110 protein-coding genes, 1 pseudogene and 1 other annotated feature (2 of these 112 cut by a window edge) are annotated in these 115343 nt (G+C 43.4%); of the genes and pseudogenes, 84 read left to right on the forward strand and 27 right to left on the reverse strand.

Annotation, left to right across the window (positions count from 1 at the left end):
* From BLS49_RS06575 to BLS49_RS24770, 8 genes are all read left to right on the forward strand, one after another.
* Positions 1-219, forward strand: partial view of a hypothetical protein gene (locus BLS49_RS06575; protein WP_091227727.1) — the 3' portion only. 186 nt of this gene lie to the left of the window's left edge; the window shows 219 of its 405 coding nt (coding positions 187-405); the start codon falls outside the window, past its left edge; it ends in the stop codon at positions 217-219.
* A gap of 399 nt (positions 220-618) precedes the next feature.
* Positions 619-930, forward strand: coding sequence for a DUF3102 domain-containing protein (locus tag BLS49_RS25190; protein ID WP_245742285.1), 312 nt, complete (start codon positions 619-621; stop codon positions 928-930).
* Positions 931-935: 5 nt separating this feature from the next.
* Entirely contained in the window at positions 936-1142 is a 207-nt protein-coding gene (locus BLS49_RS25195; RefSeq protein WP_245742286.1) for a hypothetical protein, read from the forward strand.
* Positions 1143-1197: 55 nt separating this feature from the next.
* Positions 1198-1401, forward strand: coding sequence for a hypothetical protein (locus BLS49_RS06585; protein WP_091227728.1), 204 nt, complete (start codon positions 1198-1200; stop codon positions 1399-1401).
* An 813-nt stretch (positions 1402-2214) separates the two neighbouring features.
* On the forward strand, positions 2215-2742 hold the full coding sequence (locus BLS49_RS06590; protein ID WP_091227730.1) for a hypothetical protein: 528 nt from the start codon (positions 2215-2217) through the stop codon (positions 2740-2742).
* A gap of 605 nt (positions 2743-3347) precedes the next feature.
* Positions 3348-3509 (forward strand): SEFIR domain-containing protein, encoded by a 162-nt coding sequence (locus tag BLS49_RS25740; RefSeq protein ID WP_091227733.1) that lies wholly within the window; start codon positions 3348-3350, stop codon positions 3507-3509.
* A complete protein-coding gene (locus tag BLS49_RS06605; protein ID WP_139173107.1) occupies positions 3457-4770 on the forward strand; it encodes a TIR domain-containing protein in 1314 nt (437 codons plus the stop codon). The genes BLS49_RS25740 and BLS49_RS06605 overlap by 53 nt, the downstream gene beginning before the upstream one ends.
* Before the next feature lie 165 nt (positions 4771-4935).
* A complete protein-coding gene (locus BLS49_RS24770) occupies positions 4936-5106 on the forward strand; it encodes a hypothetical protein (RefSeq protein WP_175471338.1) in 171 nt (56 codons plus the stop codon).
* Between the two features lie 64 nt (positions 5107-5170).
* On the opposite strand, the gene BLS49_RS06610 is transcribed toward BLS49_RS24770, so the two are convergent.
* On the reverse strand, positions 5171-5392 hold the full coding sequence (locus BLS49_RS06610; protein ID WP_091227737.1) for a hypothetical protein: 222 nt from the start codon (positions 5390-5392) through the stop codon (positions 5171-5173).
* Between the two features lie 324 nt (positions 5393-5716).
* Here BLS49_RS06610 and BLS49_RS06615 point away from each other — a divergent pair, with 324 nt between their 5' ends.
* From BLS49_RS06615 to BLS49_RS24495, 10 genes are all read left to right on the forward strand, one after another.
* Positions 5717-6376 (forward strand): hypothetical protein, encoded by a 660-nt coding sequence (locus BLS49_RS06615; RefSeq protein WP_091227739.1) that lies wholly within the window; start codon positions 5717-5719, stop codon positions 6374-6376.
* A 227-nt stretch (positions 6377-6603) separates the two neighbouring features.
* Positions 6604-7062 carry a hypothetical protein gene (locus BLS49_RS06620; RefSeq protein ID WP_091227740.1) on the forward strand — a complete coding sequence of 153 codons (459 nt, stop codon included), beginning with the start codon at positions 6604-6606 and terminating at the stop codon, positions 7060-7062.
* Positions 7063-7560: 498 nt separating this feature from the next.
* A complete protein-coding gene (locus BLS49_RS06625; protein ID WP_091227742.1) occupies positions 7561-7788 on the forward strand; it encodes a phage holin family protein in 228 nt (75 codons plus the stop codon).
* Between the two features lie 51 nt (positions 7789-7839).
* Entirely contained in the window at positions 7840-8406 is a 567-nt protein-coding gene (locus BLS49_RS06630) for a phage integrase SAM-like domain-containing protein (protein WP_091227744.1), read from the forward strand.
* A 383-nt stretch (positions 8407-8789) separates the two neighbouring features.
* Positions 8790-9134, forward strand: coding sequence for a hypothetical protein (locus BLS49_RS06635; protein WP_091227745.1), 345 nt, complete (start codon positions 8790-8792; stop codon positions 9132-9134).
* A 74-nt stretch (positions 9135-9208) separates the two neighbouring features.
* Positions 9209-10636 (forward strand): N-acetylmuramoyl-L-alanine amidase family protein, encoded by a 1428-nt coding sequence (locus BLS49_RS06640; RefSeq protein WP_091227747.1) that lies wholly within the window; start codon positions 9209-9211, stop codon positions 10634-10636.
* Between the two features lie 679 nt (positions 10637-11315).
* On the forward strand, positions 11316-12326 hold the full coding sequence (locus tag BLS49_RS06645; protein WP_091227914.1) for an ABC transporter substrate-binding protein: 1011 nt from the start codon (positions 11316-11318) through the stop codon (positions 12324-12326).
* A complete protein-coding gene (locus BLS49_RS06650; protein ID WP_091227748.1) occupies positions 12307-13083 on the forward strand; it encodes an ABC transporter ATP-binding protein in 777 nt (258 codons plus the stop codon). The genes BLS49_RS06645 and BLS49_RS06650 overlap by 20 nt, the downstream gene beginning before the upstream one ends.
* Complete coding sequence (locus BLS49_RS06655) at positions 13077-13835, forward strand: ABC transporter permease (protein ID WP_091227750.1); 759 nt, start codon at positions 13077-13079, stop codon at positions 13833-13835. Before BLS49_RS06650 ends, BLS49_RS06655 begins: the two co-directional genes overlap by 7 nt.
* Before the next feature lie 63 nt (positions 13836-13898).
* Entirely contained in the window at positions 13899-14147 is a 249-nt protein-coding gene (locus BLS49_RS24495) for a hypothetical protein (protein WP_139173108.1), read from the forward strand.
* Between the two features lie 20 nt (positions 14148-14167).
* On the opposite strand, the gene BLS49_RS25505 is transcribed toward BLS49_RS24495, so the two are convergent.
* Entirely contained in the window at positions 14168-14299 is a 132-nt protein-coding gene (locus BLS49_RS25505; protein ID WP_281243710.1) for a hypothetical protein, read from the reverse strand.
* A 105-nt stretch (positions 14300-14404) separates the two neighbouring features.
* On the opposite strand from BLS49_RS25505, the gene BLS49_RS06660 reads away from it, so the two are divergent.
* Entirely contained in the window at positions 14405-14857 is a 453-nt protein-coding gene (locus BLS49_RS06660; RefSeq protein WP_091227752.1) for a GNAT family N-acetyltransferase, read from the forward strand.
* Between the two features lie 66 nt (positions 14858-14923).
* Positions 14924-15163 carry a DUF3892 domain-containing protein gene (locus BLS49_RS06665; protein ID WP_091227753.1) on the forward strand — a complete coding sequence of 80 codons (240 nt, stop codon included), beginning with the start codon at positions 14924-14926 and terminating at the stop codon, positions 15161-15163.
* 140 nt (positions 15164-15303) lie between these two features.
* Here the strand turns inward: BLS49_RS06665 and BLS49_RS06670 are convergent, their stop codons facing one another.
* Positions 15304-16038 carry an MBL fold metallo-hydrolase gene (locus BLS49_RS06670; RefSeq protein ID WP_091227755.1) on the reverse strand — a complete coding sequence of 245 codons (735 nt, stop codon included), beginning with the start codon at positions 16036-16038 and terminating at the stop codon, positions 15304-15306.
* Between the two features lie 193 nt (positions 16039-16231).
* Between BLS49_RS06670 and BLS49_RS06675 the strand changes: the two genes are divergently transcribed.
* Positions 16232-16783: a copper amine oxidase gene (locus tag BLS49_RS06675; protein ID WP_091227756.1), complete on the forward strand. Its 552-nt coding sequence runs from the start codon at positions 16232-16234 to the stop codon at positions 16781-16783.
* A 115-nt stretch (positions 16784-16898) separates the two neighbouring features.
* Positions 16899-17213, forward strand: coding sequence for a DUF1292 domain-containing protein (locus BLS49_RS06680; protein ID WP_091227758.1), 315 nt, complete (start codon positions 16899-16901; stop codon positions 17211-17213).
* 145 nt (positions 17214-17358) lie between these two features.
* Here BLS49_RS06680 and BLS49_RS06685 read toward each other — a convergent pair whose 3' ends face one another.
* Positions 17359-18834, reverse strand: coding sequence for an aminotransferase class I/II-fold pyridoxal phosphate-dependent enzyme (locus tag BLS49_RS06685; RefSeq protein WP_091227759.1), 1476 nt, complete (start codon positions 18832-18834; stop codon positions 17359-17361).
* Positions 18835-19006: 172 nt separating this feature from the next.
* On the opposite strand from BLS49_RS06685, the gene BLS49_RS06690 reads away from it, so the two are divergent.
* On the forward strand, positions 19007-20275 hold the full coding sequence (locus BLS49_RS06690; protein ID WP_091227761.1) for an MFS transporter: 1269 nt from the start codon (positions 19007-19009) through the stop codon (positions 20273-20275).
* 68 nt (positions 20276-20343) lie between these two features.
* Here the strand turns inward: BLS49_RS06690 and BLS49_RS06695 are convergent, their stop codons facing one another.
* Positions 20344-20967, reverse strand: a complete 624-nt coding sequence (locus BLS49_RS06695) for a YktB family protein (RefSeq protein WP_091227763.1) — start codon at positions 20965-20967, stop codon at positions 20344-20346.
* Positions 20968-21213: 246 nt separating this feature from the next.
* On the opposite strand from BLS49_RS06695, the gene BLS49_RS06700 reads away from it, so the two are divergent.
* The 6 genes from BLS49_RS06700 to ptsP all read left to right on the forward strand — a co-directional run bounded on the left by BLS49_RS06700 (position 21214) and on the right by ptsP (position 27813).
* The gene (locus tag BLS49_RS06700) at positions 21214-21810 is read left to right on the forward strand and encodes a hypothetical protein (protein ID WP_091227765.1); all 597 of its coding nucleotides are present in this window, start codon (positions 21214-21216) and stop codon (positions 21808-21810) included.
* Positions 21811-21969: 159 nt separating this feature from the next.
* The gene (gene gndA / locus BLS49_RS06705) at positions 21970-23379 is read left to right on the forward strand and encodes an NADP-dependent phosphogluconate dehydrogenase (RefSeq protein ID WP_091227767.1); all 1410 of its coding nucleotides are present in this window, start codon (positions 21970-21972) and stop codon (positions 23377-23379) included.
* Positions 23380-23568: 189 nt separating this feature from the next.
* A complete protein-coding gene (locus BLS49_RS06710; RefSeq protein WP_091227916.1) occupies positions 23569-24108 on the forward strand; it encodes a shikimate kinase in 540 nt (179 codons plus the stop codon).
* A 33-nt stretch (positions 24109-24141) separates the two neighbouring features.
* Complete coding sequence (gene aroA / locus BLS49_RS06715; RefSeq protein ID WP_091227769.1) at positions 24142-25434, forward strand: 3-phosphoshikimate 1-carboxyvinyltransferase; 1293 nt, start codon at positions 24142-24144, stop codon at positions 25432-25434.
* Between the two features lie 34 nt (positions 25435-25468).
* Entirely contained in the window at positions 25469-25894 is a 426-nt protein-coding gene (locus BLS49_RS06720) for a CoA-binding protein (protein WP_091227771.1), read from the forward strand.
* A gap of 176 nt (positions 25895-26070) precedes the next feature.
* Complete coding sequence (gene ptsP / locus BLS49_RS06725; protein ID WP_091227773.1) at positions 26071-27813, forward strand: phosphoenolpyruvate--protein phosphotransferase; 1743 nt, start codon at positions 26071-26073, stop codon at positions 27811-27813.
* An 88-nt stretch (positions 27814-27901) separates the two neighbouring features.
* Here the strand turns inward: ptsP and BLS49_RS06730 are convergent, their stop codons facing one another.
* Complete coding sequence (locus tag BLS49_RS06730) at positions 27902-28429, reverse strand: type 1 glutamine amidotransferase domain-containing protein (protein WP_091227917.1); 528 nt, start codon at positions 28427-28429, stop codon at positions 27902-27904.
* Between the two features lie 122 nt (positions 28430-28551).
* Here BLS49_RS06730 and BLS49_RS06735 point away from each other — a divergent pair, with 122 nt between their 5' ends.
* The 4 genes from BLS49_RS06735 to BLS49_RS06750 all read left to right on the forward strand — a co-directional run bounded on the left by BLS49_RS06735 (position 28552) and on the right by BLS49_RS06750 (position 31416).
* Complete coding sequence (locus BLS49_RS06735; protein WP_091227774.1) at positions 28552-28998, forward strand: hypothetical protein; 447 nt, start codon at positions 28552-28554, stop codon at positions 28996-28998.
* 106 nt (positions 28999-29104) lie between these two features.
* The gene (gene ytxJ / locus BLS49_RS06740; protein WP_091227776.1) at positions 29105-29446 is read left to right on the forward strand and encodes a bacillithiol system redox-active protein YtxJ; all 342 of its coding nucleotides are present in this window, start codon (positions 29105-29107) and stop codon (positions 29444-29446) included.
* A 108-nt stretch (positions 29447-29554) separates the two neighbouring features.
* Positions 29555-30559 (forward strand): catabolite control protein A, encoded by a 1005-nt coding sequence (gene ccpA / locus BLS49_RS06745; RefSeq protein WP_091227919.1) that lies wholly within the window; start codon positions 29555-29557, stop codon positions 30557-30559.
* A gap of 140 nt (positions 30560-30699) precedes the next feature.
* Positions 30700-31416 (forward strand): 5'-methylthioadenosine/adenosylhomocysteine nucleosidase, encoded by a 717-nt coding sequence (locus tag BLS49_RS06750; RefSeq protein ID WP_091227778.1) that lies wholly within the window; start codon positions 30700-30702, stop codon positions 31414-31416.
* On the opposite strand, the gene BLS49_RS06755 is transcribed toward BLS49_RS06750, so the two are convergent.
* The gene (locus tag BLS49_RS06755; protein ID WP_281243708.1) at positions 31413-32597 is read right to left on the reverse strand and encodes an acetoin utilization protein AcuC; all 1185 of its coding nucleotides are present in this window, start codon (positions 32595-32597) and stop codon (positions 31413-31415) included. The two genes, BLS49_RS06750 and BLS49_RS06755, sit on opposite strands and share 4 nt — an antisense overlap.
* A gap of 24 nt (positions 32598-32621) precedes the next feature.
* Complete coding sequence (locus BLS49_RS06760; RefSeq protein WP_091227782.1) at positions 32622-33254, reverse strand: GNAT family N-acetyltransferase; 633 nt, start codon at positions 33252-33254, stop codon at positions 32622-32624.
* A gap of 296 nt (positions 33255-33550) precedes the next feature.
* On the opposite strand from BLS49_RS06760, the gene acsA reads away from it, so the two are divergent.
* Positions 33551-35275, forward strand: a complete 1725-nt coding sequence (gene acsA / locus BLS49_RS06765) for an acetate--CoA ligase (RefSeq protein WP_091227784.1) — start codon at positions 33551-33553, stop codon at positions 35273-35275.
* Positions 35276-35356: 81 nt separating this feature from the next.
* On the opposite strand, the gene BLS49_RS06770 is transcribed toward acsA, so the two are convergent.
* Positions 35357-38440: a transglycosylase domain-containing protein gene (locus BLS49_RS06770; protein ID WP_091227785.1), complete on the reverse strand. Its 3084-nt coding sequence runs from the start codon at positions 38438-38440 to the stop codon at positions 35357-35359.
* A 135-nt stretch (positions 38441-38575) separates the two neighbouring features.
* Positions 38576-38856, forward strand: a binding site (T-box leader).
* 60 nt (positions 38857-38916) lie between these two features.
* Here BLS49_RS06770 and tyrS point away from each other — a divergent pair.
* Positions 38917-39929 (forward strand): annotated as a pseudogene (gene tyrS, locus BLS49_RS06775) (tyrosine--tRNA ligase).
* Positions 39930-39990: 61 nt separating this feature from the next.
* Here the strand turns inward: tyrS and rpsD are convergent.
* Complete coding sequence (rpsD, locus tag BLS49_RS06780) at positions 39991-40590, reverse strand: 30S ribosomal protein S4 (RefSeq protein ID WP_091227787.1); 600 nt, start codon at positions 40588-40590, stop codon at positions 39991-39993.
* Positions 40591-41063: 473 nt separating this feature from the next.
* On the opposite strand from rpsD, the gene BLS49_RS06785 reads away from it, so the two are divergent.
* From BLS49_RS06785 to BLS49_RS06800, 4 genes are all read left to right on the forward strand, one after another.
* Positions 41064-43055, forward strand: a complete 1992-nt coding sequence (locus BLS49_RS06785) for a sensor domain-containing diguanylate cyclase (protein WP_091227789.1) — start codon at positions 41064-41066, stop codon at positions 43053-43055.
* Positions 43056-43218: 163 nt separating this feature from the next.
* Positions 43219-44058, forward strand: coding sequence for a lipase chaperone (locus BLS49_RS06790; RefSeq protein WP_091227791.1), 840 nt, complete (start codon positions 43219-43221; stop codon positions 44056-44058).
* A gap of 137 nt (positions 44059-44195) precedes the next feature.
* The gene (locus BLS49_RS06795) at positions 44196-45311 is read left to right on the forward strand and encodes an aminopeptidase (RefSeq protein ID WP_091227793.1); all 1116 of its coding nucleotides are present in this window, start codon (positions 44196-44198) and stop codon (positions 45309-45311) included.
* An 82-nt stretch (positions 45312-45393) separates the two neighbouring features.
* Positions 45394-45639, forward strand: coding sequence for an HPr family phosphocarrier protein (locus tag BLS49_RS06800; protein WP_091227794.1), 246 nt, complete (start codon positions 45394-45396; stop codon positions 45637-45639).
* Between the two features lie 63 nt (positions 45640-45702).
* Here BLS49_RS06800 and BLS49_RS06805 read toward each other — a convergent pair whose 3' ends face one another.
* Together BLS49_RS06805 and BLS49_RS06810 are read right to left on the reverse strand one after the other, a co-directional pair.
* On the reverse strand, positions 45703-47835 hold the full coding sequence (locus BLS49_RS06805; protein ID WP_091227796.1) for an ABC transporter permease: 2133 nt from the start codon (positions 47833-47835) through the stop codon (positions 45703-45705).
* Positions 47832-48584: an ABC transporter ATP-binding protein gene (locus tag BLS49_RS06810; protein WP_091227798.1), complete on the reverse strand. Its 753-nt coding sequence runs from the start codon at positions 48582-48584 to the stop codon at positions 47832-47834. The genes BLS49_RS06805 and BLS49_RS06810 overlap by 4 nt, the downstream gene beginning before the upstream one ends.
* A gap of 203 nt (positions 48585-48787) precedes the next feature.
* Here BLS49_RS06810 and BLS49_RS06815 point away from each other — a divergent pair, with 203 nt between their 5' ends.
* From BLS49_RS06815 to BLS49_RS06825, 3 genes are all read left to right on the forward strand, one after another.
* A complete protein-coding gene (locus tag BLS49_RS06815) occupies positions 48788-49495 on the forward strand; it encodes a LytR/AlgR family response regulator transcription factor (protein WP_091227799.1) in 708 nt (235 codons plus the stop codon).
* A gap of 12 nt (positions 49496-49507) precedes the next feature.
* Positions 49508-50788, forward strand: coding sequence for a sensor histidine kinase (locus BLS49_RS06820; protein ID WP_091227801.1), 1281 nt, complete (start codon positions 49508-49510; stop codon positions 50786-50788).
* 180 nt (positions 50789-50968) lie between these two features.
* Positions 50969-51259 carry an Fpa/YlaN family protein gene (locus BLS49_RS06825; protein ID WP_091227802.1) on the forward strand — a complete coding sequence of 97 codons (291 nt, stop codon included), beginning with the start codon at positions 50969-50971 and terminating at the stop codon, positions 51257-51259.
* Between the two features lie 94 nt (positions 51260-51353).
* Here the strand turns inward: BLS49_RS06825 and cax are convergent, their stop codons facing one another.
* Positions 51354-52427: a calcium/proton exchanger gene (cax, locus tag BLS49_RS06830; RefSeq protein WP_091227804.1), complete on the reverse strand. Its 1074-nt coding sequence runs from the start codon at positions 52425-52427 to the stop codon at positions 51354-51356.
* Between the two features lie 167 nt (positions 52428-52594).
* Between cax and BLS49_RS06835 the strand changes: the two genes are divergently transcribed.
* On the forward strand, positions 52595-52957 hold the full coding sequence (locus BLS49_RS06835; RefSeq protein WP_091227806.1) for an Asp23/Gls24 family envelope stress response protein: 363 nt from the start codon (positions 52595-52597) through the stop codon (positions 52955-52957).
* 87 nt (positions 52958-53044) lie between these two features.
* Here BLS49_RS06835 and ftsW read toward each other — a convergent pair whose 3' ends face one another.
* Together ftsW and BLS49_RS06845 are read right to left on the reverse strand one after the other, a co-directional pair.
* On the reverse strand, positions 53045-54298 hold the full coding sequence (ftsW, locus tag BLS49_RS06840) for a putative lipid II flippase FtsW (protein ID WP_091227807.1): 1254 nt from the start codon (positions 54296-54298) through the stop codon (positions 53045-53047).
* A 12-nt stretch (positions 54299-54310) separates the two neighbouring features.
* Positions 54311-54652: a YugN family protein gene (locus tag BLS49_RS06845; RefSeq protein ID WP_091227809.1), complete on the reverse strand. Its 342-nt coding sequence runs from the start codon at positions 54650-54652 to the stop codon at positions 54311-54313.
* A gap of 259 nt (positions 54653-54911) precedes the next feature.
* Here BLS49_RS06845 and BLS49_RS06850 point away from each other — a divergent pair, with 259 nt between their 5' ends.
* The 9 genes from BLS49_RS06850 to BLS49_RS06890 all read left to right on the forward strand — a co-directional run bounded on the left by BLS49_RS06850 (position 54912) and on the right by BLS49_RS06890 (position 63575).
* Positions 54912-56075 carry a M20 family metallopeptidase gene (locus tag BLS49_RS06850; RefSeq protein WP_091227810.1) on the forward strand — a complete coding sequence of 388 codons (1164 nt, stop codon included), beginning with the start codon at positions 54912-54914 and terminating at the stop codon, positions 56073-56075.
* Between the two features lie 55 nt (positions 56076-56130).
* On the forward strand, positions 56131-56556 hold the full coding sequence (locus BLS49_RS06855) for a CBS domain-containing protein (protein WP_091227812.1): 426 nt from the start codon (positions 56131-56133) through the stop codon (positions 56554-56556).
* Positions 56557-56637: 81 nt separating this feature from the next.
* On the forward strand, positions 56638-58332 hold the full coding sequence (locus BLS49_RS06860) for a DNA repair helicase XPB (protein WP_091227814.1): 1695 nt from the start codon (positions 56638-56640) through the stop codon (positions 58330-58332).
* Positions 58329-60164 carry a helicase-associated domain-containing protein gene (locus BLS49_RS06865; RefSeq protein WP_091227816.1) on the forward strand — a complete coding sequence of 612 codons (1836 nt, stop codon included), beginning with the start codon at positions 58329-58331 and terminating at the stop codon, positions 60162-60164. Before BLS49_RS06860 ends, BLS49_RS06865 begins: the two co-directional genes overlap by 4 nt.
* 105 nt (positions 60165-60269) lie before the next feature.
* Entirely contained in the window at positions 60270-60722 is a 453-nt protein-coding gene (locus BLS49_RS06870; protein ID WP_091227818.1) for a YlbF/YmcA family competence regulator, read from the forward strand.
* Between the two features lie 84 nt (positions 60723-60806).
* Positions 60807-61070, forward strand: a complete 264-nt coding sequence (locus tag BLS49_RS06875) for a YlbG family protein (RefSeq protein WP_091227819.1) — start codon at positions 60807-60809, stop codon at positions 61068-61070.
* 197 nt (positions 61071-61267) lie between these two features.
* Positions 61268-61705 carry a hypothetical protein gene (locus BLS49_RS06880; RefSeq protein WP_091227821.1) on the forward strand — a complete coding sequence of 146 codons (438 nt, stop codon included), beginning with the start codon at positions 61268-61270 and terminating at the stop codon, positions 61703-61705.
* A gap of 93 nt (positions 61706-61798) precedes the next feature.
* A complete protein-coding gene (locus BLS49_RS06885; RefSeq protein WP_091227822.1) occupies positions 61799-62704 on the forward strand; it encodes a selenium metabolism-associated LysR family transcriptional regulator in 906 nt (301 codons plus the stop codon).
* 13 nt (positions 62705-62717) lie between these two features.
* On the forward strand, positions 62718-63575 hold the full coding sequence (locus BLS49_RS06890) for a PHP domain-containing protein (RefSeq protein WP_091227823.1): 858 nt from the start codon (positions 62718-62720) through the stop codon (positions 63573-63575).
* A 634-nt stretch (positions 63576-64209) separates the two neighbouring features.
* Here BLS49_RS06890 and BLS49_RS06895 read toward each other — a convergent pair.
* Positions 64210-65952 carry an Rqc2 family fibronectin-binding protein gene (locus BLS49_RS06895; RefSeq protein ID WP_091227825.1) on the reverse strand — a complete coding sequence of 581 codons (1743 nt, stop codon included), beginning with the start codon at positions 65950-65952 and terminating at the stop codon, positions 64210-64212.
* 239 nt (positions 65953-66191) lie between these two features.
* Between BLS49_RS06895 and BLS49_RS06900 the strand changes: the two genes are divergently transcribed.
* The 20 genes from BLS49_RS06900 (at position 66192) to spoVM (ending at position 91375) form a co-directional block, all read left to right on the forward strand.
* Entirely contained in the window at positions 66192-68990 is a 2799-nt protein-coding gene (locus BLS49_RS06900) for a calcium-translocating P-type ATPase, SERCA-type (RefSeq protein ID WP_091227826.1), read from the forward strand.
* A gap of 132 nt (positions 68991-69122) precedes the next feature.
* Complete coding sequence (gene dapF / locus BLS49_RS06905; protein WP_091227827.1) at positions 69123-69956, forward strand: diaminopimelate epimerase; 834 nt, start codon at positions 69123-69125, stop codon at positions 69954-69956.
* Between the two features lie 241 nt (positions 69957-70197).
* Positions 70198-72096 (forward strand): bifunctional homocysteine S-methyltransferase/methylenetetrahydrofolate reductase, encoded by a 1899-nt coding sequence (locus BLS49_RS06910; protein ID WP_091227829.1) that lies wholly within the window; start codon positions 70198-70200, stop codon positions 72094-72096.
* Between the two features lie 32 nt (positions 72097-72128).
* The gene (locus BLS49_RS06915; RefSeq protein ID WP_091227921.1) at positions 72129-73016 is read left to right on the forward strand and encodes a YicC/YloC family endoribonuclease; all 888 of its coding nucleotides are present in this window, start codon (positions 72129-72131) and stop codon (positions 73014-73016) included.
* A 50-nt stretch (positions 73017-73066) separates the two neighbouring features.
* On the forward strand, positions 73067-73327 hold the full coding sequence (gene remA / locus BLS49_RS06920) for an extracellular matrix/biofilm regulator RemA (RefSeq protein ID WP_091227830.1): 261 nt from the start codon (positions 73067-73069) through the stop codon (positions 73325-73327).
* A 13-nt stretch (positions 73328-73340) separates the two neighbouring features.
* Positions 73341-73919 (forward strand): guanylate kinase, encoded by a 579-nt coding sequence (gene gmk, locus BLS49_RS06925; RefSeq protein ID WP_091227832.1) that lies wholly within the window; start codon positions 73341-73343, stop codon positions 73917-73919.
* A gap of 43 nt (positions 73920-73962) precedes the next feature.
* Positions 73963-74184 carry a DNA-directed RNA polymerase subunit omega gene (gene rpoZ / locus BLS49_RS06930; RefSeq protein WP_091227833.1) on the forward strand — a complete coding sequence of 74 codons (222 nt, stop codon included), beginning with the start codon at positions 73963-73965 and terminating at the stop codon, positions 74182-74184.
* A 119-nt stretch (positions 74185-74303) separates the two neighbouring features.
* A complete protein-coding gene (coaBC, locus tag BLS49_RS06935) occupies positions 74304-75524 on the forward strand; it encodes a bifunctional phosphopantothenoylcysteine decarboxylase/phosphopantothenate--cysteine ligase CoaBC (protein ID WP_091227835.1) in 1221 nt (406 codons plus the stop codon).
* Positions 75521-78055 carry a primosomal protein N' gene (priA, locus tag BLS49_RS06940; protein ID WP_091227836.1) on the forward strand — a complete coding sequence of 845 codons (2535 nt, stop codon included), beginning with the start codon at positions 75521-75523 and terminating at the stop codon, positions 78053-78055. The genes coaBC and priA overlap by 4 nt, the downstream gene beginning before the upstream one ends.
* An 86-nt stretch (positions 78056-78141) precedes the next feature.
* Positions 78142-78624: a peptide deformylase gene (gene def / locus BLS49_RS06945; protein WP_091227838.1), complete on the forward strand. Its 483-nt coding sequence runs from the start codon at positions 78142-78144 to the stop codon at positions 78622-78624.
* A gap of 8 nt (positions 78625-78632) precedes the next feature.
* Positions 78633-79577 carry a methionyl-tRNA formyltransferase gene (gene fmt / locus BLS49_RS06950; protein ID WP_091227922.1) on the forward strand — a complete coding sequence of 315 codons (945 nt, stop codon included), beginning with the start codon at positions 78633-78635 and terminating at the stop codon, positions 79575-79577.
* Positions 79574-80992 carry a 16S rRNA (cytosine(967)-C(5))-methyltransferase RsmB gene (gene rsmB, locus BLS49_RS06955; RefSeq protein WP_091227840.1) on the forward strand — a complete coding sequence of 473 codons (1419 nt, stop codon included), beginning with the start codon at positions 79574-79576 and terminating at the stop codon, positions 80990-80992. The genes fmt and rsmB overlap by 4 nt, the downstream gene beginning before the upstream one ends.
* Before the next feature lie 256 nt (positions 80993-81248).
* Complete coding sequence (locus BLS49_RS06960; protein WP_091227841.1) at positions 81249-82175, forward strand: copper amine oxidase N-terminal domain-containing protein; 927 nt, start codon at positions 81249-81251, stop codon at positions 82173-82175.
* A gap of 40 nt (positions 82176-82215) precedes the next feature.
* Positions 82216-85437 (forward strand): DUF5704 domain-containing protein, encoded by a 3222-nt coding sequence (locus tag BLS49_RS06965; protein WP_245742288.1) that lies wholly within the window; start codon positions 82216-82218, stop codon positions 85435-85437.
* Between the two features lie 93 nt (positions 85438-85530).
* Complete coding sequence (gene rlmN / locus BLS49_RS06970) at positions 85531-86577, forward strand: dual-specificity RNA methyltransferase RlmN (RefSeq protein ID WP_091227843.1); 1047 nt, start codon at positions 85531-85533, stop codon at positions 86575-86577.
* Between the two features lie 6 nt (positions 86578-86583).
* Complete coding sequence (locus BLS49_RS06975) at positions 86584-87357, forward strand: Stp1/IreP family PP2C-type Ser/Thr phosphatase (protein ID WP_091227845.1); 774 nt, start codon at positions 86584-86586, stop codon at positions 87355-87357.
* Entirely contained in the window at positions 87354-89543 is a 2190-nt protein-coding gene (gene pknB, locus BLS49_RS06980; RefSeq protein WP_091227847.1) for a Stk1 family PASTA domain-containing Ser/Thr kinase, read from the forward strand. Before BLS49_RS06975 ends, pknB begins: the two co-directional genes overlap by 4 nt.
* A 32-nt stretch (positions 89544-89575) precedes the next feature.
* Positions 89576-90484, forward strand: a complete 909-nt coding sequence (gene rsgA / locus BLS49_RS06985; protein ID WP_091227849.1) for a ribosome small subunit-dependent GTPase A — start codon at positions 89576-89578, stop codon at positions 90482-90484.
* Between the two features lie 4 nt (positions 90485-90488).
* On the forward strand, positions 90489-91157 hold the full coding sequence (rpe, locus tag BLS49_RS06990; RefSeq protein WP_091227851.1) for a ribulose-phosphate 3-epimerase: 669 nt from the start codon (positions 90489-90491) through the stop codon (positions 91155-91157).
* Between the two features lie 137 nt (positions 91158-91294).
* A complete protein-coding gene (gene spoVM, locus BLS49_RS06995) occupies positions 91295-91375 on the forward strand; it encodes a stage V sporulation protein SpoVM (RefSeq protein WP_036621610.1) in 81 nt (26 codons plus the stop codon).
* A gap of 113 nt (positions 91376-91488) precedes the next feature.
* On the opposite strand, the gene rpmB is transcribed toward spoVM, so the two are convergent.
* Complete coding sequence (gene rpmB, locus BLS49_RS07000) at positions 91489-91677, reverse strand: 50S ribosomal protein L28 (RefSeq protein ID WP_068781907.1); 189 nt, start codon at positions 91675-91677, stop codon at positions 91489-91491.
* A 293-nt stretch (positions 91678-91970) separates the two neighbouring features.
* Here rpmB and BLS49_RS07005 point away from each other — a divergent pair, with 293 nt between their 5' ends.
* From BLS49_RS07005 to map, 7 genes are all read left to right on the forward strand, one after another.
* Positions 91971-92330 carry an Asp23/Gls24 family envelope stress response protein gene (locus BLS49_RS07005; RefSeq protein ID WP_091227925.1) on the forward strand — a complete coding sequence of 120 codons (360 nt, stop codon included), beginning with the start codon at positions 91971-91973 and terminating at the stop codon, positions 92328-92330.
* A gap of 15 nt (positions 92331-92345) precedes the next feature.
* Positions 92346-94121 (forward strand): DAK2 domain-containing protein, encoded by a 1776-nt coding sequence (locus tag BLS49_RS07010; protein WP_091227853.1) that lies wholly within the window; start codon positions 92346-92348, stop codon positions 94119-94121.
* A 51-nt stretch (positions 94122-94172) separates the two neighbouring features.
* Entirely contained in the window at positions 94173-95042 is an 870-nt protein-coding gene (locus tag BLS49_RS07015) for a DegV family protein (protein WP_091227854.1), read from the forward strand.
* A gap of 38 nt (positions 95043-95080) precedes the next feature.
* A complete protein-coding gene (recG, locus tag BLS49_RS07020) occupies positions 95081-97126 on the forward strand; it encodes an ATP-dependent DNA helicase RecG (protein WP_091227856.1) in 2046 nt (681 codons plus the stop codon).
* A gap of 92 nt (positions 97127-97218) precedes the next feature.
* Entirely contained in the window at positions 97219-97509 is a 291-nt protein-coding gene (locus BLS49_RS07025) for a stage VI sporulation protein F (protein ID WP_091227927.1), read from the forward strand.
* A 184-nt stretch (positions 97510-97693) separates the two neighbouring features.
* On the forward strand, positions 97694-98314 hold the full coding sequence (locus BLS49_RS07030; RefSeq protein ID WP_091227858.1) for a TetR/AcrR family transcriptional regulator: 621 nt from the start codon (positions 97694-97696) through the stop codon (positions 98312-98314).
* Between the two features lie 45 nt (positions 98315-98359).
* The gene (gene map, locus BLS49_RS07035; protein WP_091227860.1) at positions 98360-99106 is read left to right on the forward strand and encodes a type I methionyl aminopeptidase; all 747 of its coding nucleotides are present in this window, start codon (positions 98360-98362) and stop codon (positions 99104-99106) included.
* Positions 99107-99167: 61 nt separating this feature from the next.
* On the opposite strand, the gene fabZ is transcribed toward map, so the two are convergent.
* The 10 genes from fabZ to BLS49_RS07085 all read right to left on the reverse strand — a co-directional run bounded on the left by fabZ (position 99168) and on the right by BLS49_RS07085 (position 108255).
* Positions 99168-99602 carry a 3-hydroxyacyl-ACP dehydratase FabZ gene (gene fabZ, locus BLS49_RS07040; RefSeq protein ID WP_091227862.1) on the reverse strand — a complete coding sequence of 145 codons (435 nt, stop codon included), beginning with the start codon at positions 99600-99602 and terminating at the stop codon, positions 99168-99170.
* A gap of 3 nt (positions 99603-99605) precedes the next feature.
* Positions 99606-100148 carry a 4'-phosphopantetheinyl transferase superfamily protein gene (locus BLS49_RS07045; RefSeq protein WP_091227864.1) on the reverse strand — a complete coding sequence of 181 codons (543 nt, stop codon included), beginning with the start codon at positions 100146-100148 and terminating at the stop codon, positions 99606-99608.
* The gene (fabG, locus tag BLS49_RS07050; protein WP_091227865.1) at positions 100148-100891 is read right to left on the reverse strand and encodes a 3-oxoacyl-[acyl-carrier-protein] reductase; all 744 of its coding nucleotides are present in this window, start codon (positions 100889-100891) and stop codon (positions 100148-100150) included. The genes BLS49_RS07045 and fabG overlap by 1 nt, the downstream gene beginning before the upstream one ends.
* Positions 100885-101904 carry a beta-ketoacyl-[acyl-carrier-protein] synthase family protein gene (locus BLS49_RS07055; protein WP_091227867.1) on the reverse strand — a complete coding sequence of 340 codons (1020 nt, stop codon included), beginning with the start codon at positions 101902-101904 and terminating at the stop codon, positions 100885-100887. The genes fabG and BLS49_RS07055 overlap by 7 nt, the downstream gene beginning before the upstream one ends.
* A 1-nt stretch (position 101905) precedes the next feature.
* The gene (locus BLS49_RS07060) at positions 101906-103105 is read right to left on the reverse strand and encodes a beta-ketoacyl-[acyl-carrier-protein] synthase family protein (protein WP_175471339.1); all 1200 of its coding nucleotides are present in this window, start codon (positions 103103-103105) and stop codon (positions 101906-101908) included.
* Complete coding sequence (locus tag BLS49_RS07065) at positions 103098-104222, reverse strand: ABC transporter permease (protein WP_091227870.1); 1125 nt, start codon at positions 104220-104222, stop codon at positions 103098-103100. The genes BLS49_RS07060 and BLS49_RS07065 overlap by 8 nt, the downstream gene beginning before the upstream one ends.
* Positions 104209-105294 (reverse strand): ABC transporter permease, encoded by a 1086-nt coding sequence (locus BLS49_RS07070; RefSeq protein WP_175471340.1) that lies wholly within the window; start codon positions 105292-105294, stop codon positions 104209-104211. The genes BLS49_RS07065 and BLS49_RS07070 overlap by 14 nt, the downstream gene beginning before the upstream one ends.
* Before the next feature lie 99 nt (positions 105295-105393).
* Positions 105394-106353: an ABC transporter ATP-binding protein gene (locus BLS49_RS07075; protein ID WP_139173109.1), complete on the reverse strand. Its 960-nt coding sequence runs from the start codon at positions 106351-106353 to the stop codon at positions 105394-105396.
* 47 nt (positions 106354-106400) lie between these two features.
* Positions 106401-106676, reverse strand: a complete 276-nt coding sequence (locus tag BLS49_RS07080; RefSeq protein ID WP_091227873.1) for an acyl carrier protein — start codon at positions 106674-106676, stop codon at positions 106401-106403.
* The gene (locus tag BLS49_RS07085; protein ID WP_091227875.1) at positions 106657-108255 is read right to left on the reverse strand and encodes a cysteine peptidase family C39 domain-containing protein; all 1599 of its coding nucleotides are present in this window, start codon (positions 108253-108255) and stop codon (positions 106657-106659) included. The genes BLS49_RS07080 and BLS49_RS07085 overlap by 20 nt, the downstream gene beginning before the upstream one ends.
* Positions 108256-108464: 209 nt before the next feature.
* On the opposite strand from BLS49_RS07085, the gene BLS49_RS07090 reads away from it, so the two are divergent.
* The 5 genes from BLS49_RS07090 to BLS49_RS07110 all read left to right on the forward strand — a co-directional run.
* Positions 108465-108851, forward strand: a complete 387-nt coding sequence (locus BLS49_RS07090; RefSeq protein ID WP_091227876.1) for a YhjD family protein — start codon at positions 108465-108467, stop codon at positions 108849-108851.
* Positions 108848-110086: a DNA polymerase IV gene (locus tag BLS49_RS07095; protein WP_091227878.1), complete on the forward strand. Its 1239-nt coding sequence runs from the start codon at positions 108848-108850 to the stop codon at positions 110084-110086. Before BLS49_RS07090 ends, BLS49_RS07095 begins: the two co-directional genes overlap by 4 nt.
* 473 nt (positions 110087-110559) lie before the next feature.
* Positions 110560-112782 carry a hypothetical protein gene (locus BLS49_RS07100; RefSeq protein WP_091227880.1) on the forward strand — a complete coding sequence of 741 codons (2223 nt, stop codon included), beginning with the start codon at positions 110560-110562 and terminating at the stop codon, positions 112780-112782.
* Between the two features lie 18 nt (positions 112783-112800).
* The gene (locus tag BLS49_RS07105) at positions 112801-113994 is read left to right on the forward strand and encodes a HEAT repeat domain-containing protein (RefSeq protein ID WP_091227881.1); all 1194 of its coding nucleotides are present in this window, start codon (positions 112801-112803) and stop codon (positions 113992-113994) included.
* Between the two features lie 43 nt (positions 113995-114037).
* Positions 114038-115343, forward strand: the 5' portion of a protein-coding gene (locus tag BLS49_RS07110; protein WP_091227930.1) for a glycosyltransferase family 2 protein. The gene runs 71 nt beyond the window's last position; 1306 of the gene's 1377 nt are visible here — the first part of the coding sequence; its start codon is at positions 114038-114040; its stop codon lies beyond the right edge, outside the window.

Below are 115343 nucleotides of genomic sequence, written 5' to 3' on the forward strand. Positions count from 1 at the left end.
TATTTAGCGATAATTGCTATTCTTGTATCTGTTATTATATTCATGCTTAGCACCCTTTCTCCGTCATCTATAGCTGACACAATCGTTGTTGGAATAGCTTCTCTCATAATAATTATACTGATGATTTATGTTAATCGGTCAAATGTGAAAAACATGCAACTAAATATCGTATATACAATACTTATCAATCTAATTGATGAGATATCAGTTAATAACTGATTGAGAAGTTCCGAGCTGAAGAACAATAAGAGGCCCGCTCTAATTTGATTAATTGGGGGGATTTATTATATTCATGATGCGGATCCAAAAGGAAAAGCACCGGTTAGGGTGCTCTATAAGCCTTCTCTATACGTTCATTTCCGCTTCTATTTCCTCATACAATTTTTGAATGCTCATTTTTCTGCGTTTTAAATATTCAATATGTTCAAGAGCTGATTGAACATCAAATTCCCTAGAATATCGCTCAGATATTTCTATTAACTGATATGATATTTAATAGCCTCATCTGATAATTTTTGATCCTTTTCTAAAATCCTCAGTTTTTCCTCTGCTTCCATGTTACCATCTCCCACCTTCAAACTTCGACACCCAGAGTCTACTTCCTCCTTCCATGGTGGATTGGAAAAGCTCATCAACTACAAGCAGATCGCGGGGCAGTTGGTATTTGAGATTGGGAAGAGGCTCAAGCATGTGAAGGAGAATGATCTGGCACATGGACAGTGGGAAGTATGGCTTCAACAAATTGACTTAGTACCAAGAACTGCGCAGCGAATGATTCAAGCTTATGATCAATTTTCAAATACGACGACGTCGTCGCTATTGGAAACAAGCAAATCTTCGAAATGCTCTCTCTTCCTGATTCTATTGATCGTAGCGAGTTCATCGAACAGGAACACGAGATACCCTCAACGGGCGAATCAAAGACGGTAGACGAGATGACGGTCAAGGAGCTGCGCGAGGTCAAGAAATCCCTCAAAGCCGCAGAACAAGCCGCCGCAGAATCCGAACATCGAGCCGAGCAAGCCGAGGCATCCAAACAATTTGCTATTCAGCAGCATACGGAACAGCAGGGCAAGTTTCTGGCACATACCTGGATTGATGCTTCAGCGTGTTTACAGCCGTTCACCTATCTACATGTCTGAAAGTTTGGTAAAGTGGCGATGTCGCAAATAAAAACAAGTGGGTGAACATAAACCGATGACAAGAAAAAAAGAAATTGACATTGAGGTTATCTATGCTGGTACTCCTGAAGAATCAGCGGCTATTTTCAGAGCGCTTATAAAAAACACCATTGAAGCCGTCTTGAAGAGGAATGGGGCTGTGGCCAATAATTTGGATAATGTTTTGGATAATTTCGTCCAAGAATTGATTCACAACTCTTCAAGTAAATATGGAGGATGAATAATTTATCTCAGGTCACTTTATTTATTATGAGTAGTTTGGTATTATCTTTTTTAAATGGATAGACTTACTGATTCTCCCTGGGAAATACGGAGTTGAATGCCCATGAATCAGGAATTTCGTGATAGTTTAGTTATAGCCATTGTTATCCTTGCTGTTATCATTTGGTGTTGGTGGTATAACAGAAATCGCAAGAAATAAATGAATCAACAAAAACAGTCTATCCAAGTATCCCCTCCCAGGGGGAACTTGGATAGGTGTGAAAAATATAAAATCCTGCAATTATTTGTGCAGGATTTTTGTTTCTCGTCTTCAGTATATATGCTAAAAAATCTGGTGCCGAAATTGGTGCCGAAAGTTAAATATCGGCACCAAAAAACAACAAACACGAACAACCATACGAACAAGAAAAACCCTTATACATCAAGGGATTCAGCATTCTGACAATATCCAACAACACAAAAAATTGGTCTTGACAGGGTAGGGGTCAGTGGTTCGAGCCCACTACAGATCATCATTTCTCATTACTTAAACCCTTAATTTATAAGGGTTTTTTGTTTGCTCTAATATCCATCTAGTCCCAAAATATTAATCAGGGGGCGGATTGGGGGGGCGAACAATGGAATGCAAAATACTTTCCTTAATGCAACACTCTATAGACGAATTAATAAACTTAATAAAATTGATTTGCTACAATGTTGAACAAAAAATCTTTTTTATTAATTTTATTTGTAATGTAAGTATTCATTTAATACAGAAATAAATAGTTTTTTTCATTCTATCAAATTATTGTTTATGGTAATATTATCCTAGATGCTTCTAATACCTTTAGATCAATTTTTGAGCAAAGGAGTGTTAATAATTTTCCCTTGGAAGAAGAAAAATGATGCTGTTTCATCGGGAATGCTTTTTATACATGCTTTAGAATTATCAGACAAATTCGAACAAGCCATTCAACTTAAATACCCAAGTCATCCTTATGTAAACGGAAAGTCAGAATATTGGTATCGCTTTGTTTCTGTAGCTGCTATGTTGACTGCAATTCTAGATTTAGATTCCAAGAATTTCAATAGTTATTATAAAGCATTATTGTTAAGGATTGATAATTGGTGGATTGATGGCCGTGGAGTTTCAGATAAGTTTGTAAAACAGTTTAAACCAAATGTATGGGTTAAAGATAGCACTAGTAATTTAAATGAGATTGTTTCATTATGGCTTATGGCAAATATAACTAGAACAAAAGATATTAAAGACATTGATCAAGAAGTTTTTATTGATGCGGGTAATTTTATCTTTGATTTTTTTCATCAGTGGTTTATCAAAAATGATATGCCAATATAAAGTATTGAGGTGACCACTTTTGATCAAAGTAATCGTTGATTACAGCACTAATCGGTTAATTGATCATGGTAAATTTTTATTTGAGCGTAAAGTAACAACTTTAGACATAGCAAACCACAACTGTACGAAGGAAGAATTACATACTATAGCAAAGCAAAGTGTAATAGGAATTGAACAGACTTGCTTCAGAGAATCAAATAAGAATAAATGGATGTATGACAATAAATGCCTAGGATGAGTGCTATAAATAATAAGGCGATTACTTATCAGGACGTTTGTGACTTTATTATGAGGTACTTCCCTATGCAAATTGAACCTTATTCAGCAATTCTACATTCTCTGTTGTATGATGTTTCTATATCATTTTTTACATAAAATCTTTAGAAGCTCACAATCATTCTTCGTGATCGGTTACGTTTTCAGAAATTTTTATATTGATTTTATATCCATAGTTATAATTTTTGATCCATCATCGATTTCTTTGAAACCGTATATACCAACACAAATAGAATATTCGATTCTTTAATCATCTCAATCATACAAATTATCTCATAATAGTATTCCGCACAGTAATAATACGCATTTAAAAAAAAGGAAGTGAGTATATGGTAGCCTCTCCTAATAATAATCCTCCTACAGTATTTATATCCTACAGTTGGACAAGTCCTGAACATGAGCAATGGCTGTATGACTTAGCTGAAAGGTTGATGGCAAGTGATGGGGTTAATGTTAAATTGGATAAATGGGGATTTAAAAGAAGGATATGATAAGTATGCACTCATGGAAAACATGGTTACTTCTTCAGATATAGATAAAGTTTTGATCATTTGCGATAAGGGATATAAAGAAAAGGCAAACGAGAATAAGGGAGGAGTAGGTACAGAAAAACTATTAATCACCCCAGAAGTTTTTGATAATGTAGAACAGTCGAAGTTTATTCCGATAGTAGCTGAAAGAGATGAAAATGGTAAGGAGCATATGCCTACATTTATTAAGTCAAGGATCTATATTGATTTGTCAGATGTTAATACTTTTGAAGAAAATTACGAGAAACTTGTAAGGACTCTGTATAATGCCCCACTTTATAGGAAGCCACCTTTAGGCAAGAGACCAGTTTTCCTCAACGAAGAAACAATAAATCAATATAAAACCACAAATATTATAAGGCAAATTAAAAGTGCTATAGATTCTAATCCACGCAGAATCAAAAGTTTAGCAAGAGCTTTTACAGAACTTTATTTGGAAGAGTTGGATCAACTAAAACTAGAACACAAAGACTTTGATCCGAATGAAATTGATGAAAAAATTGTAGAAAAAATTAATGCGTCCATACCATTAAGAGACAACTTTATTGAAGTTGCTAAATTATTGAGTGAAAACGATATAATTGAATCAGATTGGATAATTGATCTTTTTGAAAAATTATATGTGTTTACGGAATTTAATACCGATGGGACTTATTATGAGATTCAGTTTGATCATTATAAATTCTTAATACATGAAATGTTCTTATATACATGTGCAATTATGCTGAAATATGAACAGTACCAGCCGTTGTCTGAAATATTAACATCTAGGTATTATTTGGAAACTAAGCGTGGGAACAGGGAAGTTGATTTTGTGGTATTTAGATTTTATTTACGTTCTTTAGATAGTAGAAATGAAAGGTTAGGTTTAAGGAAAATTAGTTTGCAAGCCCAGATGCTTTTAGAACGGACTATTAATGAATGTGATATATTACTTCATTATTTCTCAAGTATTTTATTGAAAGATAGATATAGTTGGTTTCCTATAACTTATATATATCGGGAAAATGACTCTAATCCTATTAAATTTTTGGCTAAACTTAAATCAAAACGTAAGGCAACCCAAGTGCTGAAATTATTTAATGTTGCCAGTATAGAAGAATTGCAAGCATTGTTAGGTAGTTATTCGCAAGAAAATGGTTATGGATACAGGGGGGCGTTTTACAATGTACCTATCCTACAAACACATATAAAACCTGAAGAAATAGGAATTAATCCGTAATAAAGATATATAGTTTAACAGTTTAGTTCATATATATTAATTACTAGAGCCTCTCAATTTATGCATTGAGGGGCTTTTTATGTTGAAGATTTTAGATGAATAATAATTGAATTTATAGGAAATAATAAAAATTGTTAAGTATTAATGAATGGGGGATAGTACGATATGAAAACGAATAAAGAAGATAGAGTGGTGCGAGAAGAACGCATAGAATATATTAATGATGATCATATTATCACACACAGAACTGATGGCAGAACATTAATAATAAAAGGTACACCTTCGGTAGAAACTGTAAAAATTTATAGAAATATTATTGCTTGCAAAAAAAGCTAGAACAAAAAAACTCATTAAAATAATAGAAAAAACACCAAATTATAATAAGTAAAATGGCTTGAATTCATGTGCTATTATTTTGATAAAGATATAGTCTTTGTTTTTCTAGTAATAATATTTTCACAAATGTTTTACAATTATCTACTGAAGGCGATCCATTTATAATTAATATTCCACCATCTTTTCTATGTATAATAGTTTGATCATCGCTTAGATACTCTATGTATTCTTCTTTCATTTTTAATTCTTCTATATATTTTTGAATTTGATTTTTCTTATTTTTCATATAATTTAATCGCTCCCTTAATTGCTTTAAGGTCATCTCGTCTAGCATTTTAGATTGACTAATAGAGGGGATTGTGTGAGGTTGCTGGATGATACAAGAGATTGAAGGAGAAGGATGAGATCGTTAAGTTTAATCAATCTTCTTGTTGTTCTTTCGTCTGAATTAATCATATCAGCAACATCTCTCATAGATTTCTGAGCGACCAATGGGCGAGCAGAAACATTGTTATTATAATTCTTATTCCCCGATATTCCTTCAAAAAAATCCATTCCTAATACTATCAATGTATTCATTAGAGAGCGCCTTAATCAGCCTATCTTCTGCATGAAAATCGGCTATACGACACATGTGGAATTACCTGAGAATATTAAAAAAATATTTAAAGTGATGTTATTTCCGATAGGCAACTTTCTAGCTGGAACTGTGAATATTTCTAATAATGGATTTGATATATTCACTTCCTTAAACGAAGGAAGCGATCTATCAATAGTCGGTGAAAATGGAAACATTATGTTTATGGTTAATTACAAGGGTGAGGATTATGAAATACCTTGGTTACACATGCTTCAATATGCTTTTGATCAATTAAGATCTGAAGAGTATTTAACCAGTATATTATTGAGTGAAGTAGCATTAGAAACTTATGTCGACTCAACGTTGACAAACGGATATTTAGAGAAGGGTTTAGATAAAGACAGTATCTCAAGGCTGCTAACATCTGCAGAAATTCCTACAAAAGTAAATCCGTTGATGAATAACTTATTTGAAGTAAAATTAGCAGCGGCATCATCCTGGCCAGTATGGGAGAGGAAAGTACTTAAATGGAGAAATGAGATTGTACACGGAACTAAAGTTACTGCAACTAAAGAAGAAGCAGTTGAAGCTTATGAAGTAGTAGTTGATTCCATCTTCCATTTCATTGAAGGTTTTGATAAATTTTTAAAGAAGAATGGTTCTTCACATGGAATGTTTTACAGGACATAAATTAAAGCTCTTTCGAGGGCTCTTTTTATTTCATTTTCGGACCATAATGCGACATAACGCCATAAGGCGTTTTTATTTTTCCCTCGGAGCTGATCTAGAGATGTAAATTCCATTAAAGACTATTATTTTACAACATTTAGGATAATAGTCACATCAATTGGTAGATTTTTGAGGGTATAATAAAGTAGAATCGGCCGATTCAATTATACTTAGAAGGGTGGAAGGGCATGAAACTTAAAAAGGTTTTAACGGTACTTTTTACAACTATGATGTTACTTACAATGTCGTCATCTGTATTTGCCGCTGATGTATCACCTAAAATTTCTGGAATAGGAGATACAAAGGAAACAGCAATAACTCTTATTCCCCATTCACAATATAATTTATTTTTATCGAACAGTACTGATCAAGATTGGTATTCATGGACAAATAATACTGGCGGAGACGTATCTTCTGCAGGCTATTTAAACCAAGGGAACGTCAATCATCGGGTTGGTTTTATGATTAAATATGCTAATGGTTATGAATCTGATATGCTCTATGCGATGAACAAACCAAATCATTCTGTAACTTGGCTAGGTTTTATTATTCCAAATGGTGCTACTGTTTATCTTGTCGTTGAACAAGTAGGAGAGTTTAAAAACGAAGGATATCACCTGTTATTTTTCGGTTTTCCAATGGATTAAATAAATAAAGCAAAAAGCACCCGAGGGTGCTTTTTCTTATGCCCTCAGAGCCGATCTGGGGGTTATTTATATTTAAAAAGGAAAGTTGTTGAAAAATGATTAGAATTTTTAAGTCTAAGAACGTGTTGAAGCAGTTGCCTTCTCTGATTCTAATAAGGATATCATTCAAGCAATCATTAAATTTACTGGACTATCTGTAACTGTAGAATATGCAACTGATGGTACAGTTAGAGCAGGGATAATAAAAAATGCGACAGATGTTTATATAGTAAATCTAGGTCAGTTTATTTACAAGGACAGCGAAGGTAATATTGGTGTTTGTGATTTAGATTATCTCAGGAATAATTTTGAGGAAATAATTGAATAGAGACCAAAGATCCGCACTGTAAAAGAAGCGGCGGTTTTTTATGCTCTTAGAGCTAATCCAAGGGCTATTTGAGTTGAGCAGTTAAATGAAATCTTAAAAACTTCTCAAAATATCACGGAGGTAAGCATGTTGTGAATATTAACGAAATATATCTTAAAATATCAAATTTCAAACTATTAGCAAATAAAGATTACTCATCTTTCTACGCGCTATCGGGAGTACTTGGGGGAATATTAACTTATGCGTTTGGAGGATGGTCGGGTTTGTTGGAACTGCTAATTATAGTCTTTGCAGTAGATTATATTACTGGGTGTCTTGCTGCTTTAAAAACAGGAAAAGGACTAATATGGTATACTTAGGTGGAGAAATGATGACTCCACCTTTTTTGTTTTAAAAAGGGAGGATTATCAATGCCAGTATATAGAGACGAAACAAAGAAGAAAAATCAGTTTTGGTACGAATTTGAAGCAGGGAAAAAGCTAGATGGTTCCAGAAGAAAGATCAGGAAAAAAGGGTTTCTAACAGAAAAGGAAGCAACTGTAGCTATGACTAAAGCAATGAATGATTTCTTCGAGGGGACTTATGTTGAACCTTCTAAGATTAAATTTATTGATTATCTGAATGACACATGGCTTCCTGCAAAAAAATCATTAAGTCAGCAAACAAGGGAAATGTATAACAGTTACATTAATCGTCATGTGAAAACTTCTTCATGTGGAAACATCGAACTAGGTAAACTCAATCCAACGCACATGCAAAAACTAATTGTTGAACTAAGAGAAAAAGGACTCGCAGAAAATACTGTAAAGAAAATTTATAGTATCGTCAATACTGCCTTGAACAATGCTACGTACCAACTGAGACTTATCAAAGAGAATCCAGCATTATATGTGATTGATAAACCTCAAAATGTAAAAACTGAAATTTTAGTTTGGGATGCTGAGGAATCAAGAAAGTTTGTGAAGGAATCTGAATGATACATTGATATAATCCATTCAGGTCTTGTCTTCTCATCACTTATTGGACGTGACAAATAAATTTACCTTGTTTTAAATGGTCATGATATGGTCTTTTATCAAAGTTAATGGCAGTTTCCTGCTGCATACTAGGAAGCAAAAGTATTCTTAATTCGACAAATTACGATATATTTTCGATGGTATATCTGATAAAATAGCACTAATTTATAAGAATAGATAAATACATAGGGATAATAGAAAAAAGTGCGATTCTTTTTAAAAATTTTCATAATTTTCAGAGTATTCACCAAAATGCCGAGCATGTCATTAGGCAATGAAAAACTTGATAAACAACCGCTAAACAAGGTGCGAACGCACTTGCTTACGATTGGAGAGTTACAGAATTGAAAAAGTGGATTTATGTAGTGCTTGCTGTTGCACTGGCTTTACGTGTTTATTACATCGTCACCACTACATTCCCACCGCTGGTTGGAGATGCGTTTGGTTACGACAAGATGGCTAAGCAGTTTCTTGAAACCGGTGTGCTCGGATACCTGGAATCAACAGCAAATTCTTTTGTTATGCCGGGTTTTCCTGTACTGCTATCCATGGTATACCTTGTATTTGGTACGAACTTGATCTGGTTTCAGCTTTTGCAAGTTATTTTCAGTGTCAGCACGATAGCTGTCATAAGGAGTTACCTTTACCGTTCATCAAGTGGATGTGAAGAAATACAAGTAGAGGTTTAGGAGTGTTTTCACAAAATTCCTACCAATCAGCATGTAAAAAATACAGAAATTTCTGTCAACTAGTAGAGGTGTATATGAAGAGAATCTTGTTATCTATCCTATTGAGTCTATTTTTTGTCATCGTTTTTCCTATTGAAAGCAATGCAGCGGCCGATAACTCCAAAATCATTCTGGATGGCCAAGAGTTGATCCTTCCTGATAAAGTACAAGTAGCTAATGTCAACAAGAGTGTTATGATTCCTATACGAGTTGTGGCAGAGAGCTTAAAGTTTAAGGTGGATTGGGATCAAAAATCCCGAAATGTCAAGATTCAACAGAATGCAAGAACGTTATCGTTAACAGTCGATCAAAAAGAAGCGTTAGTGGATAATAATATCGTTGAACTCAACAATACTCCTCTGATCATGAATAATACTGTAGTAGTTCCTATTCGTTTTGTGAGTGAACAAATGGGGCTTGAAGTAAGCTGGGACAATACGGATAAAATTGTGTATCTGACTAGAAAAAATAGTGAAGCTTCATCTGAAAATTCATCGACGGGTACTGTGCAAGATACTACGAGCTCTGTGAAACGTGTAAATGAAATCAATTTTTCGAGCAATCAATTGGTTATAGCTATGGATAGTTCAGTTACCCCGGTGATTTCTACATTAAATAATCCTGATCGTGTTGTAATCGATCTGCCTAATACTACTTTTGGTAATATGGCTCAATCAATAGATTCCAGTTCAAATGGTAAGCTTGATGTGAGTGCTTTTCCAGCTGTAGCTGATATTAGATATTCTTTGTTTAGTCGTGATCCCGATCAAGTCCGAATTGTTATTGAACTGGTAGACGTTCCAGCTATAGGTTTTAGTTATGAAACCAGTGCTGACAAAATATTAGTTAATTTGAATGTAACGGGTGATGGAGCAGCCCCAGCTCCTCAAAATCCTGCATCTTATTCAGAAACTAAAGTCGTTGTTATAGATCCGGGGCACGGGGGAAAAGACCCTGGGACAACGGGTATTAATAACTATAAAGAGAAGGATTTTACTCTAGCGGTCGCATTAAAGGTTCAAGCACTTTTGCTGCAAGAGCCTGAAATTGAAGTGATTATGACCCGAGAGACTGATGTTTATCCCACTCGACCTGAACGTGTGCAATTGGCTAATCAATTAAATGCCAACGTATTTGTCTCAATTCATGGCAATAGTGTTCTCTCATCCCCGCAAACGACTGGAACAGAGACATTTTATTATCAGAGAAGCGATAGTAAAGAATTAGCTGATGTTATTCACAAACACTTAGTAGCAGCTATGGGCTTAAAAGACCGCGGAGTTAAGAACGGCAATTATGAGGTAATTAGAGAAACAAAGATGGCTGCGGTTTTGTTGGAAGTAGGATTTTTGAGCAACATTTATGATGAAGAGATTATGCTGTCTGAAAGTGGGCAAAATGCGGCAGCGCAAGCGATAGTAGATGGAATCAAAGAATATTTGGGAGTAGTACAAGTCCCCTGAGTCATTCAGGGGACTTGTTGCATAAGTTGCTTTAGCCAATTTAAAGACGTGAGAAGGAGCTTTTGGAATCGCGGTTTACTACTCGAATGCGCCAATTACATACCATAGGGGCTGTCCCAAAATTAGGTTTACTGTCAAAACTAGAAATAGCGGTGCAAGGAAGACGATCCCTGCACCGCTTGATCCCGCCACATTCTATGACCGTATCTCATGTGTAATAGTGTCATAATGCGTAAATTCCTGAAATTCCTGCAAATGTGCAGGCTTTGGTCATGTAAAGTCTCCAAATGCCCTAAATTGCTGCAAATGTGCAGGCTTTCTCTAAGGATTCTCTTCAAACTAGTCTATTCTGAACCATATTCCTGCATTTTTGCACGCTTTTGTTCATCCTTTCATGGCTACTTTTAAAAAAGTGCATTTTTGCATTATTTTCCGGATATCTTGCCTTTCCACTGGCCTCATGTTAGGGAATGTTTTGCTGTATGCGGTTAAACATCGGGCTTTCTTTTTAATGGGATGAATCTGATGCTCTATTTCAATTTGTAAATATACAAATTGAAACAATTAGTGTAAAATTGCATCACTATGATTTACAATTTATTTGCAAGGAGATTACGCACTGGATTGTGAATTAATGCGCAAAATGGTTTTTACAACAGGAGATGGAGGATTAACGTTCATGAAAACAAAAAAAGCATCATCAAGAATTTTTACACTTATTGTATTATTGGCATTGATTAGTGTGGTGGGAACGGCATGTGGTTCAAGTGGTAACTCTGCTAAAAACACAGGTGCAGTATCTGAAGGTTCGAATGATAAAACAGTGGCAGCCAAAGAAATAGGAGAGCTTAACCTGGGTCTATTGACGTCAATTGACGCGATACCTTTTATAATAGCGCATGAGCAGGGGTTTGATGAGAAGCACGGGGTTAAATTGAACATTGAGTCGTTCAAAAGCGCGAAGGATCGTGACGTGGCATTTCATGCAGGCAAGATTGACGGAATCAGCGCTGATTTAATCGCTTTGGCGATCTATAATGAAGCTGGTTTGGATGTAAAGGCGACCAGTACGACGTTCGGTGAATTTGATTTGTTAACAGGTAATGCTGACATTATGGAAGTGAAGGATTTACAAGGAAAAACCGTTATTCTGTCTAAAAACACTTCTACGGAATATACAGTAGCTATGATGCTGAAACAAGCTGGTTTGAGTGAAAAGGATATTACTGTAACAGAGGTGCCGCAAATTCCAACGAGATTGGAGCTGCTCAAGAGCAACAAGTCTGATGCAGCTATTTTACCGGAGCCATTTGTAACGATGGGACAAGCGTCAGGACTACGCGTATTAAGCTCTACTATACAGGCGGGTGTGAATCCGTTTATTTTGGCGTTTCCACAGGAAGTTATCAGTCAGAAATCTCAAGAAATTGCTGCCATGTATGCAGCGTACGATGAAGCAGTAGCTTATATGAAGTCTCATGATCAATCAGACATTATTGACTTGATCATTGAAGAGGTGGGCTATCCGGAAGAAATGAAAAATGAGATTAAGATTCCTGAATACGTACCTGCTTATCAAGTGGATGGAGAACAAGTAAAGGCTGCATTTGAATGGGCGAAAGAAAAAGGCTTGCTAAGTAAAGATATTTCACCAGAAGAAGTGATATCAGATGTCGTATTTAAGAAATAGAGGACTCGATATTCGGAATCTAACCGTTGAGTATCAAGGGGGACAGGCGGCGTTAAAATCTGTTGATCTATTTTTGCCAGAACACAGTATTTACACCATACTAGGTCCTTCTGGATGCGGTAAATCAACGCTTTTACGTTCTATTGCAGGATTAGTAAAGACATACCACGGTGAGATCAGTTATAACGGCAAAGCTTTACCTGAACAGGATCAGGTATTGATCGGGCTCGTACCACAAAATTACGGGCTCCTCCCATGGAAGACGGTTCAATCTAATATCAGGACGGCGATGAGGATTAGCAATTCCGGCACGTTAACCAAACAGCAGCAGGAGCAGCGGATAACGAATTGGCTTGAATCCATGGGGATTGCTGATTTAGCCCATCGATATCCTTTGTCTCTTAGCGGAGGGCAGCAGCAGAGGGTGGCGATTGCCAGAGCTTTTGCTATATCACCGCAAATTATGCTGTTGGATGAGCCTTTTTCAGCATTGGATGCTATTACACGTGAAGAGATTCAGCGGATTTTTTTGGGAAACTGGAATTCACTCCCGACCACTACGTTGTTTGTGACGCATGACGTGGAGGAAGCCATTTTACTTGGAGAGAAAATCATCATGATGACCTCGAATAAAGAAGACCCCCTTATCGTAATGGACAATCCTTTATTTTCGATAAAGCCGGAGGAAAAGCGGGATAGCGAACAGTTCTTTCAATTGAGTAAAGAAATCAGAAAGGTAATGCAAGAGAAATGGTGACAAAAAAACGGTTTTCTCATCTGATCAGACTTATTGGTGTTCTTTTAGGTATGAATTTGATTTGGTATTTGCTCTATCTCTTGATTGATCATACCATTCTTCCGAGTCCGCTTGATGTGTATGTCTCGCTATTTCATTTAGAGGGTCAAGAGGTAGCAACGCATATAGGCTACAGCTTGTCTCGTGTATTCGTAGGGGTCATTTTGGCGCTAATTATCGGAATGCTGATAGGCATATTAATGGGTTGCTCTGCATTATGGAATAAGCTGCTTGACCCAGTAATTTACTTAACCTATCCAATTCCTAAAATTGCTTTATTGCCGGTTGTTATGCTGTTCTTTGGGCTTGGAGAGTCATCTAAAATACTAATGGTCATGCTGATTCTAGTGTTTCAGATTATTATATCTGTGCGGGATGGGGTAAAAGCAATTCCTCAAAACACCTACGATGTATTAAGCAGCATTGGGGCAGGAAGAGTACAGAAGTTTTGGCACGTTACCTTACCTGGTGCGTTGTCCGTGATTCTAAGTACGATTCGGATTTCGTTAGGTACGGCACTATCGGTCTTATTCTTTACTGAAATATACGGAACGGAATATGGAATGGGATATTTTATTATGGATGCCTGGTTAAGAATGGACTACAAAGAGATGTATGCAGGTATACTTTTGTTTAGCTTGGTTGGCTTTGTGTTGTTCCTGCTTGTAGATTTATGTGAGCATAAATTTATGAAATGGCGTAAGTCTGTTTAAAAAGAGAGCATAAGGCGCAGAATGTGATTAAAGCGGAGAAAAGCCAGAAAGGAATGGATCCGAGTGAATCACCGACTGAGCCAATACAATGATCATGAACCTAGTGATAACAAGTATCCACGATTTGGGTGCAGAACAGCAAGCTTGGTCATTAGTTTGACTACTATTTTTACTGTATGTATAAGTGGTTGCAGTTTATCAGCTGACAAGGCGACAATGGATCGGCAGGCCAAGGCTCCTTGGTGGTCAGGTTCATCCATTTCTGATGAAGTGTATCCTTCTGCAGTGCAGAAAGAAGTTTATTCTGAGTAACGCTTAACCTCAGTTGTCTCTTAATCCTCGTCCCAGTTTTTGGAGTATCCCTTTTTAATGGCAAAAAATACAGGTACGATGATCAGCACTGCGATGATTATAGCGGCAACGATGGTGACACCTAGAAGCATAGGTGGAATCCCTCCGTTCAAAATGATACCCCAACTATACAGGAAAAACATTATTTTGTATAATGTTCCGGTTTAGTATAATAAAATAGTGTCGCGAGATGAAGTCAACTTGGGGAGGAATTTGATGTGGCTGCAGTAATTGTACGCGTTCAAACACAGAATCAGCTTGAGGAATGCCTGAATATTCGTAAGGAAGTTTTTGTAGAGGAACAGCAGGTTCCGTTGGAGCTTGAAATAGATGAATACGACAGAATTGGACCGGACGTGCACCATGTGTTAGTAGATGTAGGGGATGAGTATGCTGCTACAGGACGTATGATCTATTATCATGACAATGCGGCAAAAATGCAGCGTATTGCTGTTCGCAAGTCCTATCGCTCTCACGGGATCGGTAAAATTTTGCTGATTGCGATGGAAGAGCTTGCAAGAGAGCTCGGACTTACCGAATCGGTGCTTGATGCACAATGTCAGGCGGAGCCTTTTTACCGTAAATTAGGCTATGAGACGATTTCCACGGAACCTTTTGATGACGCCGGGATTCCGCATGTCCGTATGGTGAAATCGCTAAGAAATGTTTAAATCATAGTTTGCAATTTGTGGGGCATGCTATACATATCGCTAACGTAGAGGAGATGTTGATAGCATATGAAGCCTGACACAAGAGAAAGATTTATCGCTGTCCAAAAAAATGGAGATGGTAATTTGACTGCTTTCCAAACTTCCAGCGGACGTGTGCTTGATTATGAACAGGCTCTTGAGGAAGTGAATGCTGGCGCCATCGCTGGTGTCAACCTATTTAAGGGCAGGGATGGAGAACTGCATATACGCGGTGATGCGGATGGTGATCCTACTAATAATCTTGATGCGTTGCCTATTTTTGAGTAAAAGAATTGGTTGATCAGAACAACAAACAGCCTGCACATGTGCAGGCTGTTTTGTGTGCAAGACATCAAAATAGGATCTACTTGTCCACTCGAATGCTCGTAATCACCCGATCCAGGAAGAAACTCGATTTAATAACAGCCTTACAACGTATACATTTCATGCTGACGCAGAAACTTCATTTCTCCAGCTTTTTTAATGAAATCTTCCATATTGTCGTTATAATGCATCAACCAGATCATGCTGCGAATGTCTACGGGCAGAGAGAGCAGTTCATCCAGAGTTGTATGGACTTCGCCAGGACCTACCAATTGCACCTCGTGGAATATTTTGCGGCAATGTCTCTCATAGACCAGTTCCTTAAGTAAATCAGGCTGAAAAGTCATATCCGCGCTATAAAAAATTTCATTGTTTAAATAAAGCGAATAGCTTGGCTTACCAGGAATATGAGAAGTCTGAATCATCTCAATTTGCAGGCTTGGAGAAATTTGATTTAACATTCCCTCCTTTAGTGCCCGAACCTCGAAAACATCCTCAAGTGAAGTGATGGTCTCCTGACTCATCCCACCCTTTAACGTATTTTCCCATAGCGGTGCTATTAATTTCTCAGAGATGTACAAGACAGGTTTACGACCAAACTCGTATTTCATGCGAAAGGCGAATTCTTCGAGTCCTCCAACATGATCAGCATGAATATGGGTAATGAGAATCGCATCAATCTCTGTGAGTGATACACCGAGTTGATGTAGTGAGGTCGGAGCTGTAATACCGCAGTCAATTAACAAGGTGAAGTCATCTGTGTACAGCAGACCGTTGTTATTGTAATATTTTTTGGCGAATGCACCGCCCGTTCCGAGCATTTGAAGGCGTAATGTCATGGGTAAGGCCTCCCTAAATCAATATTATTTCCTACATTAATGTACATGATTTTTCGAACGTATGAAAGCTTGAAACCTGCCCGTGAAATAACAAGACAAATAAACTTGTCAACTTTTAATAAAAAACCGCAACTTGGAGACTCTCGGAGAGTATACATTTACATCAACATGAATCTATTGGAGGGTCTTTGGAATGAAATGGAGAAGAGTTGCAATTCTTGTCACTGTTTTCTCCCTGATGGGAGGTTCACTATTATTTGCCGATTCATCGCAAAAGATGCGATTATTGTTTAACGGCCTGGAGGTTGAAGACGGCGGTTATGTAATAGAAGGGAAGACTTATATTCCAGCTCGTGATTTAAACGGTATGATTGAATATAATGAATCCACGAAGACAGTGAATTATAATAAACCGAATGTTCACATGTTCCTTTTTGCGGAAGAAACGGTATTTGGAGATATTAAAAAAACCGGCAAGCTGAAGTTCAATGTATTCTCCCAAATCGATAATTTAAAAACTGACATCTCTGCGGTGCGTGTATCCATAACTGCGCCGGATGGCTCTTCTAAAGTAATTCAGACAAGCGAAATCAAGGAGCAGCGTGATACCTTCTGGTTCCGTACAGAGGATTACACCTATGATTTCAAAACTGCAGGCAAATATATTGTCGGTTTTTATATGAAATCATCCAGTGGTACTGATTTCTCACTTGTTGCCGAGAAAGGAATTACTGTTCTTAAATAGTTACAACATGTTTTATAAATAGCCACATATTCTCAAATTGACCTGTCCCATCTAAAAGTGATACGATACGGGGGAGAATAGTAATATTAAATCAAACTTAAAGTGAGGTATTTTAATGAGCGACCACAATCACGAACACGGTGAAGCGTGCGGGTGCGGACATGACCACGAGCACGAAGAGTTTGTGTTGACGCTGACTGACGAACAAGGCAATGACGTGGAGATGGTTCTTGTCGAAACGTTCGATGTAGCTGAGAAGGTATATGCGCTTCTGCTGGAACGCAACAATCCGGGAGCGGATGGTATCATTCTTCGCATGGAAGAAGAAAACGAAGAAATGGTACTTTACAATATTGAAGATGAAGAAGAATGGCGTCAAGTAGAGGAAGCTTACAATCAGTTGGTTGCTCAACTGGACGACGAAGCATAACATCTATCATTCAATTTGTATGAATGTATCAAATAGCAATCAAAATCAAGGAGCTATCCTGTAAGCCGATGATGGCAACGGGATAGCTCCTTTTTTTGTTGCTATAGTCAGCTTCGTGATCCAAAGCTGATTTAGTAAACAGTCATTAAAAGATCGGATCGGCTTCCACGATTACTTTAACTTGATTAATGTAACGATCTTCAGGTCCTTTAACAGGAAGTCCAACCTCAACGTGATCAACAATGTAATCGATGTTGTCCTGGGAGATGACTTCGCCCGGAAGCAGGATTGGAATGCCTGGAGGATACACGTAGATAAATTCTGCAATGATCCGTCCTGCTGATTCCTTGAAGGGAATCACCTCCGTATCCGCATAAAAAGCGTTGCGCGGAATGAGGGATAATTGCGGAATTTCCGGTATTTTAACAATAAGCTCATTGGCGTTGTTTTCGATATAGTAAGTTTTCGATAGTTCAATCAACGCGGTGATCAGGGTATCGATCGTTTCCTGAGTATCTCCAAGTGTAATAATACAAAGGATATTGTACATATCACTAAGCTCAACTTCAATATTGTAGTGCTCACGAAGCCAGTTCTCAGTCTCGTACCCAGTAATGCCCAAATGTCTTACGTGGATGGTGAGCTTGGTCGGGTCCATATCATAAGCTGCCTCACTACCTAGAATTTCACGACCAAAGCTGTAAAGTCCATCGATTTCATTTATTTTCCATCTTGCGTAATTGGAAAGTTCAATCACATTGTCTATTAGCTCATGACCATTTAGCGCAAGGTTTCTGCGGGCAGTATCAAGTGATGCAAGCAACAGATACGAAGTGGACGTCGTTGTTAACATACTGATAATAGTTTGGACACGCTGTGGATTTACGAATCCGTTCTTTACGTTCAGATTCAGGATCGAGCTCTGAGTCATTGAACCGCCGAGCTTATGGACACTTGTGGCCGCCATATCTGCCCCTGCTTGCATTGCAGACATCGGGAGCTTCTCATGAAAATGAATATGGACACCGTGAGCTTCATCAACAAGAACGGGCACTTCAAAGCTATGAGCAAGCTCGACAATTTCTTGCAAATGTGCACTAACGCCAAAATAGGTCGGATTAATAACGAGTACTGCTTTGGCATCATGGTGCCGCTCCAGTGCTCTGCGGACTGAGGAAGTGGTGATTCCGTGATCAATACCAAGATTCTCATCCTGTGCAGGCGATACAAATATAGGCTTAGCTCCTGCAAATATTATAGCGGACATGACTGATTTATGAATATTTCTCGGGACGATAATTTTATCACCGGGAGAACAAATGGATAGTATCATAGTCATAATGGCTCCACTGGTGCCCTGGACTGAGAAAAAAGTATAGTCTGCCCCAAATGCGTCGGCAGCAAGCTTTTGAGCCTCCTCAATAACGCCAGTAGGTTGATGGAGGTCGTCCAGCGGTGCAATGTTGATCAAGTCGATGGAAAGGGCGTTATCGCCTACAAATTCGCGAAATTCTTGATCAGTTCCGAGACCCTTCTTATGTCCTGGAATGTGAAATTGTACGGGATTTTCGGCCGCATGCTGCTTAAGAGCTGTAAATAGCGGCGTACTTTTATGATTCATAGTGCCTTATCCCTTCCTTTCATTTTTGTAATAGGATGAGTATAGCAAAAAGGGACTGGATTGCAAGCAAAGTTTAGTGTTTATATATTTTGTTAAAAGGAGAGTAATTAACTCCTTGAAACAGGACAAACTGGTTAATAGACTATAAAACTGCTAAGGGAGAGAATGTCAAGTGGAGATGACGTCCAAGCTTATGAATAAAAGATTGCTCAATCCCACCTTTATTAGCCTGTGGATCATTATGTTTTTAGTGGAGTTTGTAAAAGGGGCATTAATCGTCGCTATTTTACCAGTATACATGGGTGATGTGCTGCATTTAAGCGCCTTTGCAATCGGACTATCTTTCTCATTACAGTACATAGGAGATAATCTGTTTCGAAGTCCGGCCGGTTGGTTAATTGAACGGATTGGATTTCGTTTTACGATGACTATAGGCTTGATCTTTACGTTTGCCGGAGTCTTGATTATCGCAATTACAAGCTCTGTAGGATTCATCGTTTTAGGCTGTGCCATGATCGGAATTGGATCAGCGCCGCTATGGCCATGTGTGCTTATGGGGATTTCTGCAGTTACAGAGGAGAGCAACAATTTCGGGACAGCTATGGGTGTGATTCAAATATCGAGTTTGGGCGGAACTGGACTTGGACCTGTAATTATTAATTTTATTGTCAGCACATCCTATCATTTAGTGTTCTGGATTCTACTCGGCTGTATGGGGCTAGTTATTTTCATTTCCTTGTTGCTTCCGGGGAAATCTTCAACGATGAACAGTGGTGCTGAAGCGCACCATTCTTCTAGCGGCAACGCACACACGCCAAACCAGCCAAAAGGTATTCTGGAAAATGTGAAACAGACCTTCAGGCATATTCGAAGCAACCTAAATGTCAGTCCATTGTTTTATCCAGCCCTGTTTCTTCAGACGTTTGCAATTGGGCTTCTGACACCTGTTATTACATTGTTTGTTCGTACTGAGCTGGGGCTTTCTCCCGAGGCATACAGTGCCATGTTAGTCGTTGGAGGCGGTATTACTGTTCTGGGCCTTGTTCCTGTTGGCAAGCTGGTTGACCGTTATGGAACCAAATGGTTTCTGCATACTGGCTTTCTGCTAGCGACCGTGGCGATCGGATTATTTTCTGTGATGAGGAATGTTCCTACCGTGTGGATCATGGTAGTGCTGATCGGCATCAGCTATTCTTGCATTCTTCCTACGTGGGACACGATGATTTCGCATCATCTTCCTAAAGGGGAGAAAGGGACGGTCTGGGGACTTTTTCTGACAATTCAGGGATCAGGTATGGTATTTGGGCCGATTGTGTCAGGTAAAATGTGGGACACCTTAGGTCCAACAGCTCCATTTTTGGCTAGCGCTGCATCAATGGGTTTGTTATTTGTTATTCATATTGTGTTATCACGGCAAAAACCGGATGCTCAGATAAATTGAATAGAGGCTGATATTCAGATAATAAAAGGCGGCTCTGATCTGTAATATGATCGTGCCGCCTTTTTTGATTAGAATGCAGCTTTATAGAGAGGCAGCAGTGCTGCAAAAGTACTCTCAATCGTCTCTACAAGCTTAACGCCGTCACTCAATAATGGGTCATCACGATCCAATCGCAGCCCGCACATGATTTCTGCTTTTTTGACCGTTTTAAGCTTCTCGGCCATCGCTTTCAGTGATGCGCTGTTTAGATCCTGATGCAGCTTTCCTTCCGGAGCCATGTGATCCATGGACCAATAGAACTCCCCAGGGATTTCCTTAACCGCCTTGCTGGCGTGTTTCTGCAAATAATTACTGAACACTGCTTTGTTGGGACTCTCATAAATAATGGCGAAAATAATAAACAGGTGGGTAGAGAACATGCCTACTTCGAAATGTGGCAATGCCTTGTAACCGCGTTTGCTCGTTGCCCATGCAATCCAGGTATCCTTTGGCGGATTTACTTTGCGACGGGCATGCTTGGCTACGTGAGGGTACATCTCTTCACCGCAAAGCGCCGACAAGTAAGGAGAGATTGTGCTGCCCAAAGTTTCCAGCTTAGGTCTGATTTGAGCTATGATTGATTCCATACGAGGCTCCAGGCCAGGTACAGTTAGCGCATCAAAATCTTGATTTGTAAAACCGTTAAACGTCATTTTTTTACCTCCAATACGTTCCTTCTGAGATTTCGGTGTTTTCAAGTATAGCATATTTCGAGTCGCGTTTTGTCGATCTTCGGAATGACCGCTCATTGAGGGTACAATTTCGTTATTGTGCCTTTTTTGCGTCATATCGGGACACTAACGGGTAAAAATAATCAATAAACCAAGTTCCGCAACATAAGATGTAGTATAAGATAAAGTAAGCCGCAATCGGGAGATGACTAAAGAGGAGGGAGTGCCGTGAATAAAAGTTATGAAGTGGAATACTGCAACCTGGAACTCCGATTCGACCGCCGGCACATACAGCAATTAATTAGAGATTTAATTCAAGACGGGTATTCCTTATATTGGAGCGAGAATGAGTCCATTTTTATTATTTCAGTACGTACCGGTCGCAAGCTGACCAAGCTGCGTTTTCAGCGTCTCGCTAAAGGATACAAGCTTGTTGGAGACTACGTGATAAAGGATGCCAAATTGGCGGAATGGCTAGAAAAGCTGATCGGAGATCTTCGCGGTCATGCAGTGGTGAAACGTTTTAAAGACAGACAAATTTTGATTGAAAATATTTTGTTTGGTGAAGTTATTCGTCTGGTTGAGATTACAGGAATGGAACATCGGGTGATCTATCAGAAGGGTCCAATCATTGATATCGGGAAAATGTCGGAGATGTATGCCTCGGAGTCAGCAGAGCAGAGACTGGATTTGCTGCAGCAGGAGCTTGATGAGGAGCTGGAGAAATTGTATGATGCCCTGCAAAAAGGCGAAAATGACTTAGTGGATTCCTGTAAAGAAAAGCTGAAGCTGATTAGAATCGAGCTGATTCGACTAGAATGGTAATTACGATTTTTAGATAAATTATGAGAATAATCATTGCAGCCCCCTACATTTTTTTGGGGGTTGTTTGCTGGTTAGCGCTCTCAAGGGGTTCACTTCTGTACTCAAAAGAGTTAAAATGATACTATTGAAAAAAATATAAGTGTGCAAAGGATGGAAACCATGTCAAAACAACAAATTGGCGTTATCGGCCTTGCCGTTATGGGCAAAAACTTAGCGCTGAATATTGAAAGCAGAGGTTTTACTGTTTCAGTATTTAACCGCTCCGCGCAAAAAACTCATGATCTTCTTGAGAACGAAGGCAAAGGCAAAAATCTTGTCGGTGCGTTCACAGTAGAAGAATTTGTTCAATCTTTGGAAACGCCTCGTAAAATTTTGATTATGGTACAAGCTGGTTCTGCTACTGACGCAACAATCGAAAGCTTGCTTCCATATTTGGATCAAGGCGACATCATCATCGATGGAGGTAACGCATACTTCCCTGATACTGTTCGTCGCAGCAAAGAACTTGAGGCTAAAGGCTTCCGCTTTATCGGAACTGGTGTGTCCGGTGGTGAAGAAGGGGCTCTGAATGGTCCGGCAATTATGCCTGGTGGTCAAGAAAGTGCCTACAAACTGGTTGAATCCATTTTCACAGCAATTTCTGCTAAAGTAAATGGTGATCCATGTTGTACATATATCGGACCAGACGGTGCCGGTCATTATGTAAAAATGGTACACAACGGTATCGAATACGGAGATATGCAGTTGATCTGTGAAGCTTACCAATTGCTCAAAGATGTTCTTGGCGTGGACGCCAAAGAATTGCATGAAATTTTCACAGAATGGAATAATGGTGAGCTTGACAGCTACCTGATCGAAATCACTGCAGATATCTTCTCACAATATGATGAGGAAACTGGTAAACCAATGGTAGATGTCATCCTTGACGCTGCTGGTCAAAAGGGTACTGGTAAATGGACAAGCCAAAGCGCACTTGACCTCGGAGTACCTTTGTCCATGATCACGGAATCAGTATTCTCCCGCTTCTTGTCCGCAATGAAGGAAGAACGCGTTGCTGCAAGCAAAATTCTTAGCGGCCCTGCTAAAAAAGAATTTTCTGGCGACAAAAAAGAGTTTGTCGAAAATGTTCGTAAAGCACTCTTCGCAAGTAAAATCGTGTCTTATGCTCAAGGCTTCGCTCAAATGCGCGCGGCTTCCGATGAGTACGGCTGGGATTTGAAATATGGTAACATCGCTATGATTTTCCGCGGTGGTTGCATCATCCGTTCGCAATTCCTGCAAAACATTAAGGATGCTTATGATCGTGATCCTGCGCTCAAAAATCTGCTTCTTGATTCTTATTTCAAGAATGTTGTTGAAAACTATCAGGATGCATGGCGTAAAGTGGTTGCGGCTGCCGTTGAGAACGGAATTCCGGTTCCAGGCTTCTCCAGCGCTCTGTCCTACTATGACAGCTACCGTTCGGAACGCTTGCCTGCTAACCTGCTTCAAGCTCAACGCGATTACTTCGGTGCTCACACCTTTAAACGTGTTGACAAGGAAGGCGTATTCCACCATCAATGGTTCTAAGATGATTTGACACGTTATCAGCGTGTTTTGGAATGACCGAATGAGACGTCGGAGGAGCGGATTAACGCTTTCTTCGACGTTTTTTTGTTAGCATTATAGGTTAATGTGAGGCTTAGAATTAGAAGTGCGTGTTCAAAAAGTGCCAGCCTGTGTTATGATATGGAAAAGTTAATTGCTAACGAAACCAATATGGATGTTCAAAAAGTAGGTGAAACATTGACCAGCAATAGGGACAATATTGTGCTTATCGGCATGATGGGAACCGGAAAATCTACCATTGGCTCACTGCTTGCAAGTGAACTTGGATATCAGCTGGTGGATTTGGACAGTGTTATTGTGGAGGAAGCGGGCTGTTCAATCCCTGAGCTATTTGAAGAGAAGGGTGAAGCTTATTTCCGCGATCTGGAGACAACTGTGCTGCGCAAAGTATTGCAAGAGTGCAATATCGTGCTGGCCACTGGTGGTGGTGCTGTGCTGCGGAATGAAAACTGCGGTTTAATGAAGAATAACGGCTGGGTGGTTGCACTGTCTGCGACAGTAGATGATATTATAAGCAGGGTAGGAGAAGACCCGAATCGGCCTCTGTTAGCAGGGGGAGCTAGAGAACGAGTGACTGCTCTGTTGGAAGAACGTAAGCATGCATATAGCTTTGCTGATGTAACGATTGCCACTTCGGGTAAAAGTACGGAGCAGGTATCATCTGAGATTTTAATACATTACCGCGGTTAACCAATAATATTAATGTAAAAGGGGAATGGATCGATGGACATTATCGTAAAGCCCACGCCAGAGTTGAAAGGTGAATTCGGGGCACTCTCATCCAAAAACTATACGACTCGCTACTTGCTCGTTGCTGCACTTGCGGAAGGAACAAGTACAATATATTATCCGGCTCATAGTGAGGATAGTGACGCCATGCGCCGCTGTATTGCTGATCTTGGAGCTGTACTTGAGGAAGATGATGAGAAGATCGTGATCAAGGGCTTTGGACGTCATCCAAGAGATGTGAAGGAACTAAATGTCGGGAATGCTGGCGCAGTTCTTCGTTTTTTGATGGCGGTAACTGCGCTTTGTCCAGACGTTACTTTTATTAATAAATATCCGGATTCCCTAGGCAAACGTCCGCATAGTGATTTGATTGAAGCGCTCGAAAGTATGGGTGTAGGGATCGAGCATCAGGACGGTCGTTTACCGATTACTATTCGTGGTGGAGCACCTAAAGGCGGGAAGATTAAAGTGTCGGGATCGGTCAGCTCCCAATATTTAAGCGCATTATTGTTCCTTACTCCGCTTCTTGAGGAAGATAGTGAAATTGAAGTGCTGGGTGACCTTAAATCTAAAGTAGTTGTGGGTCAAACGCTGGAAGTGCTGGAGCAGGCCGGAATCGTGATTCATGCCAGCCAAGATTATATGAAATTCACCGTGCCAGGCCGTCAGTCTTATCAGGCTCAAAGCTATACTGTTCAGGGAGACTATCCGGGCTCCGCTGCTATTCTTGCAGCAGCTGCAGTGACAAAATCCAACGTTAAGGTGCATCGGCTTATGGAGAACAGTAAACAGGGCGAACGGGCCATTGTAGATGTTTTGCAGATGATGGATGTTCCGCTGAGTCATAAGGACGGCATTGTACATGTTCTGGGCAACGGACGGCTTCGTCCTATAGAGTTCGATGGTGATGCAGCTACTGACGCAGTGCTGGCGATGGTAGCGGCTGCTGTGTTCGCGGATGGTACTTCAAGATTCTACAATGTGGAGAACCTTCGTTATAAAGAATGTGACCGGATCACAGATTACTTGAATGAGCTCCGCAAGGCAGGCGCAAATGTGGAAGAGACTCAGAGTGAAATCATCGTTCACGGACGTCCTAACGGTCTTGAAGGCGGTGCTACGATCAACGCACATTATGACCATCGGGTTATTATGGCGCTGACGGTTGTTGGTTTGCGTTGTGAGCAGCCGCTTCTGATTAAGGATGCTCATCATGTTGCCAAATCATATCCGCAATTTTTCGATCATATTGCCGCGCTTGGCGGGAATGTTGAATGGGTAAAATAAGTATATGAATTCTTAATGGAAGGTGGAGTATACAATGCCATTTGAAAATCCTGGTCGCGAGGAAATTAAAAATATTTTAGAAAACGCAGGGAATATCGCGGTAGTAGGGTTGTCAGACAAAACAGATCGCACATCCTACATGGTAGCACAGGCACTCCAAAACAACGGCTATCGCATCATTCCTGTCAATCCATCGGTCCAAGGTGAGATACTTGGGGAGAAGGTATTCAGCTCTCTGAAGGATATCCCAGAGCCGGTAGGCATCGTAAATGTATTCCGTCGTAGTGAATATACGCCAGAAGTAGCGCAGGAAGCTGTAGAAATAGGTGCTAAAGTGTTATGGCTCCAGCTTGGAATTACAAGCGAGGAGGCTTACAAGATCGCTGCCGATGGTGGACTTGCTGTCATTATGGATCGCTGTATTAAAGTGGAGGATAGCATTTTGATTGGAAAAAGGTAATAATTGTAATTTAAGGGAGGGACCTGCAGAAAAATGGCGGGTCTTTTTTCTATGAGTGAGACCAATGCAACCTCTGTGTGCAATTTCCTTTGACAAATTTATAAGGCTAGGCTTACCATAATGAATTAGAGAGAGGGTATCCTATAGTACAAATAGGGGACATAGGGGGTCGAAACATGATACAGGGTATCGGTGCAGCGGCTGGTGTTGCCATCGGCAAAGCATTTGTCCTGCCCGCCTGGGAATGGGATATGCCGGATCACCGGATGGAGAAGGTGGACCTGGCTCAGGAGTTTGAGAGACTTTACGAAGGAATTCGTACTTCCAAGACTGAGATTGAGTGCATGAAGAATGAGATTAAGGAAACGGTTGGAGTAGCTGAGTCAGGAATTTTCGATGCGCACATCGCTATTCTGGAAGATCCCGTATTCATGAGCGAAATTCAGGGTGTTATTGAACGTCAATATAAAGCTGCTGAAGTAGCTGTTAAAGAGGCAATAGATCATTTTGTTACGATGTTTGATTTGCTGGACGATGAATATATGAAAGAAAGAGCTCTGGATATCAAGGATGTTGGTAACCGCTTGCTCAAGCATCTGCTCGGCACTCCGGAAATCACATTGCCTTCAGATACGCAGCCGTATATTTTGGTTGCCAAGGAATTGTCGCCCTCCCAGCTTGTTCATATGAATCCTGAGCATGTGCTTGGTATGGTGACGATGGTTGGAGGCAAAACCTCACACTCGGCAATAATGGCACGGGCTCTAGGCATTCCACTTGTTTCAGGCCTTGAAAATAAATTGGTGGAACCGTTCCAAACGGGCGACTTGCTTGTCATTGATGGAGACGAAGGTACTATTTATCTTGATCCGTCTCAAGAAATTGTTGATCGTTATACGGAGGTTGCAGAACGACTTCGCCGCCGCAAGGAACAGCTTCAATTATTAGCTTCTGTGGAAGCCGTTACAAAAGACGGTTACCGCATGAAACTTGCAAGCAATATCAGCTCTGTCAGAGATTTGGAACAGGCGATCAAGTATGGAGCTGAAGGCGTAGGCTTGTTCAGGACAGAATTTTTATATATGAATCGAACTGATTTTCCGAGTGAAGAGGAGCAATATGAAGTTTATCGCCAGGTTGCTGAAAAAGCAGGAGATCATTCTGTAGTTATCAGAACGCTCGATATAGGCGGGGATAAGCAACTTGAGTATTTTGACCTTCCAGAAGAAGATAATCCTGTTCTGGGCTATCGTGCGATTCGTATCAGTCTCGATAGTAAACCATTGTTCAAAACTCAGTTGACCGCCATTCTACGAGCTAGCGTGCATGGCAATGTAAAGATTATGTATCCGATGATATCTTCATTGGAGGAAGTCAGAAATGCAAAAAGCCTGCTTGAAGAGGCCAAACGTGATCTTGATGAACGCGGCATCAGCTACTGTCATGACATACAGGTCGGGATTATGATTGAGGTTCCTGCGGCGGCGGCTATTGCCGATTTGCTGGCTCAAGAGGTTGATTTCTTCAGCATCGGTACAAATGATCTGGTGCAATATGTGCTTGCTGTAGACCGGATGAATGAGAAAATAGCGCACATGTATCATCCTTATCACCCTGCGGTGCTGCGAATGATCCGTCAGACTGTCATGGCTGCCAAAGAGGCGGGTATTCCTGTTAGCGTATGCGGAGAAATAGCTGGTGACGAAAAGGCAATTCCGATCTGGCTTCATTTAGGGGTAAGCGACCTCAGTATGTCTTCGGAGCTCCTCCTGCGGGTGAAGCATCGCATTTTGAACACGTTCGCTTCAGACGGTAAGGAAATAGGAGCTTCATGCTTCAGATTGTCAACAAATGATGAAATCGAATCAGTTTTGCTCCAGTTTTCAGAGAAGGACGTTGTGCTTGATCGGAAATGCTGATTTATTTGGGTTAAAAAAAGAGAGCCGTGTTTAGCTAAACAAAAAAGTTTAGAAGAACATGACTCTCTCTTAGCAACCCGTTATTGTATTAATTTGAAGCTAATGCATCGACAAAAGCTTTGCCGTATGGCGGGAGATCGGGTGGTCTTCTCGCCGATATGATGTGGCCGTCCACAACCACCGGTTCATCCTTCCAGATGGCCCCGGCATTCTCCATATCATCACGAATACCTGGAGTGGAAGTTACAGTGACACCTTTTAAAATACCTGCAGATATAAGTACCCAGCCAGCGTGGCAGATTTGACCGATCGGTTTCTTTGCTTCATTTAACTCACGAATAACATCGAGCACTTTACCGTAACGACGCAGCTTGTCCGGAGCCCAGCCTCCCGGAACCAGAATACCGTCATAATCGCTAGCATTAATTTCCTCAAAAGCATAATCGGTTTCGGCTGGAACCCCGTATTTACCAATGTATTTTTTGCCTTTCTGTTCACCAACCAGATGAACCTCTGCCCCTTCTTCACGAACCCGATAGATCGGGTACCAGAGCTCCAAATCCTCAAAATCTTCATCAACTAACGCGATGACCTTTTTACCAGTTAGTCTCAAAATACTCTCCTCCTGTCTAAAATCGGTCTTGACGAAAATCACTTTCAATATTTTAATTGTATCAAAATACAATCCATATTTGAAATCAGATGGTAGATTGTAAAAGGACAAAATGAGGTGATACTGTGCGCAGACTATGTGGTTGCGGACAAAAAATGGACCTCGGTTTTCGGTTGGTTATTTTCGAAAATAAGTTCCAAATCGACCGGGTGCCGATTCTCGAATGTGAGGATTGCGAGTACTATGAGGTGTTGCCCGCAATTAAATGTGATTTAACAAATCTCTTGGCTCAGCTTAAAGACGAGGGCAAAGGTGGACGGGTGCTCTTTACAGATGTTAATGAATTTGCGGATGTATTATATAGCAGTTACCTGACCTGGAAACGTACCGGAGACAATCAATCGTTTGAAGAGCTTCTAGAGCAGGGATGCGATGAACGGATCAACATGCTTTTGGATTTATACAGCTGTGCCAAAAAGGCGAGCGATTCCAAGTGGATGAATGAAATATCATCACGACTCGCGCCTTTGTCGAAATATGTGAAAGAACGTCAATGTTTGGAGACAAAATAAACAGAGAGTTCATTTTTTGATGAGTAAAAGTTGTTTTTAAGTTTAGCTTTTTGATAAGATAACAGAAGGTAAGAATTGTCGTTAAAGGGAAGGGGGCCAAATTATCGTGTCCAAATTGTCGAGAATCTCATCCGTTGAGGAGCTTCACCGTGTTATTGAAGGTTCGGCAGATCAGCCGCTTCTTTTATTTAAGCATAGTACGCGTTGTCCAATAAGCAGTGGAGCACATCATGAGATGGAGAACTATTTGCAGGATCAACCTAATGAAGAGATTACATACGGGCTCATATATGTTATCGAAGACCGTTCCGTGTCTAATGAAGCCGCAGAATTGCTCGGTGTCAAGCATGAATCTCCTCAGGTGCTTCTGGTTAAGAATGGACAAGCGGTATGGCATACCTCACACTCTAATATCACTTCAGTGAATTTACGAGGAAATCTTGTGTAAATGAAGCGTTATCATTGCACAAAGTATTATTTTGTCGTATCATAAATTTAATTGGAGTATTGGAATTACGTGACGATAGTTAAAATCTATGGCAATGGAGAGAAGAATGTGACGGTTACCATTTACGATGTGGCACGTGAAGCGGGCGTCTCGATGGCTACGGTTTCCCGGGTTGTGAATAACAATCCTAACGTGAAACCGCAGACCCGTAAGAAAGTATACGAAGCGATTGAACGTTTGGGATATCGTCCAAATGCGGTGGCAAGAGGTCTTGCCAGCAAAAAGACGACAACGGTCGGAGTGGTTATTCCTGACATTTCAAACTCAATTTTCGCGGAAATTGCACGGGGTATTGAAGATATCGCGAACATGTACCACTATAACATTATTTTGAGTAATGCAGACAAGAAGAAAGAGAAGGAGATTCGCGTCATTAATACACTGCTTGAGAAGCAAGTGGACGGGCTTCTTTTCATGGGTGGAACTATTACAGAAGAACATATTCAAGCGTTCCAGACCTCGGCAGTTCCTATTGTACTTTGTGCTACGAGCGACGAGAAGGGTGTTATGCCTTCTGTTGACATCGATCATGAGGCTGCTGCTTTTGATGCAGTAAGTACGTTAATTCGCCACGGGCATCGCAACATTGCGATGATTAGTGGTACACTGCAAGATCCGGCTAACGGATATGCACGCTTTCAGGGATATAAACGCGCTTTAGAAAAGGCGGGAATTGAGTATCAGGAAGATTTGGTGCGGATCGGCAATTACCGTTATGAGTCCGGTGTTGAAGCAATGAAGTATTTCCTGGGACTTAAGAAGCGTCCAACCGCTATTTTTGCGGCGACTGATGAAATGGCAATCGGTGCCATTCACAGTATTCAGGACGAAGGACTTAAAGTGCCGGATGATTTCTCGATCATTAGTGTCGACAACATCCGTATGGCATCTATGGTACGTCCGCAGTTGACTACAGTGGCTCAACCAATGTATGATCTTGGTGCGGTTGCGATGAGGCTTTTGACGAAGCTGATGAAGAAGGAAGCGGTTGACAACCCACGGGTTATTTTGCCGCATGAGACAATTCTTCGCTTGTCCGTTAGCCATATTTAAGTTTAGTATGGCTGACACTATATAGATATAAGATTTAACAGACAAATATATGAAAAAGGTTATACGGATAAAAAAAGCTCCTTTATGGGAGCTTTTTTTAGAGTTTAAATTTAAAATTTGATGTAAAGGGAAGAATGCCAGTGATCAAAACGATCGGACTTATGGGAGCGATGGATGAAGAGATCGCTTTGCTATTGCAAGTGATGGAAGGGAATGAAGAGATCAAGCATGCGGGGGTATCTTTTGTAACAGGTACGCTTCATAATAGTAAAGTTGTCGTATGTAGATCAGGTGTAGGAAAGGTTAATGCTGCTGCGACTACTCAAATCTTGATTGATCGGTTTAATGTAGATGCCATCTGGTTTACAGGTGTTGCTGGTGCAGTGCATCCTGATCTGAATATTGGAGACATCGTCATTTCTTCATCATGTCAGCAGCATGATATCGATGCGAGTCCGCTCGGTTACGAAAAAGGTGTAATTCCTTATCAGGAAGTGTCCGATTATCCGGCAGACCCACGTTTTGTAGCCTTGGCACAAGAAGCTTGTGCACTCAAATGTAGCGATCATCATTACATCGTCGGTAAAGTGTTATCTGGTGATCAATTCGTTGCAGATTATCATTATGTAGCCTTGCTGCGTGAGACGATGAATGGGGCATGCGTGGAAATGGAAGGGGCTGCTGTTGCCCAGGTTTGCTACATGAACCAAATTCCATACGTTGTACTGCGTTCTATGTCAGATAAGGCGGATGGAACCGCAGATGTGAACTTTGCCGAATTTACTGTAATGGCCTCCAATCGCTCTTATCAAATCATAAATGAAATGTTAGAGAGATTGCCTACTGTTCAGAATTAAATAGCAGGATAGTCCTGAAGAGCAACCGCGAGAGTCTCGCGGTTTTTTGACGTTATCTCTTCGCGTCTCGCAATTCCCTCCCAACGGCTCAGATCATCAAGCCAGTCTGTTGGGAGCGGCACATGTGTCTGGCTCTGCCATTTATCCAGCCATGTTGTCGGTAATTTGGATTGTGACAGCTGATTGATCGACAGCTTCAGAGGGTGATGGCTCATTTCCAGCCACAGCATACTCCAGGCGCGGGGAACTACGCGCCATATATCATAACCTCCGCCACCCACAGCTACCCAACGTCCGTTAGTATAGGCATGTGCAAGATCATGTAGAATGGACGGCATTTCGCTATATATTGCCATACTGCAATGCATATGGGATAGCGGGTCCAACGCATGCGCATCGCATCCGTGCAAGCTAATGATCAAATCCGGTTTAAAATAGTCCGTGACACGGTGAATTGATTCTTTGAAGCATTCCATCCACGATTCATCCTCAGTATAGGGCTGGAGAGGGATGTTAAGGCATGCTCCGTAGCCCTGATGTTCTCCTCTTTCTTGTACAGCACCTGTGCCGGGAAACAGATATTTTCCTGTCTCATGAATGGAGTAAGTACATACCTCGGGGTCGCTGTAAAAGCTCCACTGAACACCATCTCCATGATGAACGTCGGTATCTACATAAAGTACGCGTGCTCCGTAAATATGTCTGGCATAAGCGATTGCAACAGATACATCGTTATAGACGCAAAAGCCCGCAGCTTTCGCTGAGAGGGCATGATGAAGACCTCCACCTAAATGTAAGGCGTGAGTGCTTGCGCCCGACATTACGGCATCTACGGCGGCGATGGAGCCACCTGCAACGTAGGATGCTGCTTCGTGCATTCCGGCAAAATAAGGCGTATCGTCATCCATCAGTCCGTACTGTGCCGCACGGCTAATCCATACCGGATCTGGAGAGGGGCTGCTTAGCTGTTTTACGGCTTCTAAATAGGTTGGATGATGAACCCGTAATAATTGTTCTTCAGTGGCTGGAGCATAGCTTAGCATCTGTGAGGAGTCCAAGGCTCCCAGATCGTGGAGTAAGTCAAGCGTAAGCTGGAGTCGAATAGGATGAAAGGGATGTTGGTCATGAAATCGATAATTAAGAGCCTTGCCATGGTGCACAAATAAGCTGTTTCCCGACAATGGGTTCATGCTCCTCTCTTTACACTAGTACATGAAGCGCTGGTGGAAGCGGATTCGGTCAAATTGCTCCTCCGATTCGATCGGAACCTTCTTGCCGATTCTGACCATTAGACAGTTCGCAGGATGGGAGCAAATTTCTGGGTCATCCGTTGCATACCATACCATATCAACTGTTTTCATCAGTCGTTCCATCATTTTGCGGTAATCCCATACCGTTAGTTCGCTGCTTTTTAAATCCCAATGCCAATAATATTCCGTTGTAAAAACAATATAAGATTCCATCTGCTCGTCTTCAAACGCTGTACGGATCATTTTAGATCCAAGGCCTAATGAACGGTAATCGTTTGCAACTTCTACCGCGCCCAGCTCAATGAGGTCGGGCATATTTCCTTGTGACCATCGCTCCATTTCGTCAGGGTAATGAAAGGTTACGTAGCCGACGATGGTGTCGCTATCCCGAGCCACAATGATCCGACCTTCGGGAAGTCCCGCAATTTCGATAATAGCTTCCTGCTGATCCCTTGGTTTGCGAAATGCATCCAGCTCAGGATGCATCACAAGACTTTGGAGATGAGCGGGCGTGACAGGGCCTTCCACGATAATTTCGTTATTGCGATAGGGCAGGGTATGGCGGATATACGTTTTTTTATGTTCCATTACTGCCGCCTCCTTTGCTCATTCCACTCACTTATAACAAAAAAATGAAGAAATGAAAAGTATAGCAGCTCTCATTAGCGTGTGATATAATGATTTCCGACATAAAAATTTCATAATTATACCGTGTTTGTGTGATTGTTTGTCTTGATTTTACTTTGTGTGGTAATCCACAGCGACACTGTGTTGCTCTATGATGAAGTGCTTCTGAGTACCTGCAAATTATTTTATCATGTATCCGTTTTCGTGCTATTTGTATCGTTTAGCAGTATCGTACAGATTCAAGGGAGGATGGAACGATGAATCAATTGCAAGGAGAGACGATTGCAGCAGCAGCTTCCTCATCCAATCTGGGCAGCTATGATGAGGCCTACGCCAATTTTAATTGGGATGAGATTGAGAAACAGTTTTCGTGGTACGTAACGGGGAAGGTCAATTTGGCCTATGAGGCGATTGATCGTCACGTAGATGCTGGCAAGGGTGCAAAAATCGCGCTTCGGTTCACAGATCAGTCTAGGGATGAGGCTTATACGTTTGAAGATTTGCAAGCCTTGAGCAACCAGTTTGCCAATGTGCTCCGTAGTTATGGAATTACAAAAGGGGATCGGGTTTTTGTATTTATGCCGCGCAGCCCTGAATTATATGTTAGTCTGCTTGGCATTATTAAAGTGGGTGCTGTAGTAGGACCGCTGTTCGAGGCTTTTATGGAGACGGCTGTTAAGGATCGCCTCGAAGACAGCGGAGCAGTTGCTTTGGTTACGACGCCGACACTGTTGTCTCGGGTTAAACGAAATGAGCTTCCCTCACTTAAGACTATTTTTGTGGCAGGAGAAGAAATAGAGGTGTCAGAAGGAATTGTCGATTATCATGCTGAAATGGCTGAGGCATCCGCTGACTGTGAAATCGAATGGGTGAACCGTGAAGATGGACTGATTCTGCACTATACATCCGGTTCAACAGGCAAACCAAAAGGTGTGTACCATGTGCACAATGCCATGCTGCAACATTACTATACCGGCAAGGTAGTTCTTGATCTTCAAGAAGATGATATATATTGGTGTACCGCTGATCCTGGATGGGTAACGGGCACGTCCTATGGCATATTTGCTCCATGGCTTCATGGAGTGACTAATGTTATTCGTGGTGGGAGATTTACGCCGGGTGATTGGTATAATACGATACAAAATAATAAAGTTACGATCTGGTACAGCGCTCCAACCGCTTTTCGTATGTTTATGGGGGCTGGGGAAGATATCGTCAAGCAATATAATCTGTCGTCGCTAAGACATATTTTATCTGTAGGTGAACCGCTAAATCCAGAGGTGGTACGCTGGGGGAATAAAGTGTACGGTCGAAGAATACATGACACCTGGTGGATGACAGAGACAGGAGGTCAACTGATTTGTAATTACTCATCGATGCCGATTAAGCCTGGCTCGATGGGCAAGCCGGTTCCTGGAATTCAGGCTGCAATTATTGATGATAATGGAAAGATACTACCGCCTAACCGAATGGGGAATTTAGCGATTCGTACACCATGGCCTTCGATGATGAGGCTGATTTGGAACAATGCACCGAAGTATGAGGAATATTTCCGCATACCGGGATGGTACATTTCAGGTGATACGGCATTTATGGATGAAGACGGGTATTTCTGGTTTCAGGGCCGAATTGATGATGTGATCAACTCTTCAGGTGAGCGGATTGGACCGTTTGAGGTCGAGAGCAAGCTTGTGGAGCATCCTGCAGTAGCTGAGGCTGGTGTGATCGGTAAACCAGACCCGGTTCGAGGCGAAATCATCAAGGCGTTCATATCGTTGCGTGAGGGGTATTCTCCAAGTGCGGAACTTAAGGAAGAGATTGCAAAGTTCGTTAAAGAAGGATTGTCCGCCCATGCTGCACCAAGGGAAATCGAATTCAAAGATAAGCTTCCAAAGACTCGTTCCGGTAAAATCATGCGCCGGGTCCTGAAGGCTTGGGAGCTCAATCTTCCGGCAGGTGATTTGTCGACGATAGAGGATTAGAGAGTAATATTAATAAATCGACGCGACTTAAATGACAAAGAGGTCAGGGCAATTAGCCCTGACTTCTTTGCGTATAGTGCTTTATTTAGTAAAGGGAACTGCAGATGAAGCAGCAGATTCACCTGAAGCATTGACTGCTGTGACCTGAATATACCCACTGGCAGATTCCGGGGTGAAGGTGAACTGGTTAATTGAAGGTGAACCGATTCTTGAGAAAACACCGCCTGTTGATTCAAAGAAATAAACGTTGTAATTCAGAACCTGATCCGTGCTTGCGTTAGCGCTCCAAGTAACTGTGAGGCTTCCGTTGTCATTCTGAATGCTTACCTGTGAAGGAGCTGCAGGCAGAGTGACCTCGGCTCCCGGATTTGATGGATCCTCCCCTTCACCGGTATCTGAGCCGTCTGGAATCGAAGCATTAGATCCAACAGTTGCACTTGGAGAAGATTCTTTACCAGCGACGTCAACGGCTGTAACGTAGTAGGAGTTGCCGGAACCGGAATCGGAAAATGCGGTTGATTGTCCAATAAGAATTGATTTACCCGTGTATACAAAATCAGTACCATTTCCTGATTTGTACAGACGATATCCTACAACATCCTTTTCGCTATTGTTATTAAAGCTGATCGTTACAGATCCATCGGTCGCTGAAAGACTTACATTAGCTGGTGATGCCGGTGCATGACCATCATCAACCCGAGGATCGACCTTGGTTGGCGCATCCTCACCTGCATCCTTCGGAAGATAATAGCTGATTGATTTGTGGCCGCCTCTCATCGATGAGAATGCTTTATTAAGCTCTTCTATCAATTCCTTGATCGGCTTTTCACGCTTAACTACAACCTTCTCAAGCAGCATATCAGATGGTGTAGATTCCTTCGGAATGTAGTTGACATCCCCGTAAGGAATATATTTCATTCTGACAAGTACATCGTCCGCTTCTTTTGGTACATATTTGGAGTTGAAAATGTCAGTAACTAACTTGCCGGCCTGTCTGGTCAGATCCGTAGGCAACTTGCCGCTATATCCTGATACGGTTTTTGAAACGATGCCGTCAGGCTTTTCAAATGATGGAGTAACGAACAAATCTCCAACATTTTCAGTTACTTCATTCATCACGAGAGCCCAGATCGAACGAGCTCTTGATTTACCTTTATCCGATAGTGTATTTTTTGGCTCCTTGTAGCCGATCCATACACCAAGAGTTACGTCAGGAGAGTACCCCATAAACCAGACATCGGCATAATTTTGGGTCGTTCCTGTCTTGCCGACAACAGGTATTTTGCCGTAGTTTTTAAATGAGCTCTTGATAGATTTGGCTGTTCCGCTAGTTATAACAGTACGCAGCATATCTGTCATAAGGTATGCAGTTTGCTTGGAGAACACCCTCTGCGGCTTTGCTTCTTGCTTGTAAACCACATTTCCTTTTGAGTCCGTAATTTTTGCGATCATATAGGCATCGTTGAATTCGCCGCCGTTAGCAATTGAGCTGTAGGCATTTGTTAATTCTTCAACGGTTACGCCGTATTTGAGACCACCAAGCACCCCGGTTTGTGCTCCATAATCCTGCTCATCGATCGTCGTGATTCCAAGCTTTTTGGTGAAATCCCAAGCCTTCTCGATGCCAAGCGTCTGATTGAACACCTTGAGTGCAGGAATGTTGCGTGATTCGTTAAGAGCAGTACGTGCAGTCACAAGGCCCTTGTATCCACCGCTAGAATTGACTGGAATATGGTAGCCCTTTGAATAATCCCTCAAAATGAGAGGGGAATCGTCTATAATACTCGCTGGTTGAATAAGTCCCTCATCCATAGCCGGTAAATAGGCAGCGATAGGCTTCATAGTTGATCCGGGCTGTCTAACCATTTGAGTAGCGTAATTCATCTGCTCAGTGTAAAAATCCCGGCCTTCAATCATTCCGAGGATAGCTCCGGTATGATTGTCAATCATCATAGCGGCGACTTGTTCAAGTCCCTTGGTTTCGCTGTAAGGTGAGAAATTCTCCGCGTTATCTGACACTCTGTGCATTGCGTTGTACACTTTTTTGTCAATGGTTGTGTATACCCGATAACCTCCGGTTAAGAGCTCTTGACGAGCCTCCTCGATCATTGCGCTATTTTTGGCAAGTTCCTCTTTGGTCATGTCAGGATTGTTAATCATTGCAATAATGAGTGCGCCTTGTCGCTCTGTCTCAAGCATCAAATAAGGGAATGTTTCATAAGCCTTTTTTGTCTGAGGCGCCAGAGAACCTTTAATATCGAATGCGAGAGCTTCGTTGTATTGAGAGTTGTTGATTTTGTTCTCTTCGAGCATTCGCTTCAGTACGAGCTGTTGACGCTTAACGGCACGGTTAAATGCTCCCTCGTTAAACTCTCCCTTACCGTTAAAAGCTGAATATGAGGACGGAAGCTGAGGAAGACCAGCCAAATAAGCTGCTTGAGCGATATTTATTTCATCCAGATTTGACTGATTGAAAATTCCTTTGGCTGCAGCCTTGATTCCGTACACTTGATATCCGTTAGAGCCATTGCCAAATGGTACCTTATTTAAGTAGGCTGTAAGGATTTCGTCTTTGGTTAGAAAGCGTTCCAACCGCACGGCAAGTAAAATTTCTTTGACTTTACGGTTGTCCGTTTTATCCAGATTCAAAAATACACGGCGTGCCAGCTGCTGGGTTAGGGTGCTGCCGCCGGTCTGAATGTCTTCCTTAAGCAACCTTTGCTTAACCGCACGCATTGTCCCGGCAAAATCGATTCCGATATGTTCATTGAAATTGTTGTCCTCAATTGCGATGACAGCATCAATGACAGATGTGGGTATTTCTTCATAGCTGACAGGGCGTCTATCTTCTTCAGAACGAAGCTGTCCGATAGGCTGCCCATCACGGAAGTATGCAAATCCAGTAATTTCGTTATAATTGATTTTCTGTTCGATATCGGCACCCGAGCGTACCGGATCGTCCTTGACGATCGAGGAGACGTAGCCGAAAACGGCGCCCCCTACAAACAGGATTCCAGCAAAACCGAGCAGAACAAGCCAACCTAATGTCGCCCAAACCCAGCGTCCCTTTCTTTTCTTTGGAACCTTCTGAGCGTTCTGAGCCGGTTTTTTGCTCCGGGACATTCGTTGATTATCTCCGGAGTTGTTCTCGTTCTCATGAACCATTCGTTATCCTCCTTTATGACAGCAACATTATAGCACAAAATTAGTGTTTAGGATGCTTTTTCATCGTTTTTAGACAGGTACCGACGTTTGACTTACGAAAAGCGTCTATGATATAAAAGATCTAATTATAAATCGATAAAGGCTTAGAAAGACTTTAGTAGAAGGCGAAATCCCGCTGCGCAGAGAATCGGTGGTTGCTGTAAACCGAATGAGCGAATCGTTTTTGAATTACCGTCTGGAGCTGTCCGGGGGAAAGTGCAGATTTTTTCAGGCACAAGTAGCCCGGCACCGGGATAACCGTTATTGTAATGAAGTGAAAGCCGACTTTTGTCGTAAAATATGCTGATGCAGCATTGACGTTGAATGGCGGTTTTAATTAGGGTGGTAACGCGAGCAACTCCTTCCTCGTCCCTTTGGATGAGAAGGGGTTTTTTTGTGTATATCGATAATTATTATTTTAGGGAGGAATCTGATTTATGAAGTGGGATGAACTTACACAAGTCCAGCGTGAAGAAGTAGAGCGGCAGCTTAAGGTGATCTCTCGAGGAGTCGTAGAAATAGTTCCGGAAGATGAATTGAAACAAAAATTGATGAAATCGGTTTCAAAATTTTAGACCCTGAGAAAACTAAGGTACATTTCAACTCTGAATGGCTAGCGCCTATGACTTTTGCCGATGTAGTGAAGTTGTCAGCGAAGGTAACTGTGGCGCGTATGCTCGAAAGAGACGATTTTACAAAACGCTACCAAGGTGGATTGCCAATTAGTATTCATGAGTTTTTCTATCCGCTAATGCAAGGCATGGACTCTGTAGCGCTTGAGAGTGACATCGAGCTTGGCGGCACAGATCAGAAATTCAATCTATTGATGGGTAGAACGCTGCAGAAGGAGTACGGAAAAGATACTCAAATCGCGATCACGACACCGATTATCGAAGGTCTGGATGGCGTACAGAAGATGAGTAAGAGTCTTGGCAACTATATTGGTATCGATGAAGAGCCGAATGAAATTTACGGTAAAGCGATGTCTGTGCCTGATGAGCTTATGGTGAAATATTATGAGCTTGTAACTGATTTGTCTAATGAGGAGCTTGAGATTATAGCTCAAGGTATTAAGGAAGGAACGATGCATCCACGTGATGCAAAAATGAAGCTAGCATACACTTTGGTGCGTATGTTCCACGGAGTGGAAGCGGCTGAAGCGGCGCAAGAGTACTTCGTAACGGTATTTCAACAACGCGCTTTGCCTGATGATATTGCGGAGTTTGTACTTCCTGAAGAAGAGTTTGAGGGCGGCAAGATGCGTTTGATCAAATTGTTGACTCTTCTTGAATTTGCAGCCTCCAATGGTGAAGCGAGACGCAGCATCCAGCAGGGCGCAGTTAAGCTGAATGAAGAGAAGCTTACAGATCCAAATGCTGAAATCGAAATTGCCAGTGGGGACATTATTCAAGCAGGTAAACGTAAGTTTGCCAAGCTGCTGAGAAAATAGTGCATAAAAAAACCGACCCAAGTCGAGTAGACTGTGGGTCGGTTTTGGAAATATCCTGATCTTAACGGTTGTAGAATTCGACGATTTGTTTTTCGTCGATTTCTTGAGACAACTCAGCGCGTTCAGGAAGACGGATGAACTTGCCTTCAACTGCGTTATCGTTGAACTCAAGGTAAGCTGGAAGATGTGAGCGGTTTTCCAAAGCTTCTTTCACAGAAGAAAGACCGCGGCTTCTTTCACGAAGACCAATTACATCGCCAAGGCTTACACGGTAAGAAGCGATATCCACTTTCTTGCCGTTAACAGTTATGTGACCGTGAGCTACCAATTGACGCGCACCAGCACGGGAATTAGCAAAACCAAGACGGTATACGAGGTTGTCCAGACGGCTTTCAAGCAGGATCATGAAGTTTTCACCGGCAATACCTGCCATTTTTTGTGCTCTGTTAAACAATGTGCGGAATTGTTTTTCACCCAAACCGTACATATGGCGCAATTTTTGTTTTTCTTGAAGCTGCATACCATAGTTACTGATTTTTCTCCGTTGAGTTGGACCATGTTGTCCAGGAGGGAAAGGGCGTTTCAAATCTTTTCCAGTTCCGCTCAAAGAAATGCCAAGGCGGCGGCTGAGTTTAAATTTAGGACCAGTGTAACGTGCCATTGTATAGGTAGACTCCTTTGTAAATATAATTTTGTTGTAGGGTTCTACTTGCGCGGCTTTTGTTTAAATGAACGAAGGATAGATAATTATTCGTTCACTGACAAGAAAGTTCAGCCGCTGTCTTGTCAGCAACAAAAACCGAGAGGGTGCTCGCATGCTTTACGCCCCAAAGTTAAGACTCTATCCAGTCTTTATCAACAATAAATTTTAAATGATTTACATCAATAAAGTCAAGTAGAGTTTTTTGTTTGAAAAGAAAGAAAATTGTCGATAGGGCTTACGTCCTAAAAAAGCAGGCCAAAATAAATAATTTTTGATGCAAAACAGAAGCGATGATAGTAGAATGAACATATAATACAAGAACGGGACTAGCATTAACATACCTAAGAGTGCAATCTCAACCAGGCATAGTTAGAAGGCTTCGTTAACCATTTCTATCGCTGCATAATAGAAGCAGTGAAAAGGAGCTTTTCATGGTAAAACAATCAAGAGATGACCCATTTGTCATCAAGCAGAACAAGAGCTTATCCGAAAATGATGTGCATAGAAAGCTGGATGCTGCAGAAGGGATAAGCTGGTTGGAAGTAGTGGACATTACAACATATGATTTCCCATATATAAACCATCTTCTTCAGTTAGCTTATGATGATTGGTGCAGCGAGATGCCTTCGCTTCCCGAACCATACCATGCGGAATGGTTTATTACTGACCATAAAGGTGAGGTAATTAATCGGGAGCAGCAGCTATCATGGTCTGTAAATGAAGGGGAACGATCTTTTCTAACAGAAGCGGTTGAATCATGCCTGCTAGAAGGTGAGATTAGCGTTGTTCTGGGTTCTCATGCCGAAGTCTGTATTGCGACTCCGATCTTAACGCGTGAAAGTCGAGAAACATTTGCTGTATTGGTATGTGTTATTTCCGGAGTGGATGATAGCGTATTATCCTTTGCCAAATTTATGATTAGTTCAGCTGCGAACAGTTTTCGGACAAGCTTTTATAAACGCTTTGAAACTATATTTGTAACAGATTTGTTAGAGATGGGCAAACAAGCTGAGCGTGAAGAACAGAGGCGATCCATTCTTTTTCGTGTTGTACAGAGTCTGCATGACAAGATTGACGTTGATTCTGTTTTAACGGAAGTATTTGATATAATCGCAGGTCTTTACCCTGAAGCTCAAATTCAATTGCTGATGTCTCAGGATCATCATAGCCGTGACCCAAGAGTGAAATCGCTACAGCTTCACGGTCAGGATCACCTCTGCGTTCGAGCTTTTATGGAAGGACGTATGCTGCGGCTGGATACGGTCAGCATTCATAAGGAGCCTTCCATAGAGATGGCTGTTCCGCTGATTGGTAAGCAAGGGGTATACGGTGTATTCCATTTGATTATGAAGAGCACCGAAATCGAGGAAGTTGATTTAGAGCTCGTAAGTATGCTTGCAGGGACTGCCGGTTCAGCATTTGAGAATGCTAAATTGTACGAGCAATCCAACTTGCTTGTTACGGAGCTTAGGCTGATTAACGAATTGACTAAACGTCTCAATCAGAGTCTTAGACTCAAAGAGGTGTTTAAGTTTGCAACGGAAGAGCTGCTGACTATTTTTAAAGCGGAGTACTGCTGTATTACACAAATTGACAAAGAGAGCTCTCACTTTGAAATTATGTCTTGTAACGTTCCGGCGATGTCCAAAGAATATTATCCAAAAGATTACGGGTTTAGCGGACTTGTATATTCGACGAGAGAACCGATTATTTTGTCCGATTACAAGGCCTATGGTAAAGTAACCTCTCAACTGATGGAACTGACAGGCTCTCGCTCGCTGATCGTTGCTCCGTTGATTGTACGTGGAGAGGTTAACGGCTCCATTATGCTGGCGCATCGCAATGAAAGCTTTTTCTCATACGAGAACTATAAATTGCTGCAAATTTTGTCCCCGCATATCGGTCTTGCGATTGCCAATGCTTCATTGCACGCTGAGGTTCGCAGGATGGCTAATCGAGATATGCTTACCGAGCTGTACGCGCGTCATTATCTGGATGATTCCATTCAGGAATTCCAGAAGAAGGATGAGGGCGGAGCGCTCATTATTGTGGATATTGATAAATTCAAGCAGATCAATGATACATTCGGTCATCAGACTGGGGATAAAATATTAAAGCAAGTGTGCTCCATCATCAAAACCTCGGTTCGTAAAACGGATGTTGCGGCTCGCTGGGGCGGTGAAGAGCTAGCCGTGTATTTACCGGGAGCGAATGTACACAGCGGGTATCAGTTAGCTGAAATCATTCGCTTACGGGTTGCGATGGAGACAAATCCGTCGGTTACTGTATCATGCGGTATTGCAGAGTGGAATCGCGCTAGTGAGAAGATTAGCGTTGAATCTCTTTTTTATTCAGCAGATATGGCACTGTACAAGGCTAAGAACAACGGCCGGAATCAAGCCCAAATTAGTTTAAGCAGTTAATTTTCGAGTTGCAGAAGCAAGGGAAGGGCGTCCTGGAGTTTACAGGCGTCCTTTTTGCTATGGTGGTATCCAAAGGGTGGTGTGCGTGATTGCATAGATTCTGAATGGGGGGACAGCCTACAGCGTAACAGTCGCATTGTAGTTACGGAGGTGCTTTTTGTACATGAAAATGGGATCTTCTATAAAAATACAGAACATTGTACGTTGGATTCTGATCACATCATCTATTTTAGCGTTGATAACGGGCTGTTCTCGAATGGAGACCAGATCACCTGAGGATTGGTTTAATTTTTGTTGGGCAGGATTGGCGGGGAGTGATGGTCTGACCTTTCATGGTAATGCAGTACTTCTTCGAGGTGAAGAGTTAATTGCTGAAGGGAATGTAAGCTATTCTGGACAATTAAGAGATCATCATGAATTGGCAATGAAATCTTTATTACCTGGTACACGTATAAATAAAGTAAACGAAGCAGGTAACGAAATTAAGCTGCGTTGGGAGGACGGAAGCTGGAGCCTTAAGTCAAATGAGAATGATACCACTGCACAGGCGGCTGGGTTGGCTCGAATGAATCCGTTAGATCAATTAGAAGAAATTAAAAACGCGAGGAAAAATATTAAGCTAGAGAATGCTTCAGCCAGGGGGACCAAGGTGCTTCGTATTGAGATTGATCCGGCGGACGCCAAAGAACAGTTACAGAACAAGCTTGTAATGGAAATGGAGAATTTAAGAAACAAGTGGCAACGGAACATATCAAAATTACAGTCGGATCGCCGTTCACAGGTAAGTAAAGATGTAGAGGCACATTGGAGTACAGGAAAAGAGCAGCTTATCCGTATGCTGGATCAGGCTGATGCTAAAGTAACTTATCATTTAACAATTGATCGAAACAGCGGTTTGCCTATACGATTAACATCAGAAACACGGCTCGATTATCCCAATATACGAGGCATCAACGAACATGAGGTGCTATTAAGTGACAATAGATTTGTCGATTACCAGTAATTTCAAGGTGTAAGGCTGACTTCCGTTGAACAGCGTGATACAATAGGATATGAAAAAATTAACCATCGTTCAACTGCGAATGTTGCTTTATAAACATGATGGCAAGTTCGCAACTTTTTGAGGAGGCGTAATTGTTTATGCGGGACCCTAGAATACAAAAATTAGCGGAGAACCTGGTCGGTTATTCTGTAGATGTACAGCCTGGTGAAAATGTACTGGTCGAAATGATCGGTGATGAACGGGATTTACTTAAGGCTGTAGTGGAAGAGATCGGGAAAAAGGGTGGAAATGCTTTTGTTGAGCTTACGGATAAAGCCGTTCAACGCTCGCAATTGAAATATGCAACAGAAGAAGGAATTAAGGCTTGGGCAGAGTATGATCTCGTTCGAATGAAAATGATGGATTGCTATATTGGCATCCGTGCCGGGTCAAATGTTAATGATCTGTCTGATGTACCTGAAGATAAAATGAAAATGTACAACTCGTTATACTCTCATCCAGTTCACAGTGAGCAACGGGTTAAACGTACTAAATGGGTAGTGCTTCGTTATCCGAATCCAAGCATGGCACAACTTGCGAATGTGAGCACTGAGGCGTTCGAAGATTTTTATTTTGACGTGTGCAATCTGGATTATGCTAAGATGGACCGTGCACAGGATGCACTTGCTGACCTGATGAAGCGTACGGATAAAGTGCGTATCGCAGGACCAGGGACAGACCTGAACTTCTCTATCAAAGGTATTGGAGCAGAGAAATGCTCTGGCCAAAAAAACATTCCAGACGGTGAGGTATACAGCGCACCGGTTCGAGATTCTGTAAATGGTACTATTAGTTATAATGCAGCGACGCTGTACAACGGAGTAACATTTGAGAATATCAAATTTACTTTTGAGAATGGTAAAATTGTTGAAGCTACTAGCAATGATACGAAGCGTTTGAACGATATTTTGAACTCTGATGAAGGCGCTAGACATATCGGTGAATTTGCGATCGGCTTCAACCCGTACATTTTGCATCCAATGAAGGACATTCTGTTTGATGAGAAGATCGCAGGAAGCCTGCACTTTACACCAGGTCAAGCTTATGAAGAGACAGATAACGGCAACCGTTCCTCGATTCACTGGGATCTCGTTCTTATTCAACGTCCAGAATATGGCGGCGGGGAAATCTACTTTGATGATGTATTGATTCGCAAAGATGGTATTTTTGTGATCCCGGAATTAGAGGACTTAAATCCAGAAAACTTGAAATAAGCAGAAAATCCCTTGCTTGGAAAGCGGATTCAATGTATCATATTAGTATGGTTATTTCAATGTCAGACACGGAGGGATTCCTATGGCGACTAACAATGAAGCAGTAGTGGCAATTGCTCAAACGGCAGGTAAATTCACTTCTTCAATTGTCCTACAAGCAGACAACAAGTACATCGATGTCAAGAGTATTCTTGGTTTATTCACAACGCTTGTGAATACAAAAAGCTATGAATTGCATGTTCATGGGCCAGATGCGGATGAAGCTAAAGCTGCAGTTTCCGAAGTGTTCGCAAAATATGGCTTGGATGTAAAAGTAGTAGCCGAGTAAGATAGAAAACCGAATACCAAAAAGATACCGCGCAGGATTTCCTGAGCGGTATCTTTTTTTATATCAACATTGAATATTCAGTATCCCGCACACTTTTCGCAGCGTAAAACGGTAAACGCCGTACAACAGAGCAGATCCCGCAGCAATCAGCACGAGGCAATTCGCCATGCCCGCAAGTTCACTGCCACTCAAATTCCCGCCATCATTAAAGTACATAATCATGGCATAGAAGGCATAGATGATGACCGTTCCGGTAAAAATCGGGGTAAAATACACTTTGGAAATTTGCCCTTTTACAGTTTTAAGCAGATAGCTGTTGGATGCGCCCAAACGCCTTAAGTCGTCATAAACCTGCGCATTTGTTAATCCAATGGTCAGACTGCGGGTATAGGCAATGACAATCACAGCCGCAAAGCAGATGATGGCAATAAAGATAAACAGCATAAGAAATACAGCGGTGGTCTTTATAAAGTCGGCTTTGTCAAGCACCCTGAATTGGGGCATGTATTTCCAGAACATACGGAAATTTGAGGAATCCCGCTGCCGGTAGTCAATAGCATCGATTCCGTTTTCCGCCAGATATTCTTTGTCGTAAACATAGTCTTCTCCCGCTTGGTCAGCCAGCATTTTGGCCACCGGGTCCCATGAATCATACACCTCGACTTCAGGACTGGAACGATCTGTGGTGGTGTAAAATAGACGTTTGGCAAAATTGTAGGTATCGCTGACGTTATTCACATTAAAAAACACCTGCTCCTCAAGCCACTCATCAGTCAGTCCCTCAGTTATGCGCGCATAGTCCGTGTCATCCAATACACGGCGGCCAAACAGCATGGTGTTGCTGAGAACCTGTTCCGATGAAGCAACGTGCAGAACTTCACTGGTTACTGGGTTTGTGATCAGCGTTACATCGTTACTCATCCAGTAATTGCTGTTGCCCTCATCATCAAATACGGCCATAACCACGCCGGGAGCGATATTTAATGAATCGCCAGTCAGGGCGTTAAAGGCACTTTCGGACAAAAAAGGACCGCTGCTTAATAGCTCGGTGTACTCGTGCGTATAAGTTACGCCCAAGCTGCCCCTTGTTTCTATATATTTTTGTCCATCGATCCCTAGTATGGCTGCCGGTTGGCTGGCATAACTGGTGATAGTTACGTTTTCCTCTGCTGCCATACGCTCAATTTCGTCTTTCCCGGGCATATCCTGATCGGAGCGGTAATGGAAAGCATAATCCACCTTGCGGGAATCAAACCCCATCATAGCCCCCGTTCCCAGCATGGGGGTGTAAAATGAAGCGAAATAAGCCCCGGTTACTAACACAGTGATGACCAGCATATTGCGTACCGTTTGCCTGCCTTGAAATTTCATCATGCTGCTTATGATGATATGCTTATACCGGTTTTTACCCTGTCGCCAGCCGTTGACTACCGTATGAAGAAGAAGCAAATAAAGACCGATCAGGGCGGGGAGATAGGTAATGGAGGTAAGACCTTCCGGCGGGTACCAGTGCAACACATTGATAAAAAAGCTCGGGGTCAAGTAACCCAGCAACCCGCCTCCGACAAGAAGGGCAATACCCATCGGTCCATAGCGCCGGGGAACCTCCCGAATCGGCTCGGACTTTCGGGATTCGTTCACCACATCGATGATATTGGTGCGCCGGATAAACCGAGACAACATAATAAACAGCATGGCGATTACGAACACGGAAAAGGCCAAAGCAAACAGATATGCCTGCGGATCAAAGGAAAGGGGCATATCCTCGGTATCTACCAATAGCAGGCGAAACAACCGCCAAATAAGCCAGGCAAGCGGTGCACCCAACACTGCCCCCGCAGCGCAGGAGGCAAAAGAAAGCAGCGCTAATTCTCGGGTTAGCAGGCCCTTGAGCTGTCTGCGAGATGCGCCTAATGCCATAAAAATGCCGGTTTCCCGGGACTTGTGCCGGAAAAACAATCCCGATGCATAGGTGGTAAATATACCACAGCCCAAGACAGCGAGTACAAAAATCATCATCACCTGCTTACGGGAGTCACCTCCCTCAGGCAGTACGTTTAGAATGGTGGGTGAGCGCATCATGCACACATAGGCGGTAATCAGCAGAACTGAAAAGAAGCAGCATCCCGCCAGCAGAGCGTATTGCTTGATGTTCTTTTTTCGCAATGCGGCGTATACCTGAGAAAAGCTTGTCATTCCCCGTTGGCCTCCCCCATCAAGCGGATGGCTTCCAGTAGTTCATCATGAAAAGCACCCCGCATTTTATCCAGCCGCGAAAGCTCACGCCAAACCGTTCCGTCACGCAGAATAATTACCCGATCACAAAAAGAGGCCGCGAAAGAATCATGTGTCACCATAAAAATGGTTGCGCCGAGAGAGTCACGCGCTTGTACAAATGTGTTGATCACCTTGCGGGAGGACTTAGAGTCCAAATTTCCAGTCGGCTCATCCGCCAATATCAGCAGGGGATTATTAATGAGGGCGCGCGCAACGGCGGTACGCTGTTTCTCGCCACCGGAAATTTCAGCCGGAAACTTATCTTTTATGGGAGAAATGCCGAACACTTCACATAACCGGTCAGTAGCGTCCTCCATGCCTTTGTCTGTTTTGCCGCCAATAATGCGGGGAAGCATAATATTATCTCGAACGGTTAAGCCATCCAGCAATAAATAGTCCTGAAAAACAAAGCCCAGCCTGCGGATGCGCACCTCCGCAAGCTCGAATTCTTGCAGCGCAGCCAGTTCGATGTTGTCTAACCGTATACTGCCGGAATCAGCAGGGATATAGCAGGAAATACAGTTGAGCAAAGTCGTTTTCCCCGAACCCGACGGCCCCATAACGGCTACAAACTCCCCCTTGTCTACAGCGAGGGAAATCCCTTTTAGCACCTCATAGGTAGTTTTATTTGCATGATAGGATTTTTTAAGATTTTCCACAGCCAACATATCGGTCAGCCTCCTTCCAGAACCAACATAGCTAATCAAATGAATCCGCGTGGTCGGGAAAGTAACCTTTGGTGGTTATTTCGTCATTTTTGGAATTTGTTCCGCAAGCAATGTAAAAAGCAGCAGGCTTTTTGTCAAGTTTGGTTTTGAGGTTTGCAGTTCACATGCTAAAATAAACTTGCCTGGAACGAGGAGGCGATACTTTGCTGAGGATTGGAATATGTGATGATATGCAGGAGGCGCGCTATGCGCTGTGCTGTTCATTGGAGCGGATTTTGGAACTGCGTGCAATAGAAAATGCGATCTATGAGTTCAGTTCCGGAGACAGACTGCTGGACTGGATGTATAAGCACGCAGGTGAGCTGGATGTCATCTTTCTTGATATAGAGATGGGTGGCAGCAGCGGGTTGGAAACCGCCCACAAGCTGCGACATGCGGATGCAAATTTGCAAATCATCTTTGTAACCGGCTACTCCGATTTTGTTTTTGATGGATATTCTGTCGGTGCACTGAGCTATCTATTAAAGCCACCAACGGCAGATGCGTTGGATAATATTCTTACTCGCGCCATAGCCGCGCTTCATCTTGGCGCTAATGATGTATTTTTTTGCCGGAACAGCGAAGGGATGTACCGTATTCCGAAAGCGTCTATCCTATACTTTAGCTCTGAAAAGCGTCTGGTCACCTGTGTTGCCAAAACCCGAAACTACACCTTTTATGCTCGTTTGGATGAGGTGGAGGAGAATGTGGGAGCATCCTTTGTACGCATCCATCAGCGATATCTCGTAAACGTGTCCAAGATTGATTGCATCGGTGTTAGCACGGTACAAATCGGCGAGCAAACTTTGCCCATCAGCCGAGCATATCAGAAAAAGGCGATGCTTTCACTGACCCGCGCCATGCTAAATTAATGGGGGAGTTGTATGACAGGAATACAATACCTTTTACAGCAATTTTCGGGTTATGCCGTTTTGATTCCCGGCGGTATAATTATGGGGATGACGGTAAACCGTTTTATCCCGAACAAAGGCTACTGGTTATATCGACTGATCCCGGTTTTGTTTTTTTCTTTAGTGATTGGTATACCAAGCTGGATTGGGGATGAAAACCCGCTTATTATATTCCCGTTCTTTGCAGCTGTTTTTTTGATCTGTTACACGGGGCCATGGTATGCGCGACTGATTATCAGCACCATCTTTTACAGCCTGCTGCTCCCGATGAATATGATGATCGATTCCGCTGCCACAAGAACTCTGGATTCCTTTACATATATTTTGATTGCGATTAAGACATTGCTCTGGGGCATATTTTTGTTGCTTGCCCGGCGGCTCGTTACCAAAGAAAGAATGCTTATCCGATCCGTCAAGCTCTGGGCGTTGCTTGGTGGACTTTCCCTTGCGCCACTTTTTGCGACCTTATCCTTTACTTTCTGGAATGCCAGATGGTTTCCGGTAGAAGCTTATAATAGCATTCTGCGCTTTGGTTATACCATTCTTCCCTTTTCGGTTTTGTCGGCATTGGCACTGCTTGCAGCTTTGATATTGCTATCCCGCCATGAGGAGCTTGAGCTGCAGCAAAAGCTGGCGGAAATTCAGGCGGTCTATTATCAGGGGCTGCAACGAGAGCAGTCCGAGGTGCACACGCTGCGGCATGATTTGCGCAATCACGTCCTAGTAGCCCAAAGTTTGCTCAGACAAGGGGATGTTAGCGGCGCAGAGCAGTATTTAGAGGAACTGTCTGATTCCATTGCCTTAATCGGTTTCCGGCACATTTGCGACAACGACATTGCAAACGCCGTTCTTTCCAGTAAGCTATCCATTATGGAACTTGAGAATATGCAGGCGGATTGGCAAATCAGCCTGCCCAAGCAACTTGCGATTCCTGATATTGAGCTTTGCGCACTGTTAGGGAATGCGGTGGACAACGCTATTGAAGCTGTCAGGGATGCCCAGGACAAGCGCATTATTATACGCGCCCGAGCGGACAAGGGCTTCCTGATGCTGCGCGTGGAAAATGCGCTGGGCAAACGGCCGCATTGCGAAAACGGAGTTTTCAAAACAACAAAGGATCATGTCGCCATGCATGGATTTGGTTTGGCCAGCATGCAGGAGATTGTCCGAAAGTATAATGGATCACTGGATGCAATTGCATCAAATGGACGTTTTGAGCTGATAGTGTCTGTGCCTTTGGCTGAATCAAAGTAGTTAACCAGGTTCTGAATTTTTCAGAGGGTTCATTTTTTGTTCCTATAGTACCCCGCCTATTGAAACGGGAGTGTTTTTTGTGGCCTTTATTTGGTCAGGTTCTTGTATTGGTCAACGATTTCGTCTAATATTAGTAGTAGAGTAGATGAGTGGTGACTTTGGACATAGGGGGGAAGAAACATGACTTCATCTGATTTACAGGAGCAATTGAATCTCAAAGCGCTAAATCTTCTGAAGGAAGATGCAGATAAAATAGAAAAACTGATCGAAGTGCAGATGGAGAATCTGGCCATGCGTTACTGTCCTCTATATGAGGAAGTACTGGATACCCAGATGTATGGTTTCTCCAGACAAGTCGATTATGCAATTCGCGTCGGACTCATCCAAGAGCCTGTTGGTAAGCAAATCTTGAGCAAGCTGGAACGTAACCTGGCTGTGCTGTATGAAGCGCTGAACAATAAAAAAGAGTAGCCTGTTGTACAGACAGGCATACATACACGCTGAAATAACAGAGCGCATGACTCCGGATGTTCCGGACATCATGCGCTCTATCTTTTGCTTAGGATTAAACAAGGTAAAAGGATACGCCAAGAATACAATAGACAGCGATAAGGAGAAGTCCCTCGTACCAGTTGGTCTGTCCGTCCTGTGTAATTGATTTGGCGATAAACACGGACACACCGATGGCAGCAAGCTCAATAACTGTAAAGACAATGTCCATTGGCCTGCTGAACAGGTGACTGACGAAGACTAATACAGGGGCTACAAAAAGGGCGATTTGCAAGCTGCTGCCAACCGCAATCTCTACAGCAGCTCCAATTTTATTCTTCATCGCAAGCATAATTGCTGCGCTATGCTCTGCAGCATTACCAACGATTGCGACGACAAAGGCACCTACGAACAATTCGCTAAGGCCATATTTTGCTGTAAATGTATCGAGAGTATGTACAAGCCATTCGCTGACAAACGCAACCATCACGGTTGCTATTACGAGGTAGAGGATAGATCTGCCTTTGGACCAGATAGGTTCCTCGTGTTCGTGAGAATCCTTTTGATTGTTGGTCTCGGTAACGTCTGCTAAATAATCTTTATGTGTAATCATTGAGAAGACAAGCCATAACAGATAAGCAACGATTAGAATACCTGCTACAACCAGGCTGAGCGACGTGCGATCATTTTCCTGGAGAACATGGGTTTGCAAGAACACCGCAGGTACAAAAAGAGCGATGATGGCTACGATCATCAAGGAACCGTTCATTCCGGCGAGAGATACGTTATATCTCTGAACTTTATGTTTCAGGCCTCCAGCGAACAGACTTAAGCCGAGGACGAGCAGCAGGTTACCTATGATAGAGCCTGTGATACTCGCTTTAACCATGTCGAATAGTCCTTCTTTAACGAGTAAAATACCGATGATGAGCTCCGCTGCGTTACCAAAGGTAGCATTCAGGAACCCTCCCAGTCGCTGCCCGGCGTAGTGAGCAACGTTCTCTGTAGCTTTTCCAAGGAATCCGGCAACAAAAATGACGGCGATCGAGGAAAGAATAAATTGCAGGGTTGCGGACCAGTGGGCAAAATGTCCGATGGCGCTGAGAACGAAAAAAAGAACTAGCAACCCGGGAGATAAATACTTTTTCATAGATTTTTAACACCTCAGCATCATTTAATTTAGAGAATAACGGGTTCTAATTCAATATAACCAATAACGTGATGATTATAAACGAAAGACAGGAATCAGGTCTATATTTGCTTTAAAATAAATTACCATTTACAATGAAGAATAATGAGGTTGAAGGAGGAATTACCATGACCGAGCAACTGCAGTTGGATATGGGGCTTATTCGAATTTCAGATGACGTAGTTTCCAAAATCGCAGGAATGGCAGCTTTGGAAACGCCGGGGATTGCAGCGATGTCAGGCGGACTGTCCGAAGGATGGGCCAAACGATTAAGCGGTAAGAACGTGCAGAAGGGCGTCACCGTAGAAGTCGGTCAATTGGAAGCAGCGATAGATTTGCGAATTATCGTATTGTACGGAACTCCAATTCATGAAGTTTGTCGTATGCTGCAACAGAACGTACGGGAAGCTATTGAAAGCTTAACCGGACTGAAAATTGTTGAAGTGAATGTTAAAGTCGAAAATGTAGCATTTAAGGATGAGGAATTCTAATCCACACTAATTCAAAGAAAATGTAGAGGGCTGTACTGTGAGCGGATCATCCGTTCTCAGTACAGCCCTTCATTTTTTCATATAAAATTATAAATGACGGTTTCTTCGTTGATTTTTTGGGTGATGGGTAGCAGATTCTTTGATTACAACGGATTTCGTTCTCTCCTGTTTGACCGGAAGAGAGGAATCACGAGAAATGCTAAGCACGATACCCATAGCAACCATCATAACGAGCAGGGAAGATCCCCCGTAGCTGATAAACGGGAGAGTAACTCCGGTAATTGGAATCGTTCTGGTTACTCCGCCGATATTCACGAAGGCTTGAATGGCGATCAGTCCCATAATACCAACACCCATTAAAGTTCCGAATGGACTGGAGCATCGCAAGGAGACTAGCAATCCCCTCCATATGAAATACATATAGAAGAGCAGAAAAATGATCGTTCCAATAAATCCAAACTCTTCGCCGATTACTGAGAAAATAAAGTCATTATATGCATTTGGCAAATAGTGGAGTTTCTGAATACCTTGTCCGAAGCCTGTGCCTGTTACCCCTCCATGTCCAATAGCAGTTAGCGATTGAATAAGGTTGTAGCCAGTATGCTGCGGGTCTTCCCAAGGATCAATGAACGCTTTAAAACGGCCTATTTTATAATCGTTACTAGCAGCTGCAGTCTCGGATGGGTTTATTTTGTCCCATAGTGCTCCGGCTCCCATCACAATGCTCGCTCCTAGGACGAGGAGGGCGATTGATCCCAAAATATGCTTCAAATTTGCCCCTCCGGCAAAAATAATAAGCCCTGCTGTTGCAACAAGAATAAGGCAGGAGCCAAGGTCAGGTTGAAGCATAATAAGACCGGCGACAAAGCCGACGATGACCATTACTGGGATATAGCCTGTCCTTAGGTCACGGAAACGCTCGCCTTTTTTGGAGATGAGCGCGGACAAGTACATTATCGTAGTTATTTTTGCAAGCTCTGTTGGCTGAATACCAAGTGTTCCGATTTTGAACCAACTGGCAGCACCATTGATCTTGTCAGCTACAAAAGGGACGATTATCAGCATCAATATAGCCAAAAGAAATACAGGAACAAACAATTTCTTGAATTTCTCATAAGGAATATTCATGGTGATGAACATCCCTAGCAGACCGATCCCTCCGAAAATAACTTGGCGTCTGGTAAAATATAACGGATCATAATCAAAACCTTTGTTAACCAGGGCGATACTGGAGCTGGAGCTGAACACCATGATGATTCCGAAACCCACCATTAATAGGGTAAGGATGAGAAGCTGGAAATCGGGAGTTCCGCGTTTAGTCCCTTCTTTGCTGTCTTTCATGTAGATTCCTTCTTACGCCTCAAGTAATTGTTTCAATTCTAACAGCTTCTTGTTAGCAGTCTGCATAACAGATGCGGGAATTTCAGATTCATATTCTAATCCGTGAGGAAAAGTGGCCCGCCCCATATAGACCGCTTCAATAGCCAGAATGGTGTCTGGACGCTCCAGTTTGCCTTCAATGGCACGTGTGTTTATGCGAAGGAAGTATTCATCATTGTTGAATTCAATTTTATAATCGTATGTAGCACGGTAATATTCCCACTGCCAGCGAATAAAACCAACTTTCTCAGCTGTTTCGTCCAAGTAGGCCAAATCGCTCTTCAATTCATCTAAGCCCGTATTCTCAACAATCATTTATTGAATGCCTCCCTTAAAATTGTAATTCTAGGTTCGATGTTGATATGCTGTCAGTGTCAATTTGTGAACAAAGGATGACTTTTTGAATAAACTTAAAGTTCTCTTCCCATGATATTATGTTTCTATCACTTGTGCAAGCATGTGGAAACCTTGGAAGAGTAGGTTGTCATGCGATATTGCCGCTTTTTAATTCGTATTCGCTCTATCACATTTCTGATACAATGGAACAATAATGGAAATAAGGAAGTGGGATGGAATGGAACTGGAGTTACTCAAAACACTATTTCCTAATATGGTTGAATGCAGGCGATACTTACATCGCCATCCAGAGTTGTCGTTTAAGGAACAAGAGACCTCTAAAATGATAGCTTCTAAACTTGAACAACTGGGCGTGCAGAGCCTGACCGGAATCGGAGGGTATGGGGTTATCGGCAGAATTCGTGGAGCATTGCCGGGCAAGACGGTTGCGCTTCGTGCTGACATGGATGCATTACCGATTCAGGACGAGAAGAATGTGGACTATGCGTCGCAAGTTCCAGGAGTAATGCACGCTTGTGGTCATGATGGGCATACGGCAATCCTTCTGGCAGTAGCAGAATATTATAGTCACCGGAGAGAACAACTGCGCGGAGAAATTGTTTTTATTTTTCAGCCTGCTGAGGAGGTATTTCCTGGGGGAGCTATGTCTATGATCAAAAGTGGGGCTCTGCAGGATGTGGATGTGATTTATGGTATTCATTTATGGACTCCAATTCCTGTAGGAACATCGGCATGTTCACCTGGACCAATGATGGCATCTACGGATGAATTTATTATAGATATTCAAGGGCGGGGCGGTCATGGAGGAATGCCGCATACTGCCGTAGATAGCGTAGTAGCTGCATCATCTCTGGTTATGCAATTACAAAGTATTGTTAGCCGATCGGTAGACCCGCTAGATCCTGCTGTGGTAACAATAGGTTCCATACAAGGCGGGACAGCGCAGAATGTTATTGCAGACCGCTGCCGCATTGCTGGTACTGTAAGATGTTTTAACGAGGAGACAAGAAGTTTTATTCGAGACCGGATTTATGCATTGGCAGAAGGAACCGCAGCGGCTTACGGAGCTGAGGCGATAATCAACTATACGATGTCGTATCCGTGTCTAGTTAATGATAACGAAGAGTTCCATCGTTTTTATAACGTGGGAGCGAACAAAGCTGGCTTGGTTCCGGAAGTCACGCCTAAAATTATGCCTGCAGAAGATTTTGCTTATTACTTGCAGCATGTTCCCGGCTGCTTTATGCTTGTTGGTGCAGGCAATGAGAGTAAGGGAATCCTTCATCCACACCATCATCCTAAGTTTGATATCGATGAGGAAGCAATGCTTTATGGAGCGTGTCTGCTAATCTCGATGACAGAATCCTATCAGAGCAAATGATCTGTATAAAAGTTTCCTGCCTATGGAACTCTATGTTCCAAGGAGGGATTTAGAGATGAGAACTGTTAGTGAAATTATGACACATGAGGTTGTTACGGTTACACCTAAGGATAATGTATATGAAGTAGCTGTCAAAATGAAACAGCATGATACAGGCTTTATTCCAGTGGTAGAGGAAGGCAGCGACAGGCTTATCGGCGTTATTACGGACCGTGATTTAGTTGTTCGGGGTATTGCTGAGAAACGACCCAATTCTACTGCGGTTGAAAATGTAATGACAACAGGGATTAGAACAGCTTCCCTCGATACTTCAGTGGACGAGGCGGCTGAACTGATGGCTGATCAGCAAATACGCCGTTTGCCAGTAACTGATGGAGAGCGGTTGATCGGGATCGTATCGATTGGTGATTTGGCGACGCGGAATATTTATGCAGATAACGCAGGAGAAGCTCTATCGCAAATTTCAGAGCAGATCCATTAGTGTATAATAATTTAGATGGCAAGAAGTTCGCAGGCATATCTGGCGAACTTCTTTATTTTGATACGAAGGGGAGACGGGTTCATGAATACAGCTGGAGCTTGCATTGTGCAGCGTGACTTCACGGTGCTGCTGGAAAAGGATCATCCTGGCTTTCAGCTTGCCCGCGGATATTTAAACCTTTTTGCTGAAATGATCAAGACGCCTGCCCACTATCATACATATCGAATTACACCGCTATCGTTATGGAATGCTGCTGCAAAAGGAACGACGGCGGATGAGATTATAGAGTCGCTTCGCTTAATATCCAGGTGGGACCTCCCGAGCGGGGTTGTTGCTGATATAAAAATGTGGGTGAACAGGTACGGTGCATTAAAAGTGTATTCCTTACCATATGAATCGGATTCGTTATGCTTGGAGTGCTACACTCAAGATGCTAATGTACTACAACAGCTGGTGAGCGAAGGGAAATTGGATAGCAGCTTCAAATGGGAGTGGATGGATGAACGCCATATACGCTTTCCGATCCGATATAGAGGGTTACTAAAGCAAGGGTTAGCCCGCTCAGGGTATCCTGTTCAGGATGAAGTTGGTTATCATCGTGGACGGGAGATGTCTTTTGGTCTGCGTTCTGTGCTGCCCGAAGGACGTCTCTTTGCGCTACGTTCCTATCAGAGAGAGGGGGTCGAGGCATTTGCTGGAGAGCAAGGGCATGATGGGGGGAACGGCGTACTGGTATTGCCTTGCGGTGCAGGGAAAACCGTCATTGGCCTGGGCGTTATGGACAAATTTCAATGCGAGACCCTCATTTTGACCTCAAATGTAACTTCTGTGCGGCAGTGGATTTCAGAGATTTTGGACAAGACGACACTAACGTATCAGGATGTAGGCGAGTATTCTGGAGAGAAAAAAGAAGTACGGCCAGTAACAGTTTCTACGTATCAAATATTAACCCATCGAGGCAGAAAAGAAGAAGGCTTCAAGCACATGGGGCTTTTTAACGAGCGGGATTGGGGACTAATAATTTATGATGAAGTGCATCTTCTTCCTGCACCTGTATTCCGTGCTACCGCAGACATTCAGGCAACTCGCAGATTGGGGCTGACAGCAACCTTAGTGAGGGAGGATGGCTGTGAGCGAGACGTGTTCTCTTTAATTGGCCCTAAAAGGTATGAAGTTCCTTGGAGAAATCTAGAGGAGAGTGGATTCATTGCGCAGGTGGAGTGCCAGGAGGTTCGTATTCCTATGCCTTCCGAGTTGCAGGGATGCTACATTCAGGCTGAGGGTCGAGAGAAGTTCAGAATAGCAGCAGAAAATCCGTTGAAAATTAACGTTTTGCAGCGATTAATACAGCGTCATTCTGGACGTCAGATTTTAATAATTGGACAGTATTTGGATCAACTCCATCGTGTAGCAGAAAAATTAAATGTGCCGCTCATTACCGGCAGTCTGCCGCAACAGGAGAGAGCCAGACGTTATCAAGCCTTCAGAGAAGGGGAAATTCCAGTGCTGGTCGTATCCAAGGTAGCTAACTTCGCAGTAGATCTGCCTGATGCATCGGTGGCAATTCAAATATCGGGGAGCTTCGGCTCGCGTCAGGAAGAAGCACAGCGGCTTGGTAGAATATTACGCCCTAAAGCAGATGGCAGCGGTGCTTACTTCTATACATTGGTGTCAGAAGATACTCGAGAGCAAGATTTTGCGATGCGAAGACAGATGTTTCTGGTAGAGCAGGGTTATGATTACTCGGTAAAAATCGAAAGGGGAGAAGGTGCTTGATTCAGCATATATTTACTCGCTTTGCGGGGCTTCCCTTCAAGCTACAAAACCTTCAGGATTCCTCATTCGGAGCTATATGCGGAGCGGATCTGCTGGCTGAGGTTCCAGAGCTGCTTCGCAGCGGAAGGCTTGCTTCAATTAAAAAGGTGTGGGGAGAGCGTCTCTATTACATTCCGGCTGATGTGATTCCGCTAGTATGGAAAGAGCTTGAGCCCACAGAACAGGTTCAGCAAGATGAACATAGGGTTACATTGCATCGTGCAGCCAAGCTTGGTCTTGCATTTGATATTTTCAAGACATTGGCTTGGATAGGCCGTCATGGATTAAAGCTAACATCCAAGGGGACGATCCATCAGAGATCACTTGGTAAACTGAATGAGCTTTTATTTTTGAGTGATGACGACGTAAACGGACTAGCACTTCGATATCCCCATCAAGATGCCTATAGAGCACCGCTGGCAATTGTGCTGGATATGATCATGTCGCTAGGATTGATCAACAAGCAAAGAGCAGGCTGGAGTCTCAATACCGAGTCATTAACGGCATGGCTTGGATTGACTGCTCAAGAGATGAATGCAGTGTTGTTTAGGGAATTGCTGCTCAGATATGCGCCGGACAATGTTCCGATTCAACATTTTGTGCACAGATTGATTTTACCGGATTTAGAAGTAGGCAGTTGGTACAATTTGCCCGACCTACTGCTTTCTATGCATGAGCAAGGGATGATACCGGAAGTGCTGTCACAAGAACAGATAAGCTGGATGGAGAGCTGGCTGACAGCGTTGTCTGGTTTCGGATGGATTGATATGGGCACGACCATAGATGACAGGATCGTATTCAGATGGCAGACAAAACCCGATTTATCACTTGTTAATATTGCTGAAGAAATAAGCAGCTCAAAGGTGGAAGTGTCATCAGCATTCCAAGGGATGATTTTTGTTCAGCCTGATTTTGAACTATTGGTTCCACCGGATGTGTCTTTCTTGCTTCGTTGGGAGCTTGAAGCCTTTTGCGAGAATATAACGGTTGATACAATGTCACTCTATCGCCTGACTCGAAACAGTGTTGCTCTTGGAGCAGAATGTGGACGATCACCGGAGATGATATTGAATCTGCTTCAGAAGTGTTCCTCAGGTGTGCCGGATAATGTCAGGCTGGCTCTTGAGCAATGGGGCAGAGAGATGGGGCGAACCCTGCTGGAAGAGAAGCTGCTGCTTCGGTGCAGTGATTCTCAGGCTGCAGATACGATCTCATCAATTACTTCTTTGGTGGGCATAATTGAAAGGATTGGTCCGCTTGATTTCATTGTAAGTAACGATCATGAAGATAAGGCGAGGAAGGCGCTGGAAGAGATCAGGCTATCACCGCCGAAGCGAAGAACAGAGGGACTGGATGAATCGGAATATCCAATATTGGAACCGTCGCAATTAATAGAAGGGGTTACTGCTTTTACTAAGGCTTCGAATCAACATGGATGGATTTTTAACGGTAAAGATACCCACTTCTATGAACCGGATACTACGATCCCGGATTTTGAAGCTTTATTTCCGGGACTTCGTGACATTCCTCCGATGTGGGTCAAGGAAATGAGAAAGTATCATGATTCTACGGCTCGTAAAATTGTGGAGCAGGCGATTCAGTGGAGAGCCAAAATAAAGCTGTCCATCGGTGGAGAAATTATGCTGTGCATACCTGAAGGAATTCAAGGTGGAGAGAAATGGAGTTTGAGTGGCCGTTTATTTAGGGATACCGACGACTATAAAGAGGGAGAAGGGGTTGTTTTGTCACCAGATGATTGGGCCGAGCTGGGGCTTGTTTTACCGGAAATGTGAAAATAAGCTTCTAGTGCAAACCTCTTCTGCTTCAGAAGAGATTGTGGTATGATTGTTTCGTCTACCTAAGGGTAGAACATTTATAACAGAATCGAGTTGACATTCATGAGCGTAACGGAGACCAACACGGTAGATATGGCCGAGCTGTTGACATACGCCTATGAATTAGGCGATATGATAAACAATTCTACTGCAGTTACAGATTATTTATACTGGAAACGCCAGGTAGAATCAGATGATGAGGTTCAGGTCCTTGTTAAAAAGCTGGCAGCCAAGAAGGAACTGTTTGAAGAAACCGAACGCTTCGGACATTTTCATCCTAACTATCACGAAGCTAAGGATCAAGTGGCACAGGTTGAAAGCGAGCTTGAGCAGATTGAATCGGTAAGAAGATTCAAGGCTGCGGAGAAGGAGCTTGATGACATTTTGCATCAGATGTCGGAAACCATTGCATATGCAGTGTCCGATACGATCAAGGTTCCAAGCAATGATCCTAATCCAAGCGGTGGTTGCAGCAGCGGAGGCTGTGGAAGCGGTGGCCAATGCAGCTGCGGTTAAATTTTACCAGTGGCTCAACCGGATTGTAATGCTGCAGGTGTCGTCACCAGATGACATACAGAGAGGACAGAACGGAGGGAAAACATGTTTCCGGAACGTACAGGCTATATTATTTGGGTAAGTGATCTGAAAGCGGCAAGGAATTTGGAGAAGTACGGGAGCGTGCATTATTTGTCCCGTCGAATGCATTATGTCGTCATGTATGTTAATGCAGATCGTGCAGAAGATACGATAAAAAATATTCGCAAGCTCTCTTATGTTCGAAAGATAGAACGTTCATTCCGTAATGAGATTAAAACAGAGTACTCAAAGGATACTGAAGACAAGACAAGATACTACGGTCTGTGATACATCTTATCGGGAAAAAAGATTAATCGAATAATGCCATTATAGAAGCGGCTGATCCAGCCGCTTTTTTTTCTATTTTCATTTCACAAAGGTTTTACTTTATCATATAAAGGTTATCTTGTAGATTGAAAGGACATATTGTAATATAATAGGTAAAAATACTTAGTTAAAAAGACCTATAGAGTGTGAGGTGCGGCATGAGGGACAAGGTTACAGAGCGGTGTGGGACATACGATGATTCCCATGTCCTATTAGGCAACAAAAGAGTTGCTGATATCGTTATAACCAACCATGCCAAAATGAGATATAGTGATCGGATAGAACGGAATGATGTCGAAATAGGGCAAATTGCGAGCTGGGTATGGGAGTGTCTGAAGGAAGGACGAATTACGCCTTATTATCGGAATGGCGAGGACGTTTATCTTATTGATGATGATCTGGTAATGGTTGCCGAGTTTGCATCAATGAACTCAGAGCTAAATTCTGAAGGAATGCCTCTGGATCGGATGATCATCGTAACTTTTTTGGGCCGAATGTCGGAAACAATGGAGCTGCGTGATTTGAAATCATATTATTCATGGCTCCGTCATTCGAGACGTTCGACATTGCTGAAGAACAGTCGGAAACGAAGATAACGCAACAAGAGAGGCATGTTCTGCGTGGGACATGCTTTTTTTGTATGCTCTGACATGCTATTGTAGGTGTTAGAGAAGGGGAGAGTGATCAGGATGGCGTTAAATTTTCACCAGCTTCACATTTTTTATACCGTAGCAGAACGAGGCAGCTTCTCTTCGGCTGCACAGGCGTTGCATATGACTCAGCCTGCGGTAACGATGCAGATTCAATCTTTGGAAGAATATTTTGGCACCAAGCTGCTCGTAAGATCGACCAAAAAAATCGAGCTTACCGAATCAGGTAAAGCTTTGTTTCCATTCGCGCTTAAAAGTATTGAACTCATGCGGGAGACGGAGAGATCGATGTCCCGATTTACATATATGCTGGAAGGCAGATTGCAGTTAGGTGCCAGTTTGACTATTGGAGAGTATGTGCTGCCACGTATACTGGGTCCTTTTGGACAGCGGTATCCTCATATCTCTATTGCACTTAAAGTAATGAATACAACCCAAATTATCGAAGATATCGTAAATCATCAGCTAAACTTCGGTTTGGTTGAAGCGCCTGTTCATCATCCTGATTTGATATCGGACCCTGTCATGGAAGATGAGCTCAAGTTGATTGTTCCGGCTGGTCATCCTTTGTCTGGAAGAGGGCAAGTATCGCTGAATGAGGTTATCTCGTTTCCTTTTATTCTTCGTGAAAAGGGCTCGGGCACACGTCAGGTGATGGAGGACGAGCTTTTACGTAAGGGCATTGAGCCGCAAGAAATTGATACCATTATGGAGCTGGGCAGTACTGGAGCTGTGAAGTCTGCTGTGGAGGCTGGGCTAGGAATTACAATTATTTCCCCATCCTCAATTAAGCATGAGAAGGCACTTGGCTTGCTGGAAGTTGTCGATATCGAGGATACCTTTTTTAAACGGCAATTTTATTCTATTCATGAAAAATCGACGTTGCTGCCAGTATCTGCTGTTACGTTTTTGACGTTTTTACGAGAAATCAAAAATCCTCAATAAGGAAGTGGATTTAATGACATATTACGACTTACATACGCACACTCGGGCTTCTGACGGAATGAATCGTCCCGCTGAGAACGTGAAGCTAGCAAAGGAAAAAGGTTTGACAGGACTTGCGATTACGGATCACGATACAGTAGCAGGAATTAGGGAGGCTCAGCTTGCAGGCAATGAACTTGGGGTTGAAGTCGTTCCAGGCGTAGAGATCAGCACCAGAGTAGGGGATAAGGACATTCATGTACTTGGATATTTTCTAAATATAGATGATAAAAAGCTTCTCGCAAGATTAGTTTCTTTAAGACGTACAAGAGAGTTGCGAAATGAGCGGATTATCGAAAATTTGAACCAGCTAGGAATTGCAATTACGCTTGAGGACGTTAAGTATGGACTCGGGCGCGAGCTTCGGCCTGATGAAAGTCTTGGTCGTCCGCATATTGCGGATACGCTGGTGAGAATGGGAGCGGCTGCCGATTTTCGCGATGCATTTGATCGGTATTTGGCTGAGGGAAGACCCGGGTATGCGTCATTGCCGAGAATTTCTCCCGAAGAGGCTATCCTGTGGATTCGCGAAGCTGGCGGAGCACCTGTGCTTGCACATCCAGGCTTGTACGGTGATGATGATCTGGTGATCAGTATTGTAGAAAAAGGTAAGCCGGCAGGCATCGAAGTATATCATTCTGATCATGGACCAGAAGATGAACAACGTTATTTGCAAATTGCTCAGCAATATGATCTTATTCCTACCGCAGGTTCAGATTATCATGGCGTTCGTGGGGGTGTAGTATTTCATGGGGATCTTGGTACGCGTTCGGTGTCGTCAGATACGGTAGAGAAATTAAGACAAGCAGCGGGTACGGGCAGAGTTATTTAGGCCGATAAAAGGGCTTCATATGAAGCCAATGAACATGAGCGACCTTATTATTGCAATTTAGAGGACTAAACTCACTAGCGTTGCATCAACATGTTGCTCATTGTCAGAAATATGGTTGATTTCATCAAATCAGTTTTTTTGAAAAAATATTTACAGTTGTCTTTTGTACCAGTGAGCTAAAAAAACAATAACGCAGCAAGCGTAGCCAAGGTTTTATCACGTTCATCGCTTAGATTAAGCAAATCTAGACATTTACAAATGACCTGGTCTTTTGGTATGTTACCCATGGTGGTTCTCCTTTGTTTTTGAAGTGGGCAACATGTCTACTCTTTAACAATAGGAGAATTTTTTATTTTTGAACAGATAGAAAGTAATAAAATATTGTAAATATAGGAATTTATTCAAATTATTTCTTGCTGTATGATTGATGCAACGCTAGTGGACTAAACTAGCCAGTCTCCCTCGTCAGTGTACTTCTATGGTGCTTTTCCCGCAAATTCAGCTACTTACCACAGTATAAATCGAGACAAAAAACCACTAGAGATGTTCTGAACTGCAGCCTGATTGTTAGATATCCATCATCCAACAATTGGAATTCAGCCCATTCTCCAGTGGTTTTCTCTTGTGCAATGTTTTAACCGTTTTTTACGGTGTTAGGCATGCTTTTGATCAATTGCTCATTTGGTGTAACAAACAGGGTGCGCTGATGATCGTAGATAACGAAGCCTGGTTTGGCTCCGCTCGGTTTGCGAACATAGCGGATTAATGTACAGTCCACAGGAACACTGCTTGACTCTTTAGCTTGACTGAAATAAGCGGCTAATTGAGCGGCCTCATTCAGTGTATCATCTCCGAAGGAAGAGCTGCGAATAAGCACATGCGATCCCGGGATGTCTTTTGTATGCAGCCAGGTATCGTTGGGATTGCCTAATTTATTAGTAACATACTCGTTTTGCAGATTGTTTTTGCCGACATAGATTTCTATGCCTTCTGAAGAGGTGTAGATGTGCAATGTCGGGCGGTCGCTCTTTTTCTTCTTTTTGTTCTTCTTGCCGCGCTCCCTTAAATACCCTTGCTGAATCAGCTCTTCCCGAATTTCATCGATATCGCTTAACGTTGCAAAGGATAACTGCTGCAGCAAACCTTTCATGTAGCTGATTTCTTCTTTTGTTAACGTCATTTGCTCATCAATGACAGCAAGGCTGTTTTTGAATTTATTATATTTCTTGAAATATCGCTGAGCATTCTCTGATGGAGTAAGCAGTGGGTCAAGCGGAATCTTTTCAGTCTTCTGGTCCTCATCATAATAATTAATCAGCTCAACGAATTTATCGCCTTTACGAATGGTATGCAGGGATGGCAACAGCAATTCACCCCAGATTCGATAACGCTCCGCGTCTTCAGCCTCAGAGATATCCTCGTCCAATCTGGATAGTTTCTTTATGTTTTTATTAAGTTCATTGTGCAGGTAGCGGAGCAGATCGCTCGTTTTCTGTTTGACCGTGTCACGTAGTGCCTTATCTCCATAATAATCCTCAAGGCAATGACTAATAGTATCATACGTTTTCACTTCACCTTGCAGGGAGGTCAGCATAAGTGCCGAGAAGACGCTTTTACCTTTGTTGTTCTCTCCGCTGTTGGGACAATAACGGTGCTCACGAACATCTGACATCGCATTGTCGAAGGCTGACCATTGGTTGTTTGCTTCAGCTTCATGGTTCAGTTTGGATGCACGAAATTGAATTTCGTGAGCAATAAGGGGGCTTAATCCACTGAAATTTTCTACCAGCCAGCCATTAAGCTGATCATTGTCGCTCGCAGTTTGAAATGCATTCAGAAATTGATCCTTGGTAACCTCCAACGGATTTTGTTTATTCTGCTGAGGCGGTGTGGTATAGCTAAAGCCGGGCATGACAATACGATAGCTGCTAATCGACGGGGTAACATGGTGTATTCCGTCAAGCTGCGTACCCGTCGCACTATCCAGCAAAATAATATTGCTATGGCGGCCCATCAGCTCCACTACGATCCGCTTGAGTGATACATCTCCCAGCTCATCACGTTGACGTATATCGAAATGGATGATTCTCTCCATACCGACTTGGGAGACAGCTTCGATTGTTCCGCTTTCACAATGCTTGCGAAGCAGCATACAGAACATTGGAGCCTCAAGCGGGTTAGGGTAGGATTGCTCGGTAAAATGAACTCTTGGATAGGTAGGATTAGCCGAGAGCAGTAAACGATGATTGCCACCGTTTGATCTAAGCTGGATCACTAAATCGTTTGAAGTAGGCTGATGAATTTTATTTATGCGTCCACCAACGCAAATTTGCAGTTCGTGTACGATAGAACGTGTCACTATTCCGTCGAGCGCCATAATTATAATCTCCTGTCTTTAATCGTCTAAATGTGTTATTTCTCTATGATACATAACTTCAGGCAAAAACTTAAGAGCTATCCTGTGATAATTTGGGACTGGCTTGAATACATTTAGCCTAGTAGTGCGAGTTCAAAAAGAATTGCTTCGTGATCGAAAGCTGAACTTTTTGAACAACCTCTAGGTGGAAAAGCCTTCACGCTGAATACCGCACAATATACGGGAGGGGAATAGGGAGGATGGAACAAAAAAACTGGCACCAGTGGAGTGGGGAAGAGCTTCTGGAACGGTTCGACGTCACGCGTGAGCAGGGCCTGACCCATGGTGAAGCGGAACGACGACGGGAAGAGAATGGTTGGAATGAGTTGTCTGAAGGGGAACGGATTTCTCCGTGGCTGCTTTTTTTGAACCAGTTCAAAGATTTTATGATGCTCGTACTAATGGGCGCCACGTTGATTTCCGGTATTCTCGGCGAATATTTGGATGCCGTTACGATTATAGCGATCATTATTCTTAACGGAGTTCTTGGTTTTATTCAGGAATTTCGGGCCGAGCGTTCTTTGCACGCGCTCAAGGAATTGTCAGCTCCTCATGCTAATGTTCTGAGGGAAGGAACAATGCAGCATATACCAGCCAGAGAGCTTGTGCCTGGTGACATCGTTCTACTTGAGAGCGGTGACCGTATTCCTGCCGATATTCGGTGGCTGGTCGCAAATAGTCTGGATGTTGAGGAATCGGCATTAACTGGAGAGTCACATGCTGTAAACAAGCATGTCTCTGTGCTGCGAGAAGAAGATGTTCCTCTAGGTGACCAGAAAAATATCGGATTTATGGGCACGATGATAACACGAGGCAGTGGACGGGGTATCGTTATTCGAACGGGTATGAATACGGAAATGGGTAAAATCGCCGATTTGATTCAAAATACGGATACCCAGGAGACGCCACTTCAGCGTCGTTTAGAACAACTGGGCAAAATCTTGATTTATTTGGCGCTTGCACTTACGGTGCTGGTTGTATTAATCGGCATCATGCATGGACAACCGGCAGGGGCTATGTTCTTTGCTGGAGTTAGCTTGGCTGTAGCTGCAATTCCAGAGGGACTGCCGGCGATCGTCACCATCGCTCTTGCGCTTGGAGTTCAGCGAATGATCAAGCGCAAGGCGATCGTGCGCAAGCTACCATCCGTTGAGACACTGGGCTGCGCTTCTGTGATCTGTTCTGACAAGACCGGAACTTTGACCCAAAACAAAATGACGGTTACAAGACTGTGGGTGGAAGGACGTCCATTGAAAGTGACGGGAGAAGGTTATGCTCCTGTTGGAGATATCTTAGAGGAAAATAGTTCAGTTGATTTAAAAAATGACCAGAGCCTTAGACGTTTTCTGCAAATCAGCTCGCTTTGCAACAATGCAGTTATTTACGAGGAGGAGCTAAACAGTCCAACTCGGAAAAAAGGGAAAGATGAGCGTTCTGATATGGAATGGAGGCTTAAGGGCGATCCAACGGAAGGTGCTCTCGTTACCTTGTCTTCCAAAATGAGCATGTCTCCAGGCAAGCTCGACTCTTTGTATAAGCGTGAAAAGGAGCATCCGTTTGATTCTCAGCGAAAAAGAATGTCTGTGATCGTCTCCCATCAGGGTGGGCGAATAGCATTCGTAAAGGGCGCACCTGATATGCTGCTGGATAAATGTTCTTATATTTTGTGGGATGGCAAGGTTGTTCCTTTTACAGGTACTTTACGTCAACGTGTGCTCTCCGCAAATGAAGGAATGGCCCGCGATGCTTTGCGCGTTCTGGGCTTGGCATACCGAGACATTAAGCCTCATGAATCTATCGAAAATGAGGGTGCAGTTGAATCGCAGCTTGTTTTTGTTGGACTGGCCGGAATGATTGACCCGCCTCGAAAAGAAGCAAGAGAAGCGATAGCTGTTTGTCGCAAAGCTGGAATCAAGACTGTCATGATTACAGGTGATCATGGGCTTACAGCGGAAGCAATTGCCAATGATCTCGGAATTTTGCCGCGCGGTGGTTCCTCGATGTCAGGTCAGGAGCTTGCAATGCTAAGCGACGATGAGCTGGATCAGAAGGTGGATCAAATTTTTGTATATTCACGGGTATCGCCGGAGCATAAATTGCGGATCGTGAAGTCGCTACAGCGCAAGGGGCATGTCGTCGCGATGACGGGTGACGGGGTTAACGACGCGCCAGCTATTAAAGCAGCGGATATCGGGATCGCGATGGGGATTACAGGTACGGATGTGTCCAAAGAAGCCTCAGCTCTCATTCTAAGTGATGATAATTTCTCTTCCATCGTAGCTGCTATTGAAGAAGGTAGGAACATTTACGAGAACATCCGAAAATTTATCCGTTACCTGCTAGCATCTAATGTTGGTGAAATTTTGACGATGTTTTTCGCAATGCTTGCAGGTCTTCCTCTACCGCTCCTGCCCATACAAATATTGTGGGTTAACCTCGTGACCGACGGTTTGCCTGCAATGGCATTAGGAGTAGATCAGCCGGAAAAAGATTTGATGGAGCATAAGCCTAGAGGTGCTACCGAGAACATCTTTGCCAGAAGGCTGGGCTGGAAGATTCTAAGCCGCGGACTGCTCATCGGATTGTGTACGCTAGGTGCATTCTGGATCACGCTTCGCGTAGCGCCAAATGATGCGGGGCAGCTTGCCAAAGCACAGTCTGTCGCATTTGCGACACTTGTTATGGCACAGCTTATTCACGTCTTTGATTGCCGCAGCTCGCGTTCGATTTTTCACCGGAATATTTTGCAGAATAAATATTTAGTTGTGGCTGTGTTGTCCTCGATCCTGCTGCTTCTTGGAGTAATGTATATCGAAGCGCTGCAACCGATTTTCAAGACCATCCCATTAGGATATCGAGAGTGGGCTCTTACTCTTGTAGCTGCGGGTATCCCTACATTCCTTCTTGGGGCAGGGAGTGTATGGTCAGGCAGACGTCGCCGTAAATATACAGGCCCTAGAACGATGAGTGCGGTGAAAAGTACAAATATTCGTGCATAAAATCAATACCTTTTCCCTCCCGTAAAATATAGACTAAACTCCATGAAGCGAGTTGTGCTCCTCGGGCTGCGAATAGCTGAAATGCTTTTGAAAACACTCGCTGTACGGCTGATTTGAAGGGATGGAGATCGTATGGAATTCACAAAAATGCATGGACTCGGAAATGATTTTCTTGTCTTTTATGGAGAACAGGAATTGCCTCATAATGTATCGGAGCTAGCTATCAAATGGTGCAACCGTTACTTCGGTATCGGAGGAGATGGACTGGTATTCATTTTACCTTCGGAACGAGCGGACTTTAAAATGCGGATCATTAACTCGGATGGTACGGAAGCTGAACAATGCGGTAACGCAATCCGATGCGTATCTAAATATGTCTATGACAACGGGTATATCGACAAGGGGCAAATTACAATTGAGACGCTAGGGGCGGGTGTACAGCAAGTATCCTTGCAGATTGAAGAGGGAATTGTACAGAGAGTTCGTGTTGACATGGGAGAGCCTATTTTGGATGGACTTACAGTGCCGACTACGATTGCTGCGAATCCTGTACTTGCTCAGCCTATTGAAAGTGACGGTCAAGATTTTAGCTTTACGGCCGTATCTATGGGTAACCCGCATTGCGTAATTTATGTGGAGGATGCACCAAACTTTGATTTGGCAACATGGGGACCAAAGCTGGAAGTTCACCCCTATTTTCCACGCAAAATTAATGTAGAATTTGCAACGGTTACCCGTCGTGATCGGGTTGAGATGAGAGTCTGGGAACGCGGGGCTGGACCCACTCTGGCTTGCGGTACCGGAGCCTGTGCCACACTCGTTTCGTCCGTGCTGAATGGATTGACAGATCGCGCAGCATGGATTGGGCTAAAGGGTGGGGACTTATATATCGAATGGGATGAAAATGACAATCACGTCTACATGACGGGTCCTGCTGAAGCTGTGTTTAAAGGAAACATATTCTAATTGTTCTTGGCGAGGATCAATAACTTAGTGTATGGAGCTATCCTACAAGCAGTGTTTCTGTTTGTTAGGATAGCTTTTTTTGATTACAGCTTAATCACTTCCCTTATTATCAATCGCCTGAATTTATGATACAGTAGTATGAAATCAGATTGATTCGTATGTAATGCATTAACGAGGATCGAGATCCTCTTCCTGAATATAAATTTCCGTTTTTGCTTCTATTAGATAGGGAGGTATAGGTTTGAAACCTGATTTGAGAAAAAGATGGGAGAATGAGGTGCTGGTTGGAGATGGAGCGATGGGTACGTATTTGTACCAGCTCGGTTCTCCGGTAGGTATTTCTTGTGAAGAACTGAATTTGATTTCACCGGACGTTATTTCCGATGTTCATCGCCGTTATATAGAAGCAGGGTCACAGCTTTTGGAGACGAACAGCTTCTCTGCTAACTATTACAAGCTGTCCAAGTTTGGACTTGAATCACAGGTTGAAGAAATTAACCGCGCTGCAGTACGTATTGCTAGAGAAGCTGCAGGGTCGGAAGGGTATGTTGCCGGTGCAGTGGGCTCTATTCGTGGAGGAAAAAGAGTAAATGTGTCAGTTCAGGAGATGGGCACGTATTTCGAACAGCAAATCTCGGCTCTTTTGACGGAAGGTGTTGATGCGCTGCTGTTCGAAACCTATTATGATTTGGCAGAAATGCGCATTGCGGTCGGACGAGCACGGAAGCTGACGCAGGTTCCGATTATCGCCCAGTTTGCTGTTGATCAGGTTGGACGTACGATGGACGGGTACAAAATTTCAGAAGCCTTCAGCATTTTGCAGGACGAGGGCGTTGATGTGTTCGGATTCAACTGTCATTCTGGTCCCAAAGGAATTATGAGTGTGATGTCGGGATTAAAAGGACCTCTGAACGTTCCATTGTCAGTATTCCCTAATGCAGGATTGGCTGATTATGTAGATGGAGAATATGTTTATGGAGCGAGCCCTGAATATTTTGGTGAATGTGCATTGTCTTTTGCTAATTTGGGGGCACGATTGATTGGCGGCTGCTGCGGAACGACACCTGAGCATATAGCGGCTACCGCGTCTGCTCTTCAAGGATATAAGGCTGAATCTTTGTCACAAGGGAAGCCGCTGCCAGAAGTTAGAGAAGCAATCGTAGTCAACAGCGACATGGCTGTAAAAGAAGCCAACAACGCCTCTAACGGTGCAAGTTCTGCTTCAGGCATCACCGAGCTTGTCAAGGAACGTCATACGATTATCGTAGAACTTGATCCACCGCGGGATCTTGATATCAGCAAATTTATGGAAGGTGCGGCGGCGCTTAAGGCTGCAGGGGTAGACGCACTTACACTTGCGGATAATTCGCTCGCAGTTACCAGAATGAGCAATATGGCTCTTGGACATCTTGTATTGACTGAGCTCGGACTTCGTCCTCTAGTTCATATTGCCTGCCGGGATCGGAACCTTATCGGCACCCAATCTCATATGATGGGCTTTGATGCATTAGGGATAGATCATGTTCTAGCCGTGACAGGTGATCCTGCTCGTTTCGGAGACTTACCTGGGGCTAGCTCAGTATACGATCTGACCTCCTTTGAGATTATTCGAATGATCAAGCAATTGAATGAAGGGGTAGCCTTCTCTGGCAAGCCACTGAAGCAAAAAGCCAATTTTGTAGTTGGTGCTGCGTTTAATCCTAATGTGAAACATTTGAACAAAGCGGTTGAACGTCTGGAGAAGAAAATTGCTTCAGGAGCGGATTACATTATGACCCAGCCGGTATATGATCCAGAGCTTATAGTCGCGATCAAGGAGGCTACTGCCCATCTGGACATTCCGATTTTCATAGGCATCATGCCGCTCGCAAGTGGAAAAAATGCGGAATATCTCCATAATGAAGTGCCGGGAATCCAATTGTCAGAAACTGTTCGCAAACGAATGGAAGGATTGCAAGGACAACAAGGACGGGATATGGGGGTAGAAATCGCGAAGGAATTGCTGGATACAGCGATGGAGCATTTTAACGGGATTTATTTGATGACTCCGTTTATGTTCTATGATATGAATGTTACTCTTACGAATTATGTGCGAGAGAGATCAAAAGCGATGGCACCCCACTTGTCTCACTCTTCATAATCAATTACAATAGGATAACGGATGTGATGCCTTTGTCTCACAGTATGACTGGATACGGTAGTTCCGCCAAGCGTTACGGCGGTTATATCCTGCAGTTTGAAATTAAGTCCGTCAACCATCGATATTCCGAGATTGTTATTCGGATGCCGCGAGAATGGACATGCTATGAAGACGGATTGCGAAGATTGGTTCAGCGTCATGTCAAGCGGGGACGGATTGATGTATATATCAGCAAAGAGCGGGATGACGAAAGTTCCTTGCCATTTGTAGTAAACTCATCTGTTGTTGAAGCATATTTGCATGCGGCTGGGGAATTGAGTCAGAAATATGGCATTGAATCTTCATTAAGTGCCAAGGATTTGCTTTCTCTCCCCGATGCTCTCATTTCTCCCGATCCAATCTCTGATGGAGATGCAACCAGTGATGAATGGGAGAGCGTATTGAACGAAGGTTTAGGAGAAGCGCTTGAGGGGCTGCTACAGATGCGGAAACAGGAGGGACTTCATCTTGTTTCTGATTTGGAGCAGCGATTATTCAAACTTCAAGAAATTCATACTGAACTAGTATCGCATGCTCCGATGGTTGTAGAAGACTATCGCAATCGATTGAAGATTCGTCTTGCTGAACTGTTGGAGGGGGCTTTTGACGAGCAAAGATTCGCCATGGAGGTCGCCGTATTCGGGGATCGTTCTAACATTGACGAAGAGCTTATCAGGCTGAAAAGTCACTTCGAGCAGTGCCGTGGACTTATGAAGTCTTCTGAGCCTATCGGACGAAAGCTAGATTTTTTGATACAGGAAATGAACCGGGAGACGAATACGATTGGATCCAAAGCCAATCATTTAGCACTGGTTAATCGTGTAGTCGAAATGAAAGCAGAACTTGAAAAAATTCGTGAACAAGCGGCTAATCTTGAATAACGCCAATTTGGCACAGGTGAGTCAAGTAAATTAGGGGGAACTGCCTGAATATGGGGATTAAACTTATTAACATCGGCTTTGGTAATATTGTATCAGCTAACCGAATCATTTCTATTGTGAGTCCTGAATCTGCTCCAATTAAGCGAATTATTCAAGAGGCGAGAGATCGTCACATGCTAATCGATGCAACTTATGGACGTCGTACGCGTGCGGTGATCATTACTGACAGCGATCATGTTATTCTGTCGGCGGTACAGCCTGAGACGGTAGCTCATCGCCTGTCTACCAAAGATGACGACAACGACGAATAAAATGGAGAGAACTATGTCTAAAGGGTTACTTATTGTTTTATCAGGACCTTCCGGTGTAGGTAAAGGAACGGTCTGCAATCAACTCAGACAGCGCTTGCCAGAATTGGTATACTCTGTCTCAGCTACTACTCGTCAGCCTAGACTCGGTGAAGAGAACGGTGTGAACTATTTTTTCAAGAGCCGTGAACAGTTTCTTGAGATGATAGAGAATGATCAGTTGCTTGAGCACGCTGAATATGTAGGGAATTTTTACGGAACGCCTCGTGATTTTGTAGAACAGACCATTGAGAGCGGCAAAGATATTATTCTGGAAATTGAGGTTCAGGGAGCACTGAAGGTCAAGGAGAAATTTTCGGAAGGTATTTTTGTTTTTCTGCTTCCGCCTTCCCTCGATGAACTCAAAGGTCGAATTCAAGGGCGTGGAACTGAGAATCAGGCTACAATCGATCATAGAATGTCTGTTGCTGCCGATGAGATCAGTTTGCTTGAAAATTATGACTATGCGGTAGTTAACGACGAAATTGATTTAGCTTGTCAAAGAATACAATCCATCATTACTGCCGAACATTGTAAGGTTAGAAAGAAGCTATAGTGTTATATAAATGACGATTTAGTCCAAAGAAGAGGTGTTACTCATGCTGTACCCGTCCATTGATAAAATGCTTAGTAAAGTTGGTAGCAAATACTCCCTAGTAGTTGCAGCTTCTCGTAGAGCAAGACAACTGAGAGAAGGGGAAAATAGTGAGCTGAAAACTCCTAAATCCCATAAGCAAGTCGGTATTGCCCTGGAAGAAATTTACGGCGATTACGTAAAAATTAAGCAGGGTGTACCAGAAGAACCAGAAGTAATTAAATAATGGAACCAATAAACCTCGTGGTCGTTAGACAATTTTATGAACAATCTTTTTATGACAACCGCGAGGTTGTTATTTTTTTCTGTATACTATTAATTAAAATATGAAAGTGAGGGATACCGATGTTAACCGGCAAAAAAATTCTGCTTGGTATTACTGGAGGCATAGCTGCTTTTAAGGCGGCTTCGTTATGCAGCAAGCTGGTCCAGCAGGGAGCCGAGGTTCGGGTGATTATGACGAAGTCGGCAACTAAACTTATTACTGAGCTGACCTTACAGGCATTATCTAAAAATCCCGTATATACGGACACTTTCGATGAAAAAAATCCTGCTACAATAGCTCATATTAGTCTGGCGGATTGGGCAGATCTTGTATTGGTAGCTCCGGCTACAGCTAATATTATTGGTAAAATGGCAAACGGGATCGCTGATGATATGCTCTCCACCACGCTGCTTGCGACACAAGCACCAATCATGATAGCTCCGGCAATGAATGTGCATATGTACGTTCATCCTGCGGTGAGCCGGAATTTGGCAGAGCTTGCTTCTCGGGGGGTACTGATGGTTGAGCCGGGAGAAGGCTTGCTAGCCTGTGGTTACATTGGAAAAGGGCGTATGGAAGAACCGGAGACAATTGTCGCTGTAGTAAATTCCTTTTTTGATCGTCAGAATAAAATTGCTCTTCGCCCTCTTGCAGGTAAGAAGGTCGTTGTAACTGCTGGAGGGACGGTGGAACGCATTGACCCTGTCAGATACATATCTAACGATTCTTCTGGGAAAATGGGCTTTGCGATCGCGAAGGCAGCCTGTGAGCTCGGAGCTGACGTGGTGCTGATTGCGGCGAATACGAAGCTTGCCCCCCCTTCGGGTGTAAAAGTCATTTCACTGGAATCGGCTAAAGAGATGTATGATGCAGTTGCGGCTGAATGGAATGACACAGATATTTTGGTGAAATCGGCGGCTGTTGCTGACTATCGTCCAAAAGAGGTATCGGAGCAGAAAATTAAAAAATCAGGCGATACCATGACGCTGGAGCTGGTTAAAAATATCGACATCCTTGAAACGTTTGGACGATTAAAGACTTCGCAATTTTTAATCGGGTTTGCAGCTGAGACGACAAATGTCGAGCATTATGCAATGGACAAATTACATCGGAAAAACTGCGATCTGCTTGTTGCGAATGATGTAACCAAGGCAGGTGCTGGATTTGGTATAGATACGAATGTTGTTAGCATTTATGATGGTGACGGACTAGTTGAATCCTTGCCATTGCAATCAAAAGACGAGGTTGGACTTCGAATTATGGAGCTTGCTGCCCAGCGGTTGTCGGGGGCGAAGCTATGAATTTTAGATTGGCCCAGGTTATCGTAGATGTGCCGAGTCGGGAAACCGACCGGCCTTTTGATTATTCAATTCCGAAATCGATGCAAGGCTGGATCGAAGTGGGCAGTCGGGTAGGAGTTCCCTTTGGACATCGTACTGTGCAGGGCTTTGTAGTATCGCTAAAGAAAGATTCCGAGATGGATTCAGCTCGAATTAAGCCTATTGCAGAGCTTCTTGATCTCGTACCGCCACTTTCTCCCGATCTTGTGGAGCTTGCTGAATGGATGAGTCGCAAATATGCATGCAGTATGATTTCCTCGCTTCAGGCGATGATTCCGGCAGCATTGAAAGGAAAAGCCGAACGGTATATTTCTGTGGCAGAGCAAGAGAAAGAGAGCTATGGGGACAGCGCGGACTCTCTGTTTGTTATGCAGCCACTGCTGACTGGTGAAGAGGAGGAAATCGTCACCTACGTTAAGGCAAGCGGCAGCGTTACATTGGATCATTTAAATACCCGTTTTCCTGGACAAGCCGGGATCATCAAAGGGCTTATTAGTCAGGGCGTTTTGTCCGAGGTCCAGTTAATCAAGGATAAGGTTCGTAAAAAAATGGTGAAGACTGTAGCTGCAACAGTGAGCGGGAACGAGGCGGAGGCAGCCCTATCCTCATTTACAGCCCAGGCACGTCGTCAAAAGGAAGTGCTGCAATTTTTGCTAGAAGTAGGAATGCCTTTATCTCTTCAAGAAGTGTTGTCGACTCTTCGGGTTACTGCGGGTACAGTGAAAAAACTGGAGGAAAAAGGCTACGCGGTTATTGAAGAAGTAGAAGTGTTCCGAGATCCTTATCAGAATCGGCGGTTTAAAGGGACCGAACCTCTTCAGCGGACTCCTGAACAGGACGTTGTCTATTCCCGAATTTCGGCAGCACTGGATGACAGAACTTTTGGAACCTTTTTGCTGCATGGCGTCACGGGGAGTGGCAAAACTGAGGTATATCTACAAACGATAGAACGGTGTATTTCTTCGGAGCGGCAGGCTATTGTGCTGGTTCCAGAAATCTCGCTCACGCCGCAAATGGTAGAACGGTTTAAAGGTCGTTTTGGCAGCAAGGTGGCCCTTCTTCACAGTCGATTGTCGCATGGTGAACGTTATGATGAATGGCGTAAAATACGGGAGGGCAAGGTTCAGGTTGCTATTGGCGCTCGCTCAGCTATTTTTGCTCCTTTCCGTAATTTAGGGCTTATCGTTATGGATGAGGAGCATGAGACATCCTATAAGCAGGAAGAGACCCCCAAGTATCACGCCAGAGATGTGGCAGTCCACAGGGCGCGCCAGCATGGGGCGGTCGTCATTTTAGGTTCAGCGACCCCTTCGCTTGAAAGCTATTACGCGGCAAGATCTCAGGTTGATGATAAATTTGCACCAGTGCTGCTGGAGATGAAGCAGCGACCTTCAGGAAGCCATTTGCCAGCTGTACACATAGTAGATATGCGTGAGGAGCTTCGAGACGGAAATCGTTCGATGTTTAGCAGGGCGCTTCATGCTGGAATTGCCTCCAGGCTGGAGCGTGGTGAACAGACTGTTCTTTTCTTGAATCGGCGAGGATATTCAACGTTTGTGATGTGCCGAACATGCGGGTATGTTGCAGGTTGTCCGGATTGTGATATTTCGCTGACCTATCACCAAAAATCGAACAATTTACGATGTCACTACTGCGGTTATGCCACTCCTGCTCCGTCGGTGTGTCCGGAATGCGGAAGTGAGCATATCAGATATTTTGGTACAGGTACTCAGCGCGTTGAAGGCGAGCTAGCCAAGCTGTTTCCTGGTATTCGGGTCGTTCGCATGGATGTGGATACGACAAGTGAAAAGGGAGCACATGAGAAGCTGTTAAAAGCTTTCCGAGAGAAAAAAGGCGATGTTCTGCTCGGAACGCAAATGGTTGCTAAAGGACTTGATTTTCCAGATGTGACTTTGGTTGGTGTGATCGCTGCGGACACGGCGCTTAATTTGCCGGATTTCCGCGCCGCTGAGAAAACATTTCAATTATTGACGCAAGTAGCAGGCCGAGCTGGACGGCATCAATTGCCAGGTGAAGTGTTCATACAGACATATATGCCGGAGCATTATTCGGTTGTTCATGCCAGTGGTCATGACTATGATTCATTTGTTCGCGAGGAGCTTAAATACAGGAAGGGATTGCATTATCCGCCTTATAGCAAGCTGATTCTTGTTACGCTGTCGCATGAAAAGCTGCCCCTGTTACTACGTATGGCTGAAAATTTTGCCGGAGATATAAGGCTCAAAGCCCAGCGGTTGGGATGGTATGGCAATCTGGATCGTTTTTCTTCCGAAGCACTTGATATTATGGGGCCGGTTGCCTCTCCAATTCCGCGGATCAAGAATAGATATAGATTTCAATGTATGGTGAAGTACCGCGGTTCAATGGATGTTGTAGGTCTCGTTAGGGAAATAGCACTGACTACGCATCATAACTTGCGTGATTCTTCTTTACAGATTAGTATCGATGTGGACCCACAAATGTTGATGTAACATATAATTCAAAAGGATATTAAAAATGTATATATAGTTCAAAAATTAGTTTTTGAACAAACCTAGTGGATGGGATGGTGCTTTGAATGGCAATTCGTATCATAGTAAATGAACCTGACGAGGTATTGCATCAGATGGCCAAGGAAGTTAAAAAAATTACTCCGAACGTGCAGAAGCTGCTGACGGATATGGCGGATACAATGTACGATGCTGAAGGTGTTGGCCTGGCCGCTCCTCAAGTAGGCATTTTGAAACGTCTGATTGTAGTTGATGTGGGCGATGATAATGGCTTGATTGAACTGATTAATCCGGAAATTGTGTCAAGCGAAGGAGAGCAGTTTGGTCCTGAAGGATGTCTCAGTATTCCCGGGTACCGTGGTGATGTACGCCGTGCTCTGACTGTGACCGTAAAAGGTCTTGACCGCAATGGTAACGAAGTGACCTATACTGGTTCTGATCTGCTTGCAAGAGCGTTCCAGCATGAAATCGATCATTTAAATGGTGTTTTGTACACGGATGTAGCTGAAAGAGTGTATCAAATTACCTCCGAAGGTGAAGAGAAGGAGTGATGTTTCAAGTGAACATCGTATTTATGGGAACCCCGGATTTTGCAGTCCCTTCCCTGGAATCCCTGATCAAGGAAGGGTATAACGTGGTTGGGGTAGTGACCCAACCGGATCGTCCGCAAGGACGGAAAAAAATACTTACTCCAACTCCGGTTAAAGAAGCGGCATTAAAATATGGTTTACCTGTTTTGCAGCCGCAGCGTATGCGCTCCCCGGAAGCTGTGGAAGAGCTTGCTGCATTGTCTCCGGACCTAATTGTTACCGCTGCGTATGGTCAAATTTTACCGGCGGCGGTGCTTGAAATGCCGCAGTACGGATGTCTGAACGTGCATGGTTCTTTGCTTCCTAAATATAGAGGTGGCGCTCCTATTCAACGCTCCATCATCAATGGAGAGAAGGAAACGGGCATTACGTTGATGTATATGGCAGAAGGTTTGGACACGGGAGATATGATTGCGAAATCTGTTGTACCGATTGAAGATAAGGATACTTCGGGCACGATTTTTGAAAAATTGAGTATCGCCGGGGCCAAGCTGCTCATCGAGCAGCTTCCGCGTGTGTTGGATGGTACGGCTGATCGCATTCCTCAAAATGATGAGGAATCCACGTATGCTCGAAATTTATCACGTGAAGATGAACGCATTGATTGGAGTGCCTCCTCCCGTGAGGTTTTCAATAGAGTGAGGGGGCTTGTTCCGTTTTCTGGCGGTTTTACGTTGTGGAATGAGGAAGTTTTTAAAATATGGGAAATTGCCAAACCAACTCAAGCAGGAGTTGGCAGTTCTTCAGGAGAAGTTCCTGGTACAGTGCTTCATTTGTCGGGGGATGGAATTGAGGTTAAAACTGGAGATGGATCTGTTCTCCTTACTCGGGTACAGCCAGCAGGCAAAAAAACGATGGAAACATCTGAATTTATTCGCGGGGGCCTTATGAAGAAAGGTACGGTTCTGTCATGAGTGATCGCAGGGGTGCATCAAATAAAGGACCATCGGGACACGGAGCTGGAAAAAAGAAAGCACCCGCTTCTGCACGTGATACTGCGCTTCAGGTCCTGACAGCAGTTGAGCAGGAAGGAGCATACAGCAATTTGCTGCTTAACGGTGCCCTGCAAAAGTCTGGTTTGACACCTGCAGATGCTGGGCTAGCTACGGAATTGGTGTATGGTACGATTTCTCGGCAGAACACGATCGATTATTTTCTGGAACAGTTCGTTGCCAAAGGAATGGCCAAGCTTCAGCCATGGGTCCGCAATTTGCTCAGACTCAGTTTTTACCAGCTGTATTATCTGGATCGTATCCCGCCACATGCGGCTGTGAACGAAGCTGTTAACATCGCAAAGAAGCGTGGGCATCAGGGGATATCCGGCATGGTAAACGGGGTGCTGCGCAATGTACTTCGGAGGAAGGAAGAACTGCAAATACCGAAGGAGCTTACTTCGATCACCAGGATTGCATTAGAGCATTCTCATCCGGAATGGCTTGTAGCCAAATGGGTACAGCAGTTCGGCGAGGACACCGCCGAGGAGATTTGCAAGGCGAACAATGAACCTCCATCGGTAAGCGTCAGAGTGAATACTTCTCAAGTCAGCAGGGACAAGCTCATTGAATCCATGAAAGAACAAGGAATTGAAGCAATTCCATCCTTTGTCTCAGAAGATGGTATTATTGTCATGAGCGGTGGCAATATGGCGTTAACCTCTTGGTATAAAGAAGGGTTATTATCCATTCAGGATGAAAGCTCTATGCTGGTAGGTGAAGCGGTTGATCCACAGACTGGAATGTCTGTGCTGGATTGCTGCGCTGCTCCGGGCGGGAAGACTTGTCATATTGCTGAAAAGCTTGCTGGCAGCGGAACTGTCATTGCCAACGATATTCATCCCCATAAGGCGAAGCTGATTGAGGATCAAGCTAAGCGGCTGGGTCTTAACAATGTCCGCACTTTGTCTGGTGATGCAGTGAAGTTGGCCGAGCAATATCCGCCAGAATCTTTTGAACGAATATTACTGGATGCTCCATGCTCAGGCCTTGGCGTTATTCGTAGAAAGCCTGACCTGAAATGGACCAAGTCACCTAGTGATATCGAGGAGATCTCAGCAATTCAAAGTGAGCTCCTGGACGCAGTCTGTGGTTTGCTTAAGCCAGGTGGCATGCTCGTATATAGCACTTGTACGATTGAAAAAAGCGAGAACACGGAGATGGTGGAGCAATTTCTTGAACGTCATCCTGAATTTGAAGTATCTCCTGAGATGCCCGATAGCTGGACAGAGTTGAGCGAAGCTGCAACCAGAGAACCGATCGGTCTTCAAATTTTGCCGCAGGATTATCATTCCGATGGTTTCTATATTGCTCGACTGGTCAAGCGTACAAAATAGTAATGTAAAGATAACATTTACTAACAGGATGTTAATGGTATATACTGGAAATGGTGAAGCACACCTTTATTATCGCGAGTCGATAGATAAGGGTGTGCTTTTTATTTGTCAAATTTCCTAATTTTATCAAATTAGTAATTTTAAAGGAGGTAATCAGATCCATTTGATAGAAAGGAATAGGGGTGTAGGGGAACAGTACCTCTTTCTGTGGGGGAAATTCCTTGGTTTGAGAAAATAATGTGTAGGAGGTAGTCTTGTGAAAAAGTTGATGACAGCTTTTTTGACTGGTGCTTTGGGATTAGGTGTACTTGGTGTAGGAGGGTCGTCTATTAACGCAGCCGAAATTAAACCAGTCGCTGGCAGCAAAAAACTGGCTGTACTTGTTGACGCTCGTAAAGTGAAATTTGATGGCGGAGATCCGTTTGTTGAAGACAAACGGGTTCAAGTCCCGCTTCGGGGTATTGGTGAGGCTTTGGGTGCGAAGATTGGTTTTGACGCTCAGACAGTAACGTATGAGAAAAATAGAAAGTCTATTAAACTCACCTTGGGGAGTAAGGTTGCTATCGTTGATGGTAAGTCAGTGACGATGGATACCGTTGCGAAAGCGATTAATGGACGGACTTATGTACCACTTCGTTTTGTGAGTGAGAATCTGGGTGAGAAGGTGACCTGGGATCAAGTGGGGAATTGGGTTTGGATCGGGAGTCAAGAGGTTCCGGATATTGAGGAGGTTACGGAACTTCAGGATTTGACACCTTATGAGGAGTATTTTGAAGGAAAGGATAATTTTATTGCACCTTATGGGGAAGAGAAAAAAAGAACTAAAGCAAGGATGGTATCTTATGAAGATATGCCAGTCGTTATTGGAGACAAAACGCTTTTAGATATGTGGCTGGTGCGCGAAGGAATAGAAGAAATCATGTACATAAGATTCAAAGGACCTAAAAGATTGACTATGTACTTATTAATTGGAGATGGGGATATTCGACCAAGATCCGGTCATATTGTTGAGCAATCGGATGGAACCTTTATCATTCAAATTGTTATTAAGGATGCAAGAGATAAAGCTATATATAAAGATGAAAATTGGAAGAAATTCACCACCAAAAGTTTTGATTATTTCTTTTTAACAGGTTCCTTTGGTGATGACAGCGCCAGAATGATCTTGAACCCATTCAAATAGGGTGATTTAATTCTCAATTTGGCGGGAAAGGAGATACTTCGTGTTAAAAAAAATCCTTTTAGTACTACTACCTGTTCTATGTATGATTTCATTCTTGTTTCAAGGAATTGAGCTGCAAGCAGCTGCAGGAGTAAAAGGGCCGGTTGTCTTACTATGGACTAAAAGTGAGCAAAATGAAAATGTTTATTATTCCGTGGGAATGGGCTATGCTGATATTTGGACGAATTCAACAGGGGAATACATTGAAGACCCATATATCGGAGGGGTGCTTAAACCAGGATCAACAATGGATGAAGCGCACTATGATTGGGAATATCAGATGAAGTACCCAGGAAGAAAAATAAAAAGCATTACAGCGATGCCATTTAATGAGTTAAGGGTAGACGGTGAAAATCAAGAATGGACAGAAAAAATGTTCTCCTATGCAAGATACGGATTGAAGTGGGAAGAACTAGAGAAAACCTTTGCCTATGTGCATTCCGTTGCGATTAAAAATGACCAAATCGGGATAGGAACAGACAAAGCTTCGATTATTATTAATGAAACATTCACACTAACCGAAGGACAAACACCAGAACCATTAGATACAACAGGGTTGGCGGACAATGTATTGGGTTCTCGTTACTACTTCCCCATCCTCTTTAAAGCCGAACTAGAACCACTGGAAGGACAAGCCATTATCAAACATTTTACTACTAGCGGTGTATCTCTTAATGGAGTAGATGGTTTCAGGGACTACAAAGAAACACTTATTAAGAATAAGGATTACGAATACAAAAATCCCACTGGTACAGCAAAATATACGTATAAAGGTTATAAGAAGAGTACGAGGGAAGCACCGTCAGGGGGAGCCATACTGGTTGGGGAAGGACCGGGGAAATTTTACTATGATGGGTCTTATTCATACTATTATGTCTATTTTTACTATGATCCTGTTGGGACAGACCCTTGCATCGAAAATCCAGATAGCCCGGGATGTAAAGAGCCAGATCCAGGGGTTCAATGTACTGATCCATCAGCAGGCCAAACTATGAACGGTGAAGATCTTAATCCGAATGTGAGTGCAGTTATTAGAGCGGATAGTCGCGGCAGCGAGCGCTTTAATGTGTCCGATGGAATACCGACAACGGAAAGTCTATACGGAAATGTGTGGTCTAAGGAATATTTGCATAAGTATGATTATCAAGAAATGACAGGCTCCTGCACCTTTTCCGTAAATGTAACCATTCTGCCCCCTCCACCACCGCCAGAAGAGGAAGCAGGGGAACCATCTACGGTTCAAGTTCAGGTTGATAAAGATTATTCATTCTGGACGGTTAAAGAGGTGGAAGTCTACAAAATCAATGAATCTGCTTTATGGAATTATGCTTTTGATGGTGGTGGCATTCGAATACAACCTAGTGGCTATAGCCCACCTTCCTACGTTGTAGAACAAACCAGTGGTTATGAGCCGTCAGATGTTCCAAATGTTTCAGTTCCACATGATGGAGATCCGGAGGCAGCTGCCGAACGGGCTGTAAGCGTAACTGTTAATAATGATACATTTACTTTTAAAAATCAGGCGCTTATGAATGGATCATCAACAACTGGAGCTGGACCCGCACCTTCACCAATTCCAACGGCTCCTTTGACTCAAGATAACGTCCTTTATAGTCCTAATAATACGGTTCCAATGTCGAAGACGAATAGAGCGAATCAACCAAGCACAGGTACTATCTTTTACGGACAGGTTAACGGTTCAGCGACAAAAGACTATCCGATTTATTGGATTAATCCGGTTACCGTTCATACACCAGTCGTGATTTATCCAGACGTATCTGATGATAAAGCACATAATCAGAAGACGACACCAGCTGCAGGACGATCAGCCATTATTTTAGATCGACCTTTCACGGTAAAATTACCCAACAGCGGTCAGCACACGAATTATTTAGGATACGGGAATCGTAATTACTATAAATACATAGGCAGCAAGCAGGTGCGCTTTCCGTTCGACGTATATGATGGGACGAAGGCGTATTTTTATCCAAAAAATACCTGGATTGAAGTTGACAAGTCTAAAGAGTCATTCAGTTTTTTTCTGCCGGTGTGGGTAGATGAGGGCTTCTATGATGTTGAGTTTCGCACTATTGCACATAATGCACCAGCTGGTGCCGCTCAGCAGACTAACGCAAATCTTAGTTTAAGTAATCATATTGCTTACGACATTGTAGCTGTAGATGCTATCGGGCGAGTTTATGATTTTCGGATTACCGATATTGCAGATTACAATTGGGAGACGGTGTTCAGAAGCAAGCAGGGAAGTTCACTCCCTACAGGCGTGTCCTACTGGGTAGGGCTTAATGGCATCGATGGGGTGGCTAGAGGGAATTCTTCCAGATATACGCTGCCAATTAGACCAGGAAGCCATCCATTGTATAAGAATGCTGTGGTAAAAACGGGATACCACTTTAAATTTGATCTAAAAAGCAAGGGGAATATGTTTGGGGTTAGGGATCAGATACTTATTTCGCCAACGTTTTATTTTCAAAGCTCGCAAGGGGGCGAAAGAATACCGATTGATCTATATTACCATTCTAGCAATAGCAGTTATGTTCAAGTCGGGTCTTCTCGTGACAAGATATCCCGTTATGTAATTCTAAATGATCGGCTTAGAAATGTTCCGGTAGAGGAAATGACGGATACTGCGCTATACAAATACGATTATGACTATACATTTAGTCAGGTGGCCGGTATCGGGAGAAGCCAATTTGTGCAGCGATATATTTCTTATACAGCGAAGCAAAAGACTCCGGTTGGAAGCTTGAGTCTACTTACATTAACTGAGCAGGTACGAACCTTGATAGGACCAAAAACCGAAATTCCGTCCGGTGTAGATCAATCCAGAGTTAACGCTTCTGTACAGAAGTGGTACGGAGAATACAGTCTACCGTCAGATCTATATGCCGTGAAATCGGGGACGAATGTGGCGGAATATGGACGAACTCATGGTGGGCTTACTGATCGATCCCCTATTTTCCTGAAGAATGGTTATATTGTCGTGAATTTTAACATTCAGACTGTTCGGAATGGTGTGGTCGATAAACCATATCTTCAGTACATTCATGCGCCGCTTATGAATCAGTGGGTACAAATGGAAGGCTTTTTTCGCAACGTGAAGGGGCCTAATGGAATCAGCTATCAACTGATGGATGGAGATGTTGTATTCTATGATGCAAACACTTCAAGTCGGGATGATTTTAAGTCTATGGTAACTCACTAACCCTTATACTTTAGTGTAATCGTGATTTATGCTAAAATAGGAAGAATGAGTGAGGACAACATGTTGATAAATTTTCAGAATAGGTGCGTGAGTATGAAACCCTTTATATACGATTATACATTGGAAGAGTTGCAGCAATGGGCAGTGGAGCAAGGTGAGCCTGCATTTCGGGGTGGACAGATTTTTGATTGGTTATATGTAAAACGAGTTAATTCGTTTGACGAGATGACCAATTTGTCCAAGACGATGCGTGAGAAGCTGGATGAGCAATTTGCTTTTGTAACGTTAAAAGAAATTACCAAGTTTGAATCGAAGGATGGAACAGTTAAATTTCTGTTCGGCCTGCATGATGACCACGCAATTGAAACAGTTATCATGAAGCATAACTACGGCAACAGCATTTGCGTTACAACTCAGGTAGGTTGTAGAGTGGGCTGTACGTTCTGTGCGTCAACGCTTGGAGGCCTGAAACGGGATCTGACGGCGGGTGAAATTGTGGCTCAAGTTGTACAGGCTCAGAAAATTTTGGATACTCGTGATGAGCGTGTCAGCAGTATTGTCATCATGGGTACAGGGGAACCCTTCGAAAACTATGAAGAAACGATGAAATTTTTGCGAATTATGATCCATGAAAAGGGCTTGAACATTGGACAACGGCATATTACTGTATCAACGAGTGGAATTGTGCCGAACATTTATAAATTTGCAGATGAAAATACACAGATCAATCTGGCGATTTCCATTCATGCTCCTAACGATGCGCTTCGTTCAAAGCTTATGCCGGTAAACCGCCGTTTTCCGTTTGCTGATGTGATGGAGGCTCTTCGTTATTACATCGCTAAAACCGGCCGAAGAATTACTTTTGAATACGCCTTGATTGGCGGGGTCAACGATCAACCGGAACATGCTGAGGAATTGGCTGAAGTGCTGAAGGACATGTTGTGCCATGTTAACCTGATTCCGGTAAATCACGTACCAGAGCGCAAGTACGTTAGAACTTCCCGTAATGACATTTTCCAGTTTCAACGCATTTTGGCTGACAAGGGTATCAACGTAACGATCCGTCGAGAGCAAGGACATGATATTGCGGCAGCCTGCGGACAGTTGCGAGCGAAACACATGGAGTCTCAAGCGAGGTGATAAAGTTTGATTAAAACGGTTAGTATCAGTGATGTGGGACGTGTTCGCACGGTAAATGAAGACAGTACTTGGGTTGGTAAGCTGGAAAATGGTTATACGCTAGCTATTGTTGCCGACGGGATGGGTGGCCATCAAGCCGGAGATACTGCTAGCCGTTTAACTGTGGAGACGCTTGTAGAACAGTTATCTTCGCTTCCAGCGGGTCTGTCAGCAAGTGAATGTGGCGAGAAGTTGAGAGAAGCCATACTTCGATCCAATAAAATTGTGTTTAAGGAAGCCTCGGAACATGAAGAATACCGCAGCATGGGTACAACGGTAGTTGCCGTGCTGATTGGCGAACGAGAAGGAATGATCGGGCACATCGGTGACAGCCGTGTGTACAAGTTCTCCCAAGGAACGATGGCTCAATTGACCGATGACCATTCCCTGGTTAATGAGCTATTAAAAAACAAACAAATTAGTCAGCAGGAAGCGCATGTACATCCGCATCGAAACGTAGTAACACGTGCACTTGGCACAGATCCTGAAGTGGTTGTTGATATGTATCCTGTCACTTTGGAGGTTGGAGATATTTTGCTGCTGTGCAGTGATGGACTTAGTAATTATGTAACATTGGAACAAATGACCCACATGCTTGGATCGGACGCACTTACTTTGAATGACCGTGCCGACCGTATGCTTCAGTACGCCTTGAATGCAGGTGGAGACGACAATATCAGTGTCGTACTTCTGGAGGATTGCGAAGAAGCCGGGTTAAGCGCAAAGGAGTGGAATTCATGATCGGACATGAGCTTGGCGGTCGTTATCAAATTATTGAGCGTATCGGCGGAGGCGGGATGGCGCTTGTTTATAAAGCGCAGGACATTTTGCTGAATCGTTATGTAGCTATCAAGGTGCTGCGTCAACAATTTGTGAATGATGAGGAGTTTATTCGTCGTTTTCGCAGAGAAGCACAATCCGCTGCCTCATTATCGCATCCTAATGTCGTAAGTGTATATGATGTAGGCCAGGAGGATGAGGTCCATTACATTGTAATGGAGTATGTAGAGGGCCAAAACCTGAACGAAATTATTAAAGAGCGTGCCCCTTTGCAGGTGGAAGAATCCATTCGAATAGCATCGCAAATCGCGGACGCTCTGGATCACGCCCATCATAATCAAATCATACACCGTGATATCAAACCGCATAACATCCTAATCGGACGAAATGGACGCGTAAAGGTAACGGATTTTGGGATCGCTCGTGCTGTAACCTCAACAACGATAACACAAACAGGTTCAGTTGTAGGATCGGTTCATTATTTTTCTCCGGAGCATGCTAAGGGTGTAACAACTGGTGAAAAATCTGACTTGTATTCCTTAGGAATTGTGTTGTATCAAATGTTGACTGGACGATTGCCTTTTCTTGGAGAAAGTCCAATCAGCGTTGCACTGAAGCATTTGCAGGAAGAATTTGATGAACCTCGCAAGGTAAATCCGATGATCCCGCAAAGTGTGGAGAACATCATTCTGAAATCCATGCGTAAAAATCCGAATGAACGCTATCAATCTGCGAACGAGATGCTGAGAGATTTGGAGACATGTTTGCTGCCGGAAAGACGGTTGGAATCGAAATTGTCATTTATCGAAGATGATGATGAAGATAGCACGCGTATTGTACCAGCGATCAAACCTATGAACAAAGCTCAGAGCGGCGGTGGATCAAAGCTGTCGCGCGATAATCAGGCTAATGAAGAGCGTAGTGAGCAAAAGAAAAAGAAATCATCTAATAATGCTGTTCTTTGGATTAGCCTCACTGTTGTTTTGTTGCTTGCGATGCTTGGAGTTGCTTGGTACGTCAATAAAATGGTCACTGTTCCTGAGGTTACGGTTCCAAACGTACTCAATCTGAATGAGGCAGATGCAACAGCCAAACTTACAGAGATGAAGCTTGAAGTAGGTACCGTCAAACGCCTATACAAAGAAGGCATTAATGAAGGAATCGTATACGAGCAGAGCAAAAGTGAAGGTACTACGGTTAAGGAAGGCTCTTCTATTGACTTGACTGTCAGTGAGGCCAAACCGCCTTTAAAGATGCCACCGTTGACCGATTTAACCTATGCTCAGGCAGTTGAACAATTGAAACCTTTAGGTGTGGATGACACACGGATTAGGAAAATTGAAGAATTCAGTGGTGATAAGGAACCTGGTAAAGTTATAGGTCAGAGTCCTGATGCCAATTCGGAATTTGATCCCGCTGCCGATGACATTGTGCTGAAGGTGAGTAAGGGACCGGAAAATGTAAAGATGCCAAATTTGGTAGGAAAAACTCAGGCAGAAGCTGAAGCCTTAATTAAGGAGAAAAATCTGAAGTTAGCAAGCGACGGAATCAAGAGTGAATCGAGCTTTGAAGTAGAGGCTGGTTTGGTAATAAAACAGTGGCCTTATGCTGCAAATGAGGACATATCTCCAGGCTCTGATGTGACGATATTTGTCAGCTCAGGTTACCCACCTGAAGCAATCGAATATACTTATGATGTACCCGTAGCCCCTGCAGTTGAAGGGGGAAAGAGCAAGATTGAAATCGTGTATGAGGATGCACGTGGACAAGGTCGGAAATGGGGGACTAAAACCGTTGGTAAGGCGCAATATATATCGGTTACCCTGATTTTGGCTCCTAACAAAAATGGTGCAGTTTCAGTGCATCGTGATGGAGCGTTCCTAGAGACGTATCCTGTTTCTTATATCGATGCCAAACAGGGGACCGTACCTATTGTTCCGCTTCCCGACCAAGTAGTCGAAGAGAATACGGATATAAATACCGAGGAGACTATTCCTGATACAGGATCAATTAACTCGGGTACAAGCGGCAATGTCCATGCATCTTCAGCTGATTCTTCTGCGAAGGCTATAGCAAACGCAGGCAACAGCAAAGCAAAAAAAGAAAAGGAAAAGGCTGCTAAAAAATCAGAAAAAAATAATAAATAGGCAGTCGGATATGAAAGTGAGGAACGCATTGTATGCCTCAAGGTTTGATTGTTAAGGCATTAAGCGGATACTATTACGTAAAGCCTGATGACACGGCATTGGATGGCACTATCCAATGCCGCGGACGGGGCATATTCAAGAAAAAAGGAATTACGCCGCTTGTTGGAGATCGTGTAGTTTACACACCAACTACAAATGGCGAAGGCACGGTGGATGAGATTTTACCGCGGACTTCTGAGCTTATTCGTCCACCGATTGCAAACGCCAAGCTCGCTGTACTTCTTTTTTCTGTTAGGGAACCGGATTTGAACCTCCAGCTGCTGGACAAGTTTCTTGTTCATATAGAGCATGCCGGACTTGAGTGTCTCATTTGTCTGACAAAGGAAGATTTGTTGGATGAGGCAGAGAGGGAGCAGGAGGGCGAAATGACGAAACTGGTTAGTGAGATGTATGGAAAAATCGGTTATAAAGTCATTATAACAAGCTCGTTGACTGGTATGGGGACAGAGGAAGTTAAAGCTTGTCTTGCAGGAGAGATCAGCGTGTTCTCCGGTCAGTCCGGAGTTGGAAAATCATCCCTGTTGAATGCGATGCTGCCTGGCTTATCACTTGAGACTAGCGAGATCAGTATGAGACTTGGCCGTGGTCGTCATACTACTCGTCATGTTGAATTGATTGAACTGGAAAATGGAGGATATGTTGCCGATACACCGGGATTCAGTCAGCTTGATTTTCTGGAGCTGGGCGTAGAGGAGCTGTCACTTTGCTTTAGAGAGTTTCAGAATTTTGCCGAGGGATGCAAGTTCCGAGGATGCAGTCATTTACACGAACCAGGCTGTAAAGTCAGACAAGCGGTAGATGAAGGAGCAATAACGTCAAGCCGATATGAACACTATGTTCAATTTCACGAGGATATGAAGGAGAAGAAACGGAGGTATTGACTTCATGAATAGCATCTATATTGCACCGTCTATTTTATCTGCGGATTTCGCCAAGCTGGGCGAGGAGGTCGCTGAGGTGGAGCGCGGCGGAGCCGATTGGATACATGTTGATGTCATGGATGGACATTTTGTTCCGAATTTAACATTTGGCCCGCTTGTTATGGGAGCAATCGCTCCGCATACGAAGCTTCCGCTGGATGTTCATTTGATGATGGAAAATCCTGAACAGTATGTTCCTGCATTTGCGAAAGCAGGTGCTCATGTCATTACAGTACATGCAGAAGCTTGTGTTCATCTGCATCGCGTGATTCATCTGATTAAAGAGCATGGTGTAAAGGCGGGAGTTGCTATAAATCCAGCGACACCATTATCAGTTGTTCGCGAAATAGTGGTAGATGTGGATCTGGTTTTGATTATGACGGTGAACCCGGGATTTGGTGGTCAAGCTTTTATTCCCGCTACACTTCGCAAATTGCGTGAATTGAAACAATGGAAGCAGGAACTTGGTCTGGAACAGCTTAGAGTTGAAGTGGATGGAGGAATTACGGCAGCTACTGCACCACTTGTTGTCGAAGCGGGAGCTGATGTGCTGGTTGCCGGGAACGCGGTATTTGGTCAAGCTGACCGAAAACAAGCTATTGCCGATATTCGTGATAGCGTGAGATTGGAATAGGGATTCATTATGTTGCATACAATGGGTTACATGAGCAGGGTTCTCATGTAGCCTTTTTTTTGCGGTGAGAATACACGAGTAAAAGGCTCGGAACATAGACTATGGGTGAAGCATGAGAATGATGGGGAGGGTGAACGATGAAATTTTACACATTCAAGCTTCCTAAGTTTCTGGGAGGATTCGTGAAGGCTGTTCTCAACACTTTTCACAAAAATTAAAAGAGCGGAGTAAATGATTGCCGGGACTTCGAGATCTGCAGGGGTGACAGGCATCAAAAAAGCACCTCTTTTTAAGAAAAGGTGCTTTTTGTCTATATGCTGATTCCGACCAATTACACGCGGGTCAATTTACCGGATTTCAAAGCCCGTGTGCTGACGTATACGCGTTTTGGTTTGCCGTCTACCAAGATCCGAACTTTTTGTACGTTTACGCCCCAACTGCGTCGGTTGCGATTGTTTGCGTGAGATACATGGTTACCGCTGCTTGGCTTTTTGCCTGTCACATAACATTTGCGAGACATTCATTACACCTCCTGTTCCAATGCACCTGTTCCTGAAATAACCATTCATGATCAAGTTCACAGTTATTGCTCAATCCGACTTATGTCGGTCGGTTTCCATTGTTAGTGCCCGAAAGGCAAGGGGAACCCAATAAAACAATACTTAAATATAATATCATAGTGAAAAAAGCGGCGTCAACAGATCGAGAAACTTTATTTCAATATCAGTAATCTTCTTTTATTTATTTATCGTTGTTCTTATAGTACAATATTGATTAGTCCATAATAATTTCAGGGGGGGAGTGAGTGCAGGCGTGGCTATACAATTAAGTACTGAGTATGGGCAGATTAATATATCGAATGAGACTATTGCGATGATCGCCGGATCGGCTGCCATGGAATGTTATGGACTGGTAGGAATGGCAAGCCGAAAGCAATTTAAAGACGGTATCGCCGAATTGCTCGGGAGAGAGAATCTAACCCGGGGTGTGGAAGTGAACCTGGATAATAACCGATTGGCCGTTTATCTTTATATTATAGTCAGTTATGGTACGAAAATTTCAGAGGTCGCTCACAATATACAACAAAAAGTGAAGTACGTATTAAGTGACGTAGTTGGGCTCGAGGTTTCCGAGGTCAACATCGTTGTTCAGGGCGTACGTGTATCTAGCTAGGAAGGGGAATTTTCATTGAGTAAGCGTTCTTTAAATGGAACAGATTTTACCGCTATGGTTCTTGCTGGGGCGCAGCGTTTATCAGAGCAAGCCGAACACGTCAATTCTCTGAATGTGTTCCCGGTTCCCGACGGGGACACTGGAACAAATATGAATTTGACGATGACAGCAGGTGTAACAGAGCTTAAGAACAATGGAGCAGGAGGACTTGGTAACCGGGCAGGGATTTTATCGAAAGGCCTGCTTATGGGTGCTCGAGGAAACTCCGGTGTTATTTTGTCCCAATTATTCCGAGGATTTGGCCGCTATGCAGCTTCATATGATGAATTGAATACGGTTCAATTTGCGGCTGCTCTGCAAAGTGGTGTAGACACTGCATATAAAGCAGTAGTTAAGCCTGTAGAGGGGACAATACTTACTGTAGCTAAAGAATCTGCAAAGCATGCTGTGTACTATGCTAGACGTACAACGGATATTGTTGAGCTGATGACTGAGGTGCTGGCAAAGGCCAAAGAAGCTCTTGCAAGCACTCCTGATTTGTTACCTGTGCTTAAGCAGGTAGGTGTTGTTGATTCCGGTGGACAGGGTCTGGTCTATATATATGAAGGATTTTTAGAGCAATTGACCGGTAAGGTGCTGCCAAGTGTATCAGAACAAGCACCATCCAGCGCACCAAATGTCGTAAATCAGCACACTTCTTATGGAGCAGGTCATTTTACAGGACATATTGAAGCTTCCGCGCAGGCCAAGCTTGATACGGAAGATATTGAATTTTTATATGATATGGAGTTTTTTATCAACCGGAAACTGGGCGATGTGCAAAATGTCCATTTTGACGAGGATCACTTCAGGAAAGCGCTATCACAAAATGGGGATTCCATTATCGTTATTGCTGATGACGAAATCATTAAAGTACATGTGCATTCCAAAGCTCCAGGCGAGGTGCTGAATCTTGCTCTCCGCTACGGGGAAATTACACAAATTCATATTCTGAATATGCGGGAACAGCATCGTGATTTGCTTACCGCTGGAATGGATGCAGCTCCAATGCCGGAATTGTTCGCTGAAATCCCGGCAGAGCAGGCCCGTCCTGTTGAATCAGCGTTGCTGCCGGCAGATGAGCTTGCGCCTTATGGATTTATCGCTGTAGCTTCTGGCCAAGGTATTTCTGAAATCTTTACAAGCCTTGGGGTAGATGTCGTTCTCCCCGGTGGACAGACAATGAATCCAAGCACAGAGGATTTTGTTAAAGCAATACATTCTATTTCAGCTCAGCACATTTTCATATTGCCAAATAACTCTAATATCATACTTGCTGCACAGCAAGCACGTGACCTTCTTGAAAGTGAACGCAGCATAACCGTTATTCCGAGCAAGAGTATTCCTCAAGGTATCTCGGCAGCATTTGCTTTCCAGGAAGAGGAGAGTGTAGAAGTAAATGCAGACAATATGGTGAATGCTGTTCAGCATGTCAAAACCGGACAAGTCACTTATGCCGTTCGAGATACAGTATTTGACGATCTAAAAATTACAGAAGGTCATTACATTGGAATTGCAGACTCCAAAATCGTATCTACCGAAGAAGGGTTGATCGAAACAAGTCAGGGACTCCTCTCGAAGATGCTGTCTGGTGGAGATGAAATCGTTACTATTTTGGTTGGTGAAGAAGCTTCCAAAGAAGTGACTGAATTTCTCGTAGCTTGGATTCAAGAGGCTTATCCTGATGTTGAGGTAGAAGTTCATGAGGGTGGACAGCCAATTTATTATTATCTGTTCTCTGTTGAATCTTAAGTATCTTAGCGTCCTTGGAACAAGATAATTGAATGAAAGGACGGGTTATCTATGACTCAGGCTGTTATCGTAGCTGATAGCACGGCAGATGTACCTCAGGAAATGGTTAAGGAATATGGGATTCATATTGTGCCGATGCGGTTGAGCTTTGGCGATCAATCTTATGTTGAAGGTGTCGATATTACTGTAGAGGAGTTTTACGATAAGTTGACGAAGTCACGGGACTTACCGACGACTTCGCAGACATCCCCTTCTCAATATGTAGATATATACCGTGATTTGATGCAGAAATACCCGGGCTCACCGATTATCTCCATTCATATTTCTTCTGGTATGAGTGGTACCTATCAATCAGCACTTCTCGCCAAGACGATGCTTGAGGAAGATCTTGGAGTAGACGTTGATATTACGGTTATTGACTCTTTATGCGCCACATATGGTTTTGGACTGCAGGTTGTTCTTGCTGCAAGACTAGCAAGAGATGGGGCTTCCGCTGAAGAAATTCGTAACGAAGTTGAGCGTGTAGGCCAAAGTCGTAGATTATACTTCCTTGTTGATACGTTAGAGTATTTACAAAAGGGTGGAAGAATCCGGAATGCGGCGGCTATTATTGGGACTTTGCTTAACATTAAGCCAATTTTATCAGTCGATGAGGAAGGCGTTATATATCCGGTTGATAAAATGAGAGGTCGAAAAAAAGCAGTGTCTCGTGTTATCGAATTGTTCAAGAATGACTTCGGTGATCATAAGGATATTAATGTAGCTGTGTGTGATGCTGTTAATCCGGAAGGCGCGGAAGAAATTATACAATTGCTGTCCCAGCATTTCACCTTGCATGAGGTGGTTCGTACCAGCATCGGTGCTGTTGTTGGTACCCATGTAGGACCGGGAACGGTTGCTACATTTGTGTGGCCGGCCTAAAAGTCTGAATGTCGGACTTCTAGAAATGAGGGGTTAGTATGGATTTGAATGAAATCCCGGTAAGACATGTCAGCGGCGTGAGTGCTCCCAAAGCAGGGGAGCTTCACGCCTTTGGTATCTCTACGGTAAATGAATTAATTGAATATTATCCTTATCGATATGAAGATTACCGACTTCGCAGCCTCACAGAAGTGAAGAATGGAGATAAGGTGACCGTTCAGGCGAAAATTATGGGTATTCCCGTACTACAGCGATATGGACGTAAGTCAAGAATGACCTGCAAAATGGTAGCTGATGATTGGATGTTTACGGCGACCTGGTTCAATCGTCATTTTTTACGTGAGCAGTTAATAGCAGGACGCGATATCATTGTAACCGGCAAGTGGGATATGCGGAGAAGTCAACTCACTGTATCGGAATCAGAGTTTCCTGATAAAGGAACACTCCGTAGCGGCAGTCTTCAGCCCGTCTATTCGGTTGGCGGGAATATAACCCAGGCATGGATGCGCAAGACGATTGGACAAGCCCTCTTACAGTATGGTGAGATGATTCCAGAAATTTTGCCGGGATATTTACTGCGTCAGTATGATCTCATGCCGAGACGATTCGCGATTCAGCGTATTCATCAGCCACAGGATAATGAGGAAGGACAACAAGCGCGCAAGCGTATGGTATATGAGGAACTGTTTTTGTTCCAGCTAAAGCTGCAAGCGTACCGGGCGATGAATCATGAACGGCAGGACGGTGTGCAGCATGAGGTGGAAAATAAGACGGTCAGAGAATTTGTGCGAAGTCTGCCTTTTGAATTGACAGATGCGCAGAAAAAGGTAGAGCTGGAAATATTGCAGGATATGCGTTCACCGTACTGTATGAACCGTCTGCTGCAAGGCGATGTAGGGTCAGGTAAAACAGTGATTGCTGCGGTTGCTCTGTTTGCGGCAGTAAAGTCTGGGCATCAGGGAGCCTTTATGGTTCCAACAGAAATTTTGGCAGAGCAGCATGTACGTTCTTTAACTAAGCTGTTTGAACCGTTTGATATTAGTGTCGGGCTGCTAACCGGGAGTGTTAACGGACGTAAGCGTAAGGATTTGCTGGCTTCATTGCAGATGGGATTGACGGATATTGTTGTCGGTACACATGCACTGATTCAAGAGGATGTATTTTTCCGTTCGCTTAGTCTTGTTATTACGGATGAGCAGCATCGGTTCGGGGTAAATCAGCGCAGCATTTTGCGGCGAAAAGGATTTAATCCCGATGTTCTGACGATGACCGCTACGCCGATTCCGCGTACACTTGCTATTACCGCTTTTGGTGATATGGATGTCTCAACCCTATCTGAGCGGCCTAAAGGGCGGAAGCCAATTTCTACGTATTGGGTAAAACACGATATGATGGACCGCGTACTTGGTTTCATCTCACGTGAAATATCACAAGGAAGACAAGCTTATGTGATATGCCCGTTAATCGAAGAGTCGGAAAAATTAGATGTACAGAATGCAATCGATTTGTTTGTTTCAATGTCGCAGGCTTTTCCTGATTTTCAAGTTGGGCTGCTCCATGGCAGAATGACAGCTGCCGAAAAGGACGAGGTTATGCGTGCTTTTTATGAGAACGAAGTGCAACTGCTGGTATCCACGACAGTAGTTGAGGTTGGTGTGGATGTACCAAACGCTACGCTAATGATCATAATGGATGCGGATCGCTTTGGTTTATCTCAGCTGCATCAGCTGCGCGGGCGTGTAGGACGGGGAGAGCATGCATCCTTCTGTGTGCTCATTGCAGATCCGAAGTCGGAGATCGGTCAGGAACGAATGAAGGTCATGACGGATACGGATGACGGCTTTGAAGTGTCCCGGCGGGATCTTGAGCTTAGAGGTCCCGGCGACTTCTTCGGTACGAAGCAGAGCGGTGTACCGGAGTTTCGAATCGCCGATATGGTCAGCGATTTTGCTGTTCTGGAGGCGGCACGCGATGATGCGACACGTCTCGTTGGCGATCCGTCTTTCTGGACTTCACCTGAGTGTGAGCCTCTGCGCAGGTATTTGAAGCGTGAAGAAGTGCTGCAAGGCGAATTGATTGATTAATGGTGACGAATAACTAAATTTTGGTACGGTGTACAGCCTATCCGTCATATATTAGAAAGAATTCGGAATGACGGTAACGGGAGGTGTACACTCTGCCAACTTATCATCAGTATGGAATCAGTCCACAGCTTGTGGAACGGGTCAAGCTTAAGATGAAAAACCCGGCAGTGAAGGAGCGGATCAAGAAGCTTGTTGACGGATTGACTAAATCTGATTTGCAGGATCGAAGTAAAGTTCGAAGACTTGTTAAATCGTCAGCGAGTATTCTAAATGAGAATTTGAGCGGTGCTCAGGAGGAGCAACTCGTACAGTTCGTTATTGCTCAGAAAATTGATCCCCGTAACACGTTGCATCTCATTAAGCTTTGGAGTATGTTTCGCTAAGTAAAGGTTAGAAAAATGGGTGATCAGCTGTAAAAGAAGCCAGAATGTGTTTAATGGATGGAAGGGTTGCAGTAATGCAATCTTCCTCTTTTTATTTTGTAGTGTGTTTATGGCTTGCTTTTTAAGTATAATTGGAGTATTTTTATATTGACATGACAGTAGGTCGAAAAAAAGGAGGCATATGATGACTCCGCGTACAAAAGAGCAAAATGAGATCATTCGCATTCGTCGGATAGCTCAAATTGTAAAGGCCGCGGCCGATGTATATTTAGATAAAGGCGTGCTAATGGAAATTCGAGATGTGGCTGCTTCTGCCGAGTTAGGCTATGGGACGGTATATCATTACTACAAAAACAAGACTGATTTGTTGCATGATGTTTTGTGGCAGGCGATGGAGAGAGCGGCAGTAGAGATGGCCGAGCTTGTTAACTCGGACATCGCAGCAAGTGCTAATCAAAGAAGCTACACTGGCTGGGGATCACGGCTGTTGAAGCTATGGGCTAGAGATCACGGCTTATATTTATTATGTCAGCTGGGTGGAGATCATTTTCGATCGCTTCCTGAACAGTTCGCGGGTGCGCTCACAGTAGCTTATCATGAAAATGTGCTGCGTCCTGTTTCGGCCATGATCGAATATAGACAAGAACGAGAGGTAAAGGAGGCAGGAGTTTCACCGCCTCGGCAAGCTGAGCTTCTGCTTGCTGCTTTGACCGGCTGTGCATTACTACCTCTCAGGAGAGGAACACTTCATACTGAGGCCGAACAAATTGCTCATTTTTTGTTTGAGGGTCGAGATATTTCATAACATTTGTATTATATTTGTTTGAGTTAATAACAAGGAGTGGACTTAATGATAATTCTTAAATCGCCTAGAGAAATTGAAGAGATGAAGACGGCGAACCAAATCGTTGCGGATTGTCACCGTGAAGTTGCAAAAATAATTAAGCCAGGGATCAGCACAAAGGAAATTAATGATTTTGTCGCCAGACATATTATCAAGCTCGGAGGAAAACAATTTACTAAAGGGTACAATGGGTTTCCTGCTGAGACTTGTGCATCGGTAAATGATGTTGTAGCACATGGGTTTCCATCAGCTAAACCGCTAAAAGACGGCGATTTGCTAAAGCTTGATATTGTTGTCGAATATGATGGATGGTTCGGCGATTCCTGCTGGTGTTATACAATTGGAGAGGTTAGTCCGGAAGCGGAGAGATTGATGAGAATCACGAAGGAGTGTCTGGATATTGGTATTACCAAGGCGTTGCCTGGTAATCGACTCGGAGATATCACTTCAGCAATTCAGCAGCATGCGGAATCGAATGGTTATTCTGTTGTGCGGGATCTGCTGGGTCACGGTATAGGACGTACTCTTCATGAGGAACCAAGTTATGAGCATATTGGTGTCGCGGGAAAAGGTATTCGTCTGAGAGAAGGAATGGTGTTTACTATTGAGCCAATGATTAACGAAGGCACTTTCCGCATTACGATTGACGATGATGATTGGACCGCAAGAACAGCTGATGGCAAGCTGTCAGCACAGTTTGAACATACCATTGCCTTGACAGCAGATGGACCTCTTATTCTGACGGCGCAGTAATCGCAAAATAAATAAACTCGTATGCTATCTCGAACAAATGGGTGCATACGAGTTTATTTTTTTAGTTTACCAAATACGACAACTCCGCTTGAGCGACTTTATGCTCCCCTACAAACATTTCGCAATATACTTTGGATAATGTCCCCAGATTCACGATGTTTTGAGCAATGCTTTTAATGGTATCTCCAGGCTCGACACGCTTCAGAAATTTAGTTTTGTTCACGCCGACGAGGAGTCCGTCTTTGCCCTCCAGAGAATTTTTATTGCTGGAAAAATCGTGATAAATGATGCCGCCGGTCTGTGCCATCGTCTCGATCATGAGTACGCCTGGATATATCGGCTTGTAATCAAAATGTCCAACACTCCAAAATTCGTTGAAGGTAACATTTTTAATCGTTGTTGCCGAAAGCATGTATTCATGCTCAATCACTCGGTCGATCAATAGAAATGGATAACGCTGAGGCAGAGCTTCTTTTATTTTATTAATGTCATACATAGTCTATTTCCTTTCACAATAAGTAACTACAATGATGTTGGAGCCGCGGTATTCCACGTATACATGTACAGTTTGCTGCGTATTTGCGATGTGCCAGCCTCCGTCATGGCTTTTAAGTGTTCTTGCTGCAAGGAATTCATGTAAAGGCATCTTAAGCAGCTTGGATAAGGATTCTTTGAGCCCCCATATTGCGGTGAGGAGAACATGGCTTTCGGACCGTCTAATTTGTCTCTGCATGTTATGGATCTCAGATTCTGTTGTAAAAAAAGTACTCATATTTATGAATCTGTCTACACTTTCAAAATCACAGCCGAGATTATATGTAGAACTTGTTATCTGAATAGCTTCGTTACCACAGTAGGATCTGGAGTGCTGAACGTGATCAGTTCTGGCATAATCAAGATCCAAAACATTGCGGAATTGATCTCTGAATTTTGATTTTTTGATCCCTTTAGACGTATCCTGAACTGAAAAATGGTAATGCTGCAATTCGATAGTGTCTGGTAGTTGTTCCACAAATGTTAATGAAGATGTTCCTACTAACATTAACTCGATAGACCGCCATCAATCGTAATGGTTGTTCCCGTAACATAACTAGACATCCGAGAAGCAAGGAATAACACGACGTCTGCAACTTCCTCTCGTCTGCCAATACGTTTGAGCGGAATGCGACTGACCATTTCTTTTCTACCTTTGTCCTTGAGATCCTCGATCATATCTGTTTCGATATAGCCGGGAGCAATCGCATTAACACGAATATTGTATTTGCCTAATTCTTTGGCTAATGAGCGGGTAAAACCGATCAAGCCGGCTTTAGCTGCAGAGTAATTCGTCTGACCCATCGTGCCAACAATCCCGGATACGGAGGACATGTTGATGATGGAGCCTGCTTTTTCATTCAATAGCATCTTGTAGGCAACAGATTTAGTGATGTGAAAAATACTATTCAGATTAGTGTTGATAACCTCGAACCAGTCAGTGTATGACATCTGTACCATCAGCTTGTCCCGGGTAATACCTGCATTGTTGACGAGGACATCAGGCACGCCGAATTGATTGTATATGCTCTCAAGGGTAGAAGTAACCTCTTCGATATTTGTGACATCCAGTTTAAGACAATGCACTTCGTTTCCTCTGGCCTTGATTCGCTCACAGAGGGCTTCTGCTTTCTCTTGATTGCTGTTATAGGTGAATATTACATTTGCCCCTGAGCAAGACAATTTGTCAACGATGGCTTCACCAATACCTCTGCTGCCTCCTGTAACGAAAACCAGCTTGTCCTTTAACATGCGGCAGCCTCCTTCGCAGCAGTGCTCCTCAGCAACGCTGCTGAAATTTTAGACTCCTCAAAATCAGCATCTAAAACGAGGATATTTCCGTTAGAGTCGGCTTTGCCAGATTGAAGTCCAAACAGGATCGAATTCTGGAACGAGGAGGCAAAGGATTCACCAAAAAAGTCCCTCGGAGACAACATGCTGATTACCTCAGGTAGATGATTCTGAACGAAATTACGTTCTAGCCTCCACTGCGGTGTGCCTTCTTTTGCTGACAATAGGACGGTGTGAATATCGCTAGGAGAAAGGTTGGATTGCACTAGCCACTTATCTAACATGCGATTCAGACAATCCTCGTAATCAGCTTTCAAAAATAATTTATCGCTTTCTTTTTTTACGGCGAACGATTGCGCTCCATACAAATAACCAAGTACGTTGGCATTCCTGCTCTGGGCATGCTCTTCAGTTTCCATAGCGAGCAGGTTGCAAACCTCAGAGAAACGTTCCGGCTCCTGTTTTGCTGCCAGTACAGTGAGGGCCTCTGTAACTTCATCAACAGCAATGGAGTATGCAATTTTTGATTTGTCTGATTGTAGCATACGAATTGCACTAATGATTCCGTCGCTTCCTCTTTCCGAGATCATGGGTCCATGGAGCTGAAGTGCTCTGCATATGTAACCAATGCCTGCATTAGGGACTGTCGCCGAGAATAGAGTAGGGCTTCCCATATCATAGCCTTCGTTCTTTACTTGCTCGATGTAATCTTTGCATACTTTATATGGACCGTATTTTGAAGATAGGACGATTCCTGTCTCCTCTAAAAAATCCTGAAATTTGGCGTCTTTACGATGCAGACTCATAGTCGTGTATAGACAGATGCGGGACAGTCGATCTGTTCTTCTTACTTTAGGCAAAGATTTGAAATCACGCTCAATCGTCTTAATCCCATAGTCCTCAGTTGCTTGATAATCCTCCAAGTGATCTCCGTATCCCGAACAGAGTACACTACCTGTAATGCAAATGTTCATGCTATAACACCTCTTCGGCTAATTTCTTAACGACGACACTGACGCAGTTCCCTCCAAAGGCAAAGGAGTTGCTAAGTGCATAGCTGTATTCCATCGGTACGGCTTCTGTAGGTAGAACAATAAATTCACTATGCTCCATAGGATGATCTAGTTCAAAATTCGGTATCATATACTGCTCGTGCAATGCTGAGATAGTAGCAGCCAGTTCAATGACTCCTGCGGCCGATAAAGTATGGCCTGTCAAAGATTTGATTGAAGAGACGTATACCGGAGACTGGGAGCCATTGAATGTCTCCTCAATCGCGAGCAATTCCATGGAATCATTAGTTGAGGTACCTGTTCCATGACCATTGATATATGAGATTTGCTCTGAGGTTACTCCGGCCTCTTTCATCGCTCTTTGCATCGCAAGCTTTGCTCCAAGTCCTTCTGGATGCGGTGCAGTAATATGGTAAGCATCATTGCTTATGCCATAACCGAGCAGTTCGCCTAGAATAGTAGCGCCCCGGTTGATTGCGTATTCGTATTCTTCAACGATCAGAAATACGGAGGCATTTCCAAGTCCTACACCATCGCGATTATTAGAGAAAGGCTGAGAACCAATACTTCCTAAAGCACCCAGACTGCTGAATCCGGAATGCTGCATCAGAGTAATCGTCTCGATTCCCCCGAGCAGTACGACCTTATGGTCGTTATACTTGATCAGATCGAGCGCTGTTCCTGCAGCGATCCCTCCGGCAGAGCAAGAGGAGTCGCATACGGTAATTTTGCCGTTAAGTGGAATCGATTGCTGAACATAATGTGAGAATTTTTCCCCAAACAAGCTGTCTTCTCCTGAAAACGTTCTATAAAGAAAAGTGTTCGTGTCTTCAGTGGATGTGGCGTATACGAGTCCAACCTGATGTTTGATTTCAGCTAAGTGCTCCACTGAGATCGATGCATTCTTCATTGCTTCTTTTAAAGAATCCAATCCATATTCATTAAAATCAATTAATGTTTTCGTTCTGATTTTGTCGTGATCCATTTGCGTGGTTCGTTCGAGCGACTCTACGGAAATAACTCGCAGCTGCTGTCTTGTCTGAGTAGTCTGTTGCAGCTCAGTTTTAAATTGTTCATAGTTGTTGGCGAAGGCACATTGCACACCAATGCCTGTAACAACAGCTCTAGGCATATGTTGATGATTAAGGTTCGAATTAGACATTTTTAACCCCATCCTTTTTGACGACGAGATAGACCAGAAGGATTCCAAGACATAAAAATGTAGTAAAGTAGGCGGAATACTTCAGGAACTCACCGGATGATAGACCAAACAAAACTTCCGATTTATTGAACATAACGATCCAACTTGTCGGAAAAAAGGAAGATATCTGCTGTAAAATGGTCGGCATAATTTCGCGAGGCCAGAGCTGCCCGCTAAGCATACCGAGCGGCAATACCACTACGGGAAGCAAGCTGAACCCGATCTTTGAATTTTTGGAGACAGCTACAATGATTTGGCCAATGATCGCAAGACACGCTACATAGAGAATGATTCCGATGTTGATATGTAGAAAATGCGGCGCAGTTATTTTTGTTCCGATTAAGAAATTGATAAAGCCATGACCGATAAAAAACTGTACCATTCCAATCAGAACGAACAGGATCGTAGACTGGATGTAATAAACAATAGAAGCGACTGGGCTAACCAAAATTCTTTCGTAAATTCCACGTTCTTTATCCTTCAGGAAAATGAGAGAAATTGAAACGAGAAGAAAGAAAATGTCAAAAGCAAGGACGTTGACGAGCCCAACATAAGTATCTTTAGCTTTATTGCCCTCGTATTGCTCAGCGATGGTAAAGCTGCTCTGCTTCAATCGTTCAAGTGCTGCGCTAAAATCGTTAATATCCTCGAATGATATGCCTGCGATTGTTTTGGTAGCGGAAAGGAAGCTGTTCAACTTCAACTTAAGGGGGATGGAAGTACCGTCATCCGTTAATGAGAAGCCGCGAATTTTGGCATAGCTCATATTGTCCATTACGTCCTGCTGAAGACCTTGCTCAATGACGATAGCATATTGCACCTCGTTTTTGATCAGCTTATCCTCGAGTTCCTTGATCCCGCTTGTTTGTTCGACAAGCACATTGTTTTTACTAAGCTGTTCGATCAGCAGCTTGGATAATTCATCTTTGGACTGGTCTACCACACCAATACGATATTGAAAATTACTCTGATACTGTTGATAGGTGGTGTAGATGTGAACGACAGGTAGACAAAGTACGAGAAGGAACATGATCCAGTTGCGGCTGATGCGATAAAGATAGAAGTTAAATATCTTCATTCACTTGAACTCCTTTGTATTTGCTCAGCATCGTCAGGGATACCAGAATGCCCGCAGTGATCACGAGCAGAATAGTAAAGGTGTAAGGCAGTAAAAGTTCATTCTGATAAATGTAAGTAAAATACAGCGTCTGAATATAAGTTACCGGCGATATGAAGCTGAACAAACCAAGATCGATACGATAGTATCCTCCAGCTATAAAGATCATGACCGGTATCCCGATGTTGGTGATTAAATTAAGGAGTTTTCGGTTGTTAATATACACACCAAGCAGCAGTCCGAGTACGTTAAAGAACATAGAGCCAAGTAAAGTAATCAGGAAAATAATGTACATATGCTCCCCAAAGTACACATTGAATACAAATTTGGAGAACAGGATTACAATTGAAGCTTGAGCAAAGGAAACCAGCACACCCGCAGTAAATAAGCTGATGATCGTAATGATCGGTGGAATCGGTGATATGCGCAGCTTAACTCCAAGATTGCCTTTGAAATCCTGATGAATATTGTTAATTGAAAAAGAGAGGCCGTAGAACAACACAAGTACAGTCATTGTAACGCCGTAGTAATTCATGGCTGTCGTTTTAGGCTGCCCGGAGATGTCGGAGTCAGTAATAAGCTGCTCAAATACGAACTGATGACCGTTTTCCTTCTGCGGCATAATTTCATAAGCAATACGGAGTGAATTCGTTGCGTCCGTTAATGTTGATAGGGTAACCGCAATAATGCTCTGCTCGATGGTATCCTTTTCTTTGTATAGAACCGTAAGCTCCACGTCTTCACCGTTGCTCATTAGCAGATCCGTGTCCTCGGGTACGATCAGTACAGCTTTATAAGCGCCTTCCCCAAGCTTGTGACGTGCTTCAGATACACTGGCAATTTCCGTTGCTATTAGCAGCTCTTTAACCTCATCATCTGCAAAAAAACCTTCAAGACTAGGCTTGTATTGTTGACTACCAGATTCGTAGACTACACCGATCGGGACATGCTTGACAGGCTTGGGATTGTAAATGGAAGAAAGCGACGTTCCTAAAATACCGATCAGCAAAATCGGAAGTACAATCAGATTCACTAGAACAACTTTCTCCATGAACATTTTTTGAAAAAAGTTAGCTATTAAGATTCCGAAGCTTCTCATCATAAAACTCCTAATCCATAAATTTGCTGTAATCTAACCTGTCTGTACAATATCGCTAGCCAAATTATTTCCGGTCAACTCAAGAAATGCGCTCTCCAGTGTGACATCTGACAGCTGAATCCGTTTAATTCGATGATTGAAATTCGTTTTTAGAGAAATGAGCTGGTTGAAAGAGTCCTCCGCTTCAGTCGGAACCTTGATCTCGACCTCTGTGTCCGAACGGAAAATTGCCCGTTCCTTAAATTCGGATAATAGCTGTCTTTTTTCCTCATCCTCAAGAGGCTCATGAAATATTACGTTTAGTAGTTCGTTGCCGTTCTGACGTTTGAGTTCCTCCATGTCACCTGAATAGAGGACTTCTCCGTTGTTAATAATGACGACCTGGTTGCAGATCGCTTCAATTTCTTCCATGTAATGAGACACGTATATAACAGTTTTTCCTTGCTGCTTCAGCTCTTGAATGGACTCCAGAATGTAATTTCGGGATTGCGGATCTACACCTACAGTGGGCTCGTCCATAATAATGAGCTTGGGATTGTGCACGATGCCGCACGCAATATTAAGGCGTCTCTTCAAACCGCCCGAAAATTTCGATGGCTTGTCCTTCGCTCTGTCTGACAGCTGAACGAATTCGAGCGCCCGATCAACATGCTCCCTGAGTTCTTTTCCTTTAAGTCCGTAGATTGAGCCAAAAAACTTCACGTTTTGATATGCTGTTAAATTTTCGATAATAGCAAGATCCTGAGGGACATACCCGATCATTTTCTTAATTTCTTTATGATGGCTCTTCGTATTCAGAGAAGCGATCTCGATCGTGCCCTCAGATAGCTTGAGCAAGCCTATAATGAGCTGAATCAGGGTTGATTTACCGGCTCCATTCAAGCCGAGAAATCCAGCAACATTATTTTCTTTAATGCTGAAGTTGATGTTGTTCAACACTTGACGAGATTTGTCATAAGCAAACTGAACATTTTTGATATTTAACATATCCATGTCGCAAGGCTCCTTACGATCTTAATTATGTGTTATGAAGTAAGCTCTTAGTTGCCACTATTGATCAATTGTTTCTCCTTGATCTTGTCAGCGAGCGCTCTGATCGTTACGAATGCTCCGGAATCACCTTCTGACAATTCAATGTTGAAATGGCGTTTTACCAATACAGCCAGCTCTACGGCATCTACAGAGTCCAGACCGTAATTCTCAACATCCTCTTGATCGAAGAGCGGGTCATCAATTCCCAAGTGGCCGATATCGTCCAAATCGAGCTCCAGTTCCTCAATAATTAGATCACGCAGTTTAGCTTGTAATTCGTTCATCTTCAAAACTTCCCTTCAAATGGATTTTATGGTTATAGACTATAAAGTCTGTAAACATTGTGGTGTGGTCGATATGTTCCCACGTTCTTGAGAACACACCGATTTCAGTAAAGTTTGGAGATAAGGATTCATCTGTAAATAATACATATTCCTCGTCTTCAGGACCCTTGTAATAAAGCAGCAGTCCATTGTCCGAGTCGCGGCGAACCTTAAGCCTGACAGAGCGCTGCAGGTACTGTATTTCCTTTAACGAATAATCCGACAGCCTCTGCGGGACAAATAGTGACATCTTTATATTTTGAAGTGGACCGAACAGTACGGTCTCATGAGGATAAACAATAATAATGCCGCTCTGAAAAGGTAAACCCGGTTCATTGTCATTCTCGATGGCGATCTCCAGGACATCAAGATCATCACTTTCATCGTCATTTTTCCATAGGAGTTGAAAAGCTTCATTTTCTGAGATCCATGTATCCGTTTTGCGGAGTGAACTATGAGTAATGCTCATCACTTCTTCGTCAAGCTGCCAGCTGACGTTGGTTTCGTTCAGCATTTGTGAATCATCCAAGAGCAGTTGCTCAGACCGTTTTAGGCCAATCTCTAATTGGGTCTCTGCATCCTTTTGAAGATATTGAAGTATTAATTCCCGCATATGGAGCAGCAGACTTTTTTCCAGTTCGGTATACTGCTCAAAAATAGATACGGAGCCTTCAGAGCCAGCGAGACTGATCGGGATTTTCATCTTTAATTCGCGAAATGCGGATATTAGCTCCTCGAAATAAGTGGTATCGATATCCAGGGATTTAAAGACATTATGTAATATTTTGAAATAGGTATTCTTGTGATTGAACTTCATGAAAAATTGATGGATTTGTTCTGCTTTGCTTTCATGCTGAGAGATCATTTGTTCGAACTCGTGATCTTTATAGGAATCTATATATTTGGTAAGAATATGAAGATTAGCTTGGAAGATGAGCTTAGTGTTGTTGGTATGCACAGACGATAGCTGCTGAATAGACCAGAAGTAAGGTGCAGATGAAGTTTGAAAGTGCGAGAAAAACAACTGATTTGATTCATAAAGCGTGTTCCAGGGAATAACGAAATCTTCATAGAGGGTGCTGGAGCCACTTTTTAAATGTAGATTGTCAAGAATGTAGTAGCGCCGGGTTGCCTCGTCGTAGCCTTTCATGATGAAATAATGGTCATTGTGCTTCGTTTGATACGATGCATTGTAGTAGATGTTGAATATATCCCCCGGAATGATGAGACGCGCCTTCTCACTGATTCTGGTATTAATTTCTGAGTAAAATTGATCCTCGCCAGAATAGTAAACTTTCTCTGCAACTACATTAAACAGAGGCGAGAGAACGTTTCCATTACTCTCCAGCACAAAGTCATCATTCTCTGTTGCAGAGATGCTTTCAGGGAAAAAAGTCCAATTCAGAAACATAGCCTGTAAAAAATTGTTGAAATATGAGCTGTGATAAGACTTTAAAGCTATAGACCATGCTCGGAAAAAACAGTTTACTTCATGCCACGAGTAATCATCATCATAATTGGGCTTAAGTTCTTTTATCATGAATTTTCAGGCACTCCTCATATTGTGCAATCGTTTGTCTATAATCTATCATTTAGAAATCATATTATCAATATTTTTCTTTAGATGAATAATACTTCAAATTACCCATAATTAACCTGTTGAATTTAAGAATATTAGTTCGTATTGTGAATATGATAAGAACAAGCGTTCCTATTATATTATGGATTTTGGCTCTAGGAGTGAGATGCATGAAGCCTATTCCTCGACAAACAACGGAAGAGGCGGATTTTGTAAAAGAGTACATGCTGCTTCCCTTGATGCTGGATGTACTTGAAAGAGACAGATCTGCTATGGATTTGGCAAATTTGAAAATGTCGGAGGTATACGGTGGTCTCATTGGTCTGCTGCAGAAGGCGGCGACAGATGATTTGTCTCGAGTGCGCAAAAGCATGCGAGAACACGGAATGAAAGTTTATGAAGAACGGCGAACCAGTATCGGAATTGAGGCGCGCTATTTGTGTCGGGGATACCACTATGAGTTTTCTATGCTGTGGGGTCTCATTAGAGCAGAAATCATGCAGCGGCTCTGTTGCTATTTAGGTATCGATATAGCAGAAAAGGGGATATTCTCATGAAGTCAAAAGAACGGGTGGTTATGCTTGGAGATTGTCAGTCGTTCTATGCGAGTGTGGAGAAAGCGGATCATCCACAGTACAAGAATCGACCGCTTGTAGTGGCAGGCGACCCGGAGCGGCGCTCGGGAATCGTGCTGGCAGCGTGTCCTGTTGCGAAGCGATCCGGGATTACGACAGCAGAGACGTTAGGAACGGCGCTGGCGAAATGTCCTGAGGTAGTAGTGATGCGTCCGAGAATGGAGAAATACATTCAGGTCTCTATGCAAATTACTGACATTATGAAGCAATACACGGATTTGGTAGAGCCGTACAGCATTGATGAGCAGCATCTGGATGTAACGGGAAGTTTGTCCCTGTTTGGAGACCCTGTTACACTTGCTGGAATGATTCAGGAAGAAATTATGCGGAAGACGGGGGTCTACAGCCGATTCGGCATCAGCTATAACAAGGCGGTCAGCAAAATGGCATGCGATAACTTTGCCAAAAAAAATGCGGACGGCATTTTTTGTCTTCCCAAAGAACGATTGCAGGACATATTATGGCCGCTCCCGATCCGGCAGATGTTTATGGTGGGTTCCCGCATGGAGCAGCATTTCCTGCGGATGGGCATCCGTACGATCGGTCATTTGGCGAATGCACCATTGTCACGCATAAGAGATCGCTTTGGGGTGAACGGAGAAATGCTGTGGCGGCTTGCGAACGGGATTGATCATACACTGGTGAACCCGAACAGTCATCAGGGAGAAAAGTCAATTGGTCACGAAATGACGCTGCCGAGGGACTATTATACGGTGTCGGAAATTGCGGTTCCTCTGCTGGAATTGACGGAGCTGGTTTGTAAGCGATGCAGAACCAAAGGATACATGGGCAGCGTTATTAGTGTATCTTGTCGGGGAGCCGATTTTAATCAGCCTACAGGATTTTCCCATCAGATGAAGCTGCCGGATCCGACAAATGTGACCAATCAGGTATATCGCGTTGTAATGAGCTTGTTCCAACGGCATTGGGACGGTCAGCCTGTTCGTAAAGTTGGCGTTACGGTATCGACGCTTGTACAGGATGATGAGTATCAGCTGATGTTATTTGATGAACGGCCAAAGTATCAGGCATTGGAAAAAGCTACAGATGAAATTAAACGGAAATACGGAGAAACAGCAATTCTTCGAGCAGTGTCTCTAACAGATTCAGGTCAGGCACGTGATCGGTCTGGTAAAATTGGCGGTCATTATCGATAGAAGACAATAGGAGAAAAGTCATCCAACAGGGTGCGATGTCCTGAATAACGGGAGAGGCGTCTAAGTTGTGCAAAAAGTTACAAGACCTAATCGGGACCAAAGTATTTTTTTTTGTTATATCCAGCGTAGCTTAAGGTCGAATAACGGCGTTTCATCAGGAGAAATCGATATCTGACATCCCGTGAAAATAATAACTGCAAATCAATCATAATACTGAAACTATTCCAATATTCTTTTCAATGTGGAACAAATTCAGAATTACTTTCTGGGAAAGAGGAGCCAATTATTATTAGTCCATCGTGAAAAGGGCCCAGTCGCAAAACAAGTCCATCAGCCTAGTTAGGATACCTGATCACTTGGTTAAATATAGGAGTAATAATTTTTGAGAGTATAACAGTGGAGGTGTAGAGGGCCGTGCTGTGTATAGTCGCCTGCATATAAATAGATAGCGAGGTGGGGAGAGGTAATAATCGATGACTACTTTAGCGAAGAAGAGATTAGCGATTTGGATTGTGTTCGGTGCCATATTGATTGGCGGAGGAGTGTTTCTTGTCTCCTTGCTTTTACCGACTTCTATTACCAGCTTTGCAAGTCCTAGTGGCGCCAAGGTGAAATTTCAGACTTCCGGTGACCGGATTATGGAATACGAGGGTGAAGACAGCTGGAAGGAAATTTTTGTGAAGGGCGTCAATTTAGGAGCCACAGTGCCCGGTCATTTTCCAGGGGAATTTCCGTTAACGGAAGATGATTACTTGCGCTGGTTCAAGCAGATGGATGATATGGGAGTGAACGTATTCAGAATCTACACTGTCCATAATCCGGTATTTTACAAGGCATTGGTTGATTACAACAGAGATAAGGGTGATGACCCTCTATATTTTATTCAAGGAATTTGGTCTCCCGAAGAGCAGCTAATTGAGTTGAAGGATGCTTATAACGAGGAGATCAAGAACAAATTCCATAGTGAAATCGAGAAGGCAGTCAAGGCTGTATATGGCGATCTTAAAATTGACGTACAGTCGGGGGAATCCGGCGGGAAATACACAGCAAATGCAGGACAATACTTGATGGCATGGCATATCGGAACTGAATGGGACCCCGAAATGGTGGATAACACGAACAAGGTACACGCAGGAACGGAGCCATACCAAGGCAAACATTTTGCTGCAACAGAGGCTGCCAGTCCATTTGAGAGCTGGCTAGCGGAATTGATCGACCAGACGGCGGAGCTGGAACGCGGCTACGGCTGGGAACATCCGATGACATTTACTAACTGGGTGACAACTGACGTACTAGAGCATCCAGGAGAGCCTTTGTTTGAGGAAGATTTGGCATCTGTAGATGCTACACATATTAAGCCAACCGACTGGAATGCCGGATATTTTGCAGCATATCACATATACCCTTACTATCCGGATTTCTTCCACCTTGATAAAACACTGGAGACGATCCCGGACGGCAAAGGTGACTATAACACCTACAAGGCTTATTTACAAAAATTAAAGACTCACTATAAGGATATTCCTATCATGGTAACGGAGTATGGAGTTCCATCGTCGCTGGGAATTTCCCATTTGGGGAAAGGCGGGAGAGACCAGGGGGGGCATAGTGAGGAGGAACAGGCTGAGATCAACGTATCTCTTACACAGGATATTTATGACGAAGGATATGCTGGTGCAATTTTGTTCATGTGGCAGGATGAATGGTTCAAAAAAACATGGAACACGATGCGCTTCGAAATTCCTGAAGACCGTCGTTCCTACTGGCTCAATGTGCTGACAAACGAGAAATTGTTTGGGGTTCTGTCCATGAGTCCGGGCAAAGAGGACGCTCTGAAAATCGACGGTAATTTAGGAGACTGGGATTTGTTGCCTGAAGGAGAGGTACAGTCCTGGGATACACCATCCTCTGGAATTGAGCGTCTTCGCGTAGCACATGATGAGGCATATGTGTATATCGGTCTGAATTTGAGCGAAGATTTTGATCCGAATGAGCGGGAAATATATCTTGGTACAGACATCTTGCCAGGTGGAGACCAACCAAAGAAGGAACTGCCTGGGGTCACGCTTAGCGATGGACTCGAGAATATGATTGTTATTGGAAAAGATGAAGATACGCAGGTCAAGGCTGCGCCATCTTATGATTTCCATCGTCGTCTCTATGGAGAATACGGATATTGGATGCTCCAAGAGCAGACGAAGGAAGAGAAGATTGAATTTCAGCCATGGAAGCTGGCAGTTAGTTTGCTGATGACACCGCCAGATACCAGGCTGCCAGGACCGTTTCAAGACATGATTGTCGGGCAGCTTCAGAGGGGGACATCTGATCGCAGTGCTGCAGAATTCAACTCTCTTACTTCATGGCAATACAGCGGTAACGAGATAGAATTGCGAATCCCATGGATGCTACTCGGGTTTGCTGATCCAAGCTCATTGCAAGTGATTGATTACGGCCCACTGAAGAAAAATCGCACGTTTACGCCAACGACTACGCAGGGAATTACTTTTGTGCCTTGGATAGTGGAGCGCAATAACGAAGCGTCCTGGCCGGGGGGCGGTGCGACCGTGGATATAGGGAATCTACCCAAATATACTTGGTCTCCGTGGGAGACTGTGAAATACAGCGAACATTTGAAAGAGAGCTATTATGTTCTGAAAAACTTCTTTGAGAATTTACCGGAACGCAGCTCTGAGTAAAAGGAGGAATTAACGTTCATGGAAGCCCACTTAACGATAGCAATCTATTTCATTTACGTTTGCCTCGTATTAATTGGAATAGGTATTGCGCTATTGTTCTTTATGAAAATCAGGCATATTCGAATACAGCGAAAAAAAGAGTTCTATCTTCAGAAGCATCAAGACTATTTTAAGTTTATACAATTGCATTTGAATGGGGTTAGCGCCCTTCCCTTGCCTCCAGGTTCATTGACGAAGTTGGAGAGAAGGGTGATTCAGGAGAAATCAATTGAATGGATTGAGCAGCTAAAAGGCGATTTACGCGAAAAACTGATTACGCTCTGTCAAGATGCAGGATTTGTACAGGACGACATCAAGCTGCTCGACAGTTTGTTCTATGGACGCAGAATTGCGGCGGCATACCGACTTGGTGGCATGAGGTCGGCTGAGGCAGTGCCAAGACTTCTGTCTATGATGGAGCAAGAAAAATACAGTGCGCTGACGATTGTGCTGGCTCGCGCCATATCCAAAAGCGCAGAGCGTGGAGATCAGCTCAAGGAAATGCTTCATCATCTTCTTCGTCATGGAAAGCCGATTCATAATATGGCTGCCGACATCATTATGGAGACTCGGCTTGACGCGAGCCGCATTCTGGTGAAGCTGCTGGAAGATGAAAATTCAGATTTTGTAAAAGTGGCTCTAGCTGCGATGTGGGGTCAGGCAATTCCGGAAGTTGTTCCTGCGCTCGACCGCCTGGTTGTAGCAGAGGAGAAAGATGTCCGTGCGGAAGCAGTCAAGTTATATTTGAGCTCTAATCCGGTGTTGAAGGATGAGACAATTAGAGACTTGATGTCAGATAGTGATTGGGAGGTTAGAGCAACAGTAGCCAAATCACTGGGAACGATGCATGCGGCAGGGAGCATTCCACTTCTTCGTACAGCATTGCAGGATGCCAACTGGTGGGTGCGGAACAATAGCGCCGAGAGTCTTGCGTTGCTGGGAGAGACAGGTTTTGAGGTGTTATGCCAAATCGCCAAGCATGGCTCGGGAGTAGAGCGAGAAATTGCGCTCTATCATATTGAGCGGACGATGCTTCAGGATGGCGATCATCAGAAACTCGACCAAATGGTAGCCTACAACAAAAAAAAGCTGCTGTACGAACGGTATTTCGGTGTTTCCGAGAGTACGAAAGTTCGTCAGGTAGCAGCGGTCGGAGGGGATTATACTGCTTAGAGATATACTGCTGATCTATGGGTTGTTCGCTACTTATTATGTAATGACAGTAAATATTATTTACTTTTCAATTATGGCCTTTTCTTTTCGTAACATTATGACCATCTTCCGAAGAGCGGCATTTTCAAAGTTTAATACGCTCTCCGGTTCAGAGCTGGTACCATCCATTTCTTTGCTGGTTCCAGCTTATAACGAAGAGCTGACCGTCATCGAGAACGTGAAATGTCTAATGACCTTGAATTATCCAACCTATGAAGTCATCGTTATTAATGATGGATCTAGTGATGACACGCTGGAAGTGCTTCGTAACGAGTTTGGACTTGAACCTCTGCCGAATCCGGAGATGAGGAACTCGATTGATTGTCAGCCGGTTAATGCTGTCTACTATAATCCTCAGTATCCGCATCTCTATGTAATAGATAAACCGAATGGCGGTAAAGCGGATTCTCTCAATGCAGGCATTAATTTATCACACTATCCGCTTATTTCTTCAATCGATGCCGATTCATTGCTAGAAAAGGATGCTTTGATTCGTATGGCCAGAATGTATATGGAGAACCCTGAGGAAACCGTCGCTATTGGTGGGGATGTACGTATTGCTAACGGTTGTCATATCGAGAACGGTGCGGTAAAGGAAGTTTCTCTGCCGCGTAAAATGTGGCCGATGTTTCAGGCTGTGGAATATTTGAAAGCTTTCCTTGGCGGGCGGATTGGCTGGAGCTCAATCAACGGTTTGATTATTGTCTCTGGAGCCTTCGGGTTGTTCCGTAAAGATTACGTCATCGCCGTGGGCGGATACCGGGGAGGTTACCCGGGCGAAGACATGAACATTATTATCAAGCTTCATCGCTACATGCTGGAGAACAAGCTTAAATACCGGATCGCCTTCTGTCCTGAGGCTGTATGCTGGACTCAAGCTCCGGATTCGTACCGAATTTTGTCCAATCAGCGTAAGCGCTGGGGACGTGGTAATTTAAAAAACATGATCGAGAACTACGACATGGCGTTCAAACCGAAATACAAGGTTATGGGGCTTCTAACGATGCCTTACAATATTATTTTTGAAGCATTGAATCCTTATTTCAAAATAACAGGACTGCTGGCATTGATCGGTTACACGGTGATCGATATGACGCACTGGAGAATTTTGCTGGTGTTCGGGCTAGTGAATATTCTTAGTGGATATTTGCTCAGCATCGGTGCGTTGCTACTGGAGGAGCTTGCATTCAAGCGATTTAACAAAGTGTCTGATTTAGCCCGCATGATGCTTTATTCAGCACTTAAGTTTTTTGGGTATGCCCAGCTTGGAGGACTATGGCGTATTCAAGGGCATATTCAATATTTGCGTA

Origin of the sequence: Fontibacillus panacisegetis (assembly GCF_900102215.1) — a bacterium.
Taxonomy (GTDB): Bacteria; Bacillota; Bacilli; order Paenibacillales; family Paenibacillaceae; genus Fontibacillus; species Fontibacillus panacisegetis.

Coding starts and splice junctions, on each gene's coding strand:
- BLS49_RS25195 (WP_245742286.1), top strand. CDS start 936: ATGACGGTCAAGGAGCTGCGCGAGGTCAAGAAATCCCTCAAAGCCGCA.
- BLS49_RS06585 (WP_091227728.1), top strand. CDS start 1,198: ATGACAAGAAAAAAAGAAATTGACATTGAGGTTATCTATGCTGGTACT.
- BLS49_RS06590 (WP_091227730.1), top strand. CDS start 2,215: ATGCTTCTAATACCTTTAGATCAATTTTTGAGCAAAGGAGTGTTAATA.
- BLS49_RS25740 (WP_091227733.1), top strand. CDS start 3,348: ATGGTAGCCTCTCCTAATAATAATCCTCCTACAGTATTTATATCCTAC.
- BLS49_RS24770 (WP_175471338.1), top strand. CDS start 4,936: ATGAAAACGAATAAAGAAGATAGAGTGGTGCGAGAAGAACGCATAGAA.
- BLS49_RS06610 (WP_091227737.1), bottom strand. CDS start 5,392: ATGAAAAATAAGAAAAATCAAATTCAAAAATATATAGAAGAATTAAAA.
- BLS49_RS06615 (WP_091227739.1), top strand. CDS start 5,717: ATGAAAATCGGCTATACGACACATGTGGAATTACCTGAGAATATTAAA.
- BLS49_RS06620 (WP_091227740.1), top strand. CDS start 6,604: ATGAAACTTAAAAAGGTTTTAACGGTACTTTTTACAACTATGATGTTA.
- BLS49_RS06630 (WP_091227744.1), top strand. CDS start 7,840: ATGCCAGTATATAGAGACGAAACAAAGAAGAAAAATCAGTTTTGGTAC.
- BLS49_RS06640 (WP_091227747.1), top strand. CDS start 9,209: ATGAAGAGAATCTTGTTATCTATCCTATTGAGTCTATTTTTTGTCATC.
- BLS49_RS06645 (WP_091227914.1), top strand. CDS start 11,316: ATGAAAACAAAAAAAGCATCATCAAGAATTTTTACACTTATTGTATTA.
- BLS49_RS06650 (WP_091227748.1), top strand. CDS start 12,307: ATGTCGTATTTAAGAAATAGAGGACTCGATATTCGGAATCTAACCGTT.
- BLS49_RS06655 (WP_091227750.1), top strand. CDS start 13,077: ATGGTGACAAAAAAACGGTTTTCTCATCTGATCAGACTTATTGGTGTT.
- BLS49_RS06665 (WP_091227753.1), top strand. CDS start 14,924: ATGAAGCCTGACACAAGAGAAAGATTTATCGCTGTCCAAAAAAATGGA.
- BLS49_RS06670 (WP_091227755.1), bottom strand. CDS start 16,038: ATGACATTACGCCTTCAAATGCTCGGAACGGGCGGTGCATTCGCCAAA.
- BLS49_RS06675 (WP_091227756.1), top strand. CDS start 16,232: ATGAAATGGAGAAGAGTTGCAATTCTTGTCACTGTTTTCTCCCTGATG.
- BLS49_RS06680 (WP_091227758.1), top strand. CDS start 16,899: ATGAGCGACCACAATCACGAACACGGTGAAGCGTGCGGGTGCGGACAT.
- BLS49_RS06685 (WP_091227759.1), bottom strand. CDS start 18,834: ATGAATCATAAAAGTACGCCGCTATTTACAGCTCTTAAGCAGCATGCG.
- BLS49_RS06695 (WP_091227763.1), bottom strand. CDS start 20,967: ATGACGTTTAACGGTTTTACAAATCAAGATTTTGATGCGCTAACTGTA.
- gndA (WP_091227767.1), top strand. CDS start 21,970: ATGTCAAAACAACAAATTGGCGTTATCGGCCTTGCCGTTATGGGCAAA.
- BLS49_RS06710 (WP_091227916.1), top strand. CDS start 23,569: ATGGATGTTCAAAAAGTAGGTGAAACATTGACCAGCAATAGGGACAAT.
- aroA (WP_091227769.1), top strand. CDS start 24,142: ATGGACATTATCGTAAAGCCCACGCCAGAGTTGAAAGGTGAATTCGGG.
- BLS49_RS06720 (WP_091227771.1), top strand. CDS start 25,469: ATGCCATTTGAAAATCCTGGTCGCGAGGAAATTAAAAATATTTTAGAA.
- ptsP (WP_091227773.1), top strand. CDS start 26,071: ATGATACAGGGTATCGGTGCAGCGGCTGGTGTTGCCATCGGCAAAGCA.
- BLS49_RS06760 (WP_091227782.1), bottom strand. CDS start 33,254: ATGGAACATAAAAAAACGTATATCCGCCATACCCTGCCCTATCGCAAT.
- acsA (WP_091227784.1), top strand. CDS start 33,551: ATGAATCAATTGCAAGGAGAGACGATTGCAGCAGCAGCTTCCTCATCC.
- BLS49_RS06770 (WP_091227785.1), bottom strand. CDS start 38,440: ATGGTTCATGAGAACGAGAACAACTCCGGAGATAATCAACGAATGTCC.
- rpsD (WP_091227787.1), bottom strand. CDS start 40,590: ATGGCACGTTACACTGGTCCTAAATTTAAACTCAGCCGCCGCCTTGGC.
- BLS49_RS06785 (WP_091227789.1), top strand. CDS start 41,064: ATGGTAAAACAATCAAGAGATGACCCATTTGTCATCAAGCAGAACAAG.
- BLS49_RS06790 (WP_091227791.1), top strand. CDS start 43,219: ATGAAAATGGGATCTTCTATAAAAATACAGAACATTGTACGTTGGATT.
- BLS49_RS06795 (WP_091227793.1), top strand. CDS start 44,196: ATGCGGGACCCTAGAATACAAAAATTAGCGGAGAACCTGGTCGGTTAT.
- BLS49_RS06800 (WP_091227794.1), top strand. CDS start 45,394: ATGGCGACTAACAATGAAGCAGTAGTGGCAATTGCTCAAACGGCAGGT.
- BLS49_RS06805 (WP_091227796.1), bottom strand. CDS start 47,835: ATGACAAGCTTTTCTCAGGTATACGCCGCATTGCGAAAAAAGAACATC.
- BLS49_RS06810 (WP_091227798.1), bottom strand. CDS start 48,584: ATGTTGGCTGTGGAAAATCTTAAAAAATCCTATCATGCAAATAAAACT.
- BLS49_RS06820 (WP_091227801.1), top strand. CDS start 49,508: ATGACAGGAATACAATACCTTTTACAGCAATTTTCGGGTTATGCCGTT.
- BLS49_RS06825 (WP_091227802.1), top strand. CDS start 50,969: ATGACTTCATCTGATTTACAGGAGCAATTGAATCTCAAAGCGCTAAAT.
- cax (WP_091227804.1), bottom strand. CDS start 52,427: ATGAAAAAGTATTTATCTCCCGGGTTGCTAGTTCTTTTTTTCGTTCTC.
- BLS49_RS06835 (WP_091227806.1), top strand. CDS start 52,595: ATGACCGAGCAACTGCAGTTGGATATGGGGCTTATTCGAATTTCAGAT.
- ftsW (WP_091227807.1), bottom strand. CDS start 54,298: ATGAAAGACAGCAAAGAAGGGACTAAACGCGGAACTCCCGATTTCCAG.
- BLS49_RS06845 (WP_091227809.1), bottom strand. CDS start 54,652: ATGATTGTTGAGAATACGGGCTTAGATGAATTGAAGAGCGATTTGGCC.
- BLS49_RS06850 (WP_091227810.1), top strand. CDS start 54,912: ATGGAACTGGAGTTACTCAAAACACTATTTCCTAATATGGTTGAATGC.
- BLS49_RS06855 (WP_091227812.1), top strand. CDS start 56,131: ATGAGAACTGTTAGTGAAATTATGACACATGAGGTTGTTACGGTTACA.
- BLS49_RS06860 (WP_091227814.1), top strand. CDS start 56,638: ATGAATACAGCTGGAGCTTGCATTGTGCAGCGTGACTTCACGGTGCTG.
- BLS49_RS06870 (WP_091227818.1), top strand. CDS start 60,270: ATGAGCGTAACGGAGACCAACACGGTAGATATGGCCGAGCTGTTGACA.
- BLS49_RS06875 (WP_091227819.1), top strand. CDS start 60,807: ATGTTTCCGGAACGTACAGGCTATATTATTTGGGTAAGTGATCTGAAA.
- BLS49_RS06880 (WP_091227821.1), top strand. CDS start 61,268: ATGAGGGACAAGGTTACAGAGCGGTGTGGGACATACGATGATTCCCAT.
- BLS49_RS06885 (WP_091227822.1), top strand. CDS start 61,799: ATGGCGTTAAATTTTCACCAGCTTCACATTTTTTATACCGTAGCAGAA.
- BLS49_RS06890 (WP_091227823.1), top strand. CDS start 62,718: ATGACATATTACGACTTACATACGCACACTCGGGCTTCTGACGGAATG.
- BLS49_RS06895 (WP_091227825.1), bottom strand. CDS start 65,952: ATGGCGCTCGACGGAATAGTGACACGTTCTATCGTACACGAACTGCAA.
- BLS49_RS06900 (WP_091227826.1), top strand. CDS start 66,192: ATGGAACAAAAAAACTGGCACCAGTGGAGTGGGGAAGAGCTTCTGGAA.
- dapF (WP_091227827.1), top strand. CDS start 69,123: ATGGAATTCACAAAAATGCATGGACTCGGAAATGATTTTCTTGTCTTT.
- remA (WP_091227830.1), top strand. CDS start 73,067: ATGGGGATTAAACTTATTAACATCGGCTTTGGTAATATTGTATCAGCT.
- gmk (WP_091227832.1), top strand. CDS start 73,341: ATGTCTAAAGGGTTACTTATTGTTTTATCAGGACCTTCCGGTGTAGGT.
- rpoZ (WP_091227833.1), top strand. CDS start 73,963: ATGCTGTACCCGTCCATTGATAAAATGCTTAGTAAAGTTGGTAGCAAA.
- coaBC (WP_091227835.1), top strand. CDS start 74,304: ATGTTAACCGGCAAAAAAATTCTGCTTGGTATTACTGGAGGCATAGCT.
- priA (WP_091227836.1), top strand. CDS start 75,521: ATGAATTTTAGATTGGCCCAGGTTATCGTAGATGTGCCGAGTCGGGAA.
- def (WP_091227838.1), top strand. CDS start 78,142: ATGGCAATTCGTATCATAGTAAATGAACCTGACGAGGTATTGCATCAG.
- rsmB (WP_091227840.1), top strand. CDS start 79,574: ATGAGTGATCGCAGGGGTGCATCAAATAAAGGACCATCGGGACACGGA.
- rlmN (WP_091227843.1), top strand. CDS start 85,531: ATGAAACCCTTTATATACGATTATACATTGGAAGAGTTGCAGCAATGG.
- pknB (WP_091227847.1), top strand. CDS start 87,354: ATGATCGGACATGAGCTTGGCGGTCGTTATCAAATTATTGAGCGTATC.
- rsgA (WP_091227849.1), top strand. CDS start 89,576: ATGCCTCAAGGTTTGATTGTTAAGGCATTAAGCGGATACTATTACGTA.
- rpe (WP_091227851.1), top strand. CDS start 90,489: ATGAATAGCATCTATATTGCACCGTCTATTTTATCTGCGGATTTCGCC.
- spoVM (WP_036621610.1), top strand. CDS start 91,295: ATGAAATTTTACACATTCAAGCTTCCTAAGTTTCTGGGAGGATTCGTG.
- rpmB (WP_068781907.1), bottom strand. CDS start 91,677: ATGTCTCGCAAATGTTATGTGACAGGCAAAAAGCCAAGCAGCGGTAAC.
- BLS49_RS07015 (WP_091227854.1), top strand. CDS start 94,173: ATGACTCAGGCTGTTATCGTAGCTGATAGCACGGCAGATGTACCTCAG.
- recG (WP_091227856.1), top strand. CDS start 95,081: ATGGATTTGAATGAAATCCCGGTAAGACATGTCAGCGGCGTGAGTGCT.
- BLS49_RS07030 (WP_091227858.1), top strand. CDS start 97,694: ATGACTCCGCGTACAAAAGAGCAAAATGAGATCATTCGCATTCGTCGG.
- map (WP_091227860.1), top strand. CDS start 98,360: ATGATAATTCTTAAATCGCCTAGAGAAATTGAAGAGATGAAGACGGCG.
- fabZ (WP_091227862.1), bottom strand. CDS start 99,602: ATGTATGACATTAATAAAATAAAAGAAGCTCTGCCTCAGCGTTATCCA.
- BLS49_RS07045 (WP_091227864.1), bottom strand. CDS start 100,148: ATGTTAGTAGGAACATCTTCATTAACATTTGTGGAACAACTACCAGAC.
- fabG (WP_091227865.1), bottom strand. CDS start 100,891: ATGTTAAAGGACAAGCTGGTTTTCGTTACAGGAGGCAGCAGAGGTATT.
- BLS49_RS07055 (WP_091227867.1), bottom strand. CDS start 101,904: ATGAACATTTGCATTACAGGTAGTGTACTCTGTTCGGGATACGGAGAT.
- BLS49_RS07060 (WP_175471339.1), bottom strand. CDS start 103,105: ATGTCTAATTCGAACCTTAATCATCAACATATGCCTAGAGCTGTTGTT.
- BLS49_RS07065 (WP_091227870.1), bottom strand. CDS start 104,222: ATGAAGATATTTAACTTCTATCTTTATCGCATCAGCCGCAACTGGATC.
- BLS49_RS07075 (WP_139173109.1), bottom strand. CDS start 106,353: ATGGATATGTTAAATATCAAAAATGTTCAGTTTGCTTATGACAAATCT.
- BLS49_RS07080 (WP_091227873.1), bottom strand. CDS start 106,676: ATGAACGAATTACAAGCTAAACTGCGTGATCTAATTATTGAGGAACTG.
- BLS49_RS07085 (WP_091227875.1), bottom strand. CDS start 108,255: ATGATAAAAGAACTTAAGCCCAATTATGATGATGATTACTCGTGGCAT.
- BLS49_RS07090 (WP_091227876.1), top strand. CDS start 108,465: ATGAAGCCTATTCCTCGACAAACAACGGAAGAGGCGGATTTTGTAAAA.
- BLS49_RS07095 (WP_091227878.1), top strand. CDS start 108,848: ATGAAGTCAAAAGAACGGGTGGTTATGCTTGGAGATTGTCAGTCGTTC.
- BLS49_RS07100 (WP_091227880.1), top strand. CDS start 110,560: ATGACTACTTTAGCGAAGAAGAGATTAGCGATTTGGATTGTGTTCGGT.
- BLS49_RS07105 (WP_091227881.1), top strand. CDS start 112,801: ATGGAAGCCCACTTAACGATAGCAATCTATTTCATTTACGTTTGCCTC.